This window comes from Actinomadura fulvescens (assembly GCF_039533225.1).
Classification (GTDB): domain Bacteria; phylum Actinomycetota; class Actinomycetes; order Streptosporangiales; family Streptosporangiaceae; genus Spirillospora; species Spirillospora fulvescens.
The window spans coordinates 113387-227533 of the sequence record NZ_BAAATD010000014.1 but is presented as its reverse complement, the minus strand read 5'-3'; the positions used below and the strand labels follow the sequence as shown (position 1 = coordinate 227533).

Annotated in this window: 101 protein-coding genes and 2 pseudogenes (2 of these 103 only partly in view); 54 read left to right on the top strand and 49 right to left on the bottom strand. The window is 70.0% G+C overall.

Features of this window, described 5'->3' with window-relative positions:
* Positions 1-197, top strand: partial view of a hypothetical protein gene (locus ABD333_RS39000; protein ID WP_344547642.1) — the 3' end only. The gene continues 289 nt to the left of window position 1, outside the view; only the last 197 of its 486 coding nucleotides appear in the window; its start codon lies off the left edge, out of view; the stop codon is at positions 195-197.
* A gap of 457 nt (positions 198-654) precedes the next feature.
* Positions 655-1068 carry an SSI family serine proteinase inhibitor gene (locus ABD333_RS38995; protein ID WP_344547641.1) on the top strand — a complete coding sequence of 138 codons (414 nt, stop codon included), beginning with the start codon at positions 655-657 and terminating at the stop codon, positions 1066-1068.
* A gap of 8 nt (positions 1069-1076) precedes the next feature.
* On the opposite strand, the gene ABD333_RS38990 is transcribed toward ABD333_RS38995, so the two are convergent.
* Positions 1077-2303: an MFS transporter gene (locus ABD333_RS38990; RefSeq protein WP_344547640.1), complete on the bottom strand. Its 1227-nt coding sequence runs from the start codon at positions 2301-2303 to the stop codon at positions 1077-1079.
* 71 nt (positions 2304-2374) lie between these two features.
* Here ABD333_RS38990 and ABD333_RS38985 point away from each other — a divergent pair, with 71 nt between their 5' ends.
* Positions 2375-3310 (top strand): GlxA family transcriptional regulator, encoded by a 936-nt coding sequence (locus ABD333_RS38985; RefSeq protein ID WP_344547639.1) that lies wholly within the window; start codon positions 2375-2377, stop codon positions 3308-3310.
* A gap of 213 nt (positions 3311-3523) precedes the next feature.
* Here ABD333_RS38985 and ABD333_RS38980 read toward each other — a convergent pair whose 3' ends face one another.
* The gene (locus tag ABD333_RS38980) at positions 3524-4132 is read right to left on the bottom strand and encodes a CGNR zinc finger domain-containing protein (protein ID WP_344547638.1); all 609 of its coding nucleotides are present in this window, start codon (positions 4130-4132) and stop codon (positions 3524-3526) included.
* A 66-nt stretch (positions 4133-4198) separates the two neighbouring features.
* On the opposite strand from ABD333_RS38980, the gene ABD333_RS38975 reads away from it, so the two are divergent.
* Entirely contained in the window at positions 4199-4588 is a 390-nt protein-coding gene (locus tag ABD333_RS38975; protein WP_344547637.1) for a RidA family protein, read from the top strand.
* Between the two features lie 91 nt (positions 4589-4679).
* Entirely contained in the window at positions 4680-5279 is a 600-nt protein-coding gene (locus ABD333_RS38970; RefSeq protein WP_344547636.1) for a TetR/AcrR family transcriptional regulator, read from the top strand.
* A gap of 133 nt (positions 5280-5412) precedes the next feature.
* On the opposite strand, the gene ABD333_RS38965 is transcribed toward ABD333_RS38970, so the two are convergent.
* Together ABD333_RS38965 and ABD333_RS38960 are read right to left on the bottom strand one after the other, a co-directional pair.
* Positions 5413-6570: a S1 family peptidase gene (locus ABD333_RS38965; RefSeq protein WP_344547635.1), complete on the bottom strand. Its 1158-nt coding sequence runs from the start codon at positions 6568-6570 to the stop codon at positions 5413-5415.
* Positions 6571-6723: 153 nt separating this feature from the next.
* Positions 6724-9381 (bottom strand): annotated as a pseudogene (locus ABD333_RS38960) (ATP-binding protein); the annotation flags it as partial.
* Between the two features lie 112 nt (positions 9382-9493).
* On the opposite strand from ABD333_RS38960, the gene ABD333_RS38955 reads away from it, so the two are divergent.
* On the top strand, positions 9494-10477 hold the full coding sequence (locus tag ABD333_RS38955) for a hypothetical protein (protein ID WP_344547633.1): 984 nt from the start codon (positions 9494-9496) through the stop codon (positions 10475-10477).
* 80 nt (positions 10478-10557) lie between these two features.
* Here the strand turns inward: ABD333_RS38955 and ABD333_RS47705 are convergent.
* Positions 10558-11127 (bottom strand): annotated as a pseudogene (locus tag ABD333_RS47705) (AfsR/SARP family transcriptional regulator); the annotation flags it as partial.
* A 322-nt stretch (positions 11128-11449) separates the two neighbouring features.
* Here ABD333_RS47705 and ABD333_RS38945 point away from each other — a divergent pair.
* Entirely contained in the window at positions 11450-12007 is a 558-nt protein-coding gene (locus tag ABD333_RS38945) for an RNA polymerase sigma factor (RefSeq protein ID WP_344547631.1), read from the top strand.
* Positions 12000-13178 carry a CU044_5270 family protein gene (locus ABD333_RS38940; protein WP_344547630.1) on the top strand — a complete coding sequence of 393 codons (1179 nt, stop codon included), beginning with the start codon at positions 12000-12002 and terminating at the stop codon, positions 13176-13178. Before ABD333_RS38945 ends, ABD333_RS38940 begins: the two co-directional genes overlap by 8 nt.
* A 436-nt stretch (positions 13179-13614) precedes the next feature.
* Here the strand turns inward: ABD333_RS38940 and ABD333_RS38935 are convergent, their stop codons facing one another.
* Complete coding sequence (locus tag ABD333_RS38935; protein ID WP_344547629.1) at positions 13615-14127, bottom strand: winged helix-turn-helix transcriptional regulator; 513 nt, start codon at positions 14125-14127, stop codon at positions 13615-13617.
* Between the two features lie 93 nt (positions 14128-14220).
* Here ABD333_RS38935 and ABD333_RS38930 point away from each other — a divergent pair, with 93 nt between their 5' ends.
* The 6 genes from ABD333_RS38930 to ABD333_RS38905 all read left to right on the top strand — a co-directional run bounded on the left by ABD333_RS38930 (position 14221) and on the right by ABD333_RS38905 (position 19468).
* Complete coding sequence (locus tag ABD333_RS38930) at positions 14221-15015, top strand: DUF899 domain-containing protein (protein ID WP_344547628.1); 795 nt, start codon at positions 14221-14223, stop codon at positions 15013-15015.
* 422 nt (positions 15016-15437) lie between these two features.
* Positions 15438-15710 carry an ANTAR domain-containing protein gene (locus ABD333_RS38925; RefSeq protein WP_344547627.1) on the top strand — a complete coding sequence of 91 codons (273 nt, stop codon included), beginning with the start codon at positions 15438-15440 and terminating at the stop codon, positions 15708-15710.
* Positions 15711-15917: 207 nt separating this feature from the next.
* A complete protein-coding gene (locus ABD333_RS38920) occupies positions 15918-16586 on the top strand; it encodes a GAF and ANTAR domain-containing protein (RefSeq protein ID WP_344547626.1) in 669 nt (222 codons plus the stop codon).
* A 58-nt stretch (positions 16587-16644) separates the two neighbouring features.
* The gene (locus ABD333_RS38915) at positions 16645-17400 is read left to right on the top strand and encodes a GAF and ANTAR domain-containing protein (RefSeq protein WP_344547625.1); all 756 of its coding nucleotides are present in this window, start codon (positions 16645-16647) and stop codon (positions 17398-17400) included.
* Positions 17401-18067: 667 nt separating this feature from the next.
* Positions 18068-18451: an STAS domain-containing protein gene (locus ABD333_RS38910; protein ID WP_344547624.1), complete on the top strand. Its 384-nt coding sequence runs from the start codon at positions 18068-18070 to the stop codon at positions 18449-18451.
* A gap of 114 nt (positions 18452-18565) precedes the next feature.
* Entirely contained in the window at positions 18566-19468 is a 903-nt protein-coding gene (locus tag ABD333_RS38905; protein WP_344547623.1) for an NADP-dependent oxidoreductase, read from the top strand.
* A 42-nt stretch (positions 19469-19510) separates the two neighbouring features.
* Here the strand turns inward: ABD333_RS38905 and ABD333_RS38900 are convergent, their stop codons facing one another.
* A complete protein-coding gene (locus ABD333_RS38900) occupies positions 19511-19996 on the bottom strand; it encodes a DUF488 family protein, N3 subclade (protein ID WP_344547622.1) in 486 nt (161 codons plus the stop codon).
* A 138-nt stretch (positions 19997-20134) separates the two neighbouring features.
* Between ABD333_RS38900 and ABD333_RS38895 the strand changes: the two genes are divergently transcribed.
* Positions 20135-21115: a helix-turn-helix transcriptional regulator gene (locus ABD333_RS38895; RefSeq protein ID WP_344547621.1), complete on the top strand. Its 981-nt coding sequence runs from the start codon at positions 20135-20137 to the stop codon at positions 21113-21115.
* A 49-nt stretch (positions 21116-21164) separates the two neighbouring features.
* On the opposite strand, the gene ABD333_RS38890 is transcribed toward ABD333_RS38895, so the two are convergent.
* A complete protein-coding gene (locus ABD333_RS38890) occupies positions 21165-21755 on the bottom strand; it encodes an ATP-binding protein (RefSeq protein ID WP_344547620.1) in 591 nt (196 codons plus the stop codon).
* 536 nt (positions 21756-22291) lie between these two features.
* On the opposite strand from ABD333_RS38890, the gene ABD333_RS38885 reads away from it, so the two are divergent.
* Complete coding sequence (locus ABD333_RS38885; protein ID WP_344547619.1) at positions 22292-23176, top strand: lipase family protein; 885 nt, start codon at positions 22292-22294, stop codon at positions 23174-23176.
* A 311-nt stretch (positions 23177-23487) separates the two neighbouring features.
* On the opposite strand, the gene ABD333_RS38880 is transcribed toward ABD333_RS38885, so the two are convergent.
* Positions 23488-23793, bottom strand: a complete 306-nt coding sequence (locus ABD333_RS38880) for an antibiotic biosynthesis monooxygenase family protein (RefSeq protein WP_344547618.1) — start codon at positions 23791-23793, stop codon at positions 23488-23490.
* Between the two features lie 454 nt (positions 23794-24247).
* Between ABD333_RS38880 and ABD333_RS38875 the strand changes: the two genes are divergently transcribed.
* On the top strand, positions 24248-25294 hold the full coding sequence (locus ABD333_RS38875) for a polysaccharide deacetylase family protein (RefSeq protein WP_344547617.1): 1047 nt from the start codon (positions 24248-24250) through the stop codon (positions 25292-25294).
* A 295-nt stretch (positions 25295-25589) separates the two neighbouring features.
* On the opposite strand, the gene ABD333_RS38870 is transcribed toward ABD333_RS38875, so the two are convergent.
* The 3 genes from ABD333_RS38870 to ABD333_RS38860 all read right to left on the bottom strand — a co-directional run bounded on the left by ABD333_RS38870 (position 25590) and on the right by ABD333_RS38860 (position 28187).
* Positions 25590-26510, bottom strand: coding sequence for a hypothetical protein (locus ABD333_RS38870; protein WP_344547616.1), 921 nt, complete (start codon positions 26508-26510; stop codon positions 25590-25592).
* 414 nt (positions 26511-26924) lie between these two features.
* On the bottom strand, positions 26925-27587 hold the full coding sequence (locus tag ABD333_RS38865) for a TetR/AcrR family transcriptional regulator (protein ID WP_344547615.1): 663 nt from the start codon (positions 27585-27587) through the stop codon (positions 26925-26927).
* A 363-nt stretch (positions 27588-27950) separates the two neighbouring features.
* Positions 27951-28187, bottom strand: a complete 237-nt coding sequence (locus tag ABD333_RS38860) for a hypothetical protein (protein WP_344547614.1) — start codon at positions 28185-28187, stop codon at positions 27951-27953.
* Positions 28188-29949: 1762 nt separating this feature from the next.
* Here ABD333_RS38860 and ABD333_RS38855 point away from each other — a divergent pair.
* The 5 genes from ABD333_RS38855 (at position 29950) to ABD333_RS38835 (ending at position 35433) form a co-directional block, all read left to right on the top strand.
* On the top strand, positions 29950-30438 hold the full coding sequence (locus ABD333_RS38855) for a hypothetical protein (protein ID WP_344547613.1): 489 nt from the start codon (positions 29950-29952) through the stop codon (positions 30436-30438).
* Positions 30439-30583: 145 nt separating this feature from the next.
* A complete protein-coding gene (locus ABD333_RS38850; RefSeq protein ID WP_344547612.1) occupies positions 30584-31576 on the top strand; it encodes a chaplin family protein in 993 nt (330 codons plus the stop codon).
* 99 nt (positions 31577-31675) lie between these two features.
* Complete coding sequence (locus ABD333_RS38845; protein ID WP_344547611.1) at positions 31676-32221, top strand: class E sortase; 546 nt, start codon at positions 31676-31678, stop codon at positions 32219-32221.
* Positions 32222-34130: 1909 nt separating this feature from the next.
* The gene (locus ABD333_RS38840) at positions 34131-34499 is read left to right on the top strand and encodes a hypothetical protein (protein ID WP_344547610.1); all 369 of its coding nucleotides are present in this window, start codon (positions 34131-34133) and stop codon (positions 34497-34499) included.
* 118 nt (positions 34500-34617) lie between these two features.
* Positions 34618-35433, top strand: coding sequence for a DUF2382 domain-containing protein (locus tag ABD333_RS38835; RefSeq protein ID WP_344547609.1), 816 nt, complete (start codon positions 34618-34620; stop codon positions 35431-35433).
* A gap of 129 nt (positions 35434-35562) precedes the next feature.
* Here the strand turns inward: ABD333_RS38835 and ABD333_RS38830 are convergent, their stop codons facing one another.
* Positions 35563-36471 carry an NAD(P)-dependent oxidoreductase gene (locus ABD333_RS38830; protein ID WP_344547608.1) on the bottom strand — a complete coding sequence of 303 codons (909 nt, stop codon included), beginning with the start codon at positions 36469-36471 and terminating at the stop codon, positions 35563-35565.
* 28 nt (positions 36472-36499) lie between these two features.
* Here ABD333_RS38830 and ABD333_RS38825 point away from each other — a divergent pair, with 28 nt between their 5' ends.
* Positions 36500-36850 carry a winged helix-turn-helix transcriptional regulator gene (locus ABD333_RS38825; protein WP_344547607.1) on the top strand — a complete coding sequence of 117 codons (351 nt, stop codon included), beginning with the start codon at positions 36500-36502 and terminating at the stop codon, positions 36848-36850.
* Positions 36851-37205: 355 nt separating this feature from the next.
* Positions 37206-37343 (top strand): hypothetical protein, encoded by a 138-nt coding sequence (locus ABD333_RS38820; RefSeq protein WP_344547606.1) that lies wholly within the window; start codon positions 37206-37208, stop codon positions 37341-37343.
* 810 nt (positions 37344-38153) lie between these two features.
* Here ABD333_RS38820 and ABD333_RS38815 read toward each other — a convergent pair.
* The 5 genes from ABD333_RS38815 to ABD333_RS38795 form a co-directional block, all read right to left on the bottom strand.
* On the bottom strand, positions 38154-39158 hold the full coding sequence (locus ABD333_RS38815) for an SMP-30/gluconolactonase/LRE family protein (RefSeq protein ID WP_344547605.1): 1005 nt from the start codon (positions 39156-39158) through the stop codon (positions 38154-38156).
* Between the two features lie 27 nt (positions 39159-39185).
* Positions 39186-40127: an aldo/keto reductase gene (locus tag ABD333_RS38810; RefSeq protein WP_344547604.1), complete on the bottom strand. Its 942-nt coding sequence runs from the start codon at positions 40125-40127 to the stop codon at positions 39186-39188.
* A 50-nt stretch (positions 40128-40177) separates the two neighbouring features.
* Positions 40178-40516 carry a winged helix-turn-helix transcriptional regulator gene (locus ABD333_RS38805; protein ID WP_344547603.1) on the bottom strand — a complete coding sequence of 113 codons (339 nt, stop codon included), beginning with the start codon at positions 40514-40516 and terminating at the stop codon, positions 40178-40180.
* Between the two features lie 190 nt (positions 40517-40706).
* The gene (locus tag ABD333_RS38800) at positions 40707-41954 is read right to left on the bottom strand and encodes an NAD(P)-binding domain-containing protein (RefSeq protein WP_344547602.1); all 1248 of its coding nucleotides are present in this window, start codon (positions 41952-41954) and stop codon (positions 40707-40709) included.
* Between the two features lie 65 nt (positions 41955-42019).
* On the bottom strand, positions 42020-43276 hold the full coding sequence (locus ABD333_RS38795) for an ATP-grasp domain-containing protein (RefSeq protein ID WP_344547601.1): 1257 nt from the start codon (positions 43274-43276) through the stop codon (positions 42020-42022).
* A 122-nt stretch (positions 43277-43398) separates the two neighbouring features.
* On the opposite strand from ABD333_RS38795, the gene ABD333_RS38790 reads away from it, so the two are divergent.
* A complete protein-coding gene (locus tag ABD333_RS38790) occupies positions 43399-45468 on the top strand; it encodes a glycoside hydrolase family 26 protein (protein WP_344547600.1) in 2070 nt (689 codons plus the stop codon).
* Positions 45469-45756: 288 nt separating this feature from the next.
* Here ABD333_RS38790 and ABD333_RS38785 read toward each other — a convergent pair whose 3' ends face one another.
* Together ABD333_RS38785 and ABD333_RS38780 are read right to left on the bottom strand one after the other, a co-directional pair.
* On the bottom strand, positions 45757-46905 hold the full coding sequence (locus ABD333_RS38785) for a glycosyltransferase (RefSeq protein WP_344547599.1): 1149 nt from the start codon (positions 46903-46905) through the stop codon (positions 45757-45759).
* Positions 46905-48041, bottom strand: coding sequence for a GNAT family N-acetyltransferase (locus ABD333_RS38780; RefSeq protein WP_344547598.1), 1137 nt, complete (start codon positions 48039-48041; stop codon positions 46905-46907). The genes ABD333_RS38785 and ABD333_RS38780 overlap by 1 nt, the downstream gene beginning before the upstream one ends.
* A 136-nt stretch (positions 48042-48177) precedes the next feature.
* Between ABD333_RS38780 and ABD333_RS47845 the strand changes: the two genes are divergently transcribed.
* The gene (locus ABD333_RS47845) at positions 48178-48978 is read left to right on the top strand and encodes a pentapeptide repeat-containing protein (protein ID WP_486303487.1); all 801 of its coding nucleotides are present in this window, start codon (positions 48178-48180) and stop codon (positions 48976-48978) included.
* 107 nt (positions 48979-49085) lie between these two features.
* The gene (locus ABD333_RS38770; RefSeq protein WP_344547596.1) at positions 49086-49421 is read left to right on the top strand and encodes a hypothetical protein; all 336 of its coding nucleotides are present in this window, start codon (positions 49086-49088) and stop codon (positions 49419-49421) included.
* Between the two features lie 202 nt (positions 49422-49623).
* Here ABD333_RS38770 and ABD333_RS38765 read toward each other — a convergent pair whose 3' ends face one another.
* The 5 genes from ABD333_RS38765 to ABD333_RS38745 all read right to left on the bottom strand — a co-directional run bounded on the left by ABD333_RS38765 (position 49624) and on the right by ABD333_RS38745 (position 56049).
* The gene (locus tag ABD333_RS38765; protein ID WP_344547595.1) at positions 49624-50748 is read right to left on the bottom strand and encodes a glycosyltransferase; all 1125 of its coding nucleotides are present in this window, start codon (positions 50746-50748) and stop codon (positions 49624-49626) included.
* Positions 50745-51458 (bottom strand): polysaccharide deacetylase family protein, encoded by a 714-nt coding sequence (locus ABD333_RS38760; protein ID WP_344547594.1) that lies wholly within the window; start codon positions 51456-51458, stop codon positions 50745-50747. The genes ABD333_RS38765 and ABD333_RS38760 overlap by 4 nt, the downstream gene beginning before the upstream one ends.
* Before the next feature lie 15 nt (positions 51459-51473).
* The gene (locus ABD333_RS38755) at positions 51474-53288 is read right to left on the bottom strand and encodes a lipid II flippase MurJ (RefSeq protein ID WP_344547593.1); all 1815 of its coding nucleotides are present in this window, start codon (positions 53286-53288) and stop codon (positions 51474-51476) included.
* The gene (locus ABD333_RS38750) at positions 53282-54514 is read right to left on the bottom strand and encodes an O-antigen ligase family protein (RefSeq protein WP_344547592.1); all 1233 of its coding nucleotides are present in this window, start codon (positions 54512-54514) and stop codon (positions 53282-53284) included. Before ABD333_RS38750 ends, ABD333_RS38755 begins: the two co-directional genes overlap by 7 nt.
* 236 nt (positions 54515-54750) lie before the next feature.
* Positions 54751-56049: a sugar transferase gene (locus ABD333_RS38745; RefSeq protein WP_344547591.1), complete on the bottom strand. Its 1299-nt coding sequence runs from the start codon at positions 56047-56049 to the stop codon at positions 54751-54753.
* Positions 56050-56655: 606 nt separating this feature from the next.
* Between ABD333_RS38745 and ABD333_RS38740 the strand changes: the two genes are divergently transcribed.
* Positions 56656-56952 carry a hypothetical protein gene (locus ABD333_RS38740; protein WP_344547590.1) on the top strand — a complete coding sequence of 99 codons (297 nt, stop codon included), beginning with the start codon at positions 56656-56658 and terminating at the stop codon, positions 56950-56952.
* A gap of 943 nt (positions 56953-57895) precedes the next feature.
* On the opposite strand, the gene ABD333_RS38735 is transcribed toward ABD333_RS38740, so the two are convergent.
* Positions 57896-58675, bottom strand: a complete 780-nt coding sequence (locus ABD333_RS38735) for a DUF4253 domain-containing protein (protein ID WP_344547589.1) — start codon at positions 58673-58675, stop codon at positions 57896-57898.
* Between the two features lie 391 nt (positions 58676-59066).
* On the bottom strand, positions 59067-60032 hold the full coding sequence (locus ABD333_RS38730) for a matrixin family metalloprotease (protein WP_344547588.1): 966 nt from the start codon (positions 60030-60032) through the stop codon (positions 59067-59069).
* 366 nt (positions 60033-60398) lie between these two features.
* Here ABD333_RS38730 and ABD333_RS38725 point away from each other — a divergent pair, with 366 nt between their 5' ends.
* The 4 genes from ABD333_RS38725 (at position 60399) to ABD333_RS38710 (ending at position 62986) form a co-directional block, all read left to right on the top strand.
* Positions 60399-60626, top strand: a complete 228-nt coding sequence (locus tag ABD333_RS38725) for a helix-turn-helix domain-containing protein (RefSeq protein ID WP_344547587.1) — start codon at positions 60399-60401, stop codon at positions 60624-60626.
* Positions 60627-60667: 41 nt separating this feature from the next.
* Positions 60668-61357 (top strand): esterase/lipase family protein, encoded by a 690-nt coding sequence (locus ABD333_RS38720; protein ID WP_344547586.1) that lies wholly within the window; start codon positions 60668-60670, stop codon positions 61355-61357.
* A 336-nt stretch (positions 61358-61693) separates the two neighbouring features.
* Positions 61694-62578, top strand: a complete 885-nt coding sequence (locus tag ABD333_RS38715) for an alpha/beta hydrolase (RefSeq protein ID WP_344547585.1) — start codon at positions 61694-61696, stop codon at positions 62576-62578.
* A gap of 147 nt (positions 62579-62725) precedes the next feature.
* The gene (locus ABD333_RS38710; RefSeq protein ID WP_344547584.1) at positions 62726-62986 is read left to right on the top strand and encodes a helix-turn-helix domain-containing protein; all 261 of its coding nucleotides are present in this window, start codon (positions 62726-62728) and stop codon (positions 62984-62986) included.
* A gap of 659 nt (positions 62987-63645) precedes the next feature.
* Here ABD333_RS38710 and ABD333_RS38705 read toward each other — a convergent pair.
* The 5 genes from ABD333_RS38705 to ABD333_RS38685 form a co-directional block, all read right to left on the bottom strand.
* Positions 63646-63981, bottom strand: coding sequence for a DUF2795 domain-containing protein (locus tag ABD333_RS38705; protein ID WP_344547583.1), 336 nt, complete (start codon positions 63979-63981; stop codon positions 63646-63648).
* 292 nt (positions 63982-64273) lie between these two features.
* The gene (locus ABD333_RS38700) at positions 64274-65083 is read right to left on the bottom strand and encodes a VOC family protein (RefSeq protein ID WP_344547582.1); all 810 of its coding nucleotides are present in this window, start codon (positions 65081-65083) and stop codon (positions 64274-64276) included.
* 170 nt (positions 65084-65253) lie between these two features.
* On the bottom strand, positions 65254-66192 hold the full coding sequence (gene sigJ / locus ABD333_RS38695) for an RNA polymerase sigma factor SigJ (protein WP_344547581.1): 939 nt from the start codon (positions 66190-66192) through the stop codon (positions 65254-65256).
* 130 nt (positions 66193-66322) lie between these two features.
* Positions 66323-67246: an RNA polymerase sigma-70 factor gene (locus ABD333_RS38690; RefSeq protein ID WP_344547580.1), complete on the bottom strand. Its 924-nt coding sequence runs from the start codon at positions 67244-67246 to the stop codon at positions 66323-66325.
* 9 nt (positions 67247-67255) lie between these two features.
* Complete coding sequence (locus ABD333_RS38685) at positions 67256-68635, bottom strand: NAD(P)/FAD-dependent oxidoreductase (RefSeq protein ID WP_344547579.1); 1380 nt, start codon at positions 68633-68635, stop codon at positions 67256-67258.
* A gap of 189 nt (positions 68636-68824) precedes the next feature.
* On the opposite strand from ABD333_RS38685, the gene ABD333_RS38680 reads away from it, so the two are divergent.
* Positions 68825-69250, top strand: a complete 426-nt coding sequence (locus ABD333_RS38680; RefSeq protein WP_344547578.1) for a hypothetical protein — start codon at positions 68825-68827, stop codon at positions 69248-69250.
* Positions 69251-69353: 103 nt separating this feature from the next.
* A complete protein-coding gene (locus ABD333_RS38675) occupies positions 69354-69590 on the top strand; it encodes a hypothetical protein (protein ID WP_344547577.1) in 237 nt (78 codons plus the stop codon).
* A gap of 106 nt (positions 69591-69696) precedes the next feature.
* Here the strand turns inward: ABD333_RS38675 and ABD333_RS38670 are convergent, their stop codons facing one another.
* Both ABD333_RS38670 and ABD333_RS38665 read right to left on the bottom strand, forming a co-directional pair.
* The gene (locus tag ABD333_RS38670) at positions 69697-70074 is read right to left on the bottom strand and encodes a hypothetical protein (RefSeq protein ID WP_344547576.1); all 378 of its coding nucleotides are present in this window, start codon (positions 70072-70074) and stop codon (positions 69697-69699) included.
* The gene (locus ABD333_RS38665) at positions 70071-70580 is read right to left on the bottom strand and encodes a hypothetical protein (RefSeq protein ID WP_344547575.1); all 510 of its coding nucleotides are present in this window, start codon (positions 70578-70580) and stop codon (positions 70071-70073) included. The genes ABD333_RS38670 and ABD333_RS38665 overlap by 4 nt, the downstream gene beginning before the upstream one ends.
* 128 nt (positions 70581-70708) lie before the next feature.
* On the opposite strand from ABD333_RS38665, the gene ABD333_RS38660 reads away from it, so the two are divergent.
* The 4 genes from ABD333_RS38660 (at position 70709) to ABD333_RS38645 (ending at position 72474) form a co-directional block, all read left to right on the top strand.
* Positions 70709-70867: a hypothetical protein gene (locus ABD333_RS38660; RefSeq protein WP_344547574.1), complete on the top strand. Its 159-nt coding sequence runs from the start codon at positions 70709-70711 to the stop codon at positions 70865-70867.
* A 336-nt stretch (positions 70868-71203) separates the two neighbouring features.
* On the top strand, positions 71204-71665 hold the full coding sequence (locus tag ABD333_RS38655; protein WP_344547573.1) for an SRPBCC domain-containing protein: 462 nt from the start codon (positions 71204-71206) through the stop codon (positions 71663-71665).
* Positions 71662-72018: an ArsR/SmtB family transcription factor gene (locus ABD333_RS38650; protein ID WP_344547572.1), complete on the top strand. Its 357-nt coding sequence runs from the start codon at positions 71662-71664 to the stop codon at positions 72016-72018. Before ABD333_RS38655 ends, ABD333_RS38650 begins: the two co-directional genes overlap by 4 nt.
* A gap of 12 nt (positions 72019-72030) precedes the next feature.
* The gene (locus ABD333_RS38645; RefSeq protein ID WP_344547571.1) at positions 72031-72474 is read left to right on the top strand and encodes an SRPBCC family protein; all 444 of its coding nucleotides are present in this window, start codon (positions 72031-72033) and stop codon (positions 72472-72474) included.
* A gap of 395 nt (positions 72475-72869) precedes the next feature.
* Here the strand turns inward: ABD333_RS38645 and ABD333_RS38640 are convergent, their stop codons facing one another.
* A complete protein-coding gene (locus ABD333_RS38640) occupies positions 72870-73547 on the bottom strand; it encodes a winged helix-turn-helix transcriptional regulator (protein WP_344547570.1) in 678 nt (225 codons plus the stop codon).
* Between the two features lie 127 nt (positions 73548-73674).
* Between ABD333_RS38640 and ABD333_RS38635 the strand changes: the two genes are divergently transcribed.
* Positions 73675-75150: an MFS transporter gene (locus ABD333_RS38635; RefSeq protein WP_344547569.1), complete on the top strand. Its 1476-nt coding sequence runs from the start codon at positions 73675-73677 to the stop codon at positions 75148-75150.
* A gap of 31 nt (positions 75151-75181) precedes the next feature.
* Positions 75182-75514: a hypothetical protein gene (locus tag ABD333_RS38630; RefSeq protein ID WP_344547568.1), complete on the top strand. Its 333-nt coding sequence runs from the start codon at positions 75182-75184 to the stop codon at positions 75512-75514.
* A gap of 41 nt (positions 75515-75555) precedes the next feature.
* On the opposite strand, the gene ABD333_RS38625 is transcribed toward ABD333_RS38630, so the two are convergent.
* The 3 genes from ABD333_RS38625 to ABD333_RS38615 form a co-directional block, all read right to left on the bottom strand.
* Positions 75556-75762: a hypothetical protein gene (locus tag ABD333_RS38625; protein WP_344547567.1), complete on the bottom strand. Its 207-nt coding sequence runs from the start codon at positions 75760-75762 to the stop codon at positions 75556-75558.
* A gap of 119 nt (positions 75763-75881) precedes the next feature.
* Complete coding sequence (locus tag ABD333_RS38620) at positions 75882-76880, bottom strand: trypsin-like serine peptidase (RefSeq protein ID WP_344547566.1); 999 nt, start codon at positions 76878-76880, stop codon at positions 75882-75884.
* A gap of 482 nt (positions 76881-77362) precedes the next feature.
* Positions 77363-77737 carry an Imm1 family immunity protein gene (locus ABD333_RS38615; protein WP_344547565.1) on the bottom strand — a complete coding sequence of 125 codons (375 nt, stop codon included), beginning with the start codon at positions 77735-77737 and terminating at the stop codon, positions 77363-77365.
* A gap of 128 nt (positions 77738-77865) precedes the next feature.
* Between ABD333_RS38615 and ABD333_RS38610 the strand changes: the two genes are divergently transcribed.
* From ABD333_RS38610 to ABD333_RS38600, 3 genes are all read left to right on the top strand, one after another.
* On the top strand, positions 77866-78345 hold the full coding sequence (locus ABD333_RS38610) for a hypothetical protein (protein ID WP_344547564.1): 480 nt from the start codon (positions 77866-77868) through the stop codon (positions 78343-78345).
* Positions 78346-78385: 40 nt separating this feature from the next.
* Positions 78386-78856 carry a hypothetical protein gene (locus tag ABD333_RS38605; protein WP_344547563.1) on the top strand — a complete coding sequence of 157 codons (471 nt, stop codon included), beginning with the start codon at positions 78386-78388 and terminating at the stop codon, positions 78854-78856.
* A 156-nt stretch (positions 78857-79012) separates the two neighbouring features.
* Entirely contained in the window at positions 79013-79156 is a 144-nt protein-coding gene (locus ABD333_RS38600) for a hypothetical protein (RefSeq protein WP_344547562.1), read from the top strand.
* Between the two features lie 9 nt (positions 79157-79165).
* Here the strand turns inward: ABD333_RS38600 and ABD333_RS38595 are convergent, their stop codons facing one another.
* Positions 79166-80179 carry a UbiA family prenyltransferase gene (locus ABD333_RS38595; protein ID WP_344547561.1) on the bottom strand — a complete coding sequence of 338 codons (1014 nt, stop codon included), beginning with the start codon at positions 80177-80179 and terminating at the stop codon, positions 79166-79168.
* Positions 80176-80364, bottom strand: a complete 189-nt coding sequence (locus ABD333_RS38590) for a hypothetical protein (protein WP_344547560.1) — start codon at positions 80362-80364, stop codon at positions 80176-80178. Before ABD333_RS38590 ends, ABD333_RS38595 begins: the two co-directional genes overlap by 4 nt.
* 173 nt (positions 80365-80537) lie before the next feature.
* Between ABD333_RS38590 and ABD333_RS38585 the strand changes: the two genes are divergently transcribed.
* Genes ABD333_RS38585 through ABD333_RS38575 form a run of 3 tightly spaced genes read left to right on the top strand, consistent with a single transcriptional unit; the run spans position 80538 to position 81867 of the window.
* The gene (locus tag ABD333_RS38585; protein ID WP_344547559.1) at positions 80538-80876 is read left to right on the top strand and encodes an ArsR/SmtB family transcription factor; all 339 of its coding nucleotides are present in this window, start codon (positions 80538-80540) and stop codon (positions 80874-80876) included.
* The gene (locus ABD333_RS38580; RefSeq protein WP_344547558.1) at positions 80873-81349 is read left to right on the top strand and encodes an SRPBCC domain-containing protein; all 477 of its coding nucleotides are present in this window, start codon (positions 80873-80875) and stop codon (positions 81347-81349) included. Before ABD333_RS38585 ends, ABD333_RS38580 begins: the two co-directional genes overlap by 4 nt.
* On the top strand, positions 81346-81867 hold the full coding sequence (locus ABD333_RS38575; RefSeq protein ID WP_344547557.1) for a dihydrofolate reductase family protein: 522 nt from the start codon (positions 81346-81348) through the stop codon (positions 81865-81867). Before ABD333_RS38580 ends, ABD333_RS38575 begins: the two co-directional genes overlap by 4 nt.
* Positions 81868-81924: 57 nt before the next feature.
* Here the strand turns inward: ABD333_RS38575 and ABD333_RS38570 are convergent, their stop codons facing one another.
* The 3 genes from ABD333_RS38570 to ABD333_RS38560 all read right to left on the bottom strand — a co-directional run bounded on the left by ABD333_RS38570 (position 81925) and on the right by ABD333_RS38560 (position 85182).
* Positions 81925-82419, bottom strand: a complete 495-nt coding sequence (locus ABD333_RS38570; RefSeq protein WP_344547556.1) for a carboxymuconolactone decarboxylase family protein — start codon at positions 82417-82419, stop codon at positions 81925-81927.
* Positions 82420-82511: 92 nt separating this feature from the next.
* Positions 82512-83993, bottom strand: coding sequence for an MFS transporter (locus tag ABD333_RS38565; RefSeq protein WP_344547555.1), 1482 nt, complete (start codon positions 83991-83993; stop codon positions 82512-82514).
* Positions 83994-84039: 46 nt separating this feature from the next.
* Positions 84040-85182, bottom strand: a complete 1143-nt coding sequence (locus tag ABD333_RS38560; RefSeq protein WP_344547554.1) for a serine hydrolase domain-containing protein — start codon at positions 85180-85182, stop codon at positions 84040-84042.
* 144 nt (positions 85183-85326) lie between these two features.
* Between ABD333_RS38560 and sigJ (ABD333_RS38555) the strand changes: the two genes are divergently transcribed.
* From sigJ (ABD333_RS38555) to ABD333_RS38535, 5 genes are all read left to right on the top strand, one after another.
* On the top strand, positions 85327-86205 hold the full coding sequence (gene sigJ, locus ABD333_RS38555; RefSeq protein WP_344547553.1) for an RNA polymerase sigma factor SigJ: 879 nt from the start codon (positions 85327-85329) through the stop codon (positions 86203-86205).
* Between the two features lie 281 nt (positions 86206-86486).
* On the top strand, positions 86487-86711 hold the full coding sequence (locus ABD333_RS38550) for a hypothetical protein (RefSeq protein ID WP_344547552.1): 225 nt from the start codon (positions 86487-86489) through the stop codon (positions 86709-86711).
* A gap of 272 nt (positions 86712-86983) precedes the next feature.
* Positions 86984-88693, top strand: coding sequence for a phospholipase D family protein (locus tag ABD333_RS38545; RefSeq protein ID WP_344547551.1), 1710 nt, complete (start codon positions 86984-86986; stop codon positions 88691-88693).
* Entirely contained in the window at positions 88690-98838 is a 10149-nt protein-coding gene (locus ABD333_RS38540; protein ID WP_344547550.1) for a hypothetical protein, read from the top strand. The genes ABD333_RS38545 and ABD333_RS38540 overlap by 4 nt, the downstream gene beginning before the upstream one ends.
* Before the next feature lie 56 nt (positions 98839-98894).
* Positions 98895-107567 carry a LamG-like jellyroll fold domain-containing protein gene (locus tag ABD333_RS38535; RefSeq protein WP_344547549.1) on the top strand — a complete coding sequence of 2891 codons (8673 nt, stop codon included), beginning with the start codon at positions 98895-98897 and terminating at the stop codon, positions 107565-107567.
* 37 nt (positions 107568-107604) lie between these two features.
* On the opposite strand, the gene ABD333_RS38530 is transcribed toward ABD333_RS38535, so the two are convergent.
* The 4 genes from ABD333_RS38530 to ABD333_RS38515 form a co-directional block, all read right to left on the bottom strand.
* Positions 107605-107829 carry a hypothetical protein gene (locus tag ABD333_RS38530; RefSeq protein ID WP_344547548.1) on the bottom strand — a complete coding sequence of 75 codons (225 nt, stop codon included), beginning with the start codon at positions 107827-107829 and terminating at the stop codon, positions 107605-107607.
* A 1159-nt stretch (positions 107830-108988) separates the two neighbouring features.
* Positions 108989-109279, bottom strand: a complete 291-nt coding sequence (locus tag ABD333_RS38525) for a hypothetical protein (protein WP_344547547.1) — start codon at positions 109277-109279, stop codon at positions 108989-108991.
* Positions 109280-109459: 180 nt separating this feature from the next.
* Entirely contained in the window at positions 109460-110671 is a 1212-nt protein-coding gene (locus ABD333_RS38520) for a methyltransferase domain-containing protein (RefSeq protein ID WP_344547546.1), read from the bottom strand.
* 213 nt (positions 110672-110884) lie between these two features.
* Positions 110885-111289: an ATP-binding protein gene (locus tag ABD333_RS38515; protein ID WP_344547545.1), complete on the bottom strand. Its 405-nt coding sequence runs from the start codon at positions 111287-111289 to the stop codon at positions 110885-110887.
* A 192-nt stretch (positions 111290-111481) separates the two neighbouring features.
* On the opposite strand from ABD333_RS38515, the gene ABD333_RS38510 reads away from it, so the two are divergent.
* Positions 111482-112804 carry an NsdA family TPR-like regulatory protein gene (locus tag ABD333_RS38510; protein WP_344547544.1) on the top strand — a complete coding sequence of 441 codons (1323 nt, stop codon included), beginning with the start codon at positions 111482-111484 and terminating at the stop codon, positions 112802-112804.
* Here the strand turns inward: ABD333_RS38510 and cutA are convergent.
* Complete coding sequence (gene cutA / locus ABD333_RS38505) at positions 112767-113102, bottom strand: divalent-cation tolerance protein CutA (protein WP_344547543.1); 336 nt, start codon at positions 113100-113102, stop codon at positions 112767-112769. The two genes, ABD333_RS38510 and cutA, sit on opposite strands and share 38 nt — an antisense overlap.
* Before the next feature lie 47 nt (positions 113103-113149).
* Positions 113150-113341: a hypothetical protein gene (locus tag ABD333_RS38500; protein ID WP_344547542.1), complete on the bottom strand. Its 192-nt coding sequence runs from the start codon at positions 113339-113341 to the stop codon at positions 113150-113152.
* A gap of 32 nt (positions 113342-113373) precedes the next feature.
* On the opposite strand from ABD333_RS38500, the gene ABD333_RS38495 reads away from it, so the two are divergent.
* Positions 113374-113622, top strand: a complete 249-nt coding sequence (locus ABD333_RS38495) for an ATP-binding protein (protein WP_344547541.1) — start codon at positions 113374-113376, stop codon at positions 113620-113622.
* Between the two features lie 256 nt (positions 113623-113878).
* Positions 113879-114147, top strand: the 5' portion of a protein-coding gene (locus ABD333_RS38490) for a radical SAM protein (RefSeq protein ID WP_344547540.1). 514 nt of this gene lie beyond the right edge of the window; only the first 269 of its 783 coding nucleotides appear in the window; the start codon lies at positions 113879-113881; its stop codon lies beyond the right edge, outside the window.

Below are 114147 nucleotides of genomic sequence, written 5' to 3'. Positions count from 1 at the left end.
ACGGCGGGAGCCGGGTCAAGATCTCACGCCAACAGCCCGGCAGCGATCCGGTCTGGTGGAGCAAGACCGCCTGCAACAACGGCAGGGGTTTCGGATTGGATATCGGCCTAGGCGACTGGGTCGGAGGGCTCAAGGTCCAGGTCTGCTCCACCCGCCCGAAGAAGTGCGGCCCCGTCCAGTTCTTCAAGCACCGCTAGCAACTCGGGCACGTCGGTAGCGAACACGTCACCAAGCCCCACGGCCGGGGCAGGGCCCAATCGGCACTGCCCCGGCCTGCCCCACCCCGGCTCCGGACTCGTCCCACGGATCAGGGGCCCGAAGACGAGTAGAGGCACGAGGCCTGTTCAAACGTTGGCCCACCGCTCGTGGGCAGACTGCCGGGTCATCCCCGCGGCCGCGCCGACCTCATCGGGCTGTGTCTACGTTCGGGCGTGAGTGTTGACGGGGCGCCTCTCGCGCTAGCGTCACACGGATGGCAATCGCACGCGGGACCGGACGACCAGGCTCGTGTCCGGTGGGTTTGACGACACTCGAACCTCAGCGGTGACTGGCCGTTACTCAGAGTGTATTCATGATCACATGTTGCCGTGTGGAGATCCGTCGCGGATCGGGCTTCACTGCGCTCTTGACGGTCGTGAACTGGAGGATTCTGTGATGCGTTCGTTCCCGCCGGCCCGTGCCTGTGCCATCGCTGTGGCCGCTGCCTGCGGCGTGCTCGCGACCGGCGTCAGCGCCGCGGCCTCCCCGGTGCCCAGAGGCTCCTTGACGTTGACCGTCTACACCGTCGGTTCCGGGGGCGGATGGAAGGCCGAGATCGCCACGCTGAGCTGCCCGGCGGGCACGAGTTCCAGTCACCCCGACGCCACTGAGGCCTGCGCCGACCTGACGAATGTCCGGGGGGATCTGGGAGACATTCAGGAAGCCCCGCAGAAGTGCCCGTCCGCCTACAAGGCGGTCAAGGGCAGGGCTGTCGGTGTGTGGGCCGGTCAGCCCGTTGCTTGGGAACGGATTTTCGCCAACCGCTGTGAGCTGAACGGGACGACCGGTGGTGCGGTCTTCAACTTTTGAGCCAACACCTATGGCTGGTGCAGGTTTCTGATGGGGCGGGTGGCCAGCAAGGCGACACAGACCGCGACGCAGGCGGCTGCCGAGACGAACAGCAGGCTTCGCGGGTCGACGGCGTCGGAGACCGGGCCGACCAGGGCCTGCCCGACCGCGGCTCCGGAGACCGACCCGGCGATCTCATAGGCGGTCACGCGGTTCAGCACGTCCTCGGCGACCTGCGCCTGGACGCTGGTCGACCACATCACCGACCAGAACGCCAAGGCGCAGCCGCCCAGCAGGTGCCCGGCGACCAGCAGCGGCAGTGACAGCTCCAGCGCCACCGAGAGCGGGACGAACGTGAAGCCGGCGACGGCGATGCCGCCCGCCGCCAGCGGCCGTGGCGGTCTCAGCTTGATCGCGATCAGCCCGCCGACGACCGTGCCGGTGCCGAGCCCGGCCATCGCCCAGCCGTAGGCGGCCTCGCCCAGCCGTTCGCCGATCAGGCGCGAGCCCAGCGGGATGTACGGGCCGAAGACCAGCAGCCCGAAGAACACCCAGATCACGATCACCGACCACATCCAGGTGCGGGAACGGAACTCCGTCCAGCCGCGCCGCAGGTCGAGCAGGATCGTGGAGGACCGCTTCGGGCCGCCGGCGGGACGTGCCCTGATCAGCGCGAGGCACAGCCCGCTGAAGGCGAAGGCCGCGGCGTTCAGCGAATAGACCACGCCCGCGCTGGAGAACGCCATGATCAGACCGGCCAGCGCGGGCCCGGCGAGCTGCGACCCCGCGTCGGCGATTTTGAGGGTGGCGTTGGCCCGCTGCCGGTCGCGTGCGATCAGCGGGATCATCCCGTTCACTCCCGGCTGGAACATCCCGGCCGCGGTGCCCGCGAGGGACGAGCAGACGAGCAGCAGCCAGAGCGGCGGCGTCCCGGTCAGGAAGGCCACCGCGACGACGCTCTGGGTCACCACCCGGACGATGTCGGCCGCGACCATCACGGTCCGGGCCCCGATCCGGTCGGCGAAGACCCCGCCGAAGACAACGAAGCCGACGGCCGCCAGCGTCCACACCGCCAGGACGTAGCCGACGCCCGAAACCCCGTAGGTCTTCCCCACGGCCAGCGCGGCGGCGACCTGCATCATCGCGTCGCCGAGCAGCGAGACCGAACGCGCCCCGAAGTAGAGGGTGAAGTCCCTGGTCCACAGCCTGGTCGGGGCCTGCAGGTCCGCGCGGTCGAGTACCGCGGTCGTTTCCATGCCGACCATGCTGGACAAGATCACTACGGTCGACAGGCGTCCGGAATGACATCAATAGGTATATTCCTGCCATGAGGCATCGCGTGGTCGCCCTGGTCGGGTCCTCGCTGGAGCTCTACCCCGTGACCTGCGCGTCCGCCGTGTTCGGCTGGCACGGCGAGGAGATCCCCCAGCACTACGACTTCCGCATGTGCGCCGAACGGCCGGGGCCGGTCCGCACCACACTCGGGGCCGACGTGCTGGTCGAACAGGGGCTGGAGGCCCTCGCGGAGGCCGACACGGTGCTCATCGCGGGCTGGTGCACCCGGCCCGACTCTCCGGCGGTGCTCGACGCCGTACGGGACGCCCACGCGCGGGGTGCCCGGATCGTCGCGATCTGCGAAGGGGTCTGGATCCCGGCCGCGCTCGGCCTGCTGGACGGCCGGCGCTCGGCCTCGCACTGGGACCTGGTGGACGAGCTCTCGGCGGCCTTTCCGCGGGCCAGATTCGACTCCAAGGTCCTCTACGTGGACCACGGCGACGTGGCCACCGGCGGCGCCTCGGCCACGGCCCTGGACCTCTGCCTCAACCTGGTCCGCAGCGATCACGGCGCGGCGCTGGCGGCCCGGATCGGCCGCCAGTTCGCGACCCCGCCGCTGCGCGAGGGCGGCCAGCGCCAGTTTCCCGAGCTGCCGACCAGCGGGCCCGTTCCCGACTCGCTGGCGCCGCTCCTGGAATGGATCACCGCCCGGCTGGACCAGCCGCTGACGGTCGAGGACATCGCGGCCCGTTCCGGAGTCTCACCGCGCACGCTCAGCCGGCACTTCACCCGGCAACTCGGCGTCTCCCCAGGTCGCTGGCTGCTCGAACGCCGTATCGCGACAACCCGCGCGCTCCTGGAGGAAACCGACCTCCCGGTCGAGACCATCGCCCAGCGGGTCGGGCTCTCCTCGGCGGTCAACCTGCGCCGCCGCTTCTACAGCGCCCTGCGCACCACCCCCGCCGCCTACCGGCGATCCTTCCGCTGACGCCCGCCGCCTACCGGCGATCCTGCCGCTGACGCCCGCTGCCTACCGGCGATCCTTCCGCTGACGCCTGGCGCCTACCGGCGATCCTTCCGCTGACGCCCGCCGCCTACCGGCGATCCTTCCGCTGACGCCTGGCGCCTACCGGCGATCCTTCCGCTGACGCCTGGCGCCTATCGGCGATCCTTTCCCTGACGCCATCAGTCGCGGTGGTCGTCACGAGCCGGTGCCGGTGGCTCGCCGAGCGCGATGGGCACGGAGCTTGTGGCGGTTGCCGCAGCGTTCCATCGCGCACCAGCGTCGGGCGCCGGGCCGGGAGGTGTCGACGAACACCAGCGGGCAGTTGTCGCTGGCGCATTCGCGGATGCGTCCGGACAGCGGCCCGGTCAGCAGGTCGATCATCTCGCGCGCCAGTGCCGACAGTGCCTGCGTGGCCCGCACGGGCGGCGCCCATGCCGCGGTGGTGGCGTCGGCGGCCAGTTCGGGGATGAACGGCGTCGCGGCCGCGGCCCGGTTGATGGTGGCCACAGCTTCGGCGGGAACGGGACGTTGCGCGGCCCGGGCGTGCGCGGCGTCCCAGATCGCCTGGCGCAAGGCCTTGGCCGCGGTGAGGTCGCGGGCCGTCGCGGGGACGGTCAACGTCGCGTCCAGCGGCGGCTGGGCCAGCCATTCGGCGAGGTCGGCGGGCTCGTGGAGGGACTCGAACACCGCGTAGTCGCCCTCGCCGCCAGTGTGGGCGAAATCGAGGCAGACCGCGCCGGCGTCGAAGCGGAACGACCCACCTTTGGGGTCGTGCAGTACCCGTCCAGTTGTACCAACTCGCATGGAACCACTATAACTGGTTTCATGACGACACCGTTAAAACTGGTGTCCCTATCGAAGGAGACAGACATGGGCGTACGGCACCTCAATCCCGAGGGGCTGCACCGCAGCCCGGCCTTCAGCCAGGCCGTCGTGGTCGAGCAGCCGGCCAAGACCATCTACATCGGTGGACAGAACGGCGTTGACGCCGAAGGCACGCTCGTCGGCCCCACGGTCGGGGAGCAGGCCGCCCAGGCGTTCCGCAACCTTCAGACCATCCTGCGGAGCGAGGGCGCGAGCCTGGCCGACATCGTGCACTGGAGGATCGCCGTGGTCGACGGCCACTCCTTCGACGAGGGCGTGGCCGCGTTCCAGCAGGTGTGGAACCGCGCCGACCCGCCACCGGCCATCACCGTCCACGTCGTCGCCGGCCTGGGCCCGGGGTTCCTGGTCGAGATCGACGCCGTCGCCGTCGTCTGACGTCCCGGAAGATCCAGCCGCCCGGCTCCCGGCCTCCGCGTTCGATGACGCGCGGGGACGTGGGGTGGGCGGCTGGGCTTACGCTGCACGCATGTCCAACGGCAGGGCGCCGGATCGTTCCCGGCGTAGTGAACGGTCGCGGCAGGCGATCCTTGAGGCCACCCGCGCGCTGATCTCCGAGGTGGGGTACCGGAAGGTCTCGATCGAGGCCATCGCCACCCGTGCCGGCGTCGGCAAGCAGACGATCTACCGGTGGTGGCCGTCCAAGGGGGCCGTGATCTTCGATGCGTTCCTGGCGTTGAGCGACGCCGGGGGAGAGGGCGGCCTGGCGCTGCCGGACACCGGAGACCTTGAGGCCGACCTCAAGCTGGTCATGCGGGCGACGGTCGCCGAGTTCGCCGATCCGGCGTTCGAGAAGCCGATCCGGGCGCTCAACGCCGAGATCGTCAACGATCCCGACCTCGCCGCCCAGTACCGCGAGCAGCTCGCCCGTCCCGTGGACGACGCCAAGCGGGCGCGACTGCGCAGCGCGCAGCGGGCAGGTCAGCTGGCTGCGGACGCCGACCTGGACCTGGTGCTCGAAGTGCTCTACGCCCCGCTCTTCCAGCGGTGGCTGCACCGTACGGGGCCGCTCAACGCCGAGTACGCCGACTCTCTCGTCGACATCACGCTCAAGGCGTTCCGCCCCTGAGTTGGCGGCAGTTTCTGCAGGCACGGCCCCGGGCGCGGGCCGGCGACACGGCGGCCTCGGGCCACGGCGCGGGCCGAGGTTCGTCAGGGTGCGGGTCGGCTGACCTGCTCGAACCTCGGCCCCGTGAACGTGATCAGGGGCAGGGATGCGGCTCGTTCACCGCACAGTCCCACATCTCCAGGCCGTGCTTCTCCATGACCGGGGCGACCGGCTGGTAGTACGTGGTGCCGCCGCTGGAGCAATTGCCCGAGCCGCCGGACGTGAGTCCGAGCCCCATGCCGTCGGAGTACAGCGGGCCGCCGCTGTCGCCGGGCTCGGCGCAGGCATTGGTCTGGATCAGGCCGTGGACGGTCGCCTGGTCGTAGTTCGCCGTCACGTTGAGCGCCGTGACCCGGCCGCTGCGCACGCCGGTGGTGCTGCCGCTGCGCTCGACCGACTGGCCGACGTAGGCCAGGTCATATCCCTCGATTTTCTCCATGCTGCCGGCGACCGTGCCGAAAACGTGAATTCCGTCGGCCTCGTAGCCGACCATTCCGTAGTCGCCTGCGGGGCCGAACGTACTCGCCTTGGTGTTCCCGAGGAAACTGCTGGTGTTTTTGTCTGCGAACCACGGCAGGCCGCTTTGCGTGCAGTGCCCGGCGGTCAGGAAGTAGTGCGGGCCGTCCTTTCCGGCTTGACCGACGGGGAACGCGTTGAAGCCGAGCGAGCACCGAGTCAACGCGGTGTAGATGGCCGTACCGTCCAACATGATGGGGTTGGCGAGCGTGCTCAGTTTCCCGTTGGCGGATACCACTCTGGCCGCCCCGCCGAGCTTGCCGGCAGCTGCCTTGACCTTGGCGAGCTTGGCTCCCTTGACGGTCTCGTCCACTGAGATCACCACCTGGTTGGTGGCCGGGTCGACTCCCCAGGCGGTGCCGGAGATCCGGGCGGAACGTTCGAGGCTCGCGGTCGCCTTCTCCAGATCGGTGCGGCTGCGAGTGACCGTGCGCGGGGTCGCGCCTGCCGCACGTACGCTCTGAGCGGCGGAGCCGTCGGTGACGGTCACGACGAGCTTGCCCGTCCCCTTGTCGAGATATGAGCCGGCGGTGCGTGCGCCCAGGCGCTTTTCCAGGGCGGCGGCGAGCTTGGCCCGTTCGTCTCGATCGCTGGTGGCGGCGGCTCCTGCCTGCGCGGTCAGCGCCGGCGGCGCCGCTTGCGCCGCCTCCGCGCCCTGCGCACTCGGCGGGACAGCCGAGAATGCGGCGGCCAGGCCGGCGGCCGTAATTGCGGCAATGGTCATGCTGCGTCTCATCGAGAACCTCCCTCATCGAGGGCCGGTGCTTTTGTGCTCGGCCCGTCGATGCGTTCACTGGAAATGGCCTTGTCCACGCGTGTGCAGCGACTGTGGCATTCGGGCCTGAAACGGCGCTGATACGCCGCTGAAGCGCGCAGCGCAGGGTGAACTTCAGGGCAGCGTTCTGCGGTGTTCCTGAACGAATTTGACGGTCAGGTAGAGCGCCTCTGCGATTTCGCGGTCGGACAGCCCCGCGTCCGCAAGGTCGGCGATCCGCGCCTCGGTGGGAGACAGGGCGGTCCTGCTCGGCGTGACCGGAAGGACGTCCAAACCGTTCACCTGCCTCAGTGCGGCCATCACGTTCCACCGGAGAGGGCGGGCGCCGCAGAACGCGGCGAGTTCCAGCGCTGTGAGCAGGTGAACGCGGGCATCGTCGAGATGGCCGTCCTGTCGCAGCGCTTCGCCCAGCAGAAAGCGGGACGAGGCGTGTTCGAGGCCCGCCTCGGTGCCTTCCAGCAGCCGGACGGATTCGGTGAGCATGTCGAGTCTGTCCTTGCCGTTGGCGGTGGCGGCCACCCTCAGGGCCCGGCCGATCGCACGCGGGGTCCCCCAGGCGGTCGCGGCGGACAGCAGCTCCGCCGCCACGGCCCGAGCCTCGTCGTGCTGCCCCAGCCGCGTGAGGCAGTGTGCGAGCGGCGTCCGCCAATCGAAGATCTCCGGGTTGGTGACGCCCAGCGCCCGGCATTGATCCCTGGTCGACCGGGCCATCGCCAGCGCACGGCGGACGTGGCCTTGCGCGAGGAGGAGCCGGGTCTCGCCGGTGGCGTAGATGTGCCGGTTGAGATCGGGGCCGTGCGCGTTCTTGACCTGGTCGAGGATCGACTGCGCCTCGCCGAGGGCGCCGCGTACCACCAGGGCGGTGACGAGCCAGTCGGCGGTGAACACCTGCCCGAGGTCAAGGCCGCTGTTCTTGGACGCCTCCCAGGAGAGCCGGCCGTCGCGGACCGCCTCGTCCAGATGGCCGCGGGTCAGCATGACCATCGACCGGTAGGCGAGCGCGGGGCACATCCCGCGCATCGAGCCGGTCCTGCGGCTCTGTTCGAGCATCGCCTCGATGGACGGGAGGAGCTGCGGAACGTCGCACGGCCCCAGCGCGTACCACGCACAGGTCAGCAGGGGAGGGGCGAGCGGCTGCCCGGCCAGGCGGTCATCAGCGAGCACTCGCAGGCCACGTCGCTCTGCCGATTCCCGCCGGTTCCTCATCGCGTCGTGCAGGGAGAGGCTGGCTTCGAGCATGAGGCCGCCGGGAGAGGAGTCAGGGGCCTGTGCGCCGAATCCGTCGAGCAGCGCGACGAGGTCGGTGCCGTCCGGTGTCCCGTAGGACGCCATGCCGATACAGGACTGCAGCGCCTGGCGTGCGCTGGCCGACAGCCGGCGCTCCCGGCCGAGCGCGACCTGGCAGACGCGTGCCGCCTGCCGAGGGCGGCACGTCATCCAGGTGGTGGCGGCGAGCACAAAGGTGATCTCCGCCCGCCGTTCGGGATCGGGCTCCAACGCCAGCGCCTGGGACAGGCGTTCGATGGCCTGGGGCATGTCCACGAGGGCCTCGGTCATGCCGAGGCGGGACAGGACGGCGAGCCGTTGATCGCCGAGATCCTCGTCGAGGATCCTGCGCAGGAACGCGACCGCGCTGTCGACCGACCCGCGGGCGAGGCTGAGATCGGCCGCCTGGTTGAGGACGGCGACGGGGTCGACGTCGCCCGTGCCGGGCGGAACCCGCAGCAGATGGGTGGCCGCTCTGATCGGGTCATGGTCGTCGAACGCCGCGCGGCAGGCACGCAGATGGAGGTCGATCAGCGCGCCGGCCTCGATCCCGTCATACACGGCCGAACGGATCAGGGGATGGGCGAACGACAGGCGCGCCGGCACCCCGTCCGCGAGAACGAGTTCGCTGGTGACCAAGGAGGCGACACCGGCCAGTGCCTGCCGCGCGGGCATCCCGGCGACCCGCGCCAGGGTGTGCCCGTCGCATTGGTCACCGAGCACGGCCAGGGCGTGTGCCACGTCGCGGGCCTGCTCGGGCAGGTGAGCGAGCTGACCGGCGACGAAGCGGGCGATGTTGGGTGAGCCCTGCAGCAGACCGGCGTCGGGTCGCGAGGTCAGTTGCCGGCCGAGTTCGCGCACCAGGAACGGGTTGCCGCGTGTCGCCTCATGGCAGCGCAGAACGAGGTCCTGGGTGGGGGCATCGATGAGGCCCGCGAGCAGTTCCGCGCAACCGGAGGCGGTGAGCGGAGCCAACGTGGTGCTGACGGCCAGGGGCAGCCGGGTGATCATCGAGACGATGTGGTCGATCCGGCCGGACCCGGGCCGCAGCGCGACCATGAGCACGGCCGGGAGAGCGTCCATGCGCGCGGCCAGGTAGGCCAGGAACCGGGCCGAGGCGGTGTCGGCCCACTGCAGGTCGTCCATGACGATCAGCAGCGGATTCTGCGACGCCAGATCGCTGGCCAGCCAGAACAGCGAGTTGATGATCGAATACTCGCCCAGCGGCACGGCGGGGTCGTCGCCGGCGAACGGCAGGACCGCGGCGGTGGAGCTCTTGGTAAAGGGCTCGAACAGCTGCCGGGCGCACCCCCAGGCGTAGTCGACCTCCAGCTCGGTGCCGCGAGCCGTGGCGACCGTCAACCCCAGCGTCTCAGCCCGCGCACGGGCATAGGCGAGCAAGGTCGTCTTCCCGATCCCAGCCGGCCCCTCCACGACCACGATGCCACCCTCCCGCCCAACCACGGCACGCTCAATAACCTGATCAACAAGCTCGGTCTCCCTAGCCCGCTCAACCAACCCCACCGAAGAACCCACACGAACCGCCGCAGTCGTCCCCCCTCCCACCGCCGCAGTCACCGCGCCTCCCACCGCCGGGGTCACCGCCCCGCTCACCGCCGTGGGCGTCGCTGTGGGCGTCGCCCCGCCCACCGTGGTGGTCGTAGCCGCGGCCGCCGCCCCGCTCACTGCCCTGGTCGTCACAGGGCTCACCGCCTCGCTCGCCGCCTCGCTCGCCGCCTCGCTCGCCGCCTCGCTCGCCGCCTCGTCCACCACCCCGCCCACCGCCGTGGTCGTCGCGGTGGTCACCACCTCGCTCACCGACGGAGTCGCCGCCGGGGTCATCGCTCCGCTCACCGTCGGGGCCGCCGCCGGGGTCGCCGTTCCGCCCACCGCTGCGGTCGTCACCGTGGTCACCGCCCCGCTCGCCGTTCCGCCCACCGCCGCAGTCACCGCCGTGGGCGTCGCGGTGGGCGTCGCCCCGCCCACCGCCGCGGTCGTCGGCGCGGCCGTCGCCCCGCTCACTGCTGTGGTCGTCGCAGGGCTCACCGCCTCGCTCGCCGCTGCGGTCGCCGCCCCGCCCACCGCTGCGGTCGTCACCGTGGTCACCGCCCCGCTCGCCGTTCCGCCCACCGCCGCAGTCACCGCCGCGGGCGTCGCGGTGGGCGTCGCCCCGCCCACCGCCGCGGTCGTAGCCGCGGCCGCCGCCCCGCTCACTGCCCTGGTCGTCACAGGGCTCACCGCCTCGCTCGCCGCTGCGGTCGCCGCCCCGCTCGCCACTGCAGTCGGAGCCGAGGTCACCGCCTCGTCCACTACCCCGCCCACCACCGCGGTCGTCGCGGTGGTCACCGCCTCGTTCACCGCCGTGGTCGCGGCCGGGGTCATCGCTCCGCTCGCCGCCGGGGTCGCCGTTCCGCTCACCGCCGCGGTCGTCACCGTGGTCACCGCCCCGCTCGCCGTTCCGCCCACCGCCGCAGTCACCGCCTCGCTCACCGCCGCGGTCGTGGCCCCGGTCGCCGCCGGGGTCGCCGCTCCGGGCGGCGCTGCGGTCGTCGCCTCGTTGACCGCCGTAGTCGTCGCTGTGGGCGTCGTCGGCGCTACGTGATCGAGGGTTGGGTCCTGGCGCAGGATTGCTGTTTGGAGATCGCGCAGGGCGGCGCTCGGGTCGATGCCCAGTTCGTCGCGGAGTCGGCGTCGCAGCCGGTGCAGGGTCGACAGGGCGTCGGCTTGGCGGCCCGAACGGTACAACGCGACGACCAGCAGCCTGTGCAGGTCCTCATCGAAGGGATGCCGCCGGACGAGGCACTCCAGCTCAGACACCAGCTCCGTATGCTGGCCCAGTGCCAGCCTCGCCTCCGCGAGCGCCTGCTCGGCACCGTGACGGAGCTGTTCCAGGCGGGCAGCCTGGTCTTGGAACCATGACAGGCCGCAAACGTCCGCCAGTGGCCGCCCGCGCCACATCCGCAAGGCCGCTGTCAGCCGGTGTACACGGTCCCTGGGATCCGGCGCGCTTCTGCCTTGGGCGATGAGCGCTTCCGCGTCTCCGACATCGGTCGCACTCGTACCCAGGTCAAGCACATATCCCGGTGCCCTGGCCACGATCGCACCAGGCACACCCAGCAGGCGCCGCAAGCCGGACATGTGGCTTTGCAGGGTGTTCGCCGCCGTCGCAGGTGGCTCGCCGTCCCAGACGGCGTCGACCAGCCCGTCGACGCCGACCACCTCGCCCGCCCGCAGAGCCAGGACGGTCAACACCGCCTTGCGCCGAAGTCCCGGAACGTGCCGAACGTCGCCGTCCACGGTGAAATCCACCGGACCAAGCAGCCGCACCTGAACCGACACCCGAAGCCCCCGTCAAAGCACTGGAAGGCCACGTTGTCTGAGCCGACGCGACGGCCAACACTCATTGCAGCGGGGCAAAACGAGACTAACCGCCCTATGCGGATTCCCTCTCGTTCCCGGCCTCAGGCGGTCACAACGGACGGCGGCGGCGGTCTGTGGCGAAAATACGGGAAAGTGAACGCCGGTTGCGGTTGATACCCAGGTGACCGCCACCCGCGCCATGGAAAGGCACCACATGACAGGGGATCCCCCGCCCCGCTCGGCCGAACGTTTCGACGAGGTCTTCGACGCCTACTTCGCCGAGATCCGCCGGTACGCGGCCAAGCGGCTCGGCCCGGATGCCGCCGCCGACGTCGCGGCGCAGACGTTCCTGGAGGCGTTCCGGCAACGCCGGCGCTACGACCCGGAACGTGCGAGCGTGCGCACCTGGCTGTACGGCATCGCGACCAAGGTCGTCGGCAGGCACCAGCGGGCCGAGACGCGCGCGCTGCGGGCCGCGGCCCGCCTCGGCCCGGGCCGCCACACCGAGGAGCAGACCGACCGGGTCGACTCGCGGGTCAGCGCACAGGGTCTGAGAGGCGAACTCGCCGGGGCCATCGCGGCACTGCCGCGCGGGCAACGCGACGTTCTGCTGCTCGTGGCACTGGCCGACCTCAGCCACGACGAGGTAGCGGCGGCGCTGGGGATCTCCTACGGCACGGTCGGCTCGCGCCTGAACCGTGCCCGAACCAAGCTGCGCAAGGCGCTGGGCGGGACCAATCCGATGCTCACTTTGGAGGAACAGCATGGATGAGGTGCGGATGGTCCGCGACAGCTACCCCGAGCCCGCCCCACCGAGCGCCGAAGAGATCGCCCAGGTGAAGGCGATGCTGAACGCGCCGCCGCGCCGTTCTCTGCCGCGCCTGCGGTGGGGACTGGGCGGCGGCCTGGTCGCGGTAGGCGCGGCGGCGACGGTCGCGATCACGCTCACCGGGGGGAACGGCCCTTCGCGCGTCCCGCTGCCCGGCCAGATCGATCTGGACGCCAGGGGAGCGGTTCTCGCGGCGGCCCAGAAGGCCGAGCAGCAGCCGACCGGCAAGTACTGGAGCGTCGACACGGTCGCGGGCCAGTCCTACGTGATCCGTGCCAAGACCGGCACCTACGCGATCACCGGTGCGGCCGACGAGACGTTCAGCTGGCACGGCGCCAAGGTCGGCATGGGGGAGGCGTACTACGGGCGTGACCTCCCGGCCCACCCGCTGACCAGGGAGGACGTGGCGCTGTGGCGCAAGGCCGGGTCGCCGTCGACCTTCCGTGTGCCGGGTGACGGCCGTACCAACACCTACACGACCAGGGTGGCGAAGTGGCGGTCGAGCGGGCCGGAGGTCGGTGCGAACCCGCGCGGCGGCGGGGACTTCCTGGGCAAGTCGGCCGAGGAACTGCAGAACCTCCCCACCGACCCGGCCAAGCTCGCCGAGCTGTTCCTCAACCAGAACGAGATGAGCAAGGCGACCGGCCTTTCGGCGAAACGTGCCTTGGCTAAGGACGTGCAAGCCTCCGCCAAGCTCTTCAGGATCTCGGGTCTTCTGCGCACTCCGCTCCCGCCGAAGGTCCGGGCGGGCCTGATGCGGGCGCTGGCCGCGCAGCCGGGCATCCACGCGATCGGCCGTGCCACCGATCCGCTGGGGCGCACCGGCGTCGCGCTGGCCTCCGGGGAACGCGTCGTCACGGTCACCGGCGAGTTCGGCACTCCGAAGATCGAGCAGGGGACGTACCGTTCCCGCGAAGTGATCATCTTCGATGAGCGCACCGGCGCGCTCCTGTCCCGGCAGGACACGCTGACCAAGCCCGGTGGCCGGTACGCGGAGATGAAGCCGGGCTTCGTCATCGAGTACCAGGCCAACCGCTCGGCAGGCTGGACCGACACCAAGCCGAAGCCCCCGACCGAACTCCCGTTCGGCCGAATCCTCGGTCCCGGCTGGTAATACGCACAGCCTGTACAGCGAGGGCCCGGTGTCCGAGACACCGGGCCCTCGCCGTCGATGACTCCGGCGCCACGTCCGGCCCAGAACGGCACGCCCCGACGCCGATCAGCGCCGAACGCGCAATCAGGCACCGGCAGCACGGTCAGGCACCGCGTGCGCGGCAGACGCCGAACGCGCGGTCAGGTGTTGGCAGCGCGGTCGAGTGCGGCCTGCACGGTCTGATGCCCGCTGCGCGGCAGGCGCCAGCCACGCGGTCACCGCCGGCAGCGCGGTCACCGCCGGCAGCGCGGTCAGGCGCGGCCTGCGCGGCAGGCGCCAGCCACGCGGTCACCGGCGGCAGCGCGGTGAGGCGCGGCCTGCACGGCAGGTGCTAGCGACGCGGTCAGCGCGGGGCGCACGGTCAGACGCCAGCCTCGTGGTCAGACGTCGGCGCGCGTCAGGTGTTGGCGGTGCGGGCGAGTGCGGTTGTGTTGGCGGCGTGCATCTGGGCTGCGACCGTGGGGCCGTCCGGAGCCGTCCTTCGGCGGGCTTGGGGTCCGAGGTGGGTCTCGCGGAGCTCGTCCATGAAGGCTTCCCAGAGTGGCGGGCCGCCTTGGGCGAGCACTTCCGCGCGTACGACGTACTCCTCGGTCGCCGGCAGGTGCCGTACTCCCCAGGCACTCAGCTGGGCGAAGATCGGCACCAGTTCGATCGCCTGCTCGGTCAGGCTGTAGACGACCTTCTGCTTGTGCGAGGGGTCGTCGGCCTTGGTGAGCAGGCCGTGGTCGACGAGCACGGCGAGCCGGTCGGCGAGGATGTTGGACGAGATCCGTTCGGGCCCGGCGAGCAGCTCACGGAAGTGCCGGGCACCAGTGAAGATCACGTCACGGAGGACCAGCAGGGTCCAGCGGTCGCCGAAGATCTCCAGCGACAGATTGATCGGGCAGCCCGACCGCATGTCCTTCCGCACTGCACTCCTTTCGAGACCAGTTGCAGTTTAGCACCAGTCGTCTAGGGTAGGCCTCCCCACCGGTTGCGAAACAAGAGCGATCAAGGAGTACAGATGGCGCCCGAGAACCTGCCCGACGTGGTGTCACGCGAGGAGTGGCTGACCGCGCGCAAACGACTGCTGGCCAAGGAGAAGGAGCTCACCCAAGCCCGTGACCGGGTGAACGCCGACCGCCGCCGGCTGCCGATGGTCCGGATCGACAAGCCGTACACGTTCGAGGGCCCGGACGGGACGGTCGGCCTGCTCGACCTCTTCGAAGGCCGGCGGCAGCTGGTGGTGCACCACTTCATGTGGCTGTTCGACATCGACGCCGACGGCACCGAGCATCCCCGCGACGACACCTGCTCAAGCTGCTCCTCCGCCGCCGACGGGATCGGCAAGCTGAGGCAGCTGCACGTCCGCGACACCACGCTCGCCGCCGTGTCCCGCGGGCCGTACGACAAGATCGCCGCGGCCCGTGAACGCATGGGGTGGACGTTCCCCTGGTACTCCTCCGCCGGCAGCGACTTCAACTACGACTTCCACACCACCCTGGACGAGCGCGTGGCCCCCGTACTGCTCAACTACCGCGACGAGGCGGCACTGGCCGAGGCCGGGACACCCTGGTCGGAGGACATGCGCGGTGACTGGCCCGGCATCAGCGCGTTCCTGCGCGTAGGCGACGAGGTCTACCACACCTACTCCACCTTCGGCCGGGGCATCGAAAGCTTCCACAACGGCAACCCCTACCTCGATCTCACCGCTCTGGGCCGCCAGGAGGCCTGGGAGGAGCCGAAGGGACGCGCCGTCCCGCTCGGCATGCATGTCGGCGGCCCCGCGATGCGCCTCCTCGACAAGTACGAGGCGTAAGCACCGGCGTCACGTCGGTCATCGGCGGCGTACCGACGGTAGCGACGCCCGCCATTGCGTTCGGCCATCCAACCCGTTCGCGAACCGCTCCGCCCTAGACCCACCGCATAGCGAACCGACGCTCTGGCCCCAGGGCAGTGGCCTAATCACCTCTCATGCGCGCCGCCTACCCAGCGCCACGCGCGGACACCAGCCCGCATTCCCGCAGCCATACGTAAGAGCGCGATGCGTCCCGAACGTTGCGAAGCGTGACGCCTGACCGCCGTCCCGCGCAGGGTGAGTCTGCGGTGGGCCGGAACGGTGGGTTCGATTGTTTTGCGGCGAGTGCTCCCCAGGTCAGGGCGGCGATGGCGAATATAGGAGTGAAGTGGTCCGCCGTTGGCCGCGTACGAGGGAGGAGCAAGCGGGATATGAAAGGGCCGGTGGACGAGTTCGATATCGCCGGGGATGACGGCTTGCCGGATGTGGTGCATCAGGCGGCAGGGATGGTGTCGGTGCAACTGGGGGTCAAGGTCGCTGACGCCTATGCGCGGCTGCTCGGGTACGCGCAGCAGTGCGGGCGGCCGGTGGAGGACGTCGCCGACGACGTCGTGGAACGGCAACTTCACCTGGACGGGCCGATGCCAGAGCCCGAACGGACCGACGCGCCCGGCGGCGCGGCCAATGATGGCGATGACGCGGTCCCCGCTCGTTAAGGCGGGGCACGCCGCGTACACCAGCGTTGTTCAGCGGCCGAAGGCCGCTCTGGTACTGGGCAACCCCGCCGGCAGGGCAAGGTCACTTGCCGGTGCTGGTGCGTGCGGGGTCGGGCAGGGAGCGGGGCGTACGGTGGGTGGTGGGCTTCTTTGAAATGGGCGGGCGGTCATGCGGTGGTCGGCGAGGGTAAGGCCAGGATCTGGGGCTTGATCGCCGAGAGCGCGCGGTCGCGGGGCGGCCCGATGTCGGTGCGGGACGTGTGCACGGTGTGCGTACGGGTGCTGGCTGCCGACGGGGCCGGAGTGTCGTTGCTGAACGGTGACCGGCTGGAGCCGGTGCAGGCTGAGGGCGCGCTGAGCCGTCCCCTGCTGGAGGCGGAATTGACGACCGGAGACGGACCATGCGTGGAGGCGGTGGCGACGGGACTGCCGGTAGCGGCCACTGACCTCGGTGATGCGCGGTGCAGGCGGCGATGGCCGTTCTTCACCGCCACCGCGTACGCAGGTGACATCGCGGCCGCGTTCGCCTTTCCGCTGATATCCCGCATGGCCCCGATCGGAGTGCTGGCGGCCTGCCGCAGCCGGCCGGGAACGTTGAGCGCAGCCGCGCACCGCGACGCTCTGATCCTGGCCGACACCGCGGTGACACTGCTTCTCACAGGCCAGGCCGACGCGGTACCGGACGACTGGCTGGCGCTGGGGGCGGAGATCCATCAGGCGGCCGGGATGGTGTCAGTGCAACTCGACTGCACCGTGGAACAAGCCCTGGCGAGGCTGCGCGGCCACGCGTTCGCTCACGAACTGCCGGTGACGCAGGTCGCCAAGCAGGTGGTAGAGCGCATCCTGCGGTTCACGCCTGACACGTCCCGTCCCTGAAGTGGCGGCCTTGTGCAGGCCTTTTGGGCGCCGCTGGATGCAGGCATAGGCTGTGGAAATGGGCAGCACACGTGTGCAAGTGCCGGACCAGCGGGTGACGGCGGCCTTTGTCGCGCTGGCGGACACGCTGGTGACCGGCTTCGATCTCATCGAGTTCCTGCAGCAGACCTCCGAGCGCTGCGTCGAGCTGCTGGGGGTGGACGCCGCCGGGCTGCTGGTGACCGACCAGCGTGGCTCGCTGCGGATGATGGCCTCCTCCAGCGAGCAGTCCCGGCTGCTGGAACTGTTCGAGCTGCAGAACGACCAGGGCCCCTGCCCGGAGGCCTTCGCCACGGGCCAAGCCGTCCACGCGGCCGACCTGACCGCCCCCCTTGCCCGCCAGCGGTGGCCGCTGTTCACCGAACAAGCCGCCCGGTGCGGATTCGCCGCCGTCAGCGCACTGCCGATGCGGCTGCGTGACCAGGTGATCGGCGCGTTGAACCTCTTCCGCACCGACACCGGCGAACTACACCCCGCGACCGTGCGCCTAGGGCAGGCGATGGCCGACGTCGCCACCATAGGCCTGCTGCAAGAACGCACGATCCGGCACGGACAGATCCTCACCGAGCAACTCCAGACAGCTCTGACCAGCCGGATACTCATCGAACAGGCCAAGGGAGTCTTGGCCGAACGCCACAGCTGGAACATGGACAAGGCGTTCACCGCCCTACGCGACCACGCCCGCAGCCACAACCAGCCCCTAACCGACCTCGCCCGCGCCGTAGTAACCCGCTCCCCAGAAGCCGGCCCCCTAGGCGAACCCCCCGCCCCCTAACCAGCCCGCCCCAACCCGCGCCCCCACGCCGCGCCGTCGCAGCCCGACCCGCCGCGCGTCCACACGCACCTCCGCCCGCCCGCCCCGCACCGTTGCGCTGGCCGCGCGTCCGTGCGCACCGCCCCGCGCAGCCCCCGTGCACACCCGCTCGCGCCGCACCGTCGAACTCGCCGCGCGTCCGTACGCCCTCGTTCGCCCCGCGCGCTCCGGCTCGCCGCGCGTTTGTGCGCGCGCTCGCGTCCGCGCTGCGTTCTTGCGCTCGCGCCTTCCGCCCCGCCATCTTCACGCCGCTCGGCCTGTCACCGCGACCTTGCGCACCGCCATGAGCGTGCTTTCCCATGCCCCGGGCATGTCCGGCGATGTTGGGGAGGGCAGACGCCGGTTGTACGGGACGGGCATGCCGGAAGCTTTCGTTTCGGCCTCTTCGGCCAGCATTCCCGGTAGATTGCTCTTTGCGTACAAACGAACACAGTAAGTGGAGACCTGTGGTACGTGCCACCGCAGGTCAGGATCTTTCGTGACGTCCAGACCCTGCGCCACGCCGATTCGTTAAGTCGGCAGCCAATGGCGCCTTGAACCACGCGTCTTCTGACAGGCTCGGGGGGCAGATGCGCCTGTGGCCGCCGGTGAGACCATCTCCGGCCACCAGCCCAGGGACTGATGCCTCATGGACGCTCTGCGTCTGACGACCCGCTACCACGGCGGCAGCGCCATCATCGTCATCACCGGGTCACTGGACATCTGCGGCACTCACCCGCTCCAAGACCGCTTGCGCGAGGTCCTCAGGCAGCTGTCCGACGGCGATCCCGCAGCGCGGCTGGTGCTCGACACCAGCGGCATCACGTTCATCGACGCCGCCGGACTCGGTGCCCTGATCTCCGTGCAGAACGAGGCCCGCCGCCACCCCATCCCGCTGCTGCTCACGGCACCGTCTCCCGCACTGCACCGCGTCCTGGAGCTCACCAAGCTAGGTGATCACTTCACCACCCTGCCCACCCCGGACGCCGACCTGGCCACCGCGCATCCGGTGAGGCAACTGCCCCAGGCGTGAGCATGGGCGAGGCTGCCCCGGCGCGTCATGCCCGGTGGGCGGCCAGAGAAGATGGAGGGGGATCAGTCGGCCTGTGCCACGCAAGTGCGGTTCTGTGAGAGATCGGGGCGAAGAATGAAGGCGGTGCGTTTCAGCCGGTTCGGGGGGCCGGAGGTCCTTGAGATCGTGGATGTTCCTGATCCGCATCCGGGAGCGGGGCAGGTGCGGGTCGCGGTGCGCGCGGCGGCGGTCAACCCCAGCGACTGGAAGAAGCGCGAGGGGCTTATGAACGGGCGGCTCCCGCAGACCATGGGTCACGAGGCGGCGGGTGTGGTCGATGAGGTCGGCGAGGGCGTCACGGGCGTGGCCGTCGGCGATCGCGTGTTCGGTCTCAGCGCCGAGGGGGCGGCACAGGCCGAGCTGGCGGTGCTGGCCTACTATGCGCCGATCCCGCCGTCGCTCGACTTCCCCGGCGCCGCCGCGCTGCCGGCCGCCATCGAGACGGCCACGCGCGCGCTCGACCAGCTCGGCGTCGTGGACGGCAGCACGCTGCTGGTCAACGGCGCCTCCGGAAGCGTCGGCAGCGCCGCGGTTCAGCTGGCCGTGGTACGTGGCGCGCGCGTGATCGGCACCGCCAGTCCGGCGAAGCACGACTACCTTCGCTCACTGGCAGCCGAGCCCGTCGTTTATGGCGAGGGCCTGGTCGAACGGGTTCGGGTGCTCGCGCCCGACGGTGTCGACCTCGCACTCGACGTCGCCGGGAGCGGGGTGCTGGCCGAGCTGATCGAGCTCGCCGGCGGCGCCGAGCACGTCATCACGGTCGCCGACTTCGGCGGAGCCCGAGAGCATGGGGTGAGGTTCAGCAGCGGCGACGCCGGCCGCGCCGTCCACGTGCTCGGCCAGATCGGCGAGCTGATCGAGTCCGGACGCTTCTTGCCTCCGGTCACGCAGACCTTCCCGCTCGCCGAGGTCGCCGAGGCGCACCGGGCGGGCGAGCGAGGCCACGTGCGCGGGAAGCTCGTGCTGCTGATCGGCTGAGTCGCCGGCGCTCCGCGGCCACCCCGCGTAATTCGTGTGGGCTTAGGACGGGCGAAGGTCAGTGACCGGGAGGTTGTGCTCGGCCCGCAGACGTTCGGCTACGAGTGAGCGGTGGCACGCTTCCGGATCGCGCTCGACGCAGAGGAGCGCGGTCGTCGAGTCGTCCGGGAGCTCCGCCACCAACGCGCCGAGGTCGAACGGGTCGAGGATCTCGTGGGTGTAGCGCCCGGCATACTCGGCCGCGAGCGAGATGCGGTTGCGCTTGCCCACGCCTAGCCGGTCGTCCTCGCGGTATTGAAGCTGACGCAGGTCGGTCGTCGGAGCCAGATCCTTCACGTGTCGGTAGGCGACGTCCGCCGCGATGAGCGCGCGCTGGAGTCGCGCCGAGTTCGCCCAGGAGTAGTCGGGGCCCCGAACGCCGCGCCGCTGGCGGAGGTCGAGCAGCAGCCCCACGCCCTCGCCGGTGAGCTTCTCGACGAACGCTTCGGCCGTGAAGCCGTAGACGCCGATCGTCGCGATGCGCCTCAAAGGTGGGGGACCTACTGTTTCGCTATCCACCGGCAGATCACCTCCATGACGTCGCAGAGCCTGGCGTTCACCCTCGCTGCCGCTAGCCTCCCGGATATACACGACATCCTGTGTCGTGTATTCCCGTAGAGTTTTCGTATGCGCGCCGACCGGTTGGTATCGCTGGTGCTGCTGCTGCGGCAGCACGGCCGGCTGTCCGCGGCCGCGCTGGCCCGCGAGCTGGAGGTGTCCACCCGCACCGTTCTGCGCGACATCGAGGCGCTGTCGGCGGCCGGCGTCCCGGTCTACGCCGAACGCGGCCGGCACGGCGGTTTCGCGCTGTTGCCCGGTTTCCGGACCGAGCTCACCGGACTGAACCACGACGAGGCGCTCGCCCTGCTGATCGCCGGATCGCGGCGCGGCGCGCAGGCGTTCGGTCTCGGCTCGGCGCTCGCCTCGGCCATGCTCAAGGTGGTCGACGCGCTGCCCGAAAGCTATCGGGACACCGCGGCCGACGCGGCCCGGCGGTTGCTCATCGACCCGGAGACCGACCTGCTCTCGCGCCGGCTGGTCACCGAGGAGGTGCCCGACACCGTGGTGGCCGAGGTGCGGCGCGCGGTGTTCGCCGGGCACAAGCTGCGCATCCACTACGCGGCCAAGGACCAGGCCCCGAAGTGGCGAACGGTGGACCCCATCGGCCTGGTCACCGTACGCGAGCAGGGCTACCTGCTGGCCACCAGGTCTGGCGCTGACCGTACCTACCGGCTGTCGCGGATCCTGGCCGCCGAGGAACTCGCCGAACCCGCACAACGACCGGACCGGGTCGATCTGGACCGGGCCTGGCAGGAACGCAGCACGCGGTTCCGCACCGGCGGCGACCAGGTCACCGTGCTGGTACGAATGCACCCGGCGCGGCGGGAGGAGCTGGTGGGCACCGCGCTCGCCGTCCACGCCGAAGAAACCGACGCGGACGGCCGGCTGCGGATGGAGGTGACCTTCCAGGACCCGAGACATGCCGAATGGGCGCTGTGGCAGCTCGCCACGAGCGCGGAAGCCCTGGCCCCGCAGTGGTTGCGCGCCGCCCTGCGCGACCGCGCCGCCGCGATCGCCGCCCGCTACGAGGGTGAGCCTGAGAGCTGACGGGCCAAAGATCTTGACGATGCCGCCCGCGCGGCGCGGCGCCGCGAAGTCAACCCCCCGGAGTGGTCGCCGGGCCGGGCGGCCGCACTGAACAGGTGAACCACACGGTCTTGCCGGTGGCGGTCCGATACCAGCCGCTGCTGGTCGACAGCCGCGCCAGCAGCACCAGCCCGCGTCCGCCTTCGTCCTCAGATCCCTTCCGCGCCGGGACCGGCCCGGCCGCGTTGTGGTCGCTGACCGCGGCCGTCACCCGATCGTCATGGACGACCAGACGCACCGCCACCGGGCCCGCGCCGCCGTAGCGCACGGCATTGGTGACCAGCTCGGTCAGCAACACCAGGCACACTTCACACTCACCGTCCAGCCCGCACCCGGCCAGCGCCGTACGAGCCAGCGCACGCACCCGCGCCGGCCCCCTCACCGTCGGCGGCACCCGCCACCGCCAACGCCGCCGGACTTTGGTGGTGGCCAGCACGTCGCGGCGCGCACGTTCGAGTACCGCGCCCCGCACATAGTCGGGCACGCTCATCCCCGCCAGCGCCGCCGCCCGTTCCAGCACCGCGCGAGCCGCAGCGCTCGCGGCGACGCTCTGTCGTGACGACTCGGTCGTGGCGGCGAAGGAAGACTGTGCCGAACGCATTGGTGGCCTCGCCTCCGGTCGGGAGCGCAGGCGTCCACCAGGGACCGGGGCGATCACCCACTGCGGCCTCGCACCGCCACCCGAGTGGTCGACGCCAACAAGGCCGCCTCACCCGAGAGTACGCCCGGACCGCACCAAAAGCCCGCCACGACGAAACCACGTCTGCAGCGAGCCGCGAGCCGTTCTGGTCCACGGAGACGCCCGCAAGGACCCGTTGCGCCGGCCCCTCGACCACGGGGGAGTCGAGGGGCCAGCCATCCGGTGCGAGCACACGTGCGCGCCACCACCGCGATGAACAAACTCCTCCATCGCAGCCCCGGGCGGCTCCGCGACACAAGTCCACCGCCAGGCGGTCTTGGCGACGTCATAGAACTGTCTCGATGTCGTGACACGAACGCGAGGGCCGCGAGCCGCGCCGTGGAGCGCGGGACAAGCAACCCTGGCGGTTACTTTACGCAAGAAGCAGTCACTTAACGTAGCATTGCGGTGGAGTCCATCATGCGCGCCCAGCCACCTGTCATCCGAACGGGGGAATCATGAGCACGTTGACGTTCGATCACACCGCCACCGGCTACGGGCTGCCGCATGCCCGCTGCCTGGCCGAAGCATCCGACCTTGCCTACAAAGACGCCGACACCGTCCGCGAGCGCACTCGTGAGTGGGGATTTGACCGGGTGGAGGTGTTCAGCGTGCCGTTCCAGCCGCCGTTCCCGCTGCCCGACACCCAGGCCTACATCGCCGCCAGCGACGACATGGTCATCGTGGCCTTCCGCGGCACCGAACCGAAACAGTTGCGCGACTGGCTCAGCGACGGCGGCGCGATGCTGATTCCCTATACCGGCGCGACCGGGCTGGTGCACCTGGGCTTTCACCAGGCTCTGCAGGAGGTGTGGCCCAAGCTGCGCGACAGCATCGACACCCTGCGGGATCGTGACCAGTCGCTGTGGTTCACCGGTCACAGCCTGGGCGGCGCGCTGGCCATGCTGGCCGCCGCCCGCCTGCACTTCGAAAAGCCCTCTCTGCTGGCCGACGGGGTCTACACCTTCGGCCAGCCCCGCACCTGCGACCCGACACTGGCCAGCGCCTACGACAAAGCTCTCAAAGACCGGGTGTTCCGGTTCGTCAACAGCCACGACATCGTGCCCCAGCTGCCGCCCGAGCCGCTTTACGCCCACGTGGCCGCCGAACGTTACATCGACGCCGACGGCCACATCCACGACACCCGTCCCGCTGGCAGTGGCCTGCTCGGCACCGCCACCAGCGGCGCCGCGAACGCCGTCACCGGAGGACTAGGCGGCCTGGCGGGCGGCACCGCCAAAGCCCCGACGCCCCTGGCTGACCTGCTGGCTCCGGGCACTCAGGGCATCCGCGACCACGGCATCGGCCGCTACATCGCCGCCCTGCAAGCCAACTGCAGCTGACTGACCCCGAGCGCCGGCAGGCGGCGTCCGGCCCGCCGCGTTTCCTCATGAAGCAACGGGGTTGAGCGTGAAGTGCTGGTGCTGGACGTCGAGCACGTGGTGTTGACGAGGTGTGCGAGGTCTCCCGCCATCAATCTTGATCAAGAGGACGAACCGGCCCCCCGGTTGCGCGGCGCCCGCTGCCGTCTCGCCCGAACGCAGACGAGCAGGCCGCATGTGTGTCTGGTTTCACCGGCGATGAGTGGCCCCATCTTCGTGTGGCGTTCGGCCCTACGGGTTCGGAGGGGGTTTGTTGGTTCGTGTTCGGCTCGTCAGTGTGGGGGGAAACGGCTGCCGTGCACTTCGAAACGTTCGACTCGGGATTCGCCGGTCAGCAGGCCGGTGGCGGTGATGCGGGCGACGGTGTCGCGGTAGGCGGGCGACACTTCGAGGGCGTCCGCTGCCGCATGGTCGGTCCAGAACGTGGTGACGACACAGACGCCGTCGCGGCGTCCGAACACCAGGCCCTGAAAGCCGCGCTGGGCGCGGAACATCGGCAGTGACTCCTCGGCGGCGAAGCGTTCGTACTCGGCGGTACGGGCCTCGTCCACGCTCGTACGCCAGACACGCATGATCATTTCGTGTTCCGTCTTCCGGGGCCGGGGCGGAGGGCTTGTTCCAGGTCTTCCCACAAGTCATCGACAGGGGCAGCAGGGCGGGACTGATGCCGCCGGCGCGGCGGTCGGCGTCGTCGACGATGTGGTGGGTGGGGAAGGCCGGATGCTGGATGTGGGTGTCCACGCTACTCAGGGCGGACGGTGGATACGACCGCGCACGGATCGCCCGTCACCTCGAACGACACCAGCGGTCCGCCGATGCCGGAATGGAAGACCCGCGTCACACGCGGGTGGCCCCTCAACCGTTTGGCGCCGCAGACGCTTCGGGCAGGTCGTCGAAGGCGACGGGCGCGGGGCGGGCAACGCGTCCCAGGACAGGCGACGCGCCCGAGGCGGGCCGACGCTGACGAACACTTTGCCAACGGCACGCCTCTAGTTGATCTTGCCGGAGACCCGCACCGGCAACATCAGAGGCATGAAAGCTCGTGTCATGTTCTGTGTGACCTCCATGGTCCTGGGCGCCGCCGTGCTGAGCGGGTGCACGGACGACGAGAAGCTCGCGGCCGACGCCGAACTGGCGCGGAGCCAGGCCTCCAAAGCCGCGTTCGACGCCAAGGTCTCCGCCGCGGCCAGGGCCAAGGCGAACGAGGCGGGGGACGTCCCGGTGCTGATGTACCACCGGGTCGTCGAGAAGCCGTCGGTGCCGGACGACCGCACCGTCGAACAGTTCCGCGCGGAACTGGAGCGGCTGGCCACCGAGGGCTACGTGCCGGTCACCGCCGCCGAGTACGTGACGGGCCGGATCAACATCCCGGCCGGACGGCATCCGGTGGTGCTGACCTTGGACGACTCCTCGCCGTCGCAGCTCACGCTCACCGCGAACGGCGAACCGGATCCCAAGAGCGCGGCGGGCATCCTGCGCGAGGTCGCCTCACGTCATCCGGGCTTCCGGCCGGTGGCGACCTACTACGTCATCCGGGACCTGTTCCAGCTGCATGGCGGGAGCGAGCAGCGCCAGGCGCTGGCCTGGCTGGCGAACAACGGATTCGAGGTCGGCAACCACACCAAGGACCACCTCGACCTGAGCGGCAAGAGCCAGGACGAGGTCACCAAGCAGATCGCCGCCGGCCATTCCCTCATCACCGGGCTGGGCGCACCGGCACCGATCACGCTGGCCCTGCCGTACGGCAACACACCCAGCAAGCAGCAGTGGGCGGCGAAGGGCAGCACGGGCGCGACCTCGTACTCCTACAGCGGGGTCTTCCGCGCGGGTTACACGCCCGCGCCCTCACCGTTCGCCGCCCGTTTCGATCCGCTGGCCATCCCGCGCGTCCGGGCCGGCGACAACCGCGGCGACTGCGCGCGGTTCTGCTCGCAGGGCTGGCTCGACCACCTCAAGCAGAACCCCGCCGACCGGTACACCTCCGACGGCGCTCCCGACACGATCGCCGTGCCGCAGTTCAAGGCCGAAGAGGTCAACGCCAAGTTCCGCACCAAGGTGCTGACCTACAAGCCCGTCTGAGCCACGCAGGACGCCGCCCATCGATCGCGTGCGCTTTGCCCGTCTGCCGCCTTTTTGGTCCATTTCTTGGGCTCTGGTTGAGATGCCCTTGTCGGCCCGGCGGACACAAAAGAGACAGAGGCCCTGGCGGCTTCACGGCAACCAGTCGCTCGGGCCTGTCGCGCACTCGGCAACTCGCGCGAATCGGCCCGGGTCCTGTCGTCTAACAAGGACCCGGCTAAAGCAAGGCCCCGGCCGTTCCAAGTCGAACTACCGGGGCCTTGCCAACCGACCACAAGGCCGACCGGCGATCTCCTTATCCGACCTCGTCGTTCTGCGCGGGGATCGCTATCGTCCTGGAGCGGCGAACGCGCCAGCAGACGGTTCCTCCGGCCAGTACGAGCGCCATCCCCGTACCGACCATGGCCATCAGTGTCGTCGTGGACAGCCCGGTCTGTGGCAGCTCGTGGGCGCCCCGGATCGGTCGTTGCGGTGCGGGTTTCCGCGGATAGTCGGGCCTACGCACTTCCGGCTTATGCGCCGCTCCAGGCTTGTGTGCTCCCGGCTTGTGCGCCGCTCCAGGCTTGTGTGCTCCCGGCTTGTGTGCTCCCGGCTTGTGCGCCGCTCCTGGCTTGTGCGCCACCGGCTTATGCGCTCCAGGCTTGTGCGCCGCTCCTGGCTTCTTAGCCGCGGGCTTGTGCGCCAGCGGTTTGTCCACCGCCGGTTTGTGAGGGGCGGGCTTGGGCCGCGCCGATTTGGTAGGAACGATCCGTACGGTGTGAGCGGCGACCCTGCGGCCATCGCGATGAGTCAGGACGGCCCGGTTGCGGAGCCGACTGCCGCCCTTGGCTGTCGGTGACACATGCACGTCGACGCGTACGGTGACCGAGCGCCGATAACCGACCTGCTGCCAGCGGCAGGACACCGTGGCCATCTTCGCGCCGGTCCGGCAGTTGGGCCCGCGCACCCTGGTGACCTTCAGCCCGGCGGGCATGTGATCGGTGAGCCTGACCCCGTACGCCGGAACCATGCCGACGTTGCGTACACGCAGCACATAGCCGAACCGCTGCCCTGGCCTGGCCGACGACAGCGACGCCTGCTTGTGCATCGACAGGCGCGCCGGCGTGCGGGGACCATCACCCGGCTGAGCCAGCGCCTGCGGTGCCGCTGTCGCGACGACCATCCCCGTCGCCACGCCGGCGATCACCGCCCTGGCCAGTGCGCGCCCTACCGCCATACGTGGGGCCCGATATCGCGAACCCGCTCCTCGTCGTTCGAATTCGGCCATGATTCCCCCGGGTGACACTCGCGGGCCCCCGCCCGCTTCCGGCGTTCACTCAGCTCGCGCGGCAAAGCAGAACGTCCGGTGGATGAGACGCGGGTAAGCATCCAACAATCGCAAGATCACGTCCGTCTCCAACATGCACCCGAAACGTAAAGCCTGCGAGTGGCCCGTCTCTGCCTGAACCCCAGCCGTGTCACCATGGCGAGAAGGCGTCCCACGTCCGCATAAATGACGAGACCCGCGCGGAACGCGCCGGACGCGCCGCCACCGGCGGTGGCTCGCGCTCGTGAAGCGTCGCCATGCTCTCGCGAACAGGGGCCTCAGCCTGCGTGACGGGCAGCACACGGGTGCGCCCGCTTGGCGGTGTCAGATGTGCTTGCCCTCGGACAGTTCGCGAACGTACTGCTGGTAGACGACGTTGAACAAGGTCGAGGAGATCTCCACGATCTCGTCGACGGTCGCGTCCATTTCGCCGAGGATCCAGTCGGTCATGAGTTCGTTGACGGCGCCGACCAGGACGGTGGCGCCCATCTGGAGGCGTTTGGTGCGGGGGACGTTCAGGGTCTCGGTCACGACGCCGATGATGAACTCGCCGAAGTCGTGCTTGGCCTGCTCGTACAGGGCCTCGGTGGTGGGGGTGGCGACGCGGATGATCTCGCGGAAGACCAGCCGGGTGACGCGGGGGTCGGCGCCCAGGGTGCGGATGAGGGCCGACAGCCCGGCGGCGGCCCGTTCCTCGATGGTGGGCCCGGCCTGCGAGAGGGCGAGCACGACCGCCTCCTGTGCCTTGGTGATCTCGGCACGGTAGATGGTGATCAGCAGGGCTTCGCGGTCGGCGAAGGACTCGTAGAAGTACTTCTTGGCGAGCTGTGCCCGCCGGCTGACGTTCTCGACGGTGGTGGCCGCGTAGCCGGCGGTGCCGAACAGCTCCAGGCCCGCTTCGATCAGCTGTTCGCGGCGGGCCGCCTCGCGCTCGGGGCCGTCCATGCCGCGATAGCGCCGCTTGTCCGCAGAACGCGATTCCGCCATGCCCGTCCCGTCTCCAGTTTCGTGTGTCTCCCTCGCCTCGTCCGGGACGAGGAGGAGCGCGTGAAGATCTCGCGGCACTGAGTCTAGGTGCTGTGACGGTGGCCGCCCCCAACAGCAATCGAATGCCCGAGCGTGCTCTCGGCGAGGACGGGCTGCAAGCCACGCGCTTTTGACGTGATCAGCGAAATGGAAACGGGAAACTTCGTGATCGTAGATCTACCGGCATTGTGCTGTGAAGATTGGAACGGACCTCGCCGCGCAGACCATTTCCCGGTGTGCGTTCACGCGGACACGTCAAGGCCGTGGCGTCGGTCAAAGCGACGCCACGGCCTTGGTCTCGGCTCTCGCGAGCGGGGGTCGGGGTCAGTCCTTCATGACCGAACCGTTGATGCAGTCACCCGACTCGTAGCTGATACCGAGGATGTTGTGGATCGCGGCACCCACGCCGGCGATGTCAATGCCGCGGCAGGTCTGAATGCCGATGATCTGAACGATTTCGGGGCCGCCCGGCCCATCGCTTCCGGCGTGGGCCGGGGCGGCGGCGAACGTCGTGAACGCGGCGGACCCGGCGAGGCCAGAAATGACCAGCTTCTTGAGCATGAGGCTCTCCATTCGCGGTGAGTGCAGTCGAACGACACGCAGAAGGCGGGAGTCTTCGGCGTGCAGGCAATCGCATCTCACACGCCAGCCGAAGACAAGCGTGCCAAACCGAATTTCATCGCCTGTTGATACAACCTGGCAGAGCCTTTCCATGCGAGACGAAGATAACGCGGCACTATTCGTGCATTCTAGGCATAGTCGTCAGGTCGCCGAAATACAGCCTGGCACGCCGAGTCGCGCACGGCAAGCATCGTTTCGTGTCGCCGCCGGGTACGGATAGAAGCCAAATGGCGTTCTGGCCTTAGGCAACCGAAGGCAAAGACATACGCCGGAGGTGTGCCATGCCACGGGCGGTCGCTAGCTTCTTCGTGCACGACGCCGAACGTACGTCGGCGCTGCGACGACGGTGGGCGCGGCGATTTCAGTGGCCTTCTTTGACAATGGAGCCGTCAAGAAACGCCAATCGCGCGACTGACGACCGGGGAACGACCTCCGCCGGCTGTTAGCGTCCCCGCCATCCAGCCGAACGAGGGGATCGTCACCGCTGGTCCGGAGAACCTTCGAGGAGTGTTGACCGATGCGGCTACTGGGGTCGGCATGTCACGGGGTCGCAGTGCCCCGAGACGGGCTCCAGCCTGCGCTGATTTCCCGCACGCTGCGCGTCGTGACGACGGGTCTCCTCGTCGCGGCGGGCTGGCTGGTGGCCGCGATGCTCTCCGAGGCGGACGCACACGCGTCCTCGCCCGCGCCCGGTGACTGCGCCGGCGACACGGTGAAGACGTCCGCTGACGCGCCTTGCTCGGGCCGGTCAGAGCGCGGACCCGCAAGGCGGCTCACGAGCCGGCGCGCAGACGAAGCGCGAGCCACCGCTGATGAACGACCGGCCAGGGGACGTTCCTGGTCGGACTCGAAGTCCCGCGGCCGAACGCCCCTCATCGGCACCCCTGCACGACGCGGCACCGACCGCCTTCCCCTCGACACCGCCCACCTGGTCGACGACGGTCTCGCTGTGGGACGCCTCGTCAGTGAACGTCTCGCGGCCGAACGCGTCGCCGCCGGACACCTGAAGCTAGGTCCCCTCGCGGCGGGACGCCTCGAAGTCGGACCTCCCACGACCGGACCACGCACAACCAAACGCCCCCCGGCCCAATCACTCACGACCGCACGTCCCGCTATCGGACGCCCCCCGGCCATCCCCCTCACGGCCGGATCGCTTGAGACCGCCCGTCCCACCAACGGACAGCCCACGGCCGAACGCCCCGCCAACGGACAGTCCGCGGCCGAACCGCTCACGACCGGACCGCTCACAACCCGATCACTCGCCGCCGGATCACTCGAAATCGGACCTCCCACACCCGGACGGCCCGCGGCCGTCTTCCTTGCGGCGGGACGCCCCGCTGACGGAAAGCCCGCGGACGGACGCCCCATCAACGGGGAGCTCGTGGGTGGATCGTTCACGATCGGACGCTCTGGCAAGGGAAAGCCGGCGGGCGGATCGTTCACGATCGGACGGCCCGCCAGCGGACAGCCTGCGGGCGGACGGCCGGTCAACGGGCAGCTCGCGAGTGGACGTCTCGACGTTGGACGGCTCGCGGGTGGACAGCTGTCGGCCGGACGGCTTGATGTCGGGCGGTTCTCGCCTGGGCGGCTCGGGGGAGCGCTTGTCGGTGCGGCCGGTCGGCTGCCCCGACCGGCTCTGGACCGGATTCAGCCGCAGGTACTCGGCCCGGCCGTCCTGTCGTCGGTAGGCAGAATCCTCAGCTTGCCGGTGCGATCGCCGGAGGTCCTGTCGAAGGCGTCGGAAGGTTTGCTCGACGGCGCCGCGGCCGCCCTGCGGCCGGTCGTCCAGACACCGGCGGTTCTTTTCTCGCCGCCTGAACGTCCCGCAGCGCTTGGCCCGGACGTCGCGTTCGCGCCGGGCTTCGGGGAGGGCTTCTTCCAGCCCGTCTCCGGTTCGTCGAGCCCGCAGTCGATGATGCCGCGGGCAGCCACCGCGTCCGATCTGCCGTTCAGGGCCGAAAGCGTCCTGGCCGACCAGGTCGGAGAGCCGGCCGGGGTGCCGCCGGCACCCTCGGGCGGGCACTACGCGGGCGGAGGCTCGGCCCCGTCCGCCGGCCACGGTTCCGGCGCGCTCGGAATGCTGGCGGTGACGCCGATTCCCTCGGCGCACGTGCGCATCGAACGGCGCACCCGGCTGGTCACGGCCCCGACCGCCGCCGCACCGGACGTTCCGGTTCCGGTTCCCGAGTAGGCGACCAGCCACTCTTCTCGCATGCCGCCTCGTCGTCCGAGGCGTGCCAGCGATCTTCCTTCCGCGGACATGGTGCCCACGCCATTTGCCGCCGGGCGTTTGCCATTACGCCCAATGCATCCACATCGGAAAAGGAGCAACAAGAATGCGAAACTGGGTAAGAAACTCTGCTCGCGTCGCTCTGGTGGCGGCGGGGATAGCGACCGTCAGCTCAGGCACCGTCGTCGCGGCGAACGCCGACACGACCCGAGGCGACCTCAGCGTCCTCGGTGGCAACCAGCTCAACGCGCCGGTCTCCGTACCGATCAACATCAGCGGGAACTCCGCGGCGCTGCTGGGATCCGCCAAGGCCGAGTCGCCCGGTGGCGCCTACGTCGACCACAGGGACGAGGACGGCGACTCGATGCTCACCTCCGGCATGCTCTCGTTCGGAGGCGGGAACCAGCTGCACGCACCGGTCGACGCTCCGGTCAACATCTGCGGCAACGCGCTCGCCATCGGCGGGGTCGCCAAGGCCGCCTGCAAGGGCACGGCCATCGTCACCGACCGCGGCATGTCGTCGATCCAGAAGACCTCGGGCATCCTCAGCGTGCTGGGCGGCAACCAGGCCTACACGCCGGTCAGCTCTCCCATCAACATCTGCGGGAACGCGGCGGCGGCGTTGGGCGCGGCCAAGGCGTACTGCGTGGGCGGCGCGTACGTGGATCACGACGGTCACGGCAAGAAGAACCACGGGCACGACAAGCCGTTCAAGCCCTGCGATCACGGCCTGTCCTCCGTCGGCAGGTACAAGCACGGGTGTGAGGTAGCCGCGCCGATCGCGAAGCCGGTCGCGCCTCCGAAGAAGAAGCCGCGCAAGGCGCCCAAGGTACGCGACGTCAGAACGCCCAAGATCCTGCCGTCCACCAGGCGTACGGCTCTGGCGCCCGTGCCGCCCACCGTTCCCGGGCAGGCGACCGGGTCCGAGCCGCTGGTCGACGGTACGACGCAGCACCCGGCGGCGCAGAAGCTGCAGGACCTCATCCGGGCGATCGGCCTGCCCATCCCGTCCCCGGACCACGCGGCGGAGTACCGGCCCACCCTCGGTGTGACGAAGGGGATGCCGGTCAGGGTGGCGAGCATTCCCATCCTGCGCTGACACGGCTGCCACACCTGCGGGCGAATCACGGAAAGGGGGCGGCGCAATGAAAGGCCGCCCCCTTCGGGGAGACCACGCCATTTCGAGATGGGAGCCTAAATGAACCACAGACTCTCGTTGTGTTTCCTCGGGACGCTCTTCCTCACGGCCCTGAACCCGCAGCAGGCCGCCGGCGCCGACCGGCCTCGACGCGTCGCGCCCATCATCGCCACCATCGTGATCCCGAAGATCGGGCTCAAGGCGACGGTCCGCGAAGGCGTCGCCCGAACCACTCTGAGACACGCAGTCGGACACTACCCGGGCACGGCCGGGCCAGGTCAGCCGGGGAACACGGCCCTCCTGGGCCACCGGACCACCGGCCTGGCCCTCTTCCGCAGCCTTGACCATCTGACCAAAGGAGACACGGTCATACTCAAGACCAAATCACATCTTTTCCGCTATCTGGTCCGTGGAAAGCGCGTCATCACGCCCAGGCGGACAAGCGTCCTTCGTCCGGTCCCTTTCCGGGCAGGCAGAACGCCTGAAGGAGGGTTCGTCTCACTCATCACCTGCCATCCCAAGGGAAGCAACGCCAAGAGACTCGTCGTCGTGGGGAAACTGGTAAGCGAACGCCCTCTACGACCCCACGCCGGCCAAACCGGATGACCGTCTGATCGACACCAGGCCGCGACGTTCGGCGAAGGTAGCCACCGCCAGGGCGACCACCGCCGAACCCGCCGCCACCTGTCGACCAGCCGGAACGGTTGGCATGAGCTCATTTTTGCCTTGGGTACGGGTGACGTTGGCGAGCCGAGGGGAAGGAAAGCCTGCGGTCGAAGGTGCTTGGCGTCATCTTCGACCAGCGCGGTCGAACGGGGGCGGCGTGCCCAACAAGGTGCCCTCAGCCTGATGCAGGCGGCACGCCGCCCAACTGCGCCCGGCCCCGTCCAAAGCCGAGCGCAGCCAGCTACCTCATAGCTGCACCCACGACCCGCAGGCCTAAGGGCCCGCTCTACCGTGCTGCGCCCCACACCACCAGACAACCCGCCACCGCCAGCCCGTCCTGCCGCCGCATACCCGGGCTGCGGTCGCATGATCTGGCGTGCCGCCGCGCACCGGGCCTGCTCTCGCACGCCCAGCCGACCACCACGTGCCGGACCGCCACCGCACACCCGGCCGACCGCCCTCTGCCCTGCTTGGAGCCGCGCACCCGACCTGTCGCCGCATGCCGGACCTGCCGCCGCACGCCCGGTCCACCGTCGCGTGCCCGGCCTACCACCGCACGCCCGGCCTACCGCCGCATGCCGGGGCTTCCCTTGCGCCGCACCGGGCCTGCCGTCTCGTGCCCGGCATACCGCCGTACGCCCGAACTGCCCTCGCATGCCCGACCGGCCGCCGCGCACCCGGCCTGCCGCCGCACACCCGGTCCGCCGTCGCGTGCCGGACCTGCGGTCGCGTGTCCGGCCTGCCGCCGCACATCCGGCCTGCCGCCGCACACCCGTCCAGCCGCCGCACACCCGGTCCGCCGCCGCACACCCGGCCGCCGCCGCACACCCGGTCCGCCGCCGCACACCCGGCCGCCGCCGCACACCCGGCCGCCGCCGCATGCCCGAACTGGCCTCGCATGCCCGACCGGCCGCCGCACGCCCGTCCAGCCGTCGCACGCCCGTCCAGCCGTCGCACGCCCGTCCAGCCGTCGCACGCCCGGTCCACCGTCGCGTGCCGAACCTGCGGTCGCGTGTCCGGCCTACCGCCGCACACCCGAACTGCCCTCGCATGCCCGACCTGCGGCCGCGTGTCCGACCTGCGGCCGCACGCCGTGCCTGCCCTCGCACGCCCGGCTGCCACCGCATGCCGGGGCTGCCCTCGAGCACCGGGCCCTGCCGTCGCGTGCCTGGGGTGCGGTTGCGGGGCTGGCGTGCCTTCGGGTGTCTGGCCTGGCTCGGGCATGGTTTGAAGTCGTCCTGCCAGTTGTGTGCAGCGCGATGAGCGCATCTTGGTGCAACTCAGCGTGACTGACCGAATGGATACTGTCACTTTCCCCTGGTAGGAGACTGGCCGACCTCGGTTTTGCCGGCGGTTGGCCGGGGGAAGTCCCCGGTGTCGCTTCGTTGTGGAGCGATCCAGTGTGGGCCGCCCAAGGCCGACCCCCGCGGCCCGCACCTTGACTGGCAGGGCCGGGCCCAGGGACGGGCGAAAACCCGGGCGGGTGCCCATCCCTGGGCCCGGCTCCGCCTGGGCGGCCCTGCCAGCGACGTTCAGCGTCCGGGAGAACCCGGGGGCTGGCGGGTCGCTCGAGCCTTAGCGAGATGCGGAGCGAACCCTGTTTACTAGCGGTAGTTGAGGGGAGACTCTTTGTCGTTGGACATGAACACAGAAGGTCGCCTCAGGCGCGGAGGCGGCGGCGCACGGACGGGTTGCTGCTCCTTCTTGCCGCCGTCGCCTCCACTCGGACTCCCGTTCAGCGGATGTCGTGCCGATGGGCTGGATCAGGGCGTCCCGGAACCGCGACTGGGCAAGCACAGGCGGGGCCGTGGCGGTTCCGACCTCGCTCCGGCGTGAGAGGGTGATGGCGATGCCCGATCGGTTCAAGGTCGAGTACCGGCCGGCGGCAGACCTGCACGACCACTACCGGTCGATGGAGTCCAAGATGTGGAACCACATCCTGGTCTTCCTGGTGATCGTGGGCGCGATCGTGCTGGTGTCGAACCTCGCCGCCGACTTCATCAACGAGCGCGGGACCATCTTCCTTCTGGCCGTGGAGATCCTGGGCATCATCGTGCTGATGCTCAACCAGACCTGGACCCGGCTGGACAAGCTGGCTCACGACCAGGACAAGGTGCTCGCCATGCTGCTCGCCATCACCAGCCAGCCGTCGCAGCCAGGTGGCCCGCCCGAGTCGTCCGAAGGCCCGACCAGACCGCAGCCGGGCGAGCAGCTGTAACCGGTGGAGCTGGGGATTCAGTGGCATTCGTCCCAAATTAACATTACTTAGAGTGTTCATATAGGCGCGCGGGGTAGGTGCTCGTGGGGCGATGCAAGCACCACGAGAGGAGCGCGGCATGGCTGAGTCAGGCCAAGTCGATCAGCTGCATGGCCGAACCGTGATCGATCCGGACGGGCAGAAGATCGGCAGAATCAACCAGGTCTGGGTGGACGATCACACGGGTGCGCCGATGTGGGCGACCGTGCACACCGGGCTTTTCGGTGCGAAGGAGACCTTCGTGCCCATCCGCCAGGGACGACCCGCCGCCGGCGGCGAACTCCAGGTTCCGGTGAGCAAGGACCGGGTCAAGGACGCCCCGCGCGTCGACCCGGAGAACGGTCACATTGACGAGCGTCAGCAGGACGCCCTCAACCACTACTACGGGATGGACGTGGCGCCCAACCGCGGTGACCAGGCCGGCCGTCAGGCGGCGGCTCAGGACACCCAGCGTGAACGCGACCAGCGGGTGCACGGCCAGGATTCGGTCACCCGGTCCGAGGAGCACCTCAACGTCGGCACCGAACGGGTCGAGACGGGCCATGTGCGCCTCCGCAAGGTCGTGGTGACCGAGCAGCAGCAGGTCAGCGTCCCGGTCTCCCACGAAGAGGTCCGTGTCGTGCGCGAGCCCATCAGCCCGGAGGACCGCCGGCGCGGCGACCAGCGCATCGGCGAGGAGGAGCTGGAAGTCACCCTGCATGGTGAACGACCCGTGGTGGAGACCGAGACCGTTCCGGTCGAGAGGGTCGGCCTGGACACCGAGACCGTGACGGAGGAGCAGAAGGTCGGCGGCCAGGTCCGCAAGGAACGCATCGAGGTCGAGGACGACTCCCAGGCCGGCAGGACGCCCGCCGACCAGGAGCGCCGTCGTCCCGGCCCCGGCGCCGGACGGTGACCTGCGCCTAGTCGCACGGCCGGACGCACAACCTGCGCGTAACCGGACGGCCGGACGCACAACCTGCGTCCGGCCGTCCGCGCGTCAGTGGGCGTCGCCGACCGTCCGCGCGTCAACGGGCGTCGCGCGTCAGTGGCCGGCGCCGGCCGTCCGTGCGGCGCCGACCGTTCCCAGGAGGTCGGTGATGCGGATGAACCCGTCTGTTCCGTTGCCCAGCCCGATGACGCGCCGGGCCAGGCCCTCGGCCGCGCGCATGACTCCGGCGTCGATCCCGTGGGCCTCGGAGGCGTGGATGATGTGGGCCATGGACGACGCGGCCGAGGTGATCGGGTTGACGTCGCCGGAGAAGTTCCCCTGGTCCACCTGCTCCGCGATGTCCTCGAAGAACGGCGGCAGGATCGCCCCGATGCCCTTGGCGAACGGGGCCAGTTCGCGCGCGGTGATCCCCTCGGCCTTCGCCACCGCCAGGGCGTGCGCGTAGCCCGCCATCGCGGTCCAGAAGATGTCCAGCAGCGCGACGTCGTACGCGGCGGCGCGGCCGATGTCCTCGCCCAGATGAGTGTGGGTGCCGCCGAGCGCCTCCAGTACGGGCAGGTGCTCCTGGTAGAGATCCTTCGGGCCACTGTGGATGAACACCGCGTCCGGCGTTCCGATGGTGGTGGTCGGCGTCATGATCGCGCCGTCCAGGTACCGGATGCCATGGCCCGCCGCCCATGAGGCGGTGTCGCGGGCGCGTCCGGGCGTGTCGGCGGTCAGGTTCACCACCGTTCGTCCCTTGAGCGCGCCGGTGACCGCCTCGCGCCGCAGCACCGAGTCCGCCGCGTCGTAGTCCACCACGCACACGACGGTCAGATCGGCCGCCGCGACCGCCTCCTCGGGCGACGAAGCGCTCGTGGCGCCGCGTTCGACGAGCTCGCCGTCCCGGCCCGGTGTGCGGTTCCAGACGGTGGTCCGCAGACCGGCGTTCACGAACGTTCCCGCCAAGGCCCGGCCCATCGGTCCCAGACCGATCACGGTGACGGCAGACTGGTCGGACATGCTTCAACCCCCAACAAATAGGACATCGATGACGCGCAAGCTCGCCCAGAACACGAACGTCTGCGGAGTGACCGCCGCGATCGCCGTGATCGACGGCAAGTGGAAGACCGCCCTGCTCTGGCTGCTGGAAGGCCGCCCGCACCGCCCCGGCGAACTGCGTCGGCAGCTGCCCGGTCTCAGCGAGAAGGTGCTGACCCAGGCGCTCCGCGAGATGGAGGACGACGGCCTGGTGCACCGCGAGGTCCACGAGGGGCTACCGCTGAAGACGGTGTACTCGCTGACCGACTTCGGCCGCGACCTGTCCGAGGCACTGGCTCCCCTCTCCGACTGGGGTCACCGCCGCCTGGACAGGCTCGTCGAGACCCAGTCGGCTTCCTGAACGCGCGTCACCTCCGTTCACCTGCGTCGGACGGCCCGCTCGACCGCCCACCAACAGCCTCGCCCCACCACCGCGCCGCCGCCAAGTACCCACAAAAAAGTGGGTATCGCCCACGGCAGCTCGAAGCTCGCGCCCGTGCCGTCTACCCGGCTGCGGTCGTGGATGCGCGGACACCACTGTCGGTGGTCTCGTGGACCTCGCCGCGCGTATCGGATACGTGCTCGCTGACGTGTGGGACGCGCTCTCGCTGTAGCCAGCGGCCCTGACGCAAGTCGGTCCTGCGATCGGCCGCGGGTGGAACGCGGAGATCAGAAACGGGAACATCGGTCCCGTCCTGCGCGTCAGCCACCCCAAGGTGGCTGAGCTGAACGACGAGATCTCGTGCCGGAACGAGACGTTCCAGTGGGCGTGGGGGCAAGGAATCGGCCCGGTCACCGGGGTCACTGACGTCGCCGACCGTATCCAGTACGTGCTGCGTGAGGTCAGCCCGTGAACGCGGGTGCGGCGCGACCCGTCATGGGGCCGCGCGCCGTTCCCGTCGCGTCGTACGGTCGTCTGCTGCGGTTGCGGCAGCCCGCGGCAGGCGGCCGTACGACCAGCATCGGCCGCGCGCAAGTGGAGCCGGTCGTTCCCGTCTACCTCGTACGCTCGCCCGTCGCGGTCGCGGCCGTACAACCGCCATCCGGCGCGCGCGGGTGGGAGCCGCCGTGCGCGCCTGCGTCGTACGGTCGTCCGTTGCGGTTGCGGCCGTACGGCCAGGATCGACTGCGCCCGAGTGGAGCCTGCCGCTTCCGTCTACCTCGTACGCTCGTCCGTCGCGGTCGCGGCCGTACAACCGCCATCCGGCGCGCGCGGGTGGGGAGCCTGCCGGGCGCGCCTGCGTCGTACGGTCGAGGCCTGTCGCGCGGCAGTCAAGGGACGGTCACGTGCGGCAGGGCCACGACGGCCTGTGTCCGGTCTGATGATCTTGGACGGGCGGCGTTAGGCGCGGCGGCGGGCGTGTCGTTGGCCGCGTCGCCAGTACCAGCGTGCGTAGAGGTGGAGCCACCAGCGTCGTGCGGTTCCGAACGCGCGTGGGGGACGGAGACTGGGCTCGTTGTCACGAGCGGGCACGACGATTCTCCTGGTGGCAGAGCGGCCGGGGGCAAGCGTGGCTCCGGGTCGGAGCGGAGCCCTCCTGCGACCTACGAGAGACATCCCTGCAGGTCTCCCCGGTTTTCCGCGGCAGGAATCCCGCCAACGGCACCCGTGACCTCGGCGGTCGGTGATTGGTCCTCGCTGGGCTGCCAGAAACGTCGGGCCGTCAGAAGCCAAGCACCGAGGCGATGGTGAACGGTGTCCGAGGGGTGCCTGGGCCTACGGGGCCGCCCTTGTCGAACTGTGAGCGGACGACGTACAGCCTCCCGTTCCTGTGCAGGAGTGTGGTGGGGAGTTGCAGCGCCTGGTCGGTCAGTCGCCGTTCCGCCTGGGCTGCGTAGCCGTCCCGGGTGACCCGCCACCGGCTGATGGCGTTGGCGTGGGGGATGGGGTGCGCCACCCACAGCCTGCCGTGCCGTAGTTCCATGCCGTCGCCTTGCGAGATGTCGCCTCCGCCTAGTGTGACCTTGCGGATCGCGCCGGATGGCAGGGCGATGCGGTAGAGGTCTCCGCCGGACATGTCCACGGCTAGCAGATAGCGACCGAACGGGTCGGCGACGATGCCGTTGAGGGTGACGGCGCCGGGTCCGTGTGGCTCCAGGACGCGGGTCAGATCGAAGGCGGGGAGGAGTGGGGCGCGGCCTCGGTGTTGGCGTGCGCGTGCCAACTGTGCGGGTGTGATTCGGTAGATGACCGAACGCAGGCTGTCGGTGATGTAGGCGGTGCCGTCAGTGATCGCCACGTCGTTGACCAGACGGCCGCCATGGCCGGGCACGTCGAAGCGCGCCAGCAGGCGGCGGCTGCGGAGGTCGTACACCGCGATTCCGGTGGCCGCGTCGATCACCCACAGGCGCCCGGCCCGGTCCGCCTCCAGCCCGAGTGCCCTGGTACGCCCGTCCGTACCGGCGGGCAGGAACACCTCGGCAACGCGCCGGCCCGGCCTCATCCTGAAGATCATGCCGTCGACGAACGAGCCGGTGTAGAGATCGCCCGTACGGGGGTCGGCGGTGATGCCCTCGGGGTAGACCCGTTCGCCTGGAAGCTCATGGGCCGTGATGATCCGGGCGGACGGCGGCGGCTCTCCGGCCGCCGGGATTGAGGGGAGGAGGGCCAGGGTTGTGGCCGCGAGGGCGGCGGCGGCGAAGCGGCGGCGTGAACGTGTTCGGAGCACGAGCATCTCCAGGGTGGTGGTGTTCGTTCAGGCGCTGGCTTTGTCCAGCAGGGCGAGTTCGTCGGTGGTGAGCCGAAGGGTCAGGAACGGGAGCAGGTCGGCGAGCTGCGCCGGGGTGCGGGCTCCGGCCAGCGGGGCGGCGACGGTGGGCTGGGCGGCGAGCCAGGCCAGCGCGACCGCGGCCAGGGTGGTGTGGTGCGCGGCGGCGACCTCGTCCAGCGCCGAGAGAACGGCGGGGCCGTTGCCGTCCAGGTGCGCGCCGGCGCGGGCGGCGCGGGCGCTGTCCACGTGGGGTCCGCCGGGGCGGTATTTCCCGGTGAGGAAGCCTCGGGCCAGGGCGACATACGGCAGGCAGGCCAGCCCGGCACCGGCCACGATGGGCGCCAGGTCACGTTCGTAGCCCTCGCGTTGCACCAGGTTGTACTCCGCCTGCAGCGCGACGTACGCCGCGAGCCCTTCCCGCGCCGAGACGTCCAGCGATTCGGCGAGGCGGCCGGCGGTGAAGTTGGACGCCGCGATGTGCCGTACCTTGCCGGCCCGCACCAGGCCGTCGAACGCCGCCAGGGTCTGCGTCACGGGGGTATCGGGGTCGTCGACATGCGCGTAGTACAGGTCGATGTGCTCGATCCCGAGCCGCCGCAGCGAGTCGTCGACGCCGCGCCGGATCGTCTCCGGCGCCAGGCCGTCCACGCCCGGCAGCGCGCCCACCTTCGTCGCGATCACCAGCTGGTCGCGGTTGCCGCGGGCCTTCATCCAGCGGCCGATGATCGTTTCGGATTCGCCGCCGCTGTTGCCGGGGACCCAGCAGGAGTACATGTCGGCGGTGTCGATGAAGTTGCCGCCCGCCTCGGCGTAGGCGTCCAGCACCGCGAACGAGGTCTCCTCGTCGGCGGTCCAGCCGAAGGGATTGCCTCCCAGGCACAGCGGTGAGACCCGCAGGTCGCTCGCGCCGATCTTTACTGTTGGCATGGCGGCAACGTTAGGAGCGGGCAGGGAACCATTCGGTTCCTTGCGGTATGTCAGTCATCGCCGCCGAGGTCGGTGGCGTGTTCCTGTGCCCACTGGGCGAGCACGCTCACCGGTCCGAGGAGGCTCTCGCCGAGGAAGGTCAGCCGGTACTCCACGCCGGCGGGCGCGTTGGGCGGGGTACGCCGCTCCACGAGGTTGTTGCGCTCCAGCTTGCGCAGGGTCTGCGTCAGCATCTTGTTGCTGATGCCGCCGATCCGGTCATGAAGGTCGCTGTAGCGCAACGGGCCGCGTCCTAGCCCGAACACCACGACGACCGACCAGGTGTCGGCGATCAGGTCCAGGGTGGTTCTGGCGGGACAGTCGGCTAGGAAGACGTCGTGTTCAGCCATGGGCGCGGCTCCGTGCCTGCGGCCAGATGGCCGTGCGCGTGCCGGGCGGGCTTGGGGGGTCACTGGGGTGGGGCGCGGCTTGGGCGTGGGGATGCCGGTGGCGGGCGGGGTGATTGTTACCGGTTCCCACGTCCAGATCGTACCGAAATCCGGCTGGGGGCGCCGCCGCTGCGGGCGGCGCCCCCGGCGGTCACTGGGGTGCCACGCTCTTGTCGGTCTGCTTGGGCGGGATCGCGGCGCCGGACGAGGTGGACGTCCGGCGTCTGGCGAGGCTGTCGGCGATGCGCTGGGCGGCGAACGAGCTCCCGTGCACGAAGCGCATCACCGGGCCGAAGCTCGCCGCGGCCGCCAGGCCGGCGAAGTAGAGGCCGGGGACCGAGCTTTCGAAGTGGCGTGACAGGGCGGGCGACCGGTGCCGCAGCCGCAGCCGGCGGCGCAGCTGCGGATCGAGGATGGTGACCTTGTCGACGTCGGGGACGTAGCCGGTCGCGGCGATGATGTGGTCGGTCTGGCAGAGGTGGATGCCGCCGCGGCTGGTGACGGTCGAGAACCGGACCCTGCCGTTGTTCTCGTCGGCCTCGACGACGCGTTCGCCCAGCCGCAGCGTGATGCGGTGGTCGAGGCGATCCCTCAGCCACCAGGAGCCGGCCGGGCCCAGCGTGTTCTTCACGATCTTCTGGCGGGTCCGGTCGGGGAGGGCGCGGGTGGTGGCCGGGTACTCCGACCACAGCCAGGTGCGCCAGCCACGTCCCAGCCCGGACTGGGGACCGCGCAGTGCCCTGCTCGCCCACGACGGGTCGGGCTCGGGCACCGCGTTCCAGGCCAGTTGTTCCTTGCGGGAGACCACGGTGGGCCGTGCTCCCGCGTCAGCCAGCAGGACCGCGGTCTCCAGCGCCGACTGGCCCGCGCCGACGACCGTCACCTCGCGGTCGGCGAAGCGGCTCAGGTCATGGTGGTCGACGCTGTGGGTGGCGAGCTCGGGGGGCAGGGAACGCAGCTGGTCGGGCACATGGGCGAACTGGCGTACGCCGATGGCGATGACCACGTTCAGGGCGCGGACCCGCTCGCCGGTGCTCAGGGTCACGGTGAAGCCGGGGTCGGCGGCCTCGACGTGCTCGACCTGGGCGTCCTCGGTGCCGCGGACCGCGTGCTCGGCGAACCACTGCCCGTAGGAGACGAACGAGCCCAGCGGGATCGGCCGTCCCATCGGCCAGCCGGGATGCAGGTCGGTGAACGAACTGCCGGGCGAGGGCGAGCTGAGGTTGGAGGCGAACGGCTCGGACTTCAGGAGCATGCCCGCGGGCATGTGCCGCTGCCAGAAGTCCATGGGCGTACCGATGACGCGCACGTTGAGCCCGTGCGCCCGCGCGTGCGCCGCGATCGACAAGCCGTAGGGTCCAGCCCCGACGATCAGGGTGTCGATGAGTGAGTCGTCCACGAGGTCGTTGTTCCTTCCTGAGGTGCGGTGCTGCTCGCGGGATGAACGCGGCAGGCGGTGGCGCGTCATCGGCGGCGGCGGCCCGGTCTCGCGCGCGTCAGGGCGCCGGCCAGGCTGAGCTTGCCCATGACGAAGAACGGACGGGGGTCGTCGGCGGCCCACCAGGCCAGTTCGTCCGCCTGGCGGCCGCGGCGGATCTTGGTGAGGGGGCGGGTGAACGAGCCGAGGGCGTAGTGGTTCTCGACGATCAGCGTCCGGCCCGGCGCCGGTCGTGGCCGCGGGATGCGGCGTCCCGACTGGTGCAGGTGCAGCGCTCGGACGAGGTCGAGGGACTGGCGGTCGTGGAAGAGCCGGAACTGCGCGCCGAGCCGGGGATTGAAGTCCAGCAGGTGATAGGTGCCCTCGTCCTCGGCGTCGTCCTCGACGTCGTCCTGGGCGTCGAGGCGGAAGTCCAGGTCGACGACGCCGGTGTAGCCCAGGGTGCAGACGATCTCGTGCGCGAGCCGTTCCAGGCGGGGGTTGACGACCCATTCGCCGGCGACGGTGTGGCCGGCGTCGGCGGGCCGCGCCACGTGCTTGCGGCCGGTGCCGCCGAACAGGCATCTGGACGAGCCGTCGAAGTAGCCGTGAAAGAACCAGTCACCCCCGGCGGGCGGGATGCGGCGCTGCAGGATCAGGGGACCGGCCGCCTGGTTGGCCGGGTCGTGCGCCCTGGCCAGCAGCCGCTGCGCCTGCTGGAGCGTGGTGACCAGCAGGGTGCTGCGCAGCCCGGGCGGCAGCAGCCACGACCGCGCCCACTTGGCGATCAGGGGGAGGCCGAGGGCGCCGACGGCCTCGCGGAGTTCGGCGTCGGTCGCGGGCATCCGGCTGGGCGGCATGGCGATGCCGTTGCGCTGGGCGGCCTCCAGCAGCGTCGCCTTGTCGGCCACCATGCGGGGGGTGCTGGGCCACTGGGCCGGGAAGACGAATCCGGCCTTCAGCGTCCCGGCGTTCTCGGCGATGTAGATGGCGCCGGCGTCGTCCATCGGCAGCAGCAGGGCAGGGCGGCCGATCCGCGTAGCGATCCTGTCGAGGTAGCGGGCGAGAGCGGTGCCCAGGTGGGGCGCCGGGCCCCAGCCGTGGCACCGGTGCAGGTATTTGGAGGTGCCGGCGGGCGTGGTGCCGGGTTCGAGAATGGCGTGGACCTCGACCCCGGCCCGTCCTAGGGACCTGATGGCCGCCAGGGTGCCGTGGTGCAGGGGGTAGCGGTTGGTGCGCAGCAGCAGGACGGGCAGCCGGCGGTCGAGTTCGGGTGCGGTCAACTGCGGGGAGTCACGCAGCATGGGGCATCCGGCCAATTCTCCTATGTCGGTACATATGCGAGGTGCTTATAGCGTGGGCAAAGAATTTTCACGGCACCGGGGTGCGGCCGTTCGTCTCGACCCCGGCCGGGCATACGATACGCATGGCACCTGACCGCATCCACGATGCCTCTGGGCGATTCTATCGGGGACGGAAGCGACGACTTCTGAGTTTCCTTAAATGTGGTGCCGCCTGTGCGTCGATTTTTGCTGCGACAGCGGTCAGCTCGTGCGTGACAACCGATGCGTCGACCGCGCGAGAACGGCACGCAGCCGTTTCGAGTCCGCCGCTGGGAGCATTTCTGGGGTCGGGTGCCGAGGGAGTCGCGAGAATACCGGGCTTTCAGCAATGGCTCGGCTCGCCGGTCAAAGTCGGGCATACCTATCTCCCCGGTGAGTCCTGGGCCGCGATCGAGGGGCCGGCGGGAATCATCGAGCCGTGGGCGCGCTGGCGGGCCCAAGACCCGTCCCGCCTGCTCGTCATCAACGTCCCGATGGTCGCGCCCAACGAGGCGAACCTGCCGGACGAAGTCGTGGTGTCGTTCCTGCGCGCCGGCGCGTCCGGGTCGTACGACGGGCACTTCCGGCGGCTCGCCGAGCGGCTGGTAAAGGTCGGCGCGGCCGACTCGATCATCATTCCCGGATGGGAAATGAACGGCGTCACCTACAGCGGCCGATGCCGTCCCGACCCCGCGTCCTGGAAGCGCTATTGGCGCCGCATCGTCACCACCATGCGGTCGGTCGCCGGCACGCGGTTCCGTTTCGACTTCAACGCCAGCCGCGGCCGGGACGCCATCCCGTGGACGGCCTGCTATCCCGGAGACGACGTCGTCGACATCATCGGCTCGGACAGCTACGACCAGCCACGGGGCCAATCCTTCGAGGATTTCGTCAATGAGCCGTACGGCATGCAGGCCCAGGCCGACTTCGCCGCCGCCCACGGCAAGCCCATCTCTTTCCCCGAATGGGGATTGTTTCGTAATTCCGACAATCCGGATTACATCGAAGGTATGCATAAATGGATAACGTCCCACAACGTCGTCTATCAGACCCTCACTGACTATTGCCCGCACGGAGTATGGCGCTGCGACGACAACCCCGAGTCGTCCCAGACCTACCGCAAACTCTTCGGCGGCCAGTCAGACCAGGCCTCCACCCCTCCACCCACCCCGACCTGCACCCCCACCCCTGCCACACCCGGCGTGCCCCAGACGCCCACCGCACCGGGAAGCCCAGCCACACCAGAGACACCCGCCTCGCCCGGCGCGCCCGCCTCCCCAGGCGCGCCCGCCACACCGGGCGTGCCTGCCGCGCCGGGAACGCCTGCCACACCCGGCGCAGCTGCCACGCCAGGGAGCCCTGCCGCGCCAGGGACACCCGCGTCGCCAGGCGTACCTGCCACGCAGCGGGCACCCGCCACGCCGGGAACGCCCGCCACGCCGGGCATGCCAGCCGCGCAGGGCAACCCCGCCGTGCCCGGGCCGGCTGCCACACCGGGCGTGCCGGCCGCGCCGGGCAACCGTCCCGCGCCAGGCCTGCCGGCCACACCAGGGAGCCCTGCCGCGCCGGGGACACCCGCGTCGCCAGGCGTACCTGCCACGCAGCGGGCACCCGCCACGCCGGGCATGCCGACCGCGCCGGGCGTGCCTGCCGCGCCAGGGACACCCGTGTCGCCGGGGGCGCCGACCACCGCAGGGATACCTGCCACGCCGTCCGCATCGACGAACGCTTCTTCTATGCCGTCAGCCGCGACTTCCGCAACGAGCGGCGCCCCGGCCTTGCCCCCGGTCGTCTCCGCCGCGCCATCGCCTACCGCACCCGCTCCTACGCCGACGATCGTGAGCCCCACGCCACTGGTAGCGCCGGGTTCAAGGCCGAAGGCGGCCCCATCCGTACCGCTGGCCATGCGGTCGGACCCGATGGCGGCGCCCGGCCAGGCTGTAGCGCCTCCAATGGCGGCTCCGCCCACGTCCGTTTCACCACCGCTGGCGTCGTCTCCTCCGGCGGGTACTGCGGCTCCGTCCACCCCCGTAGCGGGCGCCACTCCAATGGCTACGCCGGGCGTGAGGCCCACACCGGCGGTGCCGTATGCCTCGCCACCGTCCGCCGACTACCGGATCACGTGCCCGCCCGCCACCACACCAGCCCCGGGAACCGCCACCAGCGGCAGCTAAGACACAGAGCCGGCGGCAACGCCGGGGTCAGCCGGACGCCAGCAGTGCCGGATGGTTGTTAGCGTCCGCCGGTTACCAGGTCGCTTGCCTGCCGCCGCTCGGCCAGCCACAGCGATCGGTTGGGGGTGAGCCGCACTCGGTGGTGTGGGGTGTCTTGCTATCCGCCGATGACCGGCTGGTTTCCTGCCCGCCGCCACGCCAGGCACGGGAATCGCCACCAGCGGTGGTTAGCGCGCAGAGCCGGTGGCTACGCCGGATGGGCCCATTCCGGTGGTGTCGGGTGTGTTGCTAGTGTCCGCCGGCTACCGGGGTGCTTGTCTGCTTGGAGGTGGCGCGGGGGCGGGTGGCGGCGGCTACGGCTGTGGTTAGGGCGCAGAGTTGGTCGAGGGTTTCGGTGAGGTTGAACGCCGAGGCCGCGCGGGTTCCGGCGGCGCCTTCGGCGTCGGCCAGGTCGGGTGCGGCGAGCCGTTCGGCTACGGCCTCGGCGAGCGCCTCGGGGTCCTCGGCCGGGACGAGTGCGCCTGTTCCGGGGGTCACGACCTCGGTCAGTCCGGGGATGGCCGTTGCTACCAGGCTGCGGCCGGTGGCGAGGGTCTCCAGTGCGCTGAGCGGCAGGCCTTCCCATCGGGAGGGCATCACCACCACGTTGCAGGCCGCCAGCCAGGGGCGCGGGTCGGCGGCTGCCGGCATGAAGGAGACCGAGCCCGGCTGGGGTCCTGTTTCCGTCAGACCGTCGCCGACGATGGCGAGCCGTGCTTGCGGGCAGCGGGTCAGGACCGCGGGCCAGGCAGCCAGGAGGAGGTCTTGGCCTTTCTGGCGGCTGCGGCGGCCGAAGCAGAGGGCCAGGGGTACGTCTGCCGGGATGCCGAGGGCGAGTCTGGCGGCGTGCCGTTCCGCAGGGGCGGCCGGGTTGAATCTGGTGAGGTCCACTCCGTTGCGGACGACGATGAGCGGCCCGCGGACTCCCGCGTTCTGGCCCTGTCGTAGTTCGCCGTCGCCTACGCAGATCAGGGCGTCGCAACGTGGCGCCGCTGTCTTCTCCCAGGCCTTGCTGGCTCGGGCGAGCATGCCGCGTCCTGCCAGCCACGACCAGCCGTGCGGCTGGAAGATGACCCCATGGCGACGCGAGCCTGGCAGCCGTCCCGCCAGACCGGCCTTGGCGGAATGCAGGTGCACCACGTCCGGGGCGAACTCTCGTACGATGCGGCGCAGTCGCCACGCTTCGTCCAGGGTGTGCAGGTCTGGCGCGCGTCCGGCCCGCCATGGCAGCGCCGGTATGCCGGTAGGCCTGAGCCACTGCGCCAGTTGCCCGTCCTGGGGGCAGGCGACCGCGACGTGCCAGCCTCGCCGTAGTTGTTCGGCTGCTGCCTGGGCGACGTAGGCCGCGACCCCGCCGGTAGTCGGCTGGGCCACGTGCAGGACGCGCAACTCCCGCATTAGCGGCTGCCTGGGTTCTGACGCTGTCGGTAGCGGTGCTTGAGGGTCATGAGGAACGTGCGGACGCCGGCAGCGGCGGCGTAGGCCCGCGCCCGATGACCACGTCCCAGGATGAGCCGCTCGTTCATCACTGTGGTGGGCCGCCATTTGGCCTTGTAGTGCTCCTGGCCGCGCAACATGCTGAAGGTGGGAAGGCCGCGGCTGTGGGTGCACGCCAGGTTCTGTCGGAGCAGCATCAGCGTGACGTCGATGGTGTTGCGGAGGGTAGGGCGGCATCCGTACAGGTAGGCGCCGGCCAGCTGATGACCGAACAGGACCAGGTCGACGGCGACGAGCCCGCCGTCGGCGTCCTTGTACTGGAAGAGCACGGCCTCGTCGTGGCGGATCATGTCGGTGCAGGCCTGGGCCAGGTGGCGGCGGAACCGGTCTCGCGTGTGCTCGGGATTCATCTTGCGTCCGTGCCACTGGCGGATGTGCAGCCGGAGCAGCTCCGCCACGGCCTGGGGCGCGTCCTGCGGCGGTACGGGGGAGACGGTGATCCGCTGATGGTCGATCTTGCGGAGCTTGCTGCGCAGCTTGCCCGCGGTGCGTCCGGGATAGCGGCCCAGCAGTTCGTCCATGGGGCCGCCGGGGAGGTCCAGGCAGGCGGCGGCCTGGGTCTGCCAGACCTGACGAGGCCACCGCCGTGCCAGGGCGTGGGCGTTCGATCCGGGCCGCGCCTGGGTGAAGTCGATCGCCGACCAGCGGGGTTCGGCTAGCAGGGCCGTGACGAGCCGGCTCAGGGCCTCGTCGGCGTTGTCGGCGTCGACCAGGACGTCGGTGAAGTCGCTGATCGGGTGTGCCAGCGGCAGAAGGACGGTCGTCGCGGCACGCCGGTCTGCCAGCAGCGGCGCCGCCGCCATCAAGGTCTGCCCACGCCAGACCAGAACGAGCCGGAGGGCGCCGGGCCGGCCGTAGTTCGACCACCATGCCGCCAGCCAGGCGGGGGACTGGAACGGCGTCGCGGCGGGGGAGCGCCGGTAGAGGTCGCGCAGCGGGCCGGCGAGCTCCTGCAGTGCCTGCTGGTCGCGGCGGACCTCCGCCGTCCAGGTGATGGCGGAGGTCCCGGCAGTCGCCGGCGCGGAAGGACTGGTCATTTGGTCGCAGCCTCCGCGGCCCCCGCCGACCCGATCCCTTGACTGCTCTTCGTAGAGTCGCCTTCGGCCTTTCGTACGGAGTCGTCTGGGGCCGGATCGTCCCGGGCCGCCTCGTCCTGCGCGAGTTCGCCTTGCGGTGCGTCGTCCTGCGCCGGGACGCCTGGGCCACGTTCGCCTCGGATACGGCCACCTTGCCCCCGAACGCTTAGGCCGGGGCCATCTTTCGGCGCGCCGCCTAGCGCACGTTCGCCTTGCGCACGTCCGCCGTACGCGCGGTCGCCATGCGCGCGTTCGCCGTACGGGCGTTCACCTTGGGCGTGCTCGCCTTGGGCGCGTTCGCCGTACGCGCGTTCGCCGTGCGTGCGTTCGCCTTGGGCGCGTTCGCCTTGCGCGCGTTCGCCTTGGGCGCGTTCGCCGTACGCGCGTTCGCCTTGCCCGCGTTCGCCTTGCGCGCGTTCGCCTTGCGGGCGTTCGCCTTGCGGGCGTTCGCCTTGCGGGCGTTCGCCTTGCGGGCGTTCGCCTTGGGCGCGTTCGCCATGCGGGCGTTCGCCGTACGGGCGTTCACCTTGGGCGTGCTCGCCATGCGCGCGTTCGCCATGCGGGCGTTCGCCTTGGGCGCGTTCGCCTTGCGGGCGTTCGCCTTGGGCGCGTTCGCCTTGCGGGCGTTCGCCTTGCGGGCGTCCGCCTTGCGGGCGTTCGCCTTGCGGGCGTCCGCCTTGCGGGCGTTCGCCTTGCGGGCGTCCGCCTTGCGGGCGTCCGCCTTGCGGGCGTTCACCTTGGGCGCGTTCGGCTTGCGGGCGTTCGGCTTGGGCGCGTTCGGCTTGGGTTTGTGTCGTGTTGTCTTGGGCGGAGGCGGTTCGGGCTGGGGTGTCGGCCAGGTCTTCATGGGCGAAGTCGACTCGTACAGGCGGGGTCGGTTGGTGGCGTTTTACGGTGATGCGCCTGCGTGCCGGCCATCGGGGACGACGGGGCCGCGGGATGTGCCAATTGTGGTGCCGGACGGCGGGCCACCAGCGGCGGTCCCAGCCGGTGGCCGCTACCAGCATGGCCAGCAGCACGCCCGCGGCCGTTCCCACCAGGCCGCTGATCGGCAGGTTGGGGCCGGAGGGGAACGCGGGCGGGCTGGCGGTGTTCATCAGCACGACACGGACTCCGGTCTCGTGGCGGTGCTCGGCCCCGTACTGGGCCAGCGCGGTGGCGGCGGCGTTGGCGTACGCGGTGGCCCGCGCGGGCGTGGGGCCTGATCCGGTGAGGCGGATCAGCGGGGCGTCGGGCGACGTCGACACCTGCAGGTGCTCGCGGGCGGCGTCCATCAAGGCCGGGGGCAGCGGCGGTGACGCGAGTGCCAGCGTCCCGGGCAGCGTGGCCAGGCGGGCGTAGGCCTGGGCGAAGCTGGTGGCCACCGGCCCGGCGCTCGCCGGGGCCGTCACCAGAACGTGTGCGTCGGCCGTATAGGTCGCGGGCTGGAGGCTTCCATAGCCCAGGCCGCCCAGCAGCCCGAGCATGACCACGGCGGCCAGCAGTACGGCCCTGCTGAACGTGGTCGCGGTGTGGGTGTGTGGATGAGGCATCTGCGGCCCTTTCACGCTGGAGAAACGCTGGACGGTACGGAGGCGCCGATCGCGGCGGGCCCGTGCTGGTAGAGCCGGACCAGCGGTTCGATCTGCCTGGTGATGGCGTAGTGCGCCACGGCCGGGGGAGGGCGGAGGCGAGCGGCCGGACGCCGGGCGGCCTGCTCGATCGCGGCCCGCCAGTCCGGTTCGTGCGGCGGCAGCCGCTGTGCCTGCGGGGCGGCGTCGGGCGGCAGGTCCGTCAGGGCCGGGCAGACGGAGTAGAGGACGGGCAGCCCGCTGGCGAGGGCTTCGAGGACGCTCAGCCCGAACGTCTCCTGGGACGAGGGCGCCGCGTACAGGTCCATCGCCGAGAGCAGGGCGGGTACGTCGGCACGGTCGCCGGTGAAGATCACGCGGTGGGTCGCGCCGAGGGACGCGGCGAGCCGTTCCAATGTGGCCCGGGCGGGTCCCGCGCCGACGATCAGCAGGCGCCCGCGTTCGTCGTGCGGCAGGGAACGGATGAGCACGTCCAGGCGCTTGGTGTCCACCAGGCGGCCCACCGAGCCCACGACGAACTCGTCGGGGCCAATGCCCAGGCAGGCGCGGGTGGCGGCCCGGTGGCGCGGGTCGAAGCGGAAGGCCGCCGCGTCGATCCCGTTCGGCAGCGTCAGCAGCCGGCTCGCCGGTACGCCCCAGCCGCGCAGGCGCCTGGCCACGGTGGGGGAGACGGCGATGGTGGTCTCGCCCAGGCGTTCGGTGGCCCGGTAGAGCAGGCGCACCGGGGTGCTCGTGCGGCGGCCTTCGATGTGCCCGTCGCCGAGCGAGTGCTCGGTGGCTATGACCCTGCGGATCCCGGCGATGCGGGCCGCGAGCCGTCCGTGGACGCAGGCCCGGTACAGGTGGGTGTGCACCACGTCGTAGGCGCCGCGCCGCATCAGGCGGGCCAGCCGGGGAACGGCTCGCGGGTCGGAGTTGCCGCGCATCCCGATGTGGTGCACGTCGATCCCGGCCGCCCGGGCCGCCGGGGTGAGGTCTCCGGTACCGGTGAGCACCGCGATGTCACAGTGCACCGGCAGGTGCCGCACCAGCAGCAGCAGCTGCCGTTCGGCGCCGCCGCGGTCCCAGCCGGTGATGACGTGCAGGACCCTGGTCATCGGCGCACGTTCCAGCGCAGGTGGTGGCGGGCCGACTTGGCCCATAGGCGCAGGCCGCCGTCCCGTTCGCCGATGTAGGTACGTGGGATGGCGTGAGGGCCCGGATGCTCGTCCCAGATGGCGCAGCCGTAGGCGTACCCGGCCTCCCGTACGGCGGCGATGACATCGGGTGTGACGTGCCCGTACGGGTAGGCGAAGCCGGGCACGGGCCTGTCGAGGAACTCCTCCAGGGCGGCACGGCTCTGCTTGAGCTCCTGCTTGACCTGGTGGTCGTCCAGCGACGGCAGGGAAAGGTGGTGGACGCCGTGCGAACCGACCTCCATTCCGCAGCGCACCACGGCCTGAAGCTGCGCCTCGTTCATCAGCGGTATGCGCGGCCCCTCGTCCCAGGTGTTGGCCTCGCCGATGCGCGCGGTGACCATGAAGACGGTGGCGGTGAAGCCAAAACGCGCCAGGACCGGGACGACGTGCGCGAAGAAGTCGGCGTACCCGTCGTCGAACGTGAGGCCGACCAGCCTGCCCGCCTGCCCGGCCTGCTGGGCGTGCAGCAGCTCGGTCATGCTCACCCCGCGCAGGCCCCTGCTCTTGAGCCAGCGGATCTGCCGTTCGAAACGACGGGGCGACACCGTGATCAGATGCGGGTCGTCGCTCCGGTGGTCCACGGAGTGGTACATGAGCACCAGCGGCGTGCGTTCGGTGGTTTCGTTCATCGGCCCCCCATGGGTCTAGTCGGAACGGAGACAGCGGAGCGCCCGCAGGTTGCCGAGGGGAGACCAGGTGGCGCCGGCCAGAGCCAGCACCGCGGCGAACACGGCGCCCACGACGGCGAGGTTGGCGACCAGGAGCGGAATCGCGCTATGGGACGCCAGGAGCGCGGTGACCGCCGTGGCCGCGGCACCGGCGGCCACGGCGGCGGCGGCCAGCTTGGCGACGTCCCCGGCCACGGCGCGCAACGAGATCCGGACGCGGCCGCCGCGCAGTCCCGCCAGCAGCAGCGCGGCCGCCAGCGTGATGCCGGCCGCGTTGGCCGCCGCCAGCGCGGCCGCCCCGGTGGCGGCGGTGAGCGCGCCACCGAGGACGATGGTGACGGCGGGACCCAGGGCGACGGCCGCCGCTGGCCGCCACCCCGGGTGCTTCTGGGCGAAGTAGGCGCGAGCGCAGGCGCCGAGCACGGCCTGCCCCCACAGCCCGAGGCAGTAGATCTGCAGCAACGTCGCGGTGCGCGCGGTGTCGGCCGCCGTGAAGCGTCCGTGTTCGAACAGCACCTGGATGATCACGTGGGCGGACCCGACGAGATAAGCCGTCGCCGCCAGCACGATCGCGCTGACGATCACCAGGTCGGCCTCGACCCGGGACCGCACCTGCCGGGTGTCCCCGCCCGCGCTGGCCCGCGCCAACCTGGGGAACGTCACCGTCACCACCAGCAGCGACAGCACCATCGGCACCTGCGCGACCTTCTGGGCGTAGTTGAGATGGGAGATCGAACCGGCCGCCAGCCCCGAACCGATGAACCGTTCGGCCAGCGTCTGCGCTTGCCGCGTCAGCGTGTAGACGACGACGGGAATGACCCCGGCCAACGCCAGCACGGCCGCAGCGGCCGGCGCGGACTCAGCAGAACGAGCCACGCCGGGCGAACGTTCAACCGCCCCAGCCGAACCACCACCCCCGGCCTCGGCACCCAACCCCGCAGCAGAGACACCACCCGGACCAACAGCGCCACGCTCGGCCAGGCTCGCAGACGACAGATCGGGCTGGCCGGCGGCTGCGGCGGCGGGGGCGGCGGCGGGGGCGGTCGTCGAGGCGGGCTCGATCGGACCGACAGGGCCAAGGTCAGCCGGGGCGGCAGGGGCGACAGGGGCGACCTCGGCCGGGCCGGGCAGTGGGGGGTTGCGCAGGTGTCGCAGGAAGGACGGGAGTTGGATGGCGACCATGAGGGCGCTGCCGCAGGCGACTCCGGCGGCGGCGCTGGTGATGCCGAGTGAGCTGGCGCCGGCGGCGATGACGGCCAGGATTCCGACGTTGTACGCGAGGTAGATGCTCGCCGGGGGACCGAAGCAGTGGTGCGCGCGCAGGGTCGCGCTCATGAACCCGGCGACCCCGAAGGTCAGGATCGTGACGGCGGTCAGGCGTACGCACAGTACGGCGGGAGCGGCGTCGTGCAGGCCCGGAGCCAGGAGCGCCACCAGGAGCGGCGCGCCCAGGATGACCCCCAGCATGGCCACCGCCAGCCCGGCGGCCAGACGCGGCAGCGCGGCGGCGATCAGTGGCCGTACCCGGCCGTGCCGCTGCAGCCGCCGGGCGACGGCGGGCACCATGATCAAGGCCATGGCGTCCTCGATGAGCAGGGGGGACATGGTCTCGGGCACCGTCCAGGCGACCAGGAACGCGTCGGTGCTGCTGCTGGCTCCGAACAGGTGCGCCATCGTCAGGTCCCGGACGAACCCCAGGACGGTGCCGCCACAGATCAGCACCGCGGAGACGCCCGCCGCCCAGCCGATCGAGGAACTGCGGCTGAGCCGGTGGGCCGGCGTCGTCACCACTGTGGGGACTCCCGGTCCGGGCGGGTGGTGAGCACCACGACACCGGTCAAACCGACCAGGACCCCCGTCAGGACGCAGCTGGCCCCGCCCAGGTCGCCGTAGACGAAGGTCATCAGGCACACGGTCATGAACCCGGCGCCGGCCAGCCACGCCGCGTCCCGGCGCCGCCGCACGGCCACGACACGCCATGCCAGCGCGCCCAGCAGCACCACGAAGCCGGCCAGGCCGAGAACACCTTGCTCGGACAACACCAGCAGGTACTGGTTGTGCGGGGACAGCAGCGGCTGCCGCAGGTAGCCGTTGACCGGATCCTGAGTTTCGCTGGCCGAGGACAGCTGCAGCGGGGCGTAGCCGTCGCGGTACGCGGGAAATCCCTTCACTCCTACGCCGACCAGCGGGTGGTCCTGCCAGATCGTGACCGCCGTCGTCCACAGGCTGAAGCGGTCGCCGACCGACCGGTCGGGCGTGCTGATCGAAGCCGCGATCGATTCGGCTCGTTCGGCGAAGGCGGACGATTGCACGCCCAGTCCGCACACCACCACGATCGCCGCGGCGCTCGTCCCGACCGCCATGCGCCACGCCAGCGCGCGCGACCGCGCCACCAGCATGACGGCCAGCCCCGCGATGATGGCCAGCCAGACGCCGCGGCTCAGGGAAAGCACGAGCGCCAGGCCGAGTACGGCCGCGAGCGGCAGCAGTACGAGGCGCCGGCGCCCGGGCCAGGCCAGTGCCGCCGCGACGACGATGACCATCGCGTAGCCGACGACCGTCGCCATCGCCATGATGTCGACCGCGCCGAACGTCCCCACCGCACGGGTCAAGCGCCCGGTGAAGGACGCTCCGTTGCCGGTGAGCACCTGCCAGATCCCGATGCTCGCCTGCACCAGACCCACAACAACAACGGCCCCGGCGACCACCGCGATGTCGTGCCGCCGGCGGACGGTGAGCATGACCGCCGCGGGTACGAGCAGGAAGATCTCCACGACACGTACAAAACCGGCGAGACTCGCAGCAGGGTCGTGAGCACACAGGGTGCTGATCGTCAGCGTCACCAGCAGCGGCCCGAAAACCCACAAGCCGCGCGACGGTAGACGCCGCCCGTCCCGGAGCGCCGTCACCGCCGCTCCGCACACCAGCACAACGGCGGCCAGATCGCCGGCCGTCACCTGTACGGAGGAGTCGATGTGGGCTTCGCCGGGCGGAACACAGACAGCCAGAACGGTCAACGCTGCAAGCCAACTGGGGCTCGGCCGCAAAGCCTTGGCGAGCCAAGAGCGAACGAGGCGCAGCCGACGGTCATCGCAGCACCGCGCCACCGGAACAGAAGCCGACACAACCCCAGCCGCAGAGAACCCCGCGCCCACGGGCACGTCCCGAGACTCGCTGGACGCAGACGTTCCCGTGGGTACGTCCCGGGGCTGGTCGGACGCAGGCGTGCCCGTGGGGTCGGGTGGGGGGGTGGTCATGCTCTGTCCCGGAACAGCATGGCGCGGACCGTCAGCAGGATGATTCTCAGGTCGCCGGTGAAGCTCCAGGTGTCGATGTAGTCGTTGTCGAACTGGGCGCGCAGCTCGATGGAGGTGTTGCCGCGCAGGCCGTTCACCTGGGCCCAGCCGGTCATCCCGGCCGGCGCGCGGTGGCGCAGGGCGTAGGCCGGATAGGAGCTGGAGAAGAGCTCGACGAAGTACGGCCGTTCGGGACGCGGGCCGACCAGGCTCATGTCGCCGCGCAGGACGTTCCATAGCTGGGGAAGCTCGTCGAGTGAGGTGCGGCGTAGGAAACGTCCTACCGCGCCTATCCGCGCGTCGTCTTCGACGGACCACCGGGTGTCCGACTCGTGGTCGTCGGAGGGTTTGAGCGTACGGAACTTCAGCACGGTGAACCTGCGGCCGTGTTGCCCTATGCGCACCTGCCGGAAGATGACTCCTGGGCCGTCCTGGATCCGCAGCGCCACCGCGCACACCGCGAGCAACGGAAGCGCCGTTATCAGGAGCGCCGCGGCGCCGATTACGTCGAAGACGCGTTTGGCGAGCCGCGCCCCGGGCCGTTGAAGGCTGGGAACGAGTTGGCGGCACGGCATACCGGCGAGCCGTTGGATATCGGGAGCTAGCGCGAAGGTGTCCGCCGGTGACAGCAGGGCAATGGTTTCGCGTTGGGCCGCCGTACACAGCCTGGCCGCGGCTTCACGTTCCTGCTGGGGGAGCCCATCGCACACCAGCACCGCTACTTCGACTTCGCTGGTGTCCAAGATGCTGGCCAGGTCCGTGACGGCGCCCAGCACCGGCAGCTGCGACGGCGGCGCCTCCTTCGCGTCTTCGGCGAGGACCTGTCCGACCAAACTCAGCCCGGCTTCGCGATGCTGGAGCAGCCGCTGAATGGCGGGCTCGGCATTCCCGCCGCAGCCAATCACAATGGCGGTACGTGACGAGGACCGGCGGCGGCGATGGGTGTCGAGCGCGATGCGGAACGCTCCGCGCCCCGTACCGGCCAGCGCGCTGCACGCGACCGACATGGCGAGCCAGTTCGTCGAGCCGCCCGGGTGGCCCGACGGGACGAACGCCGAGATCAACACGACCACCACCAGCGCGCGGCCCATCATCGGCACCAGATCGCGCCTGGGTGTCGAGACGCGGCGCGGCCGGTACGCGCCTGCCGCCGCGTGCAGGCAGACCAGTGTCGCGGCGGCGGCCCACGCCTGGATCGCCGCACCGCCGTAGACGCCCACGGCCACGGCCATCGAAACGCCGTCGATGAACGCCATCACCGTGCGAAAACACGCGGACCGAACGCGCGACCGCGGCGGCCACACCACCCTGAATCGTGAACGCGCCTCCGCCGCGTCGTCTGCCAGCGAACGAGCCGACCCTTCGGCTGCGGCGACCGATCCGGTCCCCTGGGCATTCATCTCGGGTCGCACTCCCTACGAAACCGCATTGCGATCGGCGAGCGGTCGACACCAATCTCAGAACACACATCTACGGACCCGCCTAACCGCCAGACGCCGTTAGCGGAACCAGACGCACATCCCAGCATGCCAGCACCTTCGACATAGGACCCCGTGGCTTTAATCAACATGTCCGAACGCTTGACAGTCATGGCCCGGGTCACGCTCACGGACGCGGCGAATCGACGGCGCCGGCCACCGCAGATACAAAAGCGGCGTTCTGGGAATACCGTATCGATCTGTTATATGTGAGCGGCAGGTGAGTTCAGCTAAGAGCAATGGTTTCCCTAGTTCTGCCCATAACGCTTCCGGGGAGGTTTTCCGAAGGGCCGATCGTGCTACTCATACCTTTGTCCGGCCGTTCATCACGGGATAAGCGGCCGACCGCAGTGACTGCAGTCAACAGTGAAGGAGAAAAAGACAATGATGAAGCGACTGGCGGCCACCGGAATGATGACCCTGTGCGCCGGCGCCGTCCTGATGGGCGCGACCCCGGCCCTGGCTGGCGACGAGGGTGGGGACGGCAACGAGAACAACCAGATCGTTGGCATCCTTACCTGCCGCGATGTCAATGTCTCCCTGATCGTCACCATCGACGACATCCTCAGCAAGACCACCGACAAGGGCGACTGCAACAACGGCTCCGCTAACGACGACAGCGGCCACGAGCACAGCGGCGACGACGGTAACGGCAACAACTTCCACCACGACCGCGACTGATCGGGTACAGCCGGAACAAAGGCGGGGGCGTCACTTCGGTGGCGCCCCCCTCCTTTTGCGCCAAGACCGGTCGTTCCCCTCACCACGGCACATCCAGGGAAAACCTCCGAAACGCGACACCCCCCCGGATAAATTCGACACAGCCCCCAAACCGAAGGACACCCCCACCAGGCCCGCCCCACCTACATATAAGCGCGCAAGAAAACCCGCACCCAAGCCCCTATAAACCCGACGAGCCGACGGTTTTCACTAAGCGCAACCCTGAAACTCACCCAACACGGCACCCCCGGCCCAGCCCCCCTTCCCCACCGCGCAAGGAAGGGCTAGTCAGTCCCCGCGAAACACCGTTCCCCTCAAGCCAGCACGAGGAAGTCCTACGCCCGCGCAAGCGCCTTCGCTAAACGACGTCCCTCGCCAGGACGACGGAACAACGTTCCCTGGGCAGCGAGACAACGCCCACCCGAGCCCGGCGGGCAACGTCCGCTTCAGCACAGCGACACGACGGTCCCCTGCCAGGACGACGGAACAATGTTCTCTGGTCAGCGGGACAGCGCCCATCCCAGCTCGGCGTGGCCCAGTCGTATGACGGGCCGATGTTCCGCGTCTGGGTCGGCAGAACGGCGTCTCCCGGTCGGCGGGACGATGTGCACCAGCTTGGCGGGACAACGTCCGCTTTCGCACATGCGATGCCAGGGTCCGCTTTGGCACGTGAGACCAGCCCCCCAGTCAAGGCGAGGCGAGCCTTTGGTCGGCGCGCACTGTCGGCGTGCTCATTGGTGTGCAGAGGTGAGGACGAGTAAACGTGTAGAGCTGATAGCGGACAGAGCTGTGCCTGGGCTTCCTGTGCGGCAGTCAGGAGCAGGGCGTCAGCTGGTTGTTCCTGGGGTGAACTGGATTGGGTGCAGCTCTTCAGGACCCCAGGGTGAGGGTGTGTCTGTTCCGGTCAGTCCCACCAGAAGGACCAGACAGGGGCGTCGACGAGCCCCTCCGCGTACTCCTGGAAGTCATAGCCCTGCGTCAGGTCGTGGCAGAAGGCGTAGTGTTCGGCGGCGACGTGCCGGGCGTGGTCCAGGGTGCGGGGCGGCCAGGCGACGGTGACGCTGAAGGTGGCCTCCGCCAGTGAGCAGAGCCGGACCCCGAAGCGCTCCTGCCAGGTTCGCACGACGGCGGTGGCCTCCTCGACGCCCCCCTCCGAGAACCAGCCCGACGCCATGATGGCGTCGGGGCCGTCGTGAGCAGGGACCAGGCCGAGGTACGGACCGTGCTTGCCCATAATCAAGTCGCCGATGCCCGATGGGGTGGTCGCCAGCTCGACGGCCACCTGTTCGGGATCGGAGTCGGATTCGCCGGAGGGGGCCCGGCCCGGCCACGCGTCGAACGGGGCTTGGTCCTCGAAGCACTCAACGAAGGTTCGCTGCCAGCCTCGGGCCAGCCACTCGTCCACGTTGACCTTGTCCCCCCAGCTCGACGGGATGGGGTTTATGGCACCGACATGCCAGGGATAGCCGCCGTCAGTCTCGTTCCCCAGCAGCAGGGGCCACAGACCGGTCTCGCGATGGCGAGGCAGAAGCTCGGCCCACAGGCGTCCGGCGTTCTCCCCATCCAACCGGTCGTCGGAGATCCACAGCACCGGCTCGGTCATGGGCTCGCCCGTCCAGGTGTACTTGGAGTCCGGCGTGACCAGACGGCCCCGCAGGCCGTCCGGCGCTTGGAACGTGGTCATCCACATGGTGCTCCTCCTGTGTCTCATGCTCGGGGGCGCATGAGTGTGAGGTCGGCTCGTCAGAGGTATACAGCCCGGAACAGACAAAAGCCGCTCGCACGTGTTGGCGCGCTTTGACGAGCAAGAGGAAGAGCGGCTTCGCGGAACCGAACTCAACCTCGACGCGGCCGACCCGGTGAGGGCCTGGGGCGGAGCCTCGGTGTACGAGGTGGACCTTGATCAGTCGCGCGCGGCGGTCGGATTCTGGCTCGCCTCGGCACGCTGATCATCTCTGCACGTTCGCGCGGTCTTGACGGGTTTGTTCTTGGCTGGCGTGGTCCGGGGGTACGCGGCGCATCGGTGAAGGCGGCGTGGCGAGTGGACGCATTTGGGTTTATGCCGGAAATTGTCGCTACGTCCGTGAGCCGTAGAGCCCGATCAAGCCGTGGTAATCGCCTAGGCCGAGGGTGGCGGGGCCCTCGTCGCAGGTCTTCATCGTCGGCGCCATGGTCAGATTGGCGTGCCTTTTCCCGCGGACGTGCTTGAGGCCCAGGACGTGCAGCATCTCGTGGACCACGGCCGAGGTCGCGTTGAAGCTTCCCGCCGGGCAGGCCGAACGGGCCTTACCGCCGGCGGCCTGGGCCTTGGCGGACGCCCACCATTCCTTGCCGCTGCTCTGGAGCGCGATGTCCCCTTCGATGATGTTCCGGGTCGTCTGCCAGGTGCACGAGAGGGCCAGTGTTCCCGGATCGGCGTCCCCCATGTTCATCCAGCCAATGGCATTCGTTCCGTCGCGTTTCGTGCAGGCACCGCCGCTGATGTTGGGCGTGGACTCTGTTGTCCCGGCGAACTTCTCATGAATGTCGGGCTGCGGTTCGAAGCGTTTCTTGGCCCTGCAGTCCGTGGACGCGGTCACCGCGCGGGTCACGCCGTCCGAGACCACCGACTTCTCGTCGGAGATTCCGCTGATATCCGGTCCCTTGGCGAATTTCCAGTCGATGGTGCTGCCTTTCTTCCAGGCACTGAAACCCGCCGCCCACGAGCCGTCGCGGCACGCGTCCAGCGGCGCGGCCGAGGTGCGCGGCCTGCCGTTGGCGTACCCGAGGGTCTGCTGCTGGATGCTCACCGCCCGCTGGTCGGACGCGACCCGAACTGTCAGCTCAGAGCCCCCGGTCCGCTGCAACGCGTGCGCCGTCACCACGACGACCTCGCTGCCGCGCGGCGGCACTTCGACCCGTATTCCGTGCGAACCTTCGATGACCCGGCTGCGGATGTCACACTCGCCCGTCCTGACCGACGATGGCAGCGATTCCACGTCGAGCGGCCCGCCCTCTTTGCACCACGAGGGTGCCGGATTGGTGTCGCCGGCGGCCGGCACCGACGACAGGAGGGTCAGGCTGACAACTGCGAAGAAGCAACTGGCGGGACGCTTTGGCAGCTGCTGTAGGGACGAGGTCACAAGGTTCCCTTCCTGGCATATTTCGCTCGCTGCTTGCCTGGAAACAAGCCGGTCTCGGAGTTGTATCCCCCACCGATTCGAGTACGGAGGGCATTGATCAGGAAAGGTTTGGCAAGTACCGCTGTCGTGCGCACAGAGGCCGGAAACAGCCATATGAACCTCTCCCCCTTGGTAAGCGGACGGGAAAGATCAGGAAGAGGTAGGCTCAAGAGCGGTTTTCCGTGCTTTCGCGGGGACACACAGTGGTGACTGTGCAGTTTCCTCCGCGTGAGATCGGGATGACTCATGTCTAGGCCGTGGTATGTCGTCGAACCACGTCAACGTCGCTCGATCGTCGGCCATCGGCGCACCGCAATGTCCCGCCGGCTGAAAGTAGAATATGAAGAAGGCCGGACGATGCGAGAGCTGGCCATCCAGGAGGGGATCACGGAGGGCATGGTGCGCAGATTGCTCCAAGAAGCCGGAACCGAGATACGCCCCAGGGGCGGCGCCCGGCGCCCAGGCCGAAAATGAGGACGCCGCCGACCTTCCTCCATATACGCCCGCGAAGGCTCATGGGCGGGCTCGGCACTGCCGCGCTACTGGTCAGCGGTATCGCGGTCGCCTCCGAGGCCGCGTCCCACAATCCGGTCCTGGTGGTAGGCGGCATACGCGCCGACCAGAGCACCCTGGACAAAATGGTCTCCGCCCTGGAAGAACGCGGATTCCGGGCCTCGGCCATGCAATTGGCCGGAAACCCCAGTGGGACGGCGTCGATACCGGCGTCCGCCCGGCTCGTGGCCGACAAACTAGACAAGATTCGCAAAGAGACCGGCGCCGATCGTGTCGACGTCATCGGGCACTCGATGGGCGGCCTGGCGCTCCGGCACTACCTGAAGTCTCTCGGCGGCCACCCCCACGTCCGCACCTACATCAGCATAGGAACGCCCCACCAGGGCGATTGGCTCGGCCTGCTGTGCGCGCCCACATCCCAAGGCTGCCGCGACCTGCTCCCCTCGTCGCCGTTCATCAAACGACTCAACGCCCGGCCGCCGATCCCCACCGGCATACGCGCGTTCCATCTCTACAGCGACCAAGGAACGGGCGAAAAGAACCCGCTGCCAGGCGCGACGAACCTGCGGATCCAGCAATTCTGTCCCGGCCGCAAAGTCGAGCACCCCGCGGAGCTCGTCGACGGCGCCGTACAAGAACTGGTCGCCTCCATCCTCCGCCACCGCCCGCCCGCGACCACCTGCCCCACCTGAGCATCCGTTCGCCAAGCCCCCAGGCACCTGCAACACCGGCCCGGACGGGGAACCGTGTCCTCCACCCTGGCCCCGGCCGACGCTCTTGCCGAAGGCCCCTCCGATGACGTGCCGGTCGACGTGCCCGATACCCCGGTAGAACGCCTCCTCGGTCGGCCGGGCCCGTCGACGCCCACGCCCACGCGCGACCTCCCGTGCGGGGCCGAGCGCACCGCGCACTGCCCGCCGTCTCGGTGTCGCGGCACCGACGCCGCGCTGGCCTGCCTTTGCGACGGCCTTCACGCGCGATGGCGGGGACGAACGGGGCGAATCAATCCAGATCTCTAGGATTGCCGCATGGCTGTGAGCTGGACGGCGGGACGGCCCGTGGAATTGCCAGGCGCGGTCCACTACACGCTGGTCACCGGAAGCGAGCCCACCGACCAGTGGCATGTCGCAGTGGCGTTACCGCACCAGCGAGCGAGCACGAACCCAGGCCCGTTCCCCGCGCTGTATCTGCTCGACGGCTTCCTCACCTTCATGGCCGCAGCGCAGATCGCGCAGACCACGCTGGCGTTCTCCCTGGGGCAGCTGCGCCCCGTCGCCATCGTCGGCATCTCCCCCGCCACCGACGATTTCGACCGGCTGATCGCCCAACGCGCGCGAGACCTGACACCGACGAGCAGCACGTCCGGCCATCTGCGCGGCCCGACCTCCTATGGAACGGGCGGCGCCGGCGCGATGCTCGACTTGATCCGCCACGTCATCGCACCGCACGTGGAGGCCGCTCATCCGCTCGACCCCGATGACCGGGGACTCGCCGGATTCTCCCTGGGCGGGCTGTTCACCTGCTGGGCCCTTGTGCGCCGCCCGGAGGGGTTCCGCCGCTTCCTGGCCGTGAGCCCGTCGTTGTGGTGGGACGAGCACCTGCTGCTCGACCCGCGCCGAACGCCCGTCACCGACCGGGAGAACAGCGACGTCTACCTCGCCGTGGGCCGGCGCGAGGACAGCCCGGACCATGGCTGGCCGCTGATCCCCGCGCCGATGCGCGAGGCCCTGTCCGGCCTCGACATGGTCACCGACCTCGCCGGCTTCACCGACCGCCTGCGCCGGCAGCCGAACGTCGAGCTCCGGAGCGAGGTCATCCCCGACGAGCAGCACGCGACCGTATGGCCGGCCGCCATGACCCGCGGCCTGGTGCACCTCTATGGACGTGACGCGCCGAACCAATTCGTCCGGTAAAGACTTTCCCCACGTTGATCTATTGTCAGGCAGCCGAATTGCGGATGTCGCCTCGTGTGCCACGATTCCACTCGTTCACGAACGACCCGCAGCGGAGCACCCGCGTGGGCTCACCGCCACGGCCATGACAACGGAGACCGAACGCCCATGTCGACCAACCAGCTTCCGCCGCGGCGGCGCATCAAAGGTGAAGACCGCAGGTCCGCCGCGTCCGCGTTCGTCTCCAGGTACGAGTCCGGCCTGAGCGTACGAGCCCTGGCTTCCGAATCAGGCCGCTCCTATGGATTTGTGTACAAGCTTCTCCAGGAGAACGGCGCGGCAATGCGCGGACGCGGCGGGCCGAATCACCGCGGACGTGGCGCGGCCGACTACGACGACCCCGAGTTGAACTCAGACAACCCCGAGTAGGTTTCCGCCACCTTTGATATCCCGACGACGCGTCCTGACGCACGCGCGGCTCCACGGTATGCGCGATCTCCAGGGGTACTCTGCTTTTACGTACTCGCCGAGATTTGGCATCCGCTCTGGTTGAGCGACCGCGGTCGGCCAGAGAGGGGTCAGAGGCCGGCGCCGGTCAGGCTCCAGCCAAGAGCCCGGGCCGGTCCCTCGTATTTCCCGTCGCAAGGGATACAGGGAGGTGCCAGATGAGCAAACGGCGCAAGCGAGTTGGCTCGTCGCCATCGGACGCCTGGCAGTGCGGGAGTTTCCTGCTGAATCTGGCCAGGCTCGTGCTCGAGGTGTTCCGGTGGTCTAACAGCGGAGGCCCCAGGATCTGACCAATGGAGTTTGGCAGATACCCAGGGCCCCGGTGGAGCTCCGCATCCGGCCAGTCCTCCACGACCGCGGATGCGGGGCTCCTTCTTGGTTCACCGCGAAATGCGACTGCTCACCGCATGCTCACGCCATTGCCGCCGCACAGCCACAAAGGTGCGTGCGTGCCCGGCCGTGGCACTCACATAGGTTGCCATGGAGATGGCGATCGTGTCCTCGTACGCGCCGGGGCATGTCGGCTTGGGCATTGGTCACTCGATCCGGCGCCTTTACATTGTAGATTTTTAAGCGGGCCGTCACCAGGGTCCGCCGCGGTCGATGTCGCGGTTCAGCTCCTGCTGCACCGGAGGCTCGTCCGCCTCCCGCATGTGCTCGGCCAGGCCCGCCTTGTTGTGGTGCCGCCGCTGCTCCGACCGTTCGGCTTCGCTGCGGTCGGGATCAGGGTCCAGGGGAACGGACCGCTGCACCTCCTTGACCGAGTCGTACTCGCCCAAGGGCAGCGCCGACAGCGCTCGCTCGGTCTCGGTGTCCGCACCATGTCGCCGGGCATGCTCGACGATCTGGTCCTTGTCGGCGGGGAACGCCAGATCACCCAGCACGTTCTTGATCTGGTCGGTGCTCTTGGCCCTCATCTGCGGTCCTTCCTGCGATCGGCCGCCAATGTGGGCTCGGCCGCGTCCTGCCGGCGCCTTTCCGCCACCAAGGCGGACACATTTGGCGGAATGGACTGGCCCTGCGACGGCAGTCCCTGCCCTGACGTCCCCCGCTCCGGGACACCGGAACCGCCAGGAAGCGGAGCTTTTCCATAAAAGCCCCTGAAGCCAAGAGACAATAAAGCTCTGCCCGCATTATCCCATCAGAACGCGCAGCGAAAGGCGAAAGCCCGACCCGATCAAGGGCCGGGTTCCGGTTTCGGCGGAGCGGTCAGGGGCGCTTTCTGGCTTCGGCGCGGTGGGCCGGGTCCGGGGTGAGGACGGCGACCCGGGCGCCGGTGGGATCGGTCATCATCGCGTACCGGCCGGGCTCGACATCGGTCGGCGGGACCCGGATCTTGGCGCCGAGTTCGGCGGCGCGCGCGGCCGTCGCGTCGCAGTCCTCGACCCAGAAGTAGGGGATCCAGTGGGCCGGGTAGTTGGGCGGCCACAGCTCGTCCATGAGCACCATGCCCGCCACCGACCAGGCGCCGACCTTGAAGTCGGAGTAGACGGAGTTGTGGTAGTCGCGGCGCACCGCTCGCCAGCCGAAGACCTCGCCGTAGAAGCGGATGGCCTGCTCGGTGTCGCGGCACGCCAGCTCGACCCAGCACATCGCCGAGGGCTCGTCCATGACGCCGGCGCCCTGCAGATTCTGGGGCAGCCAGAGCCCGAAGTCGGCGCCCTGGGGGTCCGCGCACAGCGCCATCTCTCCGAGGTCGGCGACCCGGGTGAGCGGCAGCAGTTCCTGACCGCCCTGGGCCTCGGCGGCGTCGACGGTGGCCTGGAGGTCGTCGGTCCGGAAGTAGCACGACCAGGACGGACGTTGGGCGTCGTCGGCCAGGGTCTGCATTCCGGCCACCTCGGGTCCCTGAATCCCGCCCAAGGTGAACATCTCGTAGTCGCCCTTTTCAGGGACGGTCAGCGTGTAGGAATACCAGTCGAACAACGCGCAATAGAAGTCCTTGGACGCCTCGGCGTCCGGGGTGGCGAGCTCGGCCCAGGACGGCCATCCCGGGGGATATCCGGTTACCTCGGGCATCGGCTGTCCTTCAAAGAGCGCATACCCACCAGGCTATGGACGGCCGCGCAATCACAACCAACGAAGCAGTGACGCAGCCGGTCAACAGCGTCTAAAGCCTCGCCATGCGCCCTACGCCCTCCTGCGCCCTGCGCCCTGCGGCATGCGCCCTGCGGCATGCGCCATGCGGCCTACGACGTCGTCCAGGGCCGGAGCTTGTCCGGGTTCCGTACGGCCCAGATCTGCTTGATCCGGTCGCTCGCCACGTCGAACGCCATCACGGCCACGTTCTCGCCGTGCGACAGGGCCACCAGTCCCGGCTGGCCGTTGACCGTACGTTCGGTGATCGCGAGGCCGGGCACCAGGCCGGCCAGCTCGACGAAGTAGCGCGCGATCCGCTCAGCGCCCTCGACGGGACGCGGCGCGGCGCTGACGAGACCGCCGCCGTCGCCGGTCGCCGTGGCGCCGGGGTCCAGGAGGCCGATGAGGGCGTCCACGTCCTTGGCCTCCCACGCCCGCTTGAACTCCCGGACGAGCTCGGCGTGCCGGGCCGCCGGGGTCACCGGCCCCTGCGCCGCGCGGATGCGGCGGCGGGCCGAGGTCGCCAGCTGGCGGCACGCCGCCGGTGTACGGCCGACGATCTCGGCCACTTCGGCGAACGGGTAACGGAAGACGTCGTGCAGGACGAACGCCACCCGTTCGGCCGGGGTCATCGATTCGAGCACGACGAGGAACGCCATGTTGACCGACTCGTCCAGGGTGACCCGGTCGGCCGGATCGACCGAGCCGTCGCCCGGCCGGCCGCCGACCAACTCCGTACGATCGGGCACCGGCTCGGGAAGCCACTGGCCCACGTACCTCTCGCGCCAGGCCCGGGCCGAGCGCAGCAGATCGAGGCAGATGCGGCCGGCCACCTTCGTCAGCCAGGCGCCGGGGACCTCGATGGCCTCCTGCTGCCGCGGCGACATCGCGTACCAGCGGGCGTAGGTCTCCTGGACGACGTCCTCGGCGTCGGCCAGCGACCCCAGGAGCCGGTACGCGAGGTTGATCAGCTGACGCCGCTCGCCCATGATCGCTTGCAGTCCTGGATCGAGCCGGCCGTCTCCCGGCTCGGATCGGGTGCTCATCATGTCGCCGTCCCTTGGTCGCGTCCGCCCTCACCGGTCCGACGGGACACCACACCGAACTGTGAGGTCCCCGCGGAGATTCCCCCGGAGGTCCCCGCGGGGATTCCCTCCGTGGCGGCCGTCATCGCTCACCTCACCCGAGGCCAGGCTCCCCGCCGGTGCCGCCCTGCGCCTGGTCGTCGCGGGGCAGCAGGCCGATGAGCTTGTCGGGGTTGACCTGGAGGCGCACGTTGTGGAGGTGGTCGTCGTCGGCCAGGTCGAAGGTCAGGGCACCGATGGGCTGGTCACCGAGCACCACCAGAACGCTCAGTTCGCCGTTGATGGTGGCGGGCCGCAGGGTGACGCCGGCGGAGACCGGCTTGGCCAGCGTGCCCAGCAACCAGCGCGCCACGTGGTCGGGGCCGTGCAGGGGACGGCGGGCGGCGGTGACCTTGCCGCCGCCGTCGCTCCAGGCGGTGACGTCGGGGGCCAGGAGCCGCATGACCTCGTTGAGGTCACCGCCCGAGCACGCCGCGATGAACCGGGCGGTGACGCTTTCGCGCTGGCCGGGGTCGGCGTCGTAGCGGGGGCGGCGGGCCTGCACGTGCGCCCGGGCGCGGCGGGCGATCTGCCGGACGGCGGACTCGCGCCGGTCGAGGATCTCGGCGATCTCGGCGTGGGTGTAGCCGAAGACCTCCCGCAGCACGAAGACGGCGCGTTCGACGGGACCGAGGGTTTCCAGCACGACCAGCATGGCGGTGGAGACGGTGTCGGCCATCTCGGTCTCCTCGGCGGCGTCGGGTGAGGTCAGCAGCGGCTCGGGCAGCCACGGGCCGACATAGGTCTCGCGGGTGGCGCGGGCCGAGGTGAGCCGGTTGAGAGCCAGGTTGGTGACCGTGCGCACCAGGTAGGCCCGGGGGTTCTCGACCCCGCTGCGGTCGGCGGAGTTCCAGGTCAGCCACGCGTCCTGGAGAACGTCCTCCGCGTCGGCGACACTGCCCAGCATGCGGTAGGCGGTGGCGAACAGCAGCCGCCGGTGTTCCAGGTAGGGGTCCGATCCGGACGTTTGGGTGACCATCGGGGCATCCTAGGCAGGCGAGCCGTTTCGCGTCCGCGCGGCGTCGTCACGGCGCGTCCGCGCGGCGTCGTCACGGCGCGTCCGCGCGGCGTCGTCACGGCGCGTGCGCGCGGCGTCGTCACGGCGCGTGCGCGCGGCGTCGTCACGGCGCGTGCGCGCGGCGTCGTCGTGGCGCGTGCGCGCGGCGTCGTCGTGGCGCGTGCGCGCGGCGCGCTTGGGGAGGGTGACGCGGCCACCCTTGGAGGGGGTGACGCTGATGTTGAAGCGCTTGCTGATCCGGTAGAACTTCAGCGGGCTGCTCGAAACGAACTCCTTGTACAGCACGGCGGCGCGGCCCTTGAGATAGACGCGGCGCGGAGTGTCGTCAGCGTAGGTGAACTGGATGACCGCGTCGCGGCGGCCAAGACTGACCGGCTGGTGGTAGTAGCCGAACCGGAACGGCTTGACGGCGCGGCCGCGCAGCAGGCGAGCGATCGCGTCGCCGGTGTACTGGGCGGTGGGCAGACCGCTCTGGCAGGTGCCGTGGATCTGTCCCCAGGCCATGCGGATCGCGGCGGTGTCACCGATGGCGTGGACGCTGGGGTGCGACACCGACCGCAGGGTCTCGTCCACCAGGATCAGGCCGCGGTCGTCCACCGCGATCCCGGCGTCGGCGGCCAGCGCCGGCACCTTCACGCCCGTGGTCCACAGGCACGCGTCCGAGGCGACGACCTCGCCGCCCTCCAGTTCGACGGCGCCGGGCAGCACCTTGGTCACCCGTACGCCAGTCCGGACCGTGACACCGAGCCTGTCCAGCGCCCGGTAGAGGTAGGCGCGGGCGCGGGTGCCCATCATCGCGCCCGGCTCGGCGTGGCTGATCAGCGTGACGTGCGCGCCGGGGTGGGCCTCGGCGAGCTCGGTCGCGGCCTCGACGCCGGTCAGTCCGCCGCCGCACACGGTGATGGTGCCGCCGGCGGCGGCGACCTCGCGTGCCCGCGCGGCGAGATCGGCGGCGGCTCGCGGGCCGTTGAGGGTGAACGCGTGCACGTCGGCGCCGGGGACCAGGCCGGTGTCGGTCGCGCTGCCGAGCGCGTAGACCAGGGTGTCGTAGTCCAGCCTGGCCGCTCCGCCGTCCAGCACCACGGCCCGGGCGTCGGGGTCGAGAGCGGTCACGGTGCCCTGAACGAAGGTGATGCCGGTCCCGGCGAGCAGGTCGGGGATGTGGTGGTCGGCCAGCCGGTGACCGGCGGCGGTCTGGTGCAGCCGCAGCCGTTCGGTGAACCGGTCCGAGGCGTTGACCAGCGTGATCCGCACGCCGGCCCGCCGGGTGCGGTGGGCCAGCCGGATCGCCGCCAGCATGCCGGTGTAACCGCCGCCCAGGACGACGACGCGGTGTCCGTTGGTGTTCATCGTTTCTCACTCCCACGGTCGGTGCGGCCCTCTGTGGTGGCCGGTGACGTCCATGGGACAAACGACCCGCCCCGCACGTGACACCTCGCCAATGTGAGCTGGGTCACAGGTGCATATCCGGCGTTCGGCACTCCTCGCCACCCTTCTCAGCTCGCAACATCACGGTGCGTGAAGGTGTAGGTTCGCTCTGTGCTTCCCGCGTCGAACCCAGCGGACGTGTTCCACGAAGACCGCGAGACCGCTGAGCTCGCCGCGACGGCCGGCGAGATGCTGAACGTCCTCGATCACCCGCCGCCGGGCGCCAGCCCCGCCGTACTGGCGCTTCGCTGGCAACGCGCGGCGCACGGTTGCCGGGAGCTGGCCAACCGCGAGATCCTGCGCGACACCGGCACCGACACCGCGGCGGCCGAACGCCGTCGCCGGCTCGCCGAGCTGGCGGTACGGCTCGCCGTCAACGCCGAGTGGGCCGCCGTCGTCTGCCGCACGCACACCGCGCCTCTGAACGCCCTCGGCGCCGACGCCGCCGAGGCCTGGACCGCCGCCCGCGGCGTTCTCCATCAGACCGTGACCGGCGTTCTGTCGCTGCTGCCCAGCGCGCACGACACCAGGTCCTGAGACCGCGCCCGTTCGCTCGCCCACGCGCCGCGTCCGTGGCGTTATGGGCAGGAGTCTGGGGGTAGGGCAGCGGCAAGCCAGGATCACACGGAAAGGAAGAACAATGGATCCGGCACGTCAGGAGACCGGTGCCACCACGGGAACCCAGGACAAGGACTACAACCTGATCTGGTTCGTCGAGCAGTGCCTGAGCAACGTGCTGCGCCTGGAGAACTACATCGCCGACGCCACCCGTACCGGCGACGCCGAACTGGCGGACTTCTTCCGCCGCGCCCAGGGCGAGAGCCGGAAGGGCGCCGAGCAGGGCAAGGAACTCCTGCGCAAGCGGCTGAGCGGCTGACGGTCCCCAGGCCGGGCACACCGGCCCGGGCTGACCATGACGGCCCCATGCGAAGTGCCCGCCCTGCGTGGGGAGAGAACGCACGGCGGGCACCTCTGGGGGTTGGTCAGCACTGGCGCAGGTCTCCGTACGCGTTGAGGCCCCCGCCCCACAGCCACGCGTAACCCTTCCAGCCATACTTGATCTTCACCCAGTCCGTGCGGGTCCGGCCCCAGGCCGTGATCTGCGCCCCGTCGGGGATCTGGCACTCGGCGCTGGCCTGGACACCCGGTTGCAGCGTGCCGATGACCCTGCCGGCCGGGACGCCGGTGCCGCCGGGATCCTCACGTATGTTGAGGAACGGGCGGGCCCAGTCGCCGACCGTGACCCTGTCGAACCGCGCCTGCCCGGCCATCCCCGCGGCGGGAGCGGCCACGACGGCCGACGCGGTCAGCACCCCGATCACGGTGGCGCAGGCGGCGAACGTGACGTGACGGCGCCTCACCGGCGCACCTCCTTGTTGTCGCGCTTCTTCTCTTCACAGTCCGCGTCGGACCTGCCGGCCCGCGGACAGCAGGGCCGGGCGGGCTCATGCTCCACAAGCCCGCCGTCCCACACCCACGAGGGCGAGGAGCGGTCGAGCTTGACCCAGGTCGAGCTCTTGCGCCCCCAGACGTGGAGTTCGGCGCCGTCGTAGATCTGGCAGACGGCGTTCTCCGAATGCGGATAACGGATCGCGCCGATCACGTCCCCCGGCTGACCGCCCGGCCAGCCCGGATGGGACCGGACCCTCAGGTGGGGGTTCGCCCAGGCTCCGGCCTGGACGCGCACCAGCCAGCGAGGCGCGGTGGCGACGCCGATTACCACGCGATCGACGGCCACCTGCCTCGGCGCGCGATCGACGGATCGTTCCGGCACCGTCGGTGCCGCTTGAGCCGCCTGCGCGGCGGCGACGGTCGTTGTGGCGAGCAGCCCTGCGACGGCGAACGAGGTTGCGCGCACTCTTCGCATCACGTTCCTCACTCTCTGCTTTGACAGCAATACAGAGTGTGAGAGTTGCCTGGTGGAGGCGGTATCCGGGAAAACCCCTACTTCACCTGCCGTCCCACGTAGGCGCGGTTCTCACGTTCCGTGACCACGTGGCAATTCTCGTCCGCCTGGCGGGCCAGGCGCCGACGGTCGACCGGCTGACGGCGATCGTCGCGGAGCGGTGGGCAGGGCTGCCGCGGCTGCGGTTGTCGGTGGAGCACCGGTTCGGCCGAGCGCCGCGCTGGCGGTGGGGAACGCCCTCGACCTGAGCGAACACGTCTCCGCTGTGTCGGCCGGCGACGGCACCGGCGAGAAGGCACTGCTGGGAACGGTGAGCGGCCTTCTCAGCCGGCGAATCGTGGCCGGACTGCCGCCTTGGCGGCTCGACATGGTGTCGGGCTATGCCCAAGACGAGTTCGCTGTTCGCCGAAGAACTGGAGAAAGAGTTCCACGTCTTGGCGGACCTGCACTGACGAACCGCTCTGGACGCGCCGCGTTCGGCGGAGGTGACGCACGTCCCGCCGCCGTGACGCAACCAAAGGTTGCACTTTCGCGAACGCTCGGATAGCGTGACGTGCAACCAATGGTTGCAGAAGGTGGCGAGCATGGACTACGGAACGATCGAACGAGAGATCCACATCGACGCCTCACCCGAGGTCGTCTTCGACGTGGTGAGCAGCCCCGAGCATCTGCGCGAGTGGTGGCCGGACGAGGCGGAGTTCCCGGTCGTACCCGGGGGAGAGGGACGGATCGGCTTCGGCGACCTCTCCAAGGGCGGCACGTGGATGCGGTTCACGGTCGTCGACGCCGCACCGCCGCGTCTCTTCTCCTTCCGGTGGACCCACCAGGAGGGGGAGACCGCCGCCCCGGGCAACTCCAACCTGGTCGTCTTCGAGCTCGAACCCTCCGGGACCGGGACGCTGCTGCGGATGACCGAGAGCGGCTTCCGCGAGCGCGGCTGGGACGAGGCGAAGATCGCCGCCGAGCACGCCGCGCACGCCACGGGCTGGGACTACTACCTGCCGCGGCTGCCGGCGTACGCGGCGAAGGTCGGAGCGCGCGCATGAGCGTGATGGTCGACGACGACCTTTGGTCGGCGGTCGGCGACCCGACCCGGCGCCGGATGCTCGACCTCCTCCTGAACGAGGGCAGCGGAACGGCGACCAGCCTCAGCGAGCACCTGCCCGTGACCCGGCAGGCGGTCGCCAAGCACCTGCTCGTCCTCGACAGGGCCGGCCTGGTGCACGCCAGCACCGAGGGCCGCGAGAAGCAGTTCCGCGTCGACCAGGCGCAGCTCGCGCGCGCCGTCGCCCAGCTCGCCGAGGTCGGCGCCGCCTGGGACAACCGGCTGCGGCGCATCAAGCGCATCGCCGAGACGATCCAGCGCGACACGGACACCCAGACCAGGAAGAAGCAGTAGAGGAGCTCCGACATGGCAGACATCCTTCACCGCATCGGCGTCGAGCAGTCCTCGCCGCAGAAGGTGTACGACGCGCTCACCACCCTGGACGGCCTGTCCGGCTGGTGGGCCGAGAAGACGACGGGAAACCCCGACCTGGGCGGCGTGATCGCGTTCCAGTTCGCGGCGGGAGCCTTCGACATGAAGGTCACCGAACTCGACCCCGGACGGCTCGTTCGCTGGGAGGTCGTGGCCGGACCGCCGGAATGGGTCGGCACCACCGTGCACTGGGACCTCCGCCAGGAGGGCGACTCCGCGATCGTGCTGTTCAAACACGAGGGCTGGCGCGAGCAGGTCGAGTTCATGAACCACTGCAGCACAAAATGGGCCACCTTCCTGATGAGCCTCAAGCAGCTCCTCGAAACCGGACAGGGCGCCCCAGACCCGCTCGACGTACGAATCAGCGACTGGCACTGACCCACCAAACCCCTGCCCACCGCCCGCGAGCACCGACACTCGCGGCCGGTGGGCATTCTGACGACGGCCTGCCGGCCCGCAATGCACGGCCCGCAGTGCACGCGCCGCTGTGCGTGGCCCGCACCGCACGGCCCGCAGTGCGCGGGTCGCAGTGCGCGGGTCGCACCGCACGGCCCGCACCGCACGGCCCGCAGTGCACGGCCCGCAGTGCACGGCCCGCAGTGCACGGCCCGCAGTGCACGGCCCGCAGTGCGCGGGCCGCTGTGCACGGCCGCTGTGCACGGCCGCTGTGCGCGGGCCGCTGTGGGCGAGCGGCGGTGGGCGGTCTGGCTGTGGGGCGGACGGCGGTGGCTTTGTTTAGGGCGTTGTGTCTGGGCGGGCGGCGGTGGCTTTGTTTAGGGCGTTGTGTCTGGGCGGGCGGCGGTGGGAGGTAGGGGGAAGAGGGCGAAGAACCGTTCGGCGGTCGCCGGGTCGCCTTCGAGGGTGAGGTCGCCGGTCTTTTGGGTGTCCGTCAGGGTTCGGTCGCCCCAGATGAGGGCGCTCAACGTCGCGGAGTCGGTTGTGATGGTCAGGTCGGCAGGGGAGTTGGGACCGCGGGTCACCTCGAAGGTTTTGCCCGAGACGTCCAGGTTGTAGACGTCGTCGCCGAGGTGCAGGCTCAGGCGGGCGACGAGGGCCTCGGCGGCGTGCGGGTTGAAGAGTGTCCGGAGGGCCAGGAGGAGGGAGTCGGTGCTCATCTCGGCCTCCGGGTCCAGGAACGGTGAGCGCGAGCCCCAGCGGGCGAGTGCGATGATCACGGGCTCGAGTTCCCGGCCCCATTCGGTGAGCTCGTAGACGCGGGACGCGGCGGGCGGGGGGAGTGTGCGCCGCCGTACGACTCCCGCTTCCTCCAGCTCGCGCAACCGCTGCGACAGCACGTTCGGGCTGGCGCCCGGCAGGCCCGTCCGCAGGTCGGTGAAGCGTTTGGCGCCGAGCAGCAGCTCCCGGGCGATCGGCAGTGCCCAGCGTTCCCCCACCAGGTCCAACGCATGCGACGTGGCGCACCCGTCGGCGTACTTGCGCTTGCCCGTCATGGACTCAGGATACCTCCGGCGATACAAGAAGACTCCTAAGTGGTTGTTTTTTAGGATTAAGTGGTTGTAGTTTCCAACTACTGTCGTCGGAGCGGCCTGGGCGAGTGTCCGGGGTGAGGAGTGTCGGATGATCCGCGAACCTGACGGAATCGGCCCGGATCCACGGCGATGGAAGGCGCTGGCGTTGCTGGGGACGGCCTTCTTCATGGTCATCCTCGACTCGACGATCGTTCTGACCGCGATCCCCTCGATGCAGCAGGAGTTGCGCCTGTCGGTGGCGGGCGTGCAGTGGGTCCTCATCGGCTACGCGCTGACCTTCGGCGGCCTGATGTTGCTGGGCGGACGGATGGCGGATCTGCTGGGACGGCGTCGCGTCTTCATGGTGGGCGTGGTGCTCTTCGCGCTGTCGTCGTTGGCGTGCGGGCTCGCCTGGAGCGGCGGGGCCCTGATCGTGTCCCGTGCGATCCAGGGCGTCTCGGCCGCGTTGATGGCCCCGACGGCGCTGTCCATCGTGATGTCCGCGTTCGAGGAAGGGCCGGAACGCAACAAGGCCCTCGGGATCTGGGGCGGGCTCGGCGGCGTCGGCGCCACGGCCGGGCTGCTGGTCGGCGGAGTGATCACCGCTGGGCTCGGCTGGGAGTGGATCTTCTTCATCAACGTGCCGGTCGCGGCCGTGCTGCTGGCGCTGAGCCCGGTGGTGCTCAGCGAGAGCCGGGCGCGCTTCGCGATCCGCACCTTCGACGCCGCGGGCGCGATCACGATCACTGGGGCGCTGCTACTGCTCGTTTACGCGGTGTTCAGGGCGCCGGAGACCGGGTGGACGAGCCTTCAGACCGGCGGCTCATTCCTGGGGGCGGCCGTTCTCGTCGCGCTCTTCGTCTTTGTCGAGGGCCGGTCGGCGGTGCCGCTCGTACCGCTGCGTGTCTTCCGTATGCGCGCGCTAGTGAGCGGCAACCTCACCATCTTCGCCGTAGGGCTCGCCGTGGACGGGGTGCTCTTCCCTCTCACCCTGTACGCGCAGGACGTCCTGGACTACTCGGCACTGGAGTTCGGCCTCATGAGCGCCGTCATGACCGTCATGTCCATCGCCGGCGCCATGGCCGGGCAGAGCCTGGTGACGAGGCTGGGGCTGCGGGCGGTCGCCGTTCCCAGCGTGCTTCTCATGGCCGTGGGCTGCCTCCTGCTCGTCGGGGTGTCAGCGGACGGCGGCTTCGTCACGGACCTGCTGCCCGGCCTGCTGGTCTTCGGCCCGGGACTGGGCGGCGCGTTCGTCGCCTCGCAGATCGCGGCCCTCACCGGCGTCGCGGAGGAGGAGTCGGGCCTGGCCTCCGGGCTGGTGGACACCTCGTTCAACATCGGCAGCGCGTTCGGCATCTCGATCGTCACGATGGTCGCCGTTTCCCGCACCGACGAACTCCTGGCAGGGGGCCGACAGGTGCCACCAGGCGTCGCCCTGACCGAGGGCTATCAATCCGCCTTCTGGGCCACCGTGGTCTTCGCCGGGCTAGGCGTGCTCGCCGCGCTCTTCCTGCACGGTAAGCCCGGGTCGGACGAGCCTGCGCTCACTAGGCCGGACGCCGAGCCCGTCCTCAGCCAGGACTGACCCACGTACACGACGAGCCTTGGAGGAATTCATGAACGAGACCATCGTCATCCGTTACGAAACGCATCCGGACGCTGCGGACGAGAACCAGCGCCTAATCGAGGACGTCTTCGCCGAGCTGCAGACCGGCAACCCGGACGGTTTGCGGTACGCCTCGTTCCGCCTCGCTGACGGTGTGAGCTTCATGCACATCGCTGTCGTGGAGGGAACGGAGAATCCCTTGTTCTCGATACCGGCGTTCCAGCGGTTCACCAGGACCATCGGCGAGCGCCTGAGCCGTTCGCCTGTCCAGCAGGACGCCACCCTGATCGGCTCCTATCGCTTCCCGCAAGCCAGGCCGTCCGTTGCCGAGGGTCGCGACTGACTCTGGGAGGGCGGTGACGCATGCCGCGTGCCGGATTGTCGTCAGTCGTCTGTCGGCATGGGGGCGGGTTCGGCGTCCTGCGTGCGTTCGGGGGTCCAGTAGTCGGGTGCGTCCTCGGGGAGGACGTCGCTGCTCGTGCTGGCCGGGTCGGGTGACGGGGGAGGAGGCGGCGGCGAGGTGCTCGCCGGCCGTGCGACCGTGGCCACGGCGATGGCGGCCATGAACGTGAGAACGGGGCGGCGCATCATGCGTGGCTCCTCCTGGTCGTCGTTTTGCGGGCGGGCACGGGCGGGCCTGCCTGCCGGCCGCCGTCACGCGGCGGGCGGGTCTGCCGGGCCACCGTAACGCGGTGGCCCGGCAGGGTCGGTCAGGTCACGCCGCCCTGGGCGTCGAACATGGTCTTGACCGCGTCATCGAAGTAGGGACTGCGGTTCCAGCCGGTGTTGGTGATGGTGCTCTGGACTCCGTTGGAGTAGCCGAGTCCCGTCGCGTCGTTGAACTCCCGCAGCCAGGGTCCGCCGCTGGAGCCGCCGCCGAAGTTGCAGTTGATCTCGATCCGCCCGTCGGCGATGCCGCGGGTGGTGCCCTGACACCACATCTGGATCTCGCCGCTGTTGTGGTTGCTCGGGTAGCCGAGGACCGTGACGGCGACGTTGCGCGGCCAGTTCCACTGGAAGCCGTTGCCGCCGACGGCGTTGACGAGCTTCTGGCCGTTGAGCGGCCAGGTGGTGACCATGCCGACGTCGCGGCGGAAGTCGCTGCTGTTCATCCAGGCGTTGAACGTGCGGAACTGCTTGGCGGCGTAGGTGCCGAAGGGCCGCGCGCCGTTGCGGTACCGGGGGACGAACGTCCAGTTCTGCATCCAGCCGCCGCCCGCGCCCTCGTGGACGCAGTGCCCGGCGGTGATCACCAGTTGCTTGGACGCGCTGTTGAGCGCGGCGGCCGAGCACATCCAGTTGCCGCCGCTGGGCTTGCTGAAGAACACCTTCCCGACGGTGGCGGTCTCGGTGAGCATGAGCGCCTTGGCCTTGTCGCCTCCGGCGAGCTTCAGCGCACCGGCCTTGATCGCGGCCTTGTTGACCCCCGCCGCGGGCGCGTACGACCCCGCCTTGCCCGCGCGAGGTGCGGACGATGCGGTGACCGAGGCGGAACGATCAGCGCGCGGCGTCACCAGCCTGGCCGAACGCATGCGCTCGGCGGTCCAGTACTTGCGCACCTTCTCCGCCGCCGCCTGGGTGTCCATCCGGCTGCCGTCGCTGAGCCTGGCGACGGCGGTGGTGGTGGCAGTGCCTGCGGAGGGACCCGGAGCCGCCTGTGCGGTCGTGGTTCCCATCCCGGCGATCGCCAGAATGGAAGCCGCGGCCACCGGTACGAGTGTTCGACGTATACGTCGCATGACACTCCCATAATTTGTGGAAGTCACATTGACTCCTCGGAACTCTCCGGAGTCAACCTGATGCCGGTCGCGGCTCGCCATGCTTTTTTGGTGGCCTCAGACGGCCATTAGACGCACCAGCCCGGAATGGCGTTGTGAAAGTGCGCTCACGCTGCGTTGACTACTGTACGTGCTGGCCAGTGGCGGTCACGGTGCGCTCTGTGACCGGAAGCGGACTGTCAGGAACCTCCTGGCCACGCGGTCGATATGCGATGGGACGCACGTTGAAACTTCTATTGACATGGAGGGTTATCGATTTTGTGAATTAGCTGACTATGACGAGACGCACAACGTTCGTTCGATGTTTGTCATGCGTCGATAGAGGGGCGGGCGCTACAGAAGTACGACAGTTTGTCGAGTGACCGGTGTCCCTGTCAGAGGGGGATCGCCGGGCTCGCGGGCTCGCGGCGCGGCTAGCGGTCGGTCGTCCAGGCCGCGTCCGCCGGCGGGGTGCCGTGGGCAACGATGTGGCGGACGATCTGGAGGGCCAGGGGGAGCGGCACCGTGTCCTGGTCGGGGTATTCGTCGTCCTGTCCGTTGCTCAGCACGAAGCCGCCGCTGGAGCCCTCCGCCGCCGGATCGGTCGCGTGCTCCCCGGGATCCCCTTCGTGATCGAGCAGCATCACCATGGCCCGCTCCGCGTTGGTCACGACGGCGAGCAGCCGGCCGGACGAACTGGTCAGCCATGACTCGTACCGTTCACCGGCGATCCTGGCGCGCAGTTCGCCGACCACCGCGTCGGCGGTCAGCGGCTCGGTGGCGTCGTCGAACGTCCAGGTCTCGGCCATCGGCCTGGTTCCTTTCTGCGGGATGGGCCCCCGGGCGGGCAGGTTGAGGCCCTTCGGCCCTAGTTCACTTTTGCGTCGCCGCAATAACTTGCCATGCGTTCTTTCCGTTCCAAAGAAAAGGGGCCAGAGTGAAGAAACCTGCCATGGCCGCAGCCGCCGCCGTCACGGGATTGGCGGTCGCCGGAAGCACCTGGGGCCTGACCGCCATGGAGCAGAAAAAGACTCCGGCCCGAAGCGTCGCGGCCGCTTCCTCCGGGGGGCAGACCTCGGCTCTCGCGACGAAGGACATCAAGCTCACCTACCGGAAGACACTGAAGCGCGTTGCGAGCGGCCGGGGAAAGATCGAGCACAGGATCACCACTCAGCGCGTCCGGGTCACCGGGTTCGTCCATGACCTCAGCTGCAAGGACGGAAAGTCGTTCACCCGCATCACCATCGCCCAGCGCGGCGAGGACCGTGACGTGGACCTCGGCGCCGTCTGCGGGAAGAAGGCGTACTTCAAGAAGGACGTGCGATGGGGTGGCTTCGCCGCGGTGACCGGCGTCTATGTGCGGGTGTGCTCGACCACTAAGTGCACCGGCAAGAGCACCCTTCACATCGCCCGATAACCGTTCCCCCGAAAGGTCACGTTCCATGAACAGGAAGACTTTGATCGCCGCTCCGATCGCGGCGCTGGCGCTCGGCGCCGGGGCCGCCGTCCCGCTTTTGAGCGACACCGGACCGGCACAGAAGACCATCGCCAAGACCGCATCGGCCGGCGCCCCGATGGCGGCCCCAGCCGCCCAGACCAAGGCCAAGGCCCGCAGTTACTCGTATCAGAAGACGCTCAAGGGTCAGGGAACCAGCCGGGGACGGGTCACCCTTGCCAATGGCTTCATCAAAATCATGGGCACCCACACCGACAACAGCTGCCGTAATGGGTGGTCGTACACCAAGGTGACCATTTCCCGGGTCGGGCCGGACAGGCGGCCGCACAAACTGGGACTCACCTGCGGCAGAACCCGGGAGGTCAAGTTCTCCCACATGTTCCAGGGCCCCGAGACCGGCCTTTACATCCAGGTCTGCACCCGCCATGACGAGAAATGCACGACCAAGAACACCTGGAAGCGCCCCGACTGACGAAGAGCCAACCGAGCTACGAGACGCGGTCGCCGACCTCAAAGTGCAGGTGGAGTCCGCAACCGCACGGGCCATGCTGCGACGCTCGCGATACGCACGGTGGGTGTAGAGCAGGCGGTGCACAGGGTGGACGCGGAGGAGGCGGCCAGGAGCGCAGTGCAAGCGGCTGAGGCCGCGGCGAACGCGGCGAACGCCGCAGACACCATCGCGGCCGTGGCGAACGCTGTGGACACGGCGGCACGCGCGGCGGACATAGCGGCGTGGACGTTCACGTTGTGCCGTTCCAGCGCGCCGCTGTAGGAGTCCGGATCAGTCGGCGGCGCGGGTGCTGTGCTGGCGGCGGACATCGGGGAGGCGGCGGGTGGGCGGGCCATGCCGGACCATCGAGATGGCCTGGCTGGCGACCATGAACGCCAAGGCCGCCATGACGGCGTGGTAGCCGGACGTAGACCAGTGGGCGTTGAGCAGGGACAGGTGTGCGAGGAGCACCAGAACCAAGCCGCGGCCGATGATGGCGGTGGCGGAGATGAGCGCCTCTTCTTGTCGCGGTGTCGCTGGGCGGACCAGAGCTCGCAGTAGCCACAGAGTGCCGGCGACTCCGGCGACGTTCGCGGCTGCCAAGGCCGGTGTCGGCTGTCGTACGGCGGCCAGCGCGAGGAGCGTTCCGGCGACCCAGCAAGCCGCGCTGATGGCGCAGGTCCACGCGCGGCCGTGGCGTACCAGGAACGTGCGTTTGCCGAACAGCGCGTCACCGCGGACGTCGCGGAAGTCCTTCAGCAGGATCCGGCCGATGAACCCGACGTACAGTCCGGTGAGCAACAGCAGGTCCTCGGTGCGAACGCTGGAAGACACGGCGAGGACGCCCAGCAGGTAGGGAACGGCGACGTAGCAGGCCGGTAGCACGAGCGAGGCCACGGCGCCGCGGTCCGCCAGGCGTACCGGCCGCAGCGAATAGCCCGCGCTCACGGTCAACCCGGCGCATGTGACCGCCACCGCCGGCGTGCCGATCGTGGCGGCGGCGGCCAGCGCGACCGTGGCGCACACCAGGGCCACGGCGATCATCTGACGGCGGTCGGCCGCGCCCGTCACCAGCGGCCGGCGCCGGTCGCCGGGGAGGTTGACCCGGTCGATGGCCTCGTCGGCCAGGTCGTTGCAGGCCACCGAGAACAGCACGAAGCCGAGGACGACGAGGAGGATCCGGACCACGTCGAGGTGGCCGCCGTCATGCCCGGCCTGCGCGAGACCGACGGCGGCGAACATCGCCACGATCACCACGACGGCGGGGCGGGCCAGCAGGATCATCAGCCGCAGACGAGTGATCATTTGTTGCTTCCCCAGGAGCTCAGAGCGGCATGGGCGACGATGAGCACGGCGAGCACCGTCAGGCCGCCCATCGCGAGCAGCGCGGCGACGACGATGAGCGGGACGCCGATCCACCACTTCGCTGAGCGAGGGGCTGGAACGGGCGGGGGCCGCTGGTCGTCCGGTGGCAGGGACCCATCGTTCATCGGACCGCCTCCGATCCTGGCGTCAGCCGGATGTTCGGATTCCCCGAGTGTGACCTGCGGCGCGTGGGCGGTCCATGAGTACGCCTACTCAACCTGAGTGAGTAGCAACCGCCACTTGGTCCAACGATACTTAGCCCTTGCGCTAACTATTGCGATGACCGATACTTAGCCGCATGGCACAGTATTCGGCGCACCTGGACGGGGTGTTCGTCGCGCTCGCCGATCCGACCCGGCGCGCCGTCGTCCGGCGGCTCGGTCACGGGCCCGCCAGCGTCGGCGACCTCGCCCGCGAGTTCCCGATGACGCTTCCCTCGTTCATGAAGCACGTGCGCACGCTCGAATCCAGCGGGCTCATCCGCACGGTCAAGTCCGGCCGGGTGCGCACGTGCGTGCTCAACCGCGAGCGGCTCTCGCTCGTCGACGACTGGCTCGCCGAACAGCGCCGGATCTGGGAAGAGCGCACCGACCGCCTCGAACAGTTCGTCACCGACCCGGAGGAGAACAGCCAGTGAATCCCGACCTCGACCTCGGCCTGGCGCGGATCATCCGCGCGCCGCGCGCGACCGTGTGGGACGCCTGGACCGACCCGTCCCGGCTCGAACAGTGGTGGGTCCCGGCTCCGTCCCGCTGCCGGGTCGAGCGCCTGGACCTGCGGCCCGGCGGGGCGTTCGTGACGCGGCTGAGCGACGACGGCGCCGCGTTCGTCCCGCACCTGGACGCGTGCTTCCTCGCCGTCGACGAACTCGAGCGGATCGTGTTCACCAACGCGATCGACAGCGCCTGGCGTCCCGCGCGGCCCGTCCCGGTCCCGATGACCGCCACGATCACACTGGAGGACCATCCGGACGGCACGGACTATCGGGTGGTCGTCCGGCACGGCGACCCCGAGGCGCGCGCCCATCACGCCGAGCTCGGCTTCGCCGAGGGCTGGGGTACGGTCGCCGGTCAGCTTGCCGCTCTCACCGAGGCCATGGCCACGCGATGAAGATCGCCCTCACCGAGTTCGTCACGCTCGACGGGGTCAGCCAGGGGCCCGGCTCGCCCGACGAGGACACCAGCGGCGGCTTCGCGCGCGGCGGCTGGCTCGTGCCCCACCTCGACGTGACGTTCGTCCGGCGCGTCTCCGGCTGGCTCGGCCTCGCCGACGGCCTGCTGCTCGGCCGGCGCACCTACGAGGCGTTCGCGCGTGACTGGCCGGAGATCACCGACCCGGTCCAGACGGTCGCGGGGCTCAAGGCACGACCGGGACGAGAACTCCAGATCCACGGCAGTGCCCGCCTGGGCGACGCGCTCCTGGCGGCGGGCCTGATCGACACGTTCCGCCTTGTGGTCGCGCCCACGGTGCTACGCACCGGCCGGCGCCTGCTGGCAGGCGCGGGCGTCCCGTCCGGCCTCCGCCTAACCCACCACGAGGCGACGCCGAACGGCCTGCTGCTTCTCCAATACGAAACAGCAGGCGAAGCACTCCAAGCCGAATACAAGGGGGTTACCGCCTTCGTCTAGGCGAACGACAGCTCCCGGGTGAGGCTGTTGCGGCCTCACCCGGGAGCGGGCGGAGTGTCAGGCGTTCCTCCACTGCTCCGTCGGGGCCACCCCGGGCAGCGGCCTGCCGATGAGCGCTAGCGGAATGAAGAAGCTGACCTGGCCGATCGCGAGGGTGAGCGTGGCCAGTGCCTTGTCGTCGTAGTGCTCGGCCGCCTGGGCGTACAGCTGATCGGGAACGCGTTCGCCATGGGGGTTGGGGGTGAGCACGGCCTCCACCAGGGCCAGCGCGGCGCGTTCGGCCTCGGTGAAGTAGGGCGCGTCCTGCCAGGACGCCACGGCGGTGATGCGCTCGTCGGTCTCTCCGGCCTTGCGCAGGTTGCCGGTGTGCAGAACGGTCAGGTAGGTGTTGCCGACGATCTGCCCGGCGCGCAACTGGACGAGGCTGATGGTCTTCTGCGGGACCGAACCGTTCCCGATGGCCTTGAACAGCGCGCCGCCGATCTCAGCCAGCTCGGGGATGAGCGTGGCGGGGTTGGGCAGCCGCGACTGGAGCTCGTTCTGCGTGGTCATGGTCGGGTTTCCTTCCGTGTTTATGTTGTGCCACTGCAATGACGGGTGGCGTGGGATCGATGTGACCGGTGGCCGGTGTGAATCTCGGGCATTTACCCCCGCTGTGAAGGCGCGGTCCCCACGTGGTCGGTGCTGGGGGCTTGGTCGCGGGTCGGCGGTTGGGCGGCCGGGCGGGGGCGCAGGAGGGTGACGGCGGCCAGGACGGCGGCCAGGTAGAACGCGCCTGCGCCGAGGAGGCCGGCGGTGTAGCCGTTGGTGAGTGCCTCGCGTGCCGCCGTCGCGGCGGGCTGGTTCTGGGTGGTGGTGACGGCGATGCTGGCCAGGACCGCCAGTCCCAGCGCGCCGCCGATCTGCTGGCTGGTGTTGATGAGCCCGGAGGCGACGCCGGAGTCCTTGGGCGCGACGTTCTGGACGCCGCCGATGGTGGCCGCGACGAAGCCGATGCCCAGGCCGATCCCCGCGACGAGCTGCGCCGGAAGCAAGGTGATCAGGGGGTTCTGGTCGGGGGTGAGCAGGCTGAACCAGACCATCGCGGCGGTGGCCACCGCCATGCCGGTCGCCAGGACGGTCCGCGCGGACGCCCGTGCCTGCAGCCGGGGGCCGACCGCTCCGGAACCGATACCGATGCCGATGGCGAACGGCAGGTACGCCAGGCCGGTGACCATGGGCGCGTAGTCCTTGACCGTTTGCATGTAGAGGGTGAGGAAGTAGAACGTGGCCAGCTGGCCCGCGCCCATCAGCAGCATGACCAGGTTGGCGCCGAGCCTGCCGCGGTCGGCCAGCACGGTGGCCGGGAGCATCGGGTTGCGGACGCCGCGCTGGATGGCGGCGAACGCGATGCCCAGGACCAGCGCGATCGCGCCGAAGGTCAGGGTGAGCGAGTCGGTCAGCCCGTCGGAGCCGGCACGGTTGATCGCGTACACCAGTGAGCCGAGGGCGAGGGTGACGGTGGCCGCGCCGGGCAGGTCGATGCCGCCGCGTTCGCGGGTGCCGGGGACCAGGGCGAACGTGCCGGCCAGCACCAGCAAGGCGATCGGGACGTTGACGAACATGATCCATCGCCAGCCCAGGTACTCCGTGAGCGCGCCGCCCAGCAGCAGGCCGACCACCGATCCCAGGCCGCCCATCGCCCCGTACACCCCCAGCGCCTTGTTGCGCCGCGGCCCGGCGGGGAAGGTGTCGGCCAGCAGGGACAGCGCGGCCGGGGCGATGATCGCGCCGCCCACCCCCTGCAGCACCCGGGCGGCGATCAGCACGCCGCCGCTCTGCGCAACCCCGCCCAGCAGCGAGGCCAGCAGGAACACCACCAGCCCGGCGCGGAACAGCCGGCGCCGGCCGAACACGTCACCGGCCCGGCCGCCGGCCAGCAACAGCCCGCCGAACGCCAGCGCGTAGGAGGTCAGCACCCAGTCGAGATCGGCCTCGGCGATGCCCAGCCCGGTGCCGATGACCGGCAGCCCGACGGTCACGATGGTGCCGTCCATCACGATCAGCAACTGCGCCGCGGCGATCACCAGCAGCGCCAGCTTCGTCTTCCCGCCTGTCTCGGGGCGGGTTCGGGTAGGCGAAGTCATCAAAGTTCTCCTTAAAGGATGTTCGCTAGGACTTGCCGAGCGTTCGCTAGGACGCGGAGGCGGCGCGGTGAACGGCGGCGGCCAGCCGGTCGTGCTCGGGGTAGGACCAGTTGAAGGAGAAGCGGCGGCGGGTGTAGCCGAACGCGATCCCGTAGACCGGGTCGGCGAACGACTCCGCACCGGCCGAGCCGTTGTGGCCGAAGGCGTTCGCACTCAGGAACGGGTAGCGCAGCCCCTTGGCCTGGAACCCCAACGCGTACTGGCCCATCTCGCCGGTGACCAGGTCGCCGCCGGTGGAGTGCAGCATGGCGAACTCGCCCAGCACGTCGGGCTTCAACAGCGGCGCGTCGCCGTCCAGGCCGAAGACCGCCGCCGCGTACATCGCCGCCAGCCCCCGCGCGCTGCCCACGCCACCGGCCGAAGCCTGCCCCAGCGCGCGCACCCGCCGGGTGTTGACGAAGCCGACCTGGTCCAGCGGAGGGGTGGAGTTAAGGCCGTATCCGATCCCGGTGATGCTGTGCGGGCCGGGAACGTTCGCCCAGAACGCCGCCTGCTCCTCCGGGGAGGCCAGCCCCGGCTGGATCTCCCGGTAGCGGCCCTCCTCGGTTTCGGGCAGGCCGAGGTAGATGTCCAGGCCGTAGGGCGCGCGGATGCGCTCCTCGAAGTGGTCCTGCAGCGTACGGCCCGTCACGCGGCGGACCACCTCGCCCACGATCGCGAACGACACGAACCCGCCGTAGCCGTAGGCCGACCCCGGCCGCCAGTACGGCCGCTGCCCGGCCAGCCGCTCGGCGATCACCGCGTCGTCGGCCAGTTCGGCGGCGGTGAGGCCGCCGTCCACGCCGATCACGCCGGAACGGTGCGACAACACCTCCCGCAGGGTGATGCCGGCCTTGCCCGCGGCGGCGAACTCCGGCCAGTGCCGGGCCACGGGCTCGTCCAGCTCCAGCGTTCCGTCCTGCACCAGCAGCGCCGTCACCAGCGTGGCGGCGCCCTTGGTCGCGGAGTAGACGCCGGTCAGGGTGTCACCGCCGATCCGGTCCCCGGCCCACAGGTCGACCACTTTGCGGCCGTGCGCGTACGCCGCCAGCTGCGCCCCGGCCTCGCCGTCCTGCTCGGCCACCACGGCCGCGAACTCCTCGCGCACCGCCTCGAAACCGGCGGCCACGCTCCCGTGTACTTCGCTCATGTCGGTGCTCCGATCATCACGTCGTCGGTTGTGAACGACGGCATGACGAACGGGCCGCCGCGGATGTGACCGGATGCGCGCGGTCACATCGGCGGCCTCCGGTACGTCATGGCAGCGATCACCGACACGACGAAGAGGCGAGACATGAACGAGCGTGACTTTCTGGCAGAGCGGTTCGAGGAGCACCGCACGCACCTGAAGGCGGTCGCCTACCGGATGCTGGGCTCGCTGGCCGAGGCCGACGACGCCGTCCAGGAGGCCTGGCTCAAGCTCGCGCGTTCCGAGAACGGCGACATCGACAACCTCGGCGGCTGGCTGACCACCGTCGTCGGCCGGGTCTGCCTGGACATGCTGCGCTCGCGCCGACTGCGCGGCGAGACGCCGCTGGAGACCCGCCTGCCCGACCCCGTCGTCAGCGACCAGGTCACCGACCCCGAACAGCAGGCGCTGGTCGCCGACTCGGTCGGGCTGGCGCTGCTGGTGGTGCTGGAATCACTCAACCCGGCCGAACGGCTGGCGTTCGTCCTGCACGACATGTTCGGCATGCCGTTCGAGGAGATCGCCCCGATCGTCGACCGCACCCCGGCCGCGGCCCGCAAACTCGCCAGCCGCGCCCGCCGGCGCGTGCAGGGCGCCGCACCCGACCCGGACCCCGACCCGGTGACCCAGCGGCGCGTGGTCGACGCCTTCCTGACCGCCGCCCGCGGCGGCGACCTCGACGGCCTGGTGGCCATCCTCGACCCCGAGGTCGTCCTGCGCGCCGACAGCGGCAAGACGCTCCCCGGCGGCATGAGGGTCATCCGCGGCGCCGAGGCCGTGGCCGGTCAGGCCGCCACCTTCCAGCGCATGGCCACCACCTCGCACACCCACCCCGCGCTGGTCAACGGCACCGCCGGACTGGTCAACACCATCGACGGCCGGCTCATCTCCATCATGAGCTTCACGGTCACCGCCGGCAGGATCGCCGAGATCGACATCCTCTCCGACCCCGACCGCCTGGCGAACTTCGCCCTGGACCGCTGACTTCGTCCATGCACGAAAGGACACCGCCTGTGCAGGAATAGTCAAGGACGCTTTGCGGCGGCCGCGCATACTCAGGGCCGGTAGGGCAACGACAGGCCTCTCTATTGATCACGGCCACGCCGCCGCTCGGACGGTGGGAGCTGACGTTCGCGGCTGAGCCGCCGATCTAGGGGCGGTCCGGGGTTGGTGCGGAGCACATTGACTCAGTCACTCTCTGTACTTGATCGCATACCGTGTGTAATATAGCGCGCACGCACAACCCCCCGAAAGGTGATTTCTCCATGCACAAGCTGCTCCCCCTGGCCGCAGTCGTTCCCGCGGCCCTCATCGCCATGGCCGCTCCCGCACAGGCCGACATCGCACACAACCCCGTCACGCACGGCGTCGCCCTCGCCGCCGAGCCGGGTCCGGGCGCCACCGACGAGACGGCCGGGGTCGTCGGCGTCCAGCCCGACGTCCAGCCGAAGGCCGAGATCGCCCCGTCGGTCGGTGGATCCGGTCGCTAGCTGATCAGGCGTGGCCGCGGGGCCGTAGGTGCGCGGACGGCCCCGCGGCCGCTTGCCTGACCAGGGCACTCTTAGGGCGCCATTCCCGAGGGCCGCCCACGTGAAAGAGCGCTGCGGCGGTCGGAATACGCCGTCAAGATGTATTAAATGATCATGTTGTGGGTGTTGACCGGGTTAGAGATCATTTGTGGTGATGGTGGAGGTCCGGGGCGGGCGGCCTTGATGACCGGATTGGGCCGGACCGTTGTGGATGCGGGTACCTTGTGTGACACTTGCGTCACTGCCTGTCCCGTCTTCTTTGTTTCCTTCGCCGTTTTCTGCGACCAGAACGCCGAATAGTCGCATGTAGTTCCGGGGGCTTTCTGGTGGCTGATTTCGAGGCTCTGAAGAAGAAGTATTTTGTTCAGCCCGACGATACGGAACTCCCTTCGGAGCCGCTACCGGCCACCTTTGGCGGCTGCAAGGTCACGCCGCTCATCGACGGCGTCGAATACTTCCGCGACCTCGCCAAGCAGATCGCTCCTCTGGGCGCGGGGACGCCGAGCGAGAACAGCGCCCAGTTCATCTACATCACCGGCTGGTGGCTCGGTTTCATGGGGCGTCCGGCCGTTCCCGGGCCGCCTCCGATCCCAGCGCGGCCTCCGTTCTCGCTCGACGGCGCCGGAGCCACGAATCACCTGGTCGACGTGCTCAAGGCCAAGGCGCACGCCGGAGTGGACGTCCGCGTCATGGGCTGGATCTCGTTCTCCGGAATGGCCGACTACGGCCTGCTGACCACGTCGGTCCGGGGGAGGATCGGTATTCGCGATATCAACCTCGACACCATGGCCTCCATCCTCGGGCTGCGCAAGGAGCTCGCCCTCGTCGAGAAGGCCTGTCTGAGCATCATCTCCCACTCCGCCGGCGCGTCCCATACCAAGATGGCTCTCGTCGGCGACGGCAGCGGCAGCGCCATCGGCTACACCGGCGGGCTCGACCTCGACAACGACCGCCACGGCTCCCAGCCGCACCCTCCCAGGGAGTGGCACGACGTGCAGGCGAAGGTCGAGGGCCCGGCGGTGCAGGCGTTGTACGACTTCTATCGCAGCCTGTGGAACGAGAACAGGGCGCGAAAGATCAAGTCCTTCCGCAGTGTCAACGAGATAGTCATCAGCCACACGCCCACCACGCCCCCCGTGCCGGCACGCACCTTTCCGACCACGCCGGTGGGCGGGCATCACCTCCAGTCGCTGCGCACCGTGCCGCGGTTCAACTACAAGAGCACCAACAATCTGCCGGAGAACGAGAAGATCTCCTTCGCTCCCGATGGCTTCTTCGAGGTGCGCTCCGCCTGGTTCAACGCCGTCCTCACCGCCGAGCGCTATGTCTATATCGAAGACCAGGGATTCTGGTCGGTGGAGGTGATGGCCTGGCTGAACCGCGTCATCAAGCTCCGCGCTGATCTCAAGGTGATCCTGGTCAAGGGGATCAACGACCCGAACGATCCGCCCTTCCCCGCGTATGCCAACATCGCGCTGTGGAACGGTCTGCTCCACGATCTGAACCCGCAGCAGCGCGGGCGGGTCCGTGCGTTCCTCCGCAACGTGTTCGTGCACTCCAAGACCACGATCGTCGACGACCACTGGGCGATCATCGGCTCGGCCAATGCCTACCGGCGCAGCCTCTACAGCGACATCGAGCACGCGGTGGGCCTCCTCGACGAGGAGGACAAGCTGGTGCGGCAGTACAGGGTGCGGCTCTGGAGCGACCATCTCGGCCTGCTCGACCCGGCCGACCAGCAGAAGATCGCCGACATCGACAAGGCGCTCAACGTCTGGGACGGCAACTGGGGCACGCCGGGCAGCGGGGTGACCCTGCCGCCCACCCTCGCCCCCATCCCCCTCCCCACCATCGAGACGACGCTCGACAGCAGTCAGCAGGACAGATACGACCGTTACGACGACGTCGACTCACGCTTGCCGTGGGGGGGTTGCCTGCCATGAGCAGCATGTTCGTGACCGTCAACGAGTTCATCGGCGAAAAGTGGCCGCCCTTCCTGCCCAAGCCGCCCGACCCCGCCGTGCTCGACCATGTCTGGATCGAGCCGCCGCAGACCACCGCCAACGTCGACCGGGGCGGGATGACCACCCGCCTGCTCTTCGAGAAGGAGCTCGTGCTGGGCCTGCCCGGCTTCGACGCGGTGAGCGTGGTGCTGGCCCCTGGCGCCGCCGATGGCGCGCCCGCCGAGCTGGGCCTGGGCATCGACATCCTGCCGAAGACGGTGCTGCGCCTGACCGACGCGCCCGTCGCGCTGCGCTTCGGCCCGAAGCTGCTGCGCCCCATGCGCAAGGTGACCAGCGGTGGCGAGGCCCGGTACGAGCCCGACCCCGGACGCCCGTTCGTCCAGTTCGTGGTGCCGAAGCTCAGCGGGAGCGCCAGCCAGGACGGCCTCGTCTCCGACACGCCGTTCACCGCGCAGCTGCCCTACCCGGTGATGATCGGCGACACCGGGGTGGTCATCGACGGCGCCACGGTCGGGTTCCACCGCTCGGGCGGCAAGGCGTGCCTGGTGATGCAGTGGACGGAGGGCGCCCTCAACCGGCTGCTCGGCCAGTTCGTCCCCAACCTGGGCGACCGCAGCCCGGCGGGCGCGCAGCAGGTCACCCTGCGCATGATCATCGGCGATGGCCTCGAAGAGCTGCGCCTCGACTGGCAGGCGGCCGCCCCTGGCGCCGCGTTCGCGCTCCCCGGCCTCAGCGTGGGCATACCGGCCTCCAGCCGCTTCTCGTTGTTGCTGCTGCGCCAAGGCACGGGCCTCGGCCGCGCCGCCTTCGTCGTCACCCTGACCGGGAACGAGCCGGTCACGGCGGGCAGCACGTTCGCCTGGGGCCGCGACGGCGACCGCGAGCTGCACAACGACGAGCCGCCCCAGCCGCCCGACAAGCCTCTGTTCAAGGTCACGCTCAAGCCGACGGGCGGGCCGCGCAGCCTGGTGCTGCTCGACGTCCCGCTCGGCGCTGCGAAGCTGCCCGGCTTCTTCCGCGAGCTCACCACGCCGATCGCCCCGCTCGACCTGAACGATCCGGCCGCCCTCTGCACACCCGTGGCCTTCGACCCGGTGGACCTCCGGGACGGCTGGACCGCCGAGCTGAGCGTCAACATCGACGCGGGCGGCGGAGCGTTCACCCTGCCCTTCCTCAAGCAGGGCCAGGGCGGAGACAGCCAGTTCCTGCAGCTCTACACGCCCACACCGCTCACCGGGCTGCCGATCACCCTGCCCCAGGGTGAGGTCGGCTTCGACATCGGGGTACGGCTGCGCGCCCTGAGCATGAGCTTCGACCTGCGGTGCCGCCTGACCTTCAGCCTCAGCACCTTCGCCCTCAAGGTCGACCACGACCGGGGGATCGAGCTGCGCTCCCCGGAGGCCGAGCGCGAGTTCCCCGACCTGTTCGGGCTGCGCTGGCGGTTCAAGGGCAAGGATCTGGGCGACAAGACCTTCCACTACTTCACCATCGCCACCAAGGGCTACAACTACCAGATCCAACAGCCCGAAGGCGCCTTGCTGGAGCTCGACTTCACCCGGGCCAGCGAGGAGCCGATCACCTTCAGCGTGCGGGACTTCGCCCTCACGCCCAAGGGCGTCAACCTCGCCGCCACCGTCACCGACCGGCCGGCCCGGCTCAACGGCCTGCGCACCCGCTTCCGCTTCACCGACAGCGGCTTCGTCATCCGCGAAAACCGCATCGCCGACTTCACCATCGCCGGCTCGGGCCCGCTGCCGCCCGACCTCGTGGGCGACGCCACGGCCGACATCGCCCTGCAGTTCGCCCAGCGTGACGGCGGCAACCTGACCCTGGTGCAGGGCGCCGCCAACCTGCGCGGCGTCAAGCTGCTCGACTGCAAGGGCACGCGCTTCCAGTTCTCGGTCGACGCCCTGGGCCTGCGGTTCGTCGACGACGGCGCCTTCCACCTCTACTTCACCATCACCGGCTCCGCCCAGTTCGTGCTGGCCCCCGGCGATGACGCCGACGGGCCGCTGGCCCTGCTCGGCAAGACCCGCATCGACCTGGTTCAGTGCCCGCTCACCGGCGACGCCCAGGTGATCGGCAAGCACGTGAAGTTCCTGATCGAGCTGCCCAAGCCCAAGACGTTCGGCTTCCTCGGCTGCTTCGAGATGGAGCTGCGCGCGATCGGCTTCGTGCCGCAGTGCGAGTTCTTCGACGGCGACGGAGCCATGCAGGTGACCGGCCAGCTGAAGTTCGCCCAGGGCCCCGGCGACACGCCGGACTCACGGCCCGACTACCACGAGCTGTTCATCGGCCTGCCGCTGCCGGGCGAGTTCGTGCCGCGCATCCACTTCACGCGCCTGGCGGTCAACCTGGCGATCGGCGCCGCGTTCCGGCTCAACGGCGTGGTCGACTTCGTCGACGAGCCCGACCAGGCCGGGCTGATCGGCGAGGGCCTGGTCCAGATCCAGGGCCTGCCCGCCATCGCGGCCAGCTTCGGCTTCCTGCGCGTGCGCCGCGGCGCCGGCTCGCCCTGGGTGCGGGCCTGGTTCCTGTACCTGGAGATCCGCCAGGTCAGCTTCATGATCCCGGTCATCCAGATCTACCTGCGCGAGATCGGCATGGGCTTCGGCTACCGCTTCACCATCGCCGCCATCAAGGCCGCCGACGCCGAGAACGACGTCAAGAAGCTGCTCAAGACCCTGCAGGGCCTCTCGCGCACCCAGGGTGATCTGTCCAAGCGCGACCGCTGGGCGGTGGATCTGGAGGACGCCGGCCAGGATCCCCGCTGGACGATCGTGCTGCGCGCGATGATCTCGCAGACCTCGGCTTCGGCCTCGCCGCTGCGGTACGAGGCGTTCGCCGAGGCCGACCTCGCGTGCATCTTCCTCGTCGACGCGATCATCGCCTTCCGCAGCGACCTGACCTTCTTCATGTCGGTGCGCGGGTGGTTCAACACCAACTACGCCGACTACGTCACCAACCGGGACGGCGCCCGCGAGAACCCCATCCTGAGCGGTTTCGTGCTGCTCTCGCCGCGCCAGAAGCGCTTCCTGGCCCACATCTCCAAGCCCGAGGGCGGCAAGCCGGGCGTCCACCCGCCGCTGCCCGACTTCGTCCGCGACGCGATCGCCAACAGCCGCTTCTCGGCGACCCTGCTGATCGAGCCGGGCCTGTTCCACTACGAGCTCGGCTGGCCCAACATGCTGCGCTGGCACACCAAGCTCGGCCCGCTGGCCGTGGAGATCGAGGGCGGGTTCATCTTCCGCGTCTCGACCACGGAGCTGGTGCTCGGGACGAGCTTCCTGGCCCGCGGCAAGCTGGAGCTCAGCGCCGGTGTGGACCTCGGGCTGGTCGGCATGCGGATCAGCGCTCTCGCCCGGGTGGCGTTCGGGGCGCGCTACATCGGCGTGATCGACTTCCGCGATCCGACGGGCAACTCGGCCATCTACGGCGCGATCGGGCTGGAGGTGCAGATCGCGTTCTCCATCGAGTTCTGGATCAAGATCCCGCTGGTCTTCACCACCATCAGGCTCTCGTTCAGCTTCAGCCTAGAGATCACGTTCAGCGCGGGCCTGGAGATCGGCGTCAAGGGGCTGAGCATTCCCGGCGTACGCGGCGTCGGCACCGTCGGCGTCGCCTGCTGCGGCCACAGCCTCCAGGCCACCGTCAAGGTGGCCTTCCAGGAGGACAACGTCCAGGCCGCCCTCGACCGGACCAAGGAGTTCCTGTCGCTGGGGCTGGAGGCCACCGAGGTCGACCCGGTGCCGGGTACCGCGGGCACCCTGGAAGCCGCGTCGACCACGGACACCGCGTCGACCACGGACGCCGCGCAGACCACGGACGCCGCATCGGCGTTCACGCGCATGCTGACCCCGCGCCGCGCCGCCCTGCCGCCGCGCGCCCTCGCGCCCCTGCTCGGCGAGGGGACGGCGGCCCCGGCCGAAGCAGACGTGTTCCACGTGCCCGGCTACGTCATCTTCGTGCTGCGCGAGGCGCCGAGCTGGGACGCCGAGCGCCACGTCTACTTCGTGCTGCTGCCGCAGGGCGAACGGCTGCACCGGGACGCGCAGGGCCTGCTCGACCTCGACGAGGACGGCTTCCCGATAGCCGAGCCCGAGCTGGGTTTCCTGCCGCCACCGCCCGCCGAGGGCACCGTGGTGGGCAAGGACTTCGCGCTGCGCGTGCCGAGGCCGGCGGCCGGTGAGACCTATACGCTCAAACACTTCGAGCCGCTGCCCGATCCGCGGTTCGTCGACGTGAGCGGCGCCGTCACCGCCGGCGAGCCGATCACCTGGGCGGTGAACTGGGCCGCGCGGCTCTACACCGACGGCTCCGCCGAGCGCCGCGTCGTCAACCAGACCACGGGACAGCCGGGTGCCCCCACTCCCTTGGGAGACGGCCTCAGCCTGGCGCAGCACCTCGCCAACGCCTTCAAGCAGCACTACTCCGGCGCGGTCGCCCGCCCGGTCGGCGACCCTGGCCCACTGCCCGGCTACCGCCCCCCGGTCACCGACCCACGGGTGCAAAACCCCTCCGACAGCTCCTTCGAGGCGGCTGTGCGCGGAGCGTACGAGCAGTTCAGCGGCTCGCCGTTCCTCAAGCACGACACCCAGGAGCTCTACGAGCAACTGCTGGAGTCGGCCTTCGACCCGCGTACGACGATCTACGCCGCCGACGGCGCCGCCCAGGACGGCGGTGACCCCGGCACCGTCGGCACGGTCCAGGCCAACCAGCAGGCCCACCAGCTGCGCGGCGTGATCATCCACGACATCATCTCCGACCTGCGCGCGTTCCACGCCGAGAGCGACCAGACCGAACGCGGCAAGCTGGTCTCCCGCTCGCTGGCGTTCCAGATGGGGCTGGTGTTCGCGGTGCGGACCGCCGACAACCGCCGTCCCGCCTGGCTCGACCAGGTGGCGACCGGCCCGGACGTACAGCCGTCGATCAGCCAGCGCGAGCGGCCCGAGGCGAGCGCACCCGGCCCGACGAACGAGGGCGTACGCACCTTCAACGTCGCCCAGGCGCAGTTCAACCTGTTCCCGCCCGAGTTCGAGCAGGTGCGCCAATACAGCGACGCGAGCACGATCGCCCTTGCGTGGGATCTCAGCTGGCAACGTCAGGCCAAGCCGGGGATGAGCCGGGTCCAGAACGACCCCGACCATCACCTGGCCCATTACCTTGTGCGCAGGCGCGCCCTCGACGGTGACGAGGCCGAGCGCACCACCACGGTCAAGCCGGTCAAGGTGCTGCACCGCCACACCACCGACGTCGCCGGTGCCGACGGGTCCGACGAGGCCACGCCGACCGACACCCTCTCGCTGCTCCAGCCGCGCTTCCAGGTGGTCGACCACTTCCCTGACACGGCGGACGACCTCGCCGCCCTGCCGCGCGAGGGGCGCGGCTACGTCTACACGATCACCCCGGTCGACTTCGCCGGAACGGCCGGGCGCCCGCTGACCCTGATCGCGACGCGCTACCCCAACACCCCTCCCGCGGTGCCGGTGGACGGCGATCTCACGGTGAGCTACAGCATCGCCCCGTCCGACCTCGATCCGGCGGGAAGCGCGGCGACCCCGCAGGTGATGTCCCCGCGTCAGGTCTACGTCGAGTGGAGCGAGCCGGCCCGCCAGAACGGTCCCGCGGTGCCCATCCGCACCTACCGGCTGATCTTCCGACGCGAGAGCACCGTGCCGATCGGCTCCTACGGGCTGGACAGCACGACCCAGCGCGGGCGCACCGCGGGCCTGCCGACGTCGAACGCCCGCCCGCTGCCCACCGACATCAAGATCGACCTCGATCACGTCTTCGGGCCGCCCGGTGCGCGCGCGGCGGTGATCCCGGTCGCCACGCTGCGCGAGCGGGGCGTGCTGCCGGACGGCGCGTGGCGTCCCGAGGCGTGGCGGGTCTTCTTCCAGACGATCTCTGACCGTGAGGTGCCGTCGGCACTGGCGCCGGTGCAGCTCCTGCTCGCCGCCGAAGCGGTGGCCGCGCCGCCCGCGACCCCCGCGCCGACCGACCGCATCGAGCACACGGGCAACCCGCGTGAGGAACGCCGCCCGGCCGAGCTGGAGTGGCTGCCGCGCCCGACCGCATTCGGTGTGGTGCGGCCCGAGGACGAACGGGCCGAGCCGGGCACGGCCCACGCGCCGATGCCGCTCCCGAGCATCGACGTTCAATCCGACGGGGAGGACGGGGAGGACGGGGAGTCGGCCGGCGTGGCCCCGTTCGTCTTCACCGGAGATATCGGCGCGAACGTCGGGTTCCGGCCGCATCCACTGGGCATCCGGGCGATCCGGTTCCGCTGGAACCAGGGCCCGAGCGGCGACGCCGCCTACCCTCTCGAACTGAACGCCGGCTACCGGTTGTACGAGCTGAACATCGACGCGGCCACCACAGACACCTTCGCCAGCGCCGCCCGGCTCTCGGAGGAGCTGCGGCTGCTGCAAGAGGTCCAGATGCTCCCGGCCGACGACCTGCCGCTGGTGCCCGGCGACACGCTGAACACCAGCCAGTGGGAGGCTTGGTATCCCGGCGCCGTCCAGCGCCGCCGTCGACCCGATCCCTCCGCGCAGGGCGTACAGGACGAGCGCGGCCCCTGGTACTCCTGGCAGGACTCCTATCTGGAGTGGCCAGCATGGGAGGGCGTCACCCAGCCCGGCGGGAAGCGTACGACGGCGCTGCATCCGCTGCTCGAACGCCTGGTGGAGCGGCTGCGCGGGATGCGCCCTGGCAGCGTCACCGACTCGCAGGGCCGGATCTCCGATGGCTACGCCGCCGCCCTGCAGATCAGCCCGCCGACGTTGCCCAACGACCTGGCCGACTTCCTGGCCAGCTGTCCGCCGGGCGCGGACCGATATGGCTGGGGTGCGCTCCAACGCCTCGGCCTGGCGGTGACCTTCAGCCTCCACGACCCCGTCACGGGCGCCGTGCGCGGCCCGAAGCTGCTGGAGCTGCTCCAGGGGCTCGTCGCGAAGCTCGGGAACGGCGAGACCACCGCCGCCCCTGACCCCGACGCCGCCGCTCCCGACGCCGCCGGCCCCGATGCCGCCGCCGCTCCCGATCCTGACGCCGCCGCCTTCGCCGCGTTCCGCCGTCACCTCCATGTCGAGCTGCTGTTCCAGCCGGGCCGCAGCATTCAGCTCGGCGAGCGGCCCGCGGCGGGTGACGATCTGCTGGCGCTGGTCCAGATCAGCCTGCGGCCGACCGTACGGCAGCGGCTGCGCTACCGCGCCGTCACCATCAGCGGACGCTCGAACACCGAGGTCGAGGTGCGTTTCACGCTCACCGCGCCCTGCAGCCTGGTCGACCGGCCTGACAGCGGGGCCGGCCAGCTGGAGCTCGACCCCCAGCCGGCTCCGATCACCCGCACGATCAGGCTGCCGCTCAACGGCGAGGCGGCCCTGCTGCTGCGCGGCGCGGCACTGCCCGCGACGATCGAGGTACGCCCGTCGGCCAAGCTGAGCGTGGACCCCCAGCCCTTCGACCCGGCGATCGCGGCTCTGCTGACCTACGACGCGGGCCGCAAGCTGCTCAGCGCCCGCACCATGCTCAGCGCCGAGCAGATCAAGCTCGTGCGCCCCTCCATCGCCCCGGCCGACCTCCAGTCCGTGGAGAGCCTGGCCGGGACGGTGCGCAGCGAGCAGTTCGGCCCGGCCGACGAGCGCACCAACCACTTCACCGTCGCGACCGGCGCGCTGGCCAAGGCGTTCGCCACCGCGGACGGCAACCCGCCCGAGCACGTCCAGTGGCTGCGGCTCAAGTACTACCTGGAGACGCTCAACAGCAACGACCCCAAGGTGCCGGACAGCAGCAGGGTCAACCTCCCCACCGCCGAGGCCGAGATAGCCAAGGCGCTGCCCGACGTATTGGCCTGGACGGCGCGTTTCTTCGACGCCAGCGGCGCGATAGCCGCACGGCAGGGTGAGCTGGGCGAGACAGGCGCTGGGCCCTGGGTGGCCACGGCCTACCCACGCGCGGGGTCGCCCGCGCTGGCCACGCCCGACGCCAGCGGGCGCCTGACCTACACCCAGCTACTCGAAGACCGCTGGGCACATACGCTGCGCTACTACTTCCAGCCCTACGGGCGCTACGACCTGCTCTGGCAGAGCCTGCGCCGTTCGCCCACGCTCTTCCCCGGCCGCGCCGCCACCGAGGTCGACATCCCGGCCGTGAAGGTGGACCCCGCCGCGGGCGGGCTCGACGTGGTGATCGAACGCACGCAGGCCGTCGACGCTCCGCTCATCCTCGGCTCGCGCCGGCTCGACGAGGCGGCCACCCCGGCCCGCCCGCCGGCGCCCGGCGCGATCTGGGAGGTGATCGTCGCCCAGCATCACGAGCAGGCCCTGGCCGAGCGCAACCAGACCCTGGTCCGCCAGCTCGCGTTCCGCCAGCTCGCCTTCAGCCTGCTGCGCCGCTTCGGCTACCCGAGCTGGTACTACTGGGTGCGCGCCTTCGCGCGCCAGCACCGGTTCGAGCTGCCCGTGCGCCTGGTCGAGGACGAGTACCCGCCCATCCCGGACGGCCTGCCGAGCAAGCCGGACCATCTCGTTCTCGACGGTGCGGCCGACCAGGACGAGTTGCGCGGCCTTGATCTGCCCGAGCGCGTCGGCGACTTCTCGCAGGGCGTCCTCGCGCTGCAGTGGCGGGCCCTGCCGTTCTACTACGAGCATCGTCTGCTGGTGATCGCCCAGACCGACAGCACCGTCTCGCCGATCAACAGCGTCACCCAGCGCGACCTGACCTACCGCTCGCCCATACCGAACGCCACCGTCAGCGGCGCCGACATCGTGTGGCGGCGGCTGCCGCCGTTCCCCGCCGACATCCCCGCCGGCGCCCAGCTGCAGCCCGACACCCGCGTGCGCACCATCGCCATCCCGCTGCGGCGGTTCTGGGACAGCCTGCCCGACGAGGCGCAGCGGCGCTGGCCCGGGGAGACGCCCGACCCGGCGACCGGCGGGGCGACGGCGCGCAAGCTCAGCGCCCTGCCCGACCCCGAGGTGGTCTACCAGATCGTCGAGCTGTTCAGCGGCAACATCGAGGTGCAGGCCGAGTGCTTCTACGACCCGGTCGCCAAGAAGTTCGCCCACCGCCAGCTCGGCAAGCGCTTCCTGGTGGCGCGCACCACGCTGCTGCCCCCGGCGGGCGCTCTCGGCGACTTCCCGCTGGCGGTCGAGCTGGTCCAGGTGAGCGAGGAGCGGCTGAGCACCGGCTACTCCACGGCGGGCCTGCCGCTCGACACGCGCAACCGGGTGGCCATCGACGCGCAGGGGCGGCTGCTGTTCGCCGGGGTGATGACGAGCGGAGACCGCGACGTCCTGGTCAGGCTGATGAACGAGCCGGACGCGGCGAAGATCCGGCAGCTGTTCGACGGCTGGTACGTCACCGAACCGGTGAGCGCCCCCGCCGCCGACCTGCCCGCCCGGCTCCAAGCGCTGATCGACTTCCTGCCCACGCAGACCTTGACCCTGGTCTGGGAGGGTCCCTCGGACGCCGCCGCGGGAGAGCTGCGACGGCTCCCCGGCGACAGCGCCTTCACCGGGGCGATCGCGCAGATCATCGCCCAGGCCGCGGGTGCGGGTCCGGACGCCGTCACCCGCGTGGAGATCTCGGTCGGGCCGGAGCAGGTCCCGGCCGAGCTCCGACGCAAGGCGGAGCTCGCGCGCAACGCGGCGGGCACGCACTACACCACCCTCGGGTGGAACGGCGCGATGAGCAGCGCGGACGTCGCCGCTCTGCGGCGCTGGGCGCGGTTCCCCGAGTTCGCCCAGGCCGTGGAGAAGCTGATCGTCGCGGTGCGCGAGGCCGGCACGAGCGAACCTCCGCCGCCTTCGGTCACGGTGCCCTTCGTCGTCGCGGTACGGCCCACCCAGGCCGCGCTCAGCGGCGCCCTGGCCGCGAAGCTGCTGCTCGGCGCCGTGCTGATGCGCTACCACGGCATGATGCGCGCCGATGATCCGGCCGCGCTGCTGCCGTCCTATCCCGGGCGGCCCGACCAGCTCGCCCTCAGACGACTGCACAGCGCGAGCCAGGGCAGCGGGATGCGCGGGCGATCCCTGGTGATCCGCGCCCGCCGTGGCAGCGCCACGCCGAGCGAGCCGCGGCCGATCGAGCCCCGGCGGATCGAGCCCACGGACCTGTAGGCGCAACGGCCTTTGACGGCGGCCATCCAAGGCCATGAGCGGACCAGGAGCAGCAGATGGCGAAACTCCCCGAGCTGCCGAAGATGAGGATCGCCGGTCCCTTCTGGACGGCCGAGGCCGAGGTGATCCGGCTGGCCGATCCGGTCAGCAACCTGGCGTTCCGCGGCCTGTTCGTGGACACGACGCCGCGCCAGGCGGCCGGCGAGGACAGCGTGCTGCTGCCGGGCTCCCTGCTGGCATTGGTCTACGTCACCAGCGTCACGATCAGCCCGACCGGCAACACCGCGCCGCAGTACGTGTGGAAGCGCAGCGGCACCAAGCCCGACGGCCACCTCCCGCCCCAGGCGATCCGAGCCGCGATCACCGCCGGCACCGCCAGCCTGCTGCTCCTGCAAGCCCCCGCCGACGGCTGGCCCACGAACATCGCCGGCAGGCTCCCGACGTTCACCTGCCTGGGCGGCGAGATCATCCTCGACGCGATGACGGCCCAGAACAGCGCCGCCCAGAAGCTGTACACCGCGCTGGGAGTCGCACCGGCGGCGATCACCCAGCGCACCGGCGCGGCCCGCCTGCTCGGTGCCCTGGCCGTCCACGCCGCCGGCCTCTCGATCTTCGGCCAGATCCGCCTGCTCTGGGACACCGGGCCGGTCAGCGCCGTGTTCCAGCTCGCCCGGGTCGTCCCCGACCCCGAGTCGGCGCCGGGGACCAGGGTGCGCGGCTTCCGGATGACGATCGAGGCCGAGCGGCTGACGGACGGCGAGCGGGCGGCGATCATCGGCTCCTGGCGGCGCCTCAACCGCTACCTCAACCCCAACAACCCGCTGAACGGCCTGGTCGAGCCGGTGCCCGTGCCGGAGTGGGCCACCCTGGAGCTGGCCAACCCACTGGCCATCCCGCGCCTGTTCTGGGAGATCGCGCCCTGGCAGGAGCAGCCCGGCACGCGCCCGATCAGCTTCGCGGGCGACGAGTTCAGCGTGCTGCTGAGCGACCGTCAGCCGTACGACCAGACCGCCCAGCCGGACACGCTCGCCCGGATCACGCCGGGCAGCGCGCGCGTGGCCGTCGCCGGCACGAACCTGCGGGTGGAGCTGGCGGCCGGCGCCCCGCCCGCCGGCTCCACCGGCACGCTCGGCTACCGGGCCGGCCGCGACAACACCGGCTGGAGCGAGCGGGTCACCCTCGCTGCCACCACGCTCGCGTTCGACCCGAACGAGGCCGCGCGCCGGCTCCGCGCCACCTTGCAGGTGCCCGAGCCGTCCTGGAGCCGGCCGGCGCCGGGGGGACCGGCGCCAGGTGAGACGCAGCACGTCACCCCGGCCGTGCTGTGGGGGTTCACGCCGCTGGACGACGGCTGGGCGCAGCTCCCGCTGCCCAACCTGTCCGAGCAGATCTACCTCGACGCAGGTGTGGCCCAGGAGGAGCCCGCGCCGGCGCCCGACAACCTGCTGCGCGGCGCCGTCAGCTACGGCAACGACGATCCGGCCGGGCGCGGGAAAGTCCCCGGTGAACAGCCCTGGAGCCTCACCCTCGCCGCGGCCCAGCGCATGACCGCCACTTGGGTGCTCGGCCCGATCGCAGGGGGATATCAAGTCCAGTCGGCTGAGCTGGCGCTGGACGCGCCCGAGGTGGCGCTGAACGGGCTGTTCTGGCTGAGCACCGAGGCGCCCACCGCGGCCGACGCCCTGCCCGGCTTCGACGACTGGATCGGTGGCCTGGCGACCGTACCTCTGCGCACCGTCACCGGACGCGAGCTGTTCGCGCCCCTCGTGCGGTTCGCCTTCGAGGCCGTCAGCTTCGCGTGGCGGAGCGAGCCGACCCCCTCAGCCGACCTCGGCGCCTGGGCCTTCCAGTACGGCATCGACAAGGCGCTCCTGCGGGCCCTGGTCGACGGTGGCGTCCTGCCGCCCGACGTCATCGGCGCGGCGCTGCCTCTGGTCTGGCGTCGCCACCCGACTCTGCCGATGGTGCAGGCCCTCGCGCTCACCCAGAGCGTCAGCCCGCCCAACGTGCCGATCGCCGGGCGGCAGCTCGTCCCGTTCGAGCTGCCGGTGATCCGCCAGGACGGCGTGGACCTCCCGAACGGCTGGCGCTTCGCGGCGGCGGGCGCCACGGGCTGGCCGCGCTACGGCGGCGGCGTTGTCTCGCCCGCCCGCGAATGGCTCGGTGCGGGGGAGCGGAAACTGTACGACCTGCCGCTGGTGGCGCTCTCACTGCCCGGCCTGGTGCTCGACCCGCGCCCCGACGGTGACCCGCCGCAGAACGACTCCGCGCTCGGCCTGCCCGTCCAGTACCGCTACGACCTGCCCTATACCGACGAGGTCCAGGCCCTGGCGCAGCTTCCCAAGATCCCCAAAGATCCTCGGGAGAGCTCGCCGCTGCCCGGCACGGCGCGGCCCGAGCCACCGCGTCCGCTCACCCGCGCCGACTACGCCGACTACTGGCGGCGCCTGGCCGAGCGCGCCGGGCTGGCCGCCGCCGACAGCGTGGCCGCCTTCGCCCGGCAGGGCGGCCAGACCGTGCTGCGCCACCTGGCCTCGATTCACGCCTGGCCGGTCCGCGCCACGCTCGCCCTCGACGGCTATCCCGGCGAGCTCCGCCTCGACAACGCCGACCCGGCCCCAAGCGCCCCCCTGACGCTGACGCGCGAGACGGCCCTGCCCGGGATCGGCGGCGATTTCGCCGACGGGGCGGGCGGCCTGCGCCGCCTGCCCGCCGACGCGCCCGCAGGGTCGGCCCAATACCAGGTGACGGCCGGAAGCATGGCCGCCCGGCCTGTTGACGGCGCCGGCTACGCCGACCAGCGCGGCCTGGTGCGCGGCGCAAGCGTGTCCACGTCCAACCTGATCAGGACGCCGCTGAGCCATCCCACGGCGGGCGACCTGCAGCTGACCACCACCCGCCTGCCGCTCACCCTCGGCCACGCCGCCGCGAGCTGGCAGCTCTGGTTCCGCGACCTTCCGGCCCAGGGCTCCACGTTCAGCAAGGCGTCCGCTCGTTCACCCAAGGCCGTCGAGCTCGATCTCGACAGCAACGACCCCGAGGCGCGCAGCAGCGACTACGAGCACCGCACCGGGTACGAATGGCGGCTGCGACCGCTCGACGATGACCCGGACGCGCCCTCACCCGGCCTCGACCTGTTCGGCCTGCGCTTCTTCCCGCTGGTGCTCGACCGCGTGGTCTTCGCGGGCGACGGCGTGGCCACGGTCGAGGTGATCGGGCGGCTGCAGCTGCCGGTGGCCGGCTCGGGCGACGAGCAGACCGATCTGAGCAACTGCGTGCGGCTGACCTTCTCCGGCGGCACCGCCCCGGGCGGCGGCACCGCCCTGAGCCTCAGCGCCATCGGCCTCGACGGCGCCGCCCTGGAGTGGCCGCTGGCCGTCTCCGCCGGCGAGGCCGGCGACGCGCCGCGCCTGCGGGTCGGCGCCATCGCGCTGGCGTCCGGTGGCGCCGGGCTGACCATCGAGCAGGTGCGGCTGTATTTCCACCTGTTCCAGGTGGAGTGGGCGGTCGGCCTGCCGCCGATCAGCTTCCCCGACCCCGCGACGCCGCCGTTCACCCTGCCCGGCGCGACCCGTCCCGACCCGATCGTGCCGCAGCGGGTCGCCCTCGGCCTCGACATGACCGGCGGTCAGCACACCCTGAAGCTCACGCTCGCCGTGCGGATCGGCAGGCCGCCGACGGGTCTGCAGGCGCTCTACCGCTTCGATGAGGGCAGCGGCGCCACCGTCCGCGACTCCTCCGGCACCGGCGAGCCGCTGCACCTGACCGCGGCGGCGACCCAGGGCATGAGCTGGGGTCCGGGCGGCCTGACCCTCACCAAGGCGACGCTCCTCCGCTCGGGCGCGCCCGCCACCAAGCTGAACGCCGCGGTGAAGGCGAGCAACGAGATCAGTATCGAGGCGTGGGTGAAGCCCGTCTCCGGCCTGCTGACGACCGGGCAGTTCAACGTCATCACCGTCTCGTCCGACGCCGCGCACCGCAACGTGACCCTCCAGCAGCGCAAGGGGCTGCTCGATTCGTCCTCTGTGGACGGGTGGCTGCGCACCGACGGCACGAACGAGGAGGGCGCCCCCGCCCTCGCCACCCCGGCCGGCTCGCTCAGCAGCGCCCTGACCCACCTGGCCTACACCCGCTCGGCCGACGGCCGGACCCGCATCTACATCAACGGGCAGCTCAAGGCCGAGCACACCGTGGGCGGGAGCCTGGCCGCCTGGAACGACCAGTTCGAGCTGGCTCTCGGCGATGAGATCACGGGCGGCCGGGCCTGGCTGGGCACGTACCGCATGATCGCCGTCTACAGCCGTGCCCTCGCCGCCGAAGAGGTGTCCGCGCGCTTCGCCTCGGGTCCGGCGACGGTGCCCACCACGGCCCGGGGGGAGGCCTTGGCGGCAGCGCTGACCTTCGACCTGATGGCGACAGGGACGGATCGTTTCACGCTCGACGGCGCGAACCTGTTCGGCGACCTCGCCCTCGCCGTCACCCTGCCCGACGGCTCGCCCGCGGCCCTGGCCGGCGACACGGCGCTGCAGTTCAGCTGGAACGGCTACAGCGCCCCGCAGCCGCAAGGCCTCCAGTTCCTGCCGGGCATGCGCCTGGCCGACGCCCAGACGCCCGGCCTGGGCGAACGTGCCGCTCCCGGCTTCGCCACGGTCACATTCCGCGTCACCGCCCGCCCGGATGATCTGCCGAAGCTGCCCCTGACCGGCGCGTTCGTGGAGGCTCTGCTCGTGGCCCACTGGGGCCGTTCGCTGCACGACGCCGACCCCAGCCGAAACGCCGGGGCCGCGCAGCTGTACGGGTCCTCGGCCGGCGACCTCGTGGTGGGCTACACCTCGCGCCTGCGGGGCCCGGACTGGCAGGAGAGCTTCCTGTTCAACGGGATGCTGACCACGACCAACCTGATCTCCTGGCCCAAGCAGCTCAACTACGACGCGGCCACCGCGCGCATCACCCTGCCGGCGGCCCGCACCGCCGGCGCCCCGCCCCTGACCCATCTGCGCCACACGATCAGGGTGCTGCTCAACCAGCATGAGCTGCCCGGCTCCACCCTGACCGGCGCCGAGGGCCCGCTGCTGTTCACCTTCGCCCAGGGCCAGAGCTGGCAGACCCTGGCCCTGGTCGAGCACCAGCTCGTCGAGGTGACGCCGGCGGCCGGCGGAAACGGCGGCACCCTCGGCCGCGAGGTCCGCTGGACGGCGGTGCAGGAGGTCCGCCTGCTCACGCCCCGGCGCGCCGCGCAGTTCCTGCGTGCCATGGCCGCCCTCAAGACCACCGACCCCGTCGAGGGCGTCAGCCCGCTCGGCAGCGTGAGCGCCGGTTACCTGGGCGCGGGCCTGTCGGCGCTGCTGGCCGACTCGGGCGCGGCGCTAGAAACGCTGCCTGGAGACACGCTGCTCGTCGAGGCGAGCGCCCATCACCTGGTCAGGCTCGTGCCCGCCGCGGAAGGCATGGCCACCACGCTGCAGTTCCTCCCGACCGGTAGCCAGGGCGCCCTGCTCAGCGGCCCGGCGGACTACGCGCCCACCGACCCGGCCGACCCGCGCTGGCTGCTGCTGACCATGCCGTTCCTGGGCCGGCTGCAGGACCCTGCCCGTGACCTGGCCCAGCCCGCCGCCGGGCAGCAGCCCAGCCCGCTGCAGACCGACCCGCTGCTGCTCATCTCCCGCCTGCGCGCCACGGCCCCCGCCACCGCCCTGCCCGGCCTGGCTCTCGCCCTGTGCGGCTGGGCCGACAGCGCCCCGCTGGCCGTCACGTTCGCCGGCCTGGACACCGTGGTCGGCCGCGGCTTCGCCCGCCTCGACCCGCTGGCGCTGGAGGAGAGCTGGTTCCGCGCTCAGAACCCGCGTCCCGAGCCGCAGGACGAGCTGCTGCAGAGCGTCCTCGCGGCCCTGCCTGAGACGCCGGCTCGGCTCAGCCGCCCGGTCGCCCTGCGCCAGGCCTTCGACCCGCGCCGCCCGTTCTACCCGCCCCGGCCGGACGACCGGCCGGCGCCGGCCGAGCCCTCGCCGTACGCCGACCCTGTCTGGCGCGAGGACGCGCTGCTGCAGACCCAGGCCGTGAGCACTGTGGCGACGACCAACAAACCGCCGTACGGCTGGACGCTGGCCGCCGCGCTCATCGCGAGCAGCGGATGGCTCAGCCAGCCGCCCGCCGACGGCCAAAGCCCTCGCCGCTATCCCGCGGCCACTCTCATCCCCGCGCCGCTGGCAGTCGACGGCGCCGACAACCCGCGTCCGCTGAACCTGGTGGTCAGCCCGTACCTGGGGCTCCAGTGGCGGCCGGCTCCGGCGGTGCCGGGCAGCGGCCCTTCGCCGCTGCAACCCCGGCTGCTGCTGGCCGAGCTGCTCTGCCTCGCGCCCAGTACCGTTCGGCTGGAGCCCGTGGCGAGCCGCATGTGGAGCGTTCAGCCCGACAACCCCGAGCTGGCCGATGAGAACCAGCTGCGCGCCCAGGCTCAGAGCTGGGCCGTGCAGTCCCAGCGTCTGCTGGCGCCCGAGTCGCCGATCGCGGTGCTGCGCTACCGGACCATCAGCGACAACACCCGCCCAGACAACCTGGGGGAGGCGGCCCTGACCACCGGCTACGCCTTCGCCCTGGTCCGGGTGACGACCGCGTCACCACTGGCGAAACGGCTGTTCCGCATCCGCCCCGAACTCACCGCTCTGCGTTACCGCGAGGGTCAGTGCAATATCGCGGCGATCCCCGCGAGCGCCCGCGACTTCGAACTCGCGCCGCCGCAGACGGCCGGGGTACAGCCGTTCTATCTCACCCAGCGCCCGGTCCGCGGCGACCTGCCGGCGTGGCCCTGGGGTCTCAGCGCGCTGCGCGTCAGTGTGCACTACACCCAGGGGCAGCAGGGCGTCATCGGCGCGGCCACCCCCGGCGAGGCGGGCCAGACGCTCTGGTGGCAGACGGTCCAGCGTACGGTGCAGTTCCGTTCGGCGCTGCACACCGACCGGCCGGCCAGCGGCCTGCCCCGACGCTTCCGCGCGCCCGCCGTACGCAGCCTGCTTCCCGTACCGCCCAACCCGCCGCTGCCCGCGCTGACGGCGCCGGTGTTCGATCAGCCCGACCTCCCCGAGCCGGACGGGCAGGAGCCGGGGGTGCCGGAGGGGCTGGCCCTGGAGCGCTGGCAGCCGGTCCTGCCCGGCGCGTTGCACTACCTGGTGAGCGGCGCACGTGCCGGCGTGTTCGTGACGCTGCGCAACCACCTGCTGCGCCAGAGCGGCGTCACCCTGGCCGGCGAACGCCCGCGCCCGCGCGGCCTGGCCATGCTTTCCGGCGGGCTGCCGGTGCAGCATCGTGCCCCGCGCCCCGTGCCGCTGCCGGCCAACCTCGAAGGCGGCCAGGGAGTCGCGCTGCGCACCTGGGCGAGCCACTTCGACCCAGGCAAGCCGGCTCTGGTCACGGCGTCCCCGGCCGACGAGGCGTTCCGCGCCGGCTTCGTCGACCCGCCGGAGAATCCGACCTACCGGCAGACCGCCCAGCGCCTGCGGCTGCAGCTGGCCGCCGTCGAACGCCACACGCTGGACGTGGACTGGGACGGAGTCCTGACCTTCGTCTACCGGATCGACGGCAGCGTCACGCCGCCCGGCGGGCAGACGACGGCGACCGGCATCCGCGACTGGATCCTGGCCCTGGAACTCGTCGACGCCGGACGCGTCACCGCGCTCACCGACATCACCACCCCGACGCTGGTCCTGACACCGGCCCTGCGTGCCCAGCTCGGTGCGGTCGGCGTGCCCCTGCCGGGGCCCGAGGTCGACATCATCGAGACGGCGAAGTTCTCGATCTGCCAGTTCGGGTTGCCCGGCGACCCCACGACCCGCGCCGGCCAAGCCCGCGAGCTGATCGCCGGCATGCCGCCCGGCGCGAGCGTCCACGCCCGCGTCAAGGCACGGTTCACCCCTCACCTGCCCGGCGCGGAGCCGTATCACGACGGCTACAGCCAGGTGCTGCGTTTCCCGCTCCGTGTGGCCGACCCGGGCGTGCCCTACCTGCCCCTCGTCCCGCGCTACGTCCACTTTGAGGATCCTGAATACAACCGGCGGCTCGCCTCGCCGTCCGCCCACGCCAGCGTCCCGGTGCAGTTCCCCCAGCAACCCGCGGGCACCAGCCCGCAGCGCGCCGTCACGCTGTCCGCCGAGCGGCGGGAGTGCAACCCCGACAGCACGCTGGCCATACGCTTCGACTGGGACGAACCGCCCCCGGGCGGCCCGCGGGTCACGCTGACGCTCCAGAAGATCGACCTGGACCAGACCCCGCGCGACCTGCTGGACCCGAACGCCGCGGGCGGGCCGCAAAGGCTCGACCCGGGCAAGCTCCATGAGCTCTCGCTGGCGGCGATCCAGAAGCTGAACGGCCCGTTCACCCCGGGCGAACGGCTGCGGCTCGCCCTGCGCGTCGACTCGGGCCCGGTGAAGCCGGCCGTGGTGCGGCTCGACATCACCATCGTCGAGGCCCCGGTGATCCCCGCGACCGAGGCGGCGTACGCGCTCCTGCGCAGGCAGGCGGTCGGCGACCGCACGCATGTCGAGTGTCCGCGCTTCGCCTGGGGCCCGCAGGCACAACGGGTCGAGCTGGTGAACCCGGCCGACCTGCGCACGGAGGTGGTGCGCCGGCGTGCGGTGTTCCAGTTCACCGACTCCGCCCGCCCCGGCCGGCACGAGGTCTACGCCATCCAGAAGCTCACCCAGTCCGGATCGACCCACATCCCACTGGCCACCTGACCCGCCGTCCACGAGACCGGAGACCTCACCCATCCCGTCAGAGTGCGGGCAGCAGGGTCAGGGCGAGGGTGAGCAGCAGGGAGTCCAGGCGGTCGAGGAGGCCGCCGGCCTGCTTGATCTGCTTGACCATGGCGTCGAAGGTGATCGGGCCAGCGCCACCCTTGGCCTGGACCACGACCTTCTCTCCGCGGCGCGGCTGCTTGGGCGGAAGGGTTCCTCGGCCAAGGCGGAAGCCTTGATGTTCCTGGCAGAGCTTCCGCAAGGCCGCCCTTCCTTCGGCAGTAGAACTTGCCGAGAGGTTCCGGAAGACCGACCGATGGGCTAGAGACGTGCTGGCAGAGTTCAAGGCACCACAGGCGGCGTGACCAACGACAAAGCCCCCGGCTCCGGCTGGGGGCTTTCTACTTAGGTTGCGTGGATAGGTGCTAGGTCGCTTCGTGTATTTGATTCCTGACGTACTCGGCCAGATCGGCGATCGTGAGCACGCCTATGCATGACGGTAGGCAGGTGGGAGTTATCTCGTGGGGATCGGCGGGCCAGCCGTCATGTACGCGGTAGGGCACGTCTCTCGCCTGTTGCTCATGCATGAGGGCGCGCATGAGTTGAGGGGACTTGGCGCCGATGGCCAGCGGCCCTCCGCTTATACCGACGAGTTTGCGGTGTGCACGGAAAGGGTCGAGACGCGAGACGTCTAGGCTGAACACCCACCGGGGGAAATCGGATTGTAGTCGTTCGAGTTCGGCGAACGCGCTTGATTCTCGGTTGATGGCGTACCTCACAAGAGGGTTAGCGGGCGGGATTGAGTCGGTCGAACTAGAGGTAAATGCGTCTCGGTGGTTTGGCAACGTCTTGGCTGGTCTCTATCGCCCATGTGTAGGTATCGGCGAGAGCCCAGGAGCGGTAGATGAGTTCAAGGAGTTAGGACGTTCGCCTACTTGATCAGCACGGCGAGTTCGGCGACCGTGGGGCGATCCATCTCGGTTTGCCAGTGTCCTCGAACCGGTAGCCCGTTGGGTGTGCCGCCCAGTTCCCAGGCGGGATTCCTGGCTCGTGCCGGCCCAGGTGATCGGTATACGCCGGTTGCCGTTCCGGGTAGTAGGAGATCAGCCAGCACGGGTGATCGCCCAGCAGCGCCAGGACTGCATCCAGATCGGGCCACCCGCATCGCTTCCCAATGATCTCGGGGTTGTGGCGGATTCGCTCAGTTGCCGTCATCCGGTCGAATGGCTTACGGGTTTGGGGGGCGTGTTCCATGTCGAACCTTCGGCGTCTCGGCGGTTTCTTCTCATGGGTGGCGAACGCCCACGTCATCCGCTCCCCTGCCTGCGCCCGGGGATGACGAGGCGTTCAATTTCTTGCAGCCCCCAAAGGGACCTGCCCGTGGGCGTCTGGAGTCGACAGAGCCTGGCTCACGCTGTCTGTCATCGGGTCACCTCCAGAACGCGGGCGATTTCTTGGGCCGCGGACTCGACGTATCCAGGTGACTCGACCGAACCCAGGGCGCTGCCCGGGGTCGGGCCGTCCAGCCACACGTACTCAAAGCCGTCCCAGCCCACCCACCATGGGCCATGGGTGCAGGACTCGACCCACAGCTTGTAGTGGGGCTGTCCGTCGTCGGGGGCCGGGCCATTGACGGTGGCGATCTGGTGGCAGGCGGCCCTGATCTGGGGGGAAGTTCGTCCGGATCGTGTCCCGGAGTTCGTCCAGGGCATCGAACCGCGTGGTGTCAGCCGTCATGGCAGAGGGCTTCTCCTTCTCGGATGTGCGGGGAGAGGGCCCTCCGGGCGGCGGCGCACTTCGACCAAGGGTGCGCCGGGGGCAAGTGCCCCTGATCGGACCACACGGGGAACTTCAGTGGTTGGTCGGCCTGCCGTCCGGAGGGGGTTGGAGGGCTATCCGATGACCTGTGATGGTTTGTCGAGCCAGACGTCCTGTCCCTGGTTCGACACCGTCAGGCCGAACCGGCTGCGCTCGGGGCGGCCGATGGTGTTCCAGTACATCCACGCGGCGCAGACCTCGTCCCACAGGTCTCGCGCGCCGTAGGAGGTCACCTCGTACTCGTTGGCGTCGGGAACGTACTCAACGGTCGCCCACGAGCCGTGCTCGCGGGAGCCGGGATAGGTCTCCCTCAGCCACAGCGTTGCCTCGCCACTGTCGTCCTGGGCCTCGCGCAGGTCGTAGCGGATACCTGGTGCCAGGGCGGTGATGACCACTCCGCCGCCGTAGGTCTGCCAGCCGGGCGCGTCGCCAGATCTACCGACGTGCCTGGGGTTGATCTTGGTTGCGTACTGTTTCGCTGCGTCCTCATGGTGCAGGAACGAGGCCAAGGTCCCCGGCTCGGGCCGTTGGGACCGCAGCATCATGTAGCCGGCGGTGGTGCTGAGCCGGCCCATGGCCTCGTCACCGGTTCGGGTCAGTGCGAGTTTCTGTCCGTGGCCCCACGCAGGACACCACGGCAGGACGGCCGTCCCACCAGGGCGCAGCGCCGCCAGCAGGTTCCATGGGATCTGTGAGACGCCTGCCGTTACATGCAGGCGATCGAACACATCAAGTGAGTTGAAATCCAGAGCGTCCAGGTTGAGGACCTCGACATTGGTGAAGCCTTGCCCGGCGGTGCGTTCTTCCGCGGCCTCGGCCAGATCGGTGTCCACCTCGATGGAGACGACACGACCATGCTCGCCGACGATGTGAGCCAGCAGGCAAGCCGTCCAGCCCGATCCGGTCCCGATCTCCAGGACGCGGTCCCCGCGGATTGGAGCCAGCAACTCGCCGAACTGGGCGACCACGCCCGGAGCCGACACCGATGAAGTGAACCAGCCCTCACCGCTGGCTGGATCTCCCTTACCGTCATCCACCTGAGTGACGATTGAGGCATCGGAGTACACCGCTCCTAGCCACTCGTCGGGACGGGCCGTCTTGTCAATGGAATAGGACGGAGCATCGTAGTCAGGGTTGACCCACGCTCTGTCGGGGACGAACCGCTCACGCGGTACGGCGATGAATGCCTCCATCCACTCGCGGCGAGTGAGGTCGCCCTGGCCCGCCAGGATGCGGTTCAGGTCGTACATGTCCTTACCCTTGATCAGGCCAGGGTCCTCAGTCACGTCACGCGCTCCCTACTTCTTGCCGTCGCTGGAGTTGCCCTTGGTGTCCTCGTTGCCGCGACCGCCGCCCTGCGAGCTGTTGCCGTCGCTTCCCTTACCGTCGCTACTTCCACCGCCGCCGTGCTTGGACATCAGAACCTCCTGAAGGGATGCCCCGCTGCGTTAGGCTGCCCGACCGGCGGCGGGGTTGGTTGACTCACCGGCCGGACAGGGTTATTGGGTTTCGATCACCGCGAACACTGTCTTGCCTTCCGGCTCAGGCCGAACTCCGCAGTGACAGGCCAGAGCCTCCACGATTCCGAGTCCCCTCCCTCCGAGATCGGTGAGGCTCGGCGTCTTACGTATGGGCTCCTGCTGCGAGGAATCCCGGACCTCCACAGTGATGGAGCCGGGCACATCTTCGGCAAGCGTCAGGGTGAGAGTGCGGACTCCTTTTGCCTGAACAGCGTTGGTGACCAGCTCAGAGATCACCAGGCTGATGTTCTCGATCACTGGCAGAGGGACACCCCACACCTCCAGGCGGCGCTTGGCGATCCTGCGGGTGACGCCAACGGCAGCAGGCACGGCAGGGTAGTCACTGCTCATAACCAGCCTTCGGGCTTCCGTCATCGCTGTCATCGCCTGTGTCCTTGAAGCGCGGTGTTCCGGCATTGGCATCCGGTTTTGGTGTGTCCACTGCAAGAAACCACTCCACATGACACGGAGACCAGGCCAGACTGGAAGACGTCGGCGGACGCAAGCGGACGTGAGCGGATGTCATGCAGGTGGCGTTCGGAGGGGGTCGAGCCGATGAGCGAAGATGGAAGCCAGATGGAGGTGGCCGACCAGATCCGGTTGCTCCTGGAGCGCAAGATCTGGACTCAGAACCACTTGGCGAAAGAGATGCGCGATGTCGCGACCCCCAAGGAGCGCGTCCAGCTATCGTCGATCGACTCCATGGCTAGACGGATACGGGCTCACCAGCGAGGGGAGCGCGTTGGGCCGGTCTACGCAGAGCTGTACCGCCGCGTCTTCGCCAAGCACATCGAGGTCTTCAATCCCGTGGTGCCGACAGGCCCCGAGGCTTTCGTCAATGCCGATCCGCTTCTACTCGCCTGGACAGTAGGAAGGCTCAACCAGCGCGTGGACCGTCGAAGTCTGCTCCAGCTCGCCGCCGTGACGGTGGCGGGACCTTCTGCACTCGAACCTGCTGAGCGGCTCATGAGGGCGCTCACAGGACACCACAGGCCGGACGCCGAGACCGTTAGACACCTGGAAGACCGCACCAAGGGGTTTCACCGGCTCGAAGAACACTGGCCGGCGAAGAAGCTTTACCCCGCTCTGATGGCCCACATCGGCGAACTCAGTGCACTCCTGGAGACGAATCGGGATGTCCACCTACGTCATCGCCTGGCGATGGCCGCCGCTGAGTCCGCAGTCCTTGGTGCATGGTTCGCATGGGAGCTGGGGGACCGACAACGAGCCGGCGGACAGGCTCGTCTCGTCGGAATTGCGGCGAAACAGGCCGATGACGCCGCTTCCGCGGCCTGTATGACCGGCTATCAGACCTACATGACCGGCGGAAACCACGCCGTGGGTGTCCAATTGGCCTCGAATGCCCTGGAGCGGCTCCAAGCCGGGGACCGGGCGACCAGAGCATGGCTTCTCGCTCGAAAAGGCGAGGAGTCTGCCCTCCTCGGCGACCGAAAGTCCGCCCTGGAGGCCATCCGAGAGGCCGAAGAGACATACTCAGGCGCCGACATCACAGCTAGGCCGTGGACTTGCTTCCTCGACCCGGCCCGTTTTGCTTCTATGTGCCTGTCGGTCTACTCCAGAGTCCGCGAGGAAGATCGAGCGGTGGAGGCCAGCAACCGTGTCTCCGCCTTCATGGGGCCGGATGTGGAGACCAAGAAGCTCTGCGTGGTCCAAGCGGACATGGCACTGGCCTACTACAGACTGGGAGACGTCTCCGAGGCGGTGAAGTACGCCCGTTCGTCGCTTGAGGCGACTACCACCATGGCGGCCCCACTCGGGTGGGACCGCCTTGATCAAGTCGTAGAGGAGTTCTCCGGAACCAAAGTGCCGGCTGTGAGCCGGTTCCGCGAGGACTACTCGGCTAGTCGCCCGAAGACGGAACCTCTGTCTCTGCTTTGATCCACGTCAGGTAGTCACCGAGACCGCCGACGATCGGCACGGCCACGATCTCGGGAGTGTCGTAGGAGTGGTTGGCCTTGATGTTGGCCACCAGAGCGTCGAGACGCTCATCGGTCGTCTTCATGACGATGAAAAACTCTTCGTCGCGCTCCAGTTTGCCCTGCCACCAGTAGGTGGAGGTGATCGGACCACTGATCTGAGCACAGGCTGCAAGCCGTCCTTCAACCGCGGCCTGGACCACCTTCTCGGCTTCCTCGCGGTTGCCAGTCGTAACGTGGATTTCGAGGTTCTGGGTCATGCCCAGACCCTAACTCTCGGCCAAGCCGAGCTTCGGGCTCTTGACAGTCAGGTGACCGGTGGAGGCAGCCGGGGAGTGCAGACCGCCTTGCCAGTCTCCGCAGAGACCTGCTGAGCCAGCCGCTTGTAGAGCCCGTCCTTCGTCGACCAGCAATCTTCGTCAGGGCAGTCGATCACGACCAGCTTGCGGGACGCCTTCACCCACGCCTGGATGACGACACCTTCCTCCAGGCTGATCAACCCTTCGCCAGCCGACTCGGCTGAGTGAACTGGTGACCAACTCCGTCAATCAGGGAGCCGGCGCGATTCATGTCTTGGTCGAGAGCTACACCGACCAGATGTTTGAGATCGCGGTCTGGGACAACGTTTCCGGCAGGCCGGAACTACAGCCGGTCGACTTCGTCGCCGATGGTGGCCGCGACCTCCACATTCTCGACTCGTACTCGGTGGCGTGGTGGGTCACCGCTTCCCCTGACGGCGGCAAGACCGTTCGCGCTCGCTTCATCGAGGGGGACGAATGACGCCGGAAGAGGTGGCTTCACGCCTGGACACACGCTGGCCGGAGTGGTCCGTCGCCTACGGCCAACACAGCCGCGTCCAAGCAGCCTCCTGGCGTGCCAGAGGGATGCCGTGCAGCCCGGTGAACACCCCGCAGGCCGACGCGTATCCCGAACTGGCACGCCAGGAGGTGACCACAGTGACGTGGAACGTCGAGACCTTCGTTCCGGACGCGAGGCGGTCATCCGCCCGGAGGCTCAGACGAGCGAAGGAGTCACGATGCACGACCTCATAGCCAGCCCGTTCCTCGGAGACTTTGTCACCAAGCCAGGGAACGCCAACGGCATCAAAATCACCCGCTCCCGATACCTCGAACTCGGCCAGGCCGTGATCTTCCCGGACTGGCTTGTCAACGCCGCCCAGCGTGTCTGGGATATCGACCTTCGCCAGACACCGGTCACTGGCCGGCTGCTTGTGCGGCCCGAGAACGTCTACATGTTCGGCAAGGCCACCTACGAACTGAATCTGGGCTGCAACTACGACTGTGA

Coding starts and splice junctions, on each gene's coding strand:
- ABD333_RS38970 (WP_344547636.1), top strand. CDS start 4,680: ATGTCCAACGGCAGGGCGCCGGATCGTTCCCGGCGTAGTGAACGGTCG.
- ABD333_RS38640 (WP_344547570.1), bottom strand. CDS start 73,547: ATGACGGGCAAGCGCAAGTACGCCGACGGGTGCGCCACGTCGCATGCG.
- ABD333_RS38985 (WP_344547639.1), top strand. CDS start 2,375: ATGAGGCATCGCGTGGTCGCCCTGGTCGGGTCCTCGCTGGAGCTCTAC.
- ABD333_RS38635 (WP_344547569.1), top strand. CDS start 73,675: ATGATCCGCGAACCTGACGGAATCGGCCCGGATCCACGGCGATGGAAG.
- ABD333_RS38825 (WP_344547607.1), top strand. CDS start 36,500: ATGACGCGCAAGCTCGCCCAGAACACGAACGTCTGCGGAGTGACCGCC.
- ABD333_RS38805 (WP_344547603.1), bottom strand. CDS start 40,516: ATGGCTGAACACGACGTCTTCCTAGCCGACTGTCCCGCCAGAACCACC.
- ABD333_RS38540 (WP_344547550.1), top strand. CDS start 88,690: ATGAGCAGCATGTTCGTGACCGTCAACGAGTTCATCGGCGAAAAGTGG.
- ABD333_RS38790 (WP_344547600.1), top strand. CDS start 43,399: ATGGCACCTGACCGCATCCACGATGCCTCTGGGCGATTCTATCGGGGA.
- ABD333_RS38720 (WP_344547586.1), top strand. CDS start 60,668: ATGGGCGGGCTCGGCACTGCCGCGCTACTGGTCAGCGGTATCGCGGTC.
- ABD333_RS38665 (WP_344547575.1), bottom strand. CDS start 70,580: ATGCGAAGAGTGCGCGCAACCTCGTTCGCCGTCGCAGGGCTGCTCGCC.
- ABD333_RS38945 (WP_344547631.1), top strand. CDS start 11,450: ATGACAGGGGATCCCCCGCCCCGCTCGGCCGAACGTTTCGACGAGGTC.
- ABD333_RS38880 (WP_344547618.1), bottom strand. CDS start 23,793: ATGATCATGCGTGTCTGGCGTACGAGCGTGGACGAGGCCCGTACCGCC.
- ABD333_RS38590 (WP_344547560.1), bottom strand. CDS start 80,364: ATGAACGATGGGTCCCTGCCACCGGACGACCAGCGGCCCCCGCCCGTT.
- ABD333_RS38715 (WP_344547585.1), top strand. CDS start 61,694: ATGGCTGTGAGCTGGACGGCGGGACGGCCCGTGGAATTGCCAGGCGCG.
- ABD333_RS38595 (WP_344547561.1), bottom strand. CDS start 80,179: ATGATCACTCGTCTGCGGCTGATGATCCTGCTGGCCCGCCCCGCCGTC.
- ABD333_RS38830 (WP_344547608.1), bottom strand. CDS start 36,471: ATGTCCGACCAGTCTGCCGTCACCGTGATCGGTCTGGGACCGATGGGC.
- ABD333_RS38615 (WP_344547565.1), bottom strand. CDS start 77,737: ATGGCCGAGACCTGGACGTTCGACGACGCCACCGAGCCGCTGACCGCC.
- ABD333_RS38740 (WP_344547590.1), top strand. CDS start 56,656: ATGATGAAGCGACTGGCGGCCACCGGAATGATGACCCTGTGCGCCGGC.
- ABD333_RS38895 (WP_344547621.1), top strand. CDS start 20,135: ATGCGCGCCGACCGGTTGGTATCGCTGGTGCTGCTGCTGCGGCAGCAC.
- ABD333_RS38515 (WP_344547545.1), bottom strand. CDS start 111,289: ATGACAGCGATGACGGAAGCCCGAAGGCTGGTTATGAGCAGTGACTAC.
- cutA (WP_344547543.1), bottom strand. CDS start 113,102: ATGACCCAGAACCTCGAAATCCACGTTACGACTGGCAACCGCGAGGAA.
- ABD333_RS38980 (WP_344547638.1), bottom strand. CDS start 4,132: ATGCGAGTTGGTACAACTGGACGGGTACTGCACGACCCCAAAGGTGGG.
- ABD333_RS38685 (WP_344547579.1), bottom strand. CDS start 68,635: ATGAACACCAACGGACACCGCGTCGTCGTCCTGGGCGGCGGTTACACC.
- ABD333_RS38675 (WP_344547577.1), top strand. CDS start 69,354: ATGGATCCGGCACGTCAGGAGACCGGTGCCACCACGGGAACCCAGGAC.
- ABD333_RS38965 (WP_344547635.1), bottom strand. CDS start 6,570: ATGAGACGCAGCATGACCATTGCCGCAATTACGGCCGCCGGCCTGGCC.
- ABD333_RS38510 (WP_344547544.1), top strand. CDS start 111,482: ATGGAGGTGGCCGACCAGATCCGGTTGCTCCTGGAGCGCAAGATCTGG.
- ABD333_RS38885 (WP_344547619.1), top strand. CDS start 22,292: ATGAGCACGTTGACGTTCGATCACACCGCCACCGGCTACGGGCTGCCG.
- ABD333_RS38770 (WP_344547596.1), top strand. CDS start 49,086: ATGGCCAGCAGCACGCCCGCGGCCGTTCCCACCAGGCCGCTGATCGGC.
- ABD333_RS38810 (WP_344547604.1), bottom strand. CDS start 40,127: ATGCCAACAGTAAAGATCGGCGCGAGCGACCTGCGGGTCTCACCGCTG.
- ABD333_RS38765 (WP_344547595.1), bottom strand. CDS start 50,748: ATGACCAGGGTCCTGCACGTCATCACCGGCTGGGACCGCGGCGGCGCC.
- ABD333_RS38840 (WP_344547610.1), top strand. CDS start 34,131: ATGCCCGATCGGTTCAAGGTCGAGTACCGGCCGGCGGCAGACCTGCAC.
- ABD333_RS38870 (WP_344547616.1), bottom strand. CDS start 26,510: ATGGCGGTAGGGCGCGCACTGGCCAGGGCGGTGATCGCCGGCGTGGCG.
- ABD333_RS38860 (WP_344547614.1), bottom strand. CDS start 28,187: ATGCTCAAGAAGCTGGTCATTTCTGGCCTCGCCGGGTCCGCCGCGTTC.
- ABD333_RS38915 (WP_344547625.1), top strand. CDS start 16,645: ATGGGCAGCACACGTGTGCAAGTGCCGGACCAGCGGGTGACGGCGGCC.
- ABD333_RS38735 (WP_344547589.1), bottom strand. CDS start 58,675: ATGACCACGTTCCAAGCGCCGGACGGCCTGCGGGGCCGTCTGGTCACG.
- ABD333_RS38705 (WP_344547583.1), bottom strand. CDS start 63,981: ATGAGGGCCAAGAGCACCGACCAGATCAAGAACGTGCTGGGTGATCTG.
- ABD333_RS38875 (WP_344547617.1), top strand. CDS start 24,248: ATGAAAGCTCGTGTCATGTTCTGTGTGACCTCCATGGTCCTGGGCGCC.
- ABD333_RS38930 (WP_344547628.1), top strand. CDS start 14,221: ATGGCGCCCGAGAACCTGCCCGACGTGGTGTCACGCGAGGAGTGGCTG.
- ABD333_RS38535 (WP_344547549.1), top strand. CDS start 98,895: ATGGCGAAACTCCCCGAGCTGCCGAAGATGAGGATCGCCGGTCCCTTC.
- ABD333_RS38550 (WP_344547552.1), top strand. CDS start 86,487: ATGCACAAGCTGCTCCCCCTGGCCGCAGTCGTTCCCGCGGCCCTCATC.
- ABD333_RS38690 (WP_344547580.1), bottom strand. CDS start 67,246: ATGGTCACCCAAACGTCCGGATCGGACCCCTACCTGGAACACCGGCGG.
- ABD333_RS38725 (WP_344547587.1), top strand. CDS start 60,399: ATGTCTAGGCCGTGGTATGTCGTCGAACCACGTCAACGTCGCTCGATC.
- ABD333_RS38785 (WP_344547599.1), bottom strand. CDS start 46,905: ATGCGGGAGTTGCGCGTCCTGCACGTGGCCCAGCCGACTACCGGCGGG.
- ABD333_RS38575 (WP_344547557.1), top strand. CDS start 81,346: ATGAAGATCGCCCTCACCGAGTTCGTCACGCTCGACGGGGTCAGCCAG.
- ABD333_RS38975 (WP_344547637.1), top strand. CDS start 4,199: ATGGGCGTACGGCACCTCAATCCCGAGGGGCTGCACCGCAGCCCGGCC.
- ABD333_RS38835 (WP_344547609.1), top strand. CDS start 34,618: ATGGCTGAGTCAGGCCAAGTCGATCAGCTGCATGGCCGAACCGTGATC.
- sigJ (WP_344547581.1), bottom strand. CDS start 66,192: ATGATGAGCACCCGATCCGAGCCGGGAGACGGCCGGCTCGATCCAGGA.
- ABD333_RS38795 (WP_344547601.1), bottom strand. CDS start 43,276: ATGCTGCGTGACTCCCCGCAGTTGACCGCACCCGAACTCGACCGCCGG.
- ABD333_RS38850 (WP_344547612.1), top strand. CDS start 30,584: ATGCGAAACTGGGTAAGAAACTCTGCTCGCGTCGCTCTGGTGGCGGCG.
- ABD333_RS38700 (WP_344547582.1), bottom strand. CDS start 65,083: ATGCCCGAGGTAACCGGATATCCCCCGGGATGGCCGTCCTGGGCCGAG.
- ABD333_RS38630 (WP_344547568.1), top strand. CDS start 75,182: ATGAACGAGACCATCGTCATCCGTTACGAAACGCATCCGGACGCTGCG.
- ABD333_RS38710 (WP_344547584.1), top strand. CDS start 62,726: ATGTCGACCAACCAGCTTCCGCCGCGGCGGCGCATCAAAGGTGAAGAC.
- ABD333_RS38650 (WP_344547572.1), top strand. CDS start 71,662: ATGAGCGTGATGGTCGACGACGACCTTTGGTCGGCGGTCGGCGACCCG.
- ABD333_RS38585 (WP_344547559.1), top strand. CDS start 80,538: ATGGCACAGTATTCGGCGCACCTGGACGGGGTGTTCGTCGCGCTCGCC.
- ABD333_RS38525 (WP_344547547.1), bottom strand. CDS start 109,279: ATGCCCTGGACGAACTCCGGGACACGATCCGGACGAACTTCCCCCCAG.
- ABD333_RS38745 (WP_344547591.1), bottom strand. CDS start 56,049: ATGGCGTTCATCGACGGCGTTTCGATGGCCGTGGCCGTGGGCGTCTAC.
- ABD333_RS38645 (WP_344547571.1), top strand. CDS start 72,031: ATGGCAGACATCCTTCACCGCATCGGCGTCGAGCAGTCCTCGCCGCAG.
- ABD333_RS38655 (WP_344547573.1), top strand. CDS start 71,204: ATGGACTACGGAACGATCGAACGAGAGATCCACATCGACGCCTCACCC.
- ABD333_RS38760 (WP_344547594.1), bottom strand. CDS start 51,458: ATGAACGAAACCACCGAACGCACGCCGCTGGTGCTCATGTACCACTCC.
- sigJ (WP_344547553.1), top strand. CDS start 85,327: ATGAACGAGCGTGACTTTCTGGCAGAGCGGTTCGAGGAGCACCGCACG.
- ABD333_RS38910 (WP_344547624.1), top strand. CDS start 18,068: ATGGACGCTCTGCGTCTGACGACCCGCTACCACGGCGGCAGCGCCATC.
- ABD333_RS38995 (WP_344547641.1), top strand. CDS start 655: ATGCGTTCGTTCCCGCCGGCCCGTGCCTGTGCCATCGCTGTGGCCGCT.
- ABD333_RS38780 (WP_344547598.1), bottom strand. CDS start 48,041: ATGACCAGTCCTTCCGCGCCGGCGACTGCCGGGACCTCCGCCATCACC.
- ABD333_RS38845 (WP_344547611.1), top strand. CDS start 31,676: ATGAACCACAGACTCTCGTTGTGTTTCCTCGGGACGCTCTTCCTCACG.
- ABD333_RS38940 (WP_344547630.1), top strand. CDS start 12,000: ATGGATGAGGTGCGGATGGTCCGCGACAGCTACCCCGAGCCCGCCCCA.
- ABD333_RS38565 (WP_344547555.1), bottom strand. CDS start 83,993: ATGACTTCGCCTACCCGAACCCGCCCCGAGACAGGCGGGAAGACGAAG.
- ABD333_RS38560 (WP_344547554.1), bottom strand. CDS start 85,182: ATGAGCGAAGTACACGGGAGCGTGGCCGCCGGTTTCGAGGCGGTGCGC.
- ABD333_RS38865 (WP_344547615.1), bottom strand. CDS start 27,587: ATGGCGGAATCGCGTTCTGCGGACAAGCGGCGCTATCGCGGCATGGAC.
- ABD333_RS38570 (WP_344547556.1), bottom strand. CDS start 82,419: ATGACCACGCAGAACGAGCTCCAGTCGCGGCTGCCCAACCCCGCCACG.
- ABD333_RS38890 (WP_344547620.1), bottom strand. CDS start 21,755: ATGCGTTCGGCACAGTCTTCCTTCGCCGCCACGACCGAGTCGTCACGA.
- ABD333_RS38625 (WP_344547567.1), bottom strand. CDS start 75,762: ATGATGCGCCGCCCCGTTCTCACGTTCATGGCCGCCATCGCCGTGGCC.
- ABD333_RS38905 (WP_344547623.1), top strand. CDS start 18,566: ATGAAGGCGGTGCGTTTCAGCCGGTTCGGGGGGCCGGAGGTCCTTGAG.
- ABD333_RS38990 (WP_344547640.1), bottom strand. CDS start 2,303: ATGGAAACGACCGCGGTACTCGACCGCGCGGACCTGCAGGCCCCGACC.